111 protein-coding genes, 2 tRNA genes and 3 pseudogenes (1 of these 116 running past the window's edge) are annotated in these 110,284 nt (G+C 68.9%); 57 read left to right on the forward strand and 59 right to left on the reverse strand.

The window, feature by feature from the left end; translation table 11 throughout:
• Positions 1 to 49, reverse strand: partial view of a hypothetical protein gene (locus FN829_RS07975; RefSeq protein WP_142986454.1) — the beginning only. It extends 845 nt beyond the left edge of the window; only the first 49 of its 894 coding nucleotides appear in the window; it begins with the start codon at positions 47 to 49; its stop codon lies beyond the left edge, outside the window.
• Complete coding sequence (locus FN829_RS07980) at positions 46 to 1,722, reverse strand: sensor histidine kinase (protein ID WP_142986455.1); 1,677 nt, start codon at positions 1,720 to 1,722, stop codon at positions 46 to 48. The genes FN829_RS07975 and FN829_RS07980 overlap by 4 nt, the downstream gene beginning before the upstream one ends.
• A gap of 104 nt (positions 1,723 to 1,826) precedes the next feature.
• Here FN829_RS07980 and FN829_RS07985 point away from each other — a divergent pair, with 104 nt between their 5' ends.
• From FN829_RS07985 to hemA, 6 genes are all read left to right on the forward strand, one after another.
• On the forward strand, positions 1,827 to 2,549 hold the full coding sequence (locus FN829_RS07985; protein WP_142986456.1) for a lipoyl protein ligase domain-containing protein: 723 nt from the start codon (positions 1,827 to 1,829) through the stop codon (positions 2,547 to 2,549).
• Between the two features lie 100 nt (positions 2,550 to 2,649).
• On the forward strand, positions 2,650 to 3,033 hold the full coding sequence (locus FN829_RS07990) for a 30S ribosomal protein S6e (RefSeq protein ID WP_142986457.1): 384 nt from the start codon (positions 2,650 to 2,652) through the stop codon (positions 3,031 to 3,033).
• A 9-nt stretch (positions 3,034 to 3,042) separates the two neighbouring features.
• Positions 3,043 to 3,510: a DUF7112 family protein gene (locus tag FN829_RS07995; protein ID WP_142986458.1), complete on the forward strand. Its 468-nt coding sequence runs from the start codon at positions 3,043 to 3,045 to the stop codon at positions 3,508 to 3,510.
• A gap of 81 nt (positions 3,511 to 3,591) precedes the next feature.
• Positions 3,592 to 4,677, forward strand: coding sequence for a siroheme decarboxylase subunit beta (gene ahbB / locus FN829_RS08000; protein WP_142986459.1), 1,086 nt, complete (start codon positions 3,592 to 3,594; stop codon positions 4,675 to 4,677).
• A 26-nt stretch (positions 4,678 to 4,703) separates the two neighbouring features.
• Positions 4,704 to 5,390, forward strand: coding sequence for a precorrin-2 dehydrogenase/sirohydrochlorin ferrochelatase family protein (locus FN829_RS08005; protein ID WP_142986460.1), 687 nt, complete (start codon positions 4,704 to 4,706; stop codon positions 5,388 to 5,390).
• The gene (gene hemA / locus FN829_RS08010; protein WP_142986461.1) at positions 5,387 to 6,733 is read left to right on the forward strand and encodes a glutamyl-tRNA reductase; all 1,347 of its coding nucleotides are present in this window, start codon (positions 5,387 to 5,389) and stop codon (positions 6,731 to 6,733) included. Before FN829_RS08005 ends, hemA begins: the two co-directional genes overlap by 4 nt.
• A gap of 4 nt (positions 6,734 to 6,737) precedes the next feature.
• On the opposite strand, the pseudogene FN829_RS16150 reads toward hemA, so the two are convergent.
• The 4 genes and pseudogenes from FN829_RS16150 to FN829_RS08025 all read right to left on the reverse strand — a co-directional run.
• Positions 6,738 to 6,914, reverse strand: a pseudogene (locus tag FN829_RS16150) (RNA-guided endonuclease TnpB family protein); the annotation flags it as partial.
• 300 nt (positions 6,915 to 7,214) lie between these two features.
• Entirely contained in the window at positions 7,215 to 8,108 is an 894-nt protein-coding gene (locus FN829_RS08015; RefSeq protein WP_094532761.1) for an ABC transporter permease, read from the reverse strand.
• Between the two features lies 1 nt (position 8,109).
• Positions 8,110 to 9,033, reverse strand: coding sequence for an ABC transporter permease (locus FN829_RS08020; RefSeq protein WP_142986462.1), 924 nt, complete (start codon positions 9,031 to 9,033; stop codon positions 8,110 to 8,112).
• 1 nt (position 9,034) lies between these two features.
• Positions 9,035 to 10,090, reverse strand: a complete 1,056-nt coding sequence (locus FN829_RS08025) for an ABC transporter substrate-binding protein (RefSeq protein ID WP_246066470.1) — start codon at positions 10,088 to 10,090, stop codon at positions 9,035 to 9,037.
• Positions 10,091 to 10,278: 188 nt separating this feature from the next.
• On the opposite strand from FN829_RS08025, the gene FN829_RS08030 reads away from it, so the two are divergent.
• Positions 10,279 to 11,376, forward strand: a complete 1,098-nt coding sequence (locus tag FN829_RS08030) for an ABC transporter ATP-binding protein (protein ID WP_142986586.1) — start codon at positions 10,279 to 10,281, stop codon at positions 11,374 to 11,376.
• A gap of 151 nt (positions 11,377 to 11,527) precedes the next feature.
• On the opposite strand, the gene FN829_RS08035 is transcribed toward FN829_RS08030, so the two are convergent.
• Entirely contained in the window at positions 11,528 to 12,652 is a 1,125-nt protein-coding gene (locus tag FN829_RS08035) for an aminotransferase class V-fold PLP-dependent enzyme (RefSeq protein WP_142986464.1), read from the reverse strand.
• Positions 12,649 to 13,059 (reverse strand): hypothetical protein, encoded by a 411-nt coding sequence (locus FN829_RS08040; protein ID WP_142986465.1) that lies wholly within the window; start codon positions 13,057 to 13,059, stop codon positions 12,649 to 12,651. Before FN829_RS08040 ends, FN829_RS08035 begins: the two co-directional genes overlap by 4 nt.
• A gap of 238 nt (positions 13,060 to 13,297) precedes the next feature.
• Here FN829_RS08040 and FN829_RS08045 point away from each other — a divergent pair, with 238 nt between their 5' ends.
• From FN829_RS08045 to tgtA, 4 genes and pseudogenes are all read left to right on the forward strand, one after another.
• Positions 13,298 to 14,062, forward strand: coding sequence for a Nif3-like dinuclear metal center hexameric protein (locus FN829_RS08045; RefSeq protein ID WP_142986466.1), 765 nt, complete (start codon positions 13,298 to 13,300; stop codon positions 14,060 to 14,062).
• A 107-nt stretch (positions 14,063 to 14,169) separates the two neighbouring features.
• Positions 14,170 to 14,940: an SIMPL domain-containing protein gene (locus tag FN829_RS08050; RefSeq protein WP_142986467.1), complete on the forward strand. Its 771-nt coding sequence runs from the start codon at positions 14,170 to 14,172 to the stop codon at positions 14,938 to 14,940.
• Positions 14,941 to 15,126: 186 nt separating this feature from the next.
• Positions 15,127 to 15,942: pseudogene (locus FN829_RS08055) on the forward strand (Na+/H+ antiporter NhaC family protein); the annotation flags it as partial.
• A gap of 199 nt (positions 15,943 to 16,141) precedes the next feature.
• The gene (tgtA, locus tag FN829_RS08060; protein ID WP_142986468.1) at positions 16,142 to 17,623 is read left to right on the forward strand and encodes a tRNA guanosine(15) transglycosylase TgtA; all 1,482 of its coding nucleotides are present in this window, start codon (positions 16,142 to 16,144) and stop codon (positions 17,621 to 17,623) included.
• 6 nt (positions 17,624 to 17,629) lie between these two features.
• Here the strand turns inward: tgtA and FN829_RS08065 are convergent, their stop codons facing one another.
• The 3 genes from FN829_RS08065 to FN829_RS08075 all read right to left on the reverse strand — a co-directional run bounded on the left by FN829_RS08065 (position 17,630) and on the right by FN829_RS08075 (position 19,511).
• Positions 17,630 to 18,109 (reverse strand): pyridoxamine 5'-phosphate oxidase family protein, encoded by a 480-nt coding sequence (locus FN829_RS08065; RefSeq protein ID WP_142986469.1) that lies wholly within the window; start codon positions 18,107 to 18,109, stop codon positions 17,630 to 17,632.
• Between the two features lie 95 nt (positions 18,110 to 18,204).
• Positions 18,205 to 19,164, reverse strand: coding sequence for a zinc-dependent metalloprotease (locus FN829_RS08070; RefSeq protein ID WP_142986470.1), 960 nt, complete (start codon positions 19,162 to 19,164; stop codon positions 18,205 to 18,207).
• Between the two features lie 53 nt (positions 19,165 to 19,217).
• On the reverse strand, positions 19,218 to 19,511 hold the full coding sequence (locus FN829_RS08075; protein ID WP_142986471.1) for a hypothetical protein: 294 nt from the start codon (positions 19,509 to 19,511) through the stop codon (positions 19,218 to 19,220).
• Positions 19,512 to 19,599: 88 nt separating this feature from the next.
• On the opposite strand from FN829_RS08075, the gene FN829_RS08080 reads away from it, so the two are divergent.
• From FN829_RS08080 to FN829_RS08090, 3 genes are all read left to right on the forward strand, one after another.
• Positions 19,600 to 20,664 carry a M20/M25/M40 family metallo-hydrolase gene (locus FN829_RS08080; RefSeq protein WP_142986472.1) on the forward strand — a complete coding sequence of 355 codons (1,065 nt, stop codon included), beginning with the start codon at positions 19,600 to 19,602 and terminating at the stop codon, positions 20,662 to 20,664.
• A 165-nt stretch (positions 20,665 to 20,829) separates the two neighbouring features.
• A tRNA-Glu gene (locus FN829_RS08085) sits at positions 20,830 to 20,904 on the forward strand.
• A 272-nt stretch (positions 20,905 to 21,176) separates the two neighbouring features.
• Positions 21,177 to 22,004 carry an outer membrane protein assembly factor BamB family protein gene (locus FN829_RS08090; protein ID WP_142986473.1) on the forward strand — a complete coding sequence of 276 codons (828 nt, stop codon included), beginning with the start codon at positions 21,177 to 21,179 and terminating at the stop codon, positions 22,002 to 22,004.
• A gap of 42 nt (positions 22,005 to 22,046) precedes the next feature.
• Here FN829_RS08090 and FN829_RS08095 read toward each other — a convergent pair whose 3' ends face one another.
• Both FN829_RS08095 and FN829_RS08100 read right to left on the reverse strand, forming a co-directional pair.
• On the reverse strand, positions 22,047 to 22,514 hold the full coding sequence (locus FN829_RS08095) for a hypothetical protein (protein WP_142986474.1): 468 nt from the start codon (positions 22,512 to 22,514) through the stop codon (positions 22,047 to 22,049).
• A gap of 63 nt (positions 22,515 to 22,577) precedes the next feature.
• The gene (locus tag FN829_RS08100; RefSeq protein ID WP_142986475.1) at positions 22,578 to 25,139 is read right to left on the reverse strand and encodes a methyl-accepting chemotaxis protein; all 2,562 of its coding nucleotides are present in this window, start codon (positions 25,137 to 25,139) and stop codon (positions 22,578 to 22,580) included.
• Between the two features lie 145 nt (positions 25,140 to 25,284).
• Here FN829_RS08100 and FN829_RS08105 point away from each other — a divergent pair, with 145 nt between their 5' ends.
• The 3 genes from FN829_RS08105 to FN829_RS08115 all read left to right on the forward strand — a co-directional run bounded on the left by FN829_RS08105 (position 25,285) and on the right by FN829_RS08115 (position 27,785).
• The gene (locus FN829_RS08105) at positions 25,285 to 25,602 is read left to right on the forward strand and encodes a DUF5785 family protein (RefSeq protein WP_142986476.1); all 318 of its coding nucleotides are present in this window, start codon (positions 25,285 to 25,287) and stop codon (positions 25,600 to 25,602) included.
• A gap of 90 nt (positions 25,603 to 25,692) precedes the next feature.
• Positions 25,693 to 26,748 carry a DUF1611 domain-containing protein gene (locus FN829_RS08110; RefSeq protein ID WP_142986477.1) on the forward strand — a complete coding sequence of 352 codons (1,056 nt, stop codon included), beginning with the start codon at positions 25,693 to 25,695 and terminating at the stop codon, positions 26,746 to 26,748.
• Positions 26,745 to 27,785: a dipeptide epimerase gene (locus FN829_RS08115; protein WP_142986478.1), complete on the forward strand. Its 1,041-nt coding sequence runs from the start codon at positions 26,745 to 26,747 to the stop codon at positions 27,783 to 27,785. The genes FN829_RS08110 and FN829_RS08115 overlap by 4 nt, the downstream gene beginning before the upstream one ends.
• A gap of 58 nt (positions 27,786 to 27,843) precedes the next feature.
• On the opposite strand, the gene FN829_RS08120 is transcribed toward FN829_RS08115, so the two are convergent.
• Positions 27,844 to 28,986, reverse strand: a complete 1,143-nt coding sequence (locus FN829_RS08120; RefSeq protein ID WP_142986479.1) for a thiolase family protein — start codon at positions 28,984 to 28,986, stop codon at positions 27,844 to 27,846.
• A gap of 71 nt (positions 28,987 to 29,057) precedes the next feature.
• Positions 29,058 to 30,635: a 2,3-bisphosphoglycerate-independent phosphoglycerate mutase gene (gene gpmI / locus FN829_RS08125; protein ID WP_142986480.1), complete on the reverse strand. Its 1,578-nt coding sequence runs from the start codon at positions 30,633 to 30,635 to the stop codon at positions 29,058 to 29,060.
• A 137-nt stretch (positions 30,636 to 30,772) separates the two neighbouring features.
• Between gpmI and FN829_RS08130 the strand changes: the two genes are divergently transcribed.
• The 3 genes from FN829_RS08130 (at position 30,773) to deoC (ending at position 33,190) form a co-directional block, all read left to right on the forward strand.
• Complete coding sequence (locus FN829_RS08130) at positions 30,773 to 31,438, forward strand: ArsR/SmtB family transcription factor (protein ID WP_142986481.1); 666 nt, start codon at positions 30,773 to 30,775, stop codon at positions 31,436 to 31,438.
• A gap of 125 nt (positions 31,439 to 31,563) precedes the next feature.
• Positions 31,564 to 32,484: a DMT family transporter gene (locus tag FN829_RS08135; protein WP_142986482.1), complete on the forward strand. Its 921-nt coding sequence runs from the start codon at positions 31,564 to 31,566 to the stop codon at positions 32,482 to 32,484.
• Between the two features lie 67 nt (positions 32,485 to 32,551).
• Positions 32,552 to 33,190 (forward strand): deoxyribose-phosphate aldolase, encoded by a 639-nt coding sequence (deoC, locus tag FN829_RS08140; RefSeq protein WP_142986483.1) that lies wholly within the window; start codon positions 32,552 to 32,554, stop codon positions 33,188 to 33,190.
• 19 nt (positions 33,191 to 33,209) lie between these two features.
• On the opposite strand, the gene FN829_RS08145 is transcribed toward deoC, so the two are convergent.
• On the reverse strand, positions 33,210 to 35,621 hold the full coding sequence (locus FN829_RS08145; protein WP_142986484.1) for an amino acid permease: 2,412 nt from the start codon (positions 35,619 to 35,621) through the stop codon (positions 33,210 to 33,212).
• 161 nt (positions 35,622 to 35,782) lie between these two features.
• On the opposite strand from FN829_RS08145, the gene FN829_RS08150 reads away from it, so the two are divergent.
• Positions 35,783 to 36,100, forward strand: a complete 318-nt coding sequence (locus FN829_RS08150; protein ID WP_142986485.1) for a BolA family protein — start codon at positions 35,783 to 35,785, stop codon at positions 36,098 to 36,100.
• A gap of 76 nt (positions 36,101 to 36,176) precedes the next feature.
• Positions 36,177 to 36,383: a hypothetical protein gene (locus tag FN829_RS08155; protein WP_142986486.1), complete on the forward strand. Its 207-nt coding sequence runs from the start codon at positions 36,177 to 36,179 to the stop codon at positions 36,381 to 36,383.
• A gap of 27 nt (positions 36,384 to 36,410) precedes the next feature.
• Here the strand turns inward: FN829_RS08155 and FN829_RS08160 are convergent, their stop codons facing one another.
• The gene (locus tag FN829_RS08160) at positions 36,411 to 37,100 is read right to left on the reverse strand and encodes a MogA/MoaB family molybdenum cofactor biosynthesis protein (protein WP_142986487.1); all 690 of its coding nucleotides are present in this window, start codon (positions 37,098 to 37,100) and stop codon (positions 36,411 to 36,413) included.
• Positions 37,101 to 37,656: 556 nt separating this feature from the next.
• Here FN829_RS08160 and pyrF point away from each other — a divergent pair.
• The gene (gene pyrF, locus FN829_RS08165; RefSeq protein ID WP_142986488.1) at positions 37,657 to 38,487 is read left to right on the forward strand and encodes an orotidine-5'-phosphate decarboxylase; all 831 of its coding nucleotides are present in this window, start codon (positions 37,657 to 37,659) and stop codon (positions 38,485 to 38,487) included.
• 42 nt (positions 38,488 to 38,529) lie between these two features.
• Here pyrF and FN829_RS08170 read toward each other — a convergent pair whose 3' ends face one another.
• The gene (locus FN829_RS08170) at positions 38,530 to 38,739 is read right to left on the reverse strand and encodes a hypothetical protein (RefSeq protein ID WP_142986489.1); all 210 of its coding nucleotides are present in this window, start codon (positions 38,737 to 38,739) and stop codon (positions 38,530 to 38,532) included.
• 51 nt (positions 38,740 to 38,790) lie between these two features.
• Here FN829_RS08170 and trmY point away from each other — a divergent pair, with 51 nt between their 5' ends.
• The 3 genes from trmY (at position 38,791) to FN829_RS08185 (ending at position 41,006) form a co-directional block, all read left to right on the forward strand.
• On the forward strand, positions 38,791 to 39,387 hold the full coding sequence (trmY, locus tag FN829_RS08175; protein ID WP_142986490.1) for a tRNA (pseudouridine(54)-N(1))-methyltransferase TrmY: 597 nt from the start codon (positions 38,791 to 38,793) through the stop codon (positions 39,385 to 39,387).
• Between the two features lie 72 nt (positions 39,388 to 39,459).
• Positions 39,460 to 39,532 (forward strand) — tRNA-Pro (locus tag FN829_RS08180).
• A 379-nt stretch (positions 39,533 to 39,911) separates the two neighbouring features.
• Entirely contained in the window at positions 39,912 to 41,006 is a 1,095-nt protein-coding gene (locus FN829_RS08185; protein ID WP_142986491.1) for a putative sulfate/molybdate transporter, read from the forward strand.
• A gap of 74 nt (positions 41,007 to 41,080) precedes the next feature.
• Here the strand turns inward: FN829_RS08185 and FN829_RS08190 are convergent, their stop codons facing one another.
• Entirely contained in the window at positions 41,081 to 42,052 is a 972-nt protein-coding gene (locus tag FN829_RS08190) for a DUF7260 family protein (RefSeq protein WP_142986492.1), read from the reverse strand.
• 152 nt (positions 42,053 to 42,204) lie between these two features.
• Here FN829_RS08190 and FN829_RS08195 point away from each other — a divergent pair, with 152 nt between their 5' ends.
• Positions 42,205 to 43,167, forward strand: a complete 963-nt coding sequence (locus FN829_RS08195; RefSeq protein WP_142986493.1) for a VOC family protein — start codon at positions 42,205 to 42,207, stop codon at positions 43,165 to 43,167.
• The gene (locus FN829_RS08200; RefSeq protein WP_142986494.1) at positions 43,164 to 43,850 is read left to right on the forward strand and encodes an alpha/beta hydrolase; all 687 of its coding nucleotides are present in this window, start codon (positions 43,164 to 43,166) and stop codon (positions 43,848 to 43,850) included. The genes FN829_RS08195 and FN829_RS08200 overlap by 4 nt, the downstream gene beginning before the upstream one ends.
• On the opposite strand, the gene FN829_RS08205 is transcribed toward FN829_RS08200, so the two are convergent.
• On the reverse strand, positions 43,840 to 44,682 hold the full coding sequence (locus tag FN829_RS08205) for a translation initiation factor eIF-2B (RefSeq protein WP_142986495.1): 843 nt from the start codon (positions 44,680 to 44,682) through the stop codon (positions 43,840 to 43,842). The genes FN829_RS08200 and FN829_RS08205 overlap by 11 nt on opposite strands.
• Before the next feature lie 94 nt (positions 44,683 to 44,776).
• On the opposite strand from FN829_RS08205, the gene FN829_RS08210 reads away from it, so the two are divergent.
• Positions 44,777 to 46,015: an aminotransferase-like domain-containing protein gene (locus tag FN829_RS08210; RefSeq protein WP_142986496.1), complete on the forward strand. Its 1,239-nt coding sequence runs from the start codon at positions 44,777 to 44,779 to the stop codon at positions 46,013 to 46,015.
• 56 nt (positions 46,016 to 46,071) lie between these two features.
• The gene (locus FN829_RS08215) at positions 46,072 to 46,491 is read left to right on the forward strand and encodes a hypothetical protein (protein WP_142986497.1); all 420 of its coding nucleotides are present in this window, start codon (positions 46,072 to 46,074) and stop codon (positions 46,489 to 46,491) included.
• A 26-nt stretch (positions 46,492 to 46,517) separates the two neighbouring features.
• On the opposite strand, the gene FN829_RS08220 is transcribed toward FN829_RS08215, so the two are convergent.
• A complete protein-coding gene (locus FN829_RS08220; RefSeq protein ID WP_142986498.1) occupies positions 46,518 to 47,618 on the reverse strand; it encodes a hypothetical protein in 1,101 nt (366 codons plus the stop codon).
• Positions 47,619 to 47,818: 200 nt separating this feature from the next.
• Between FN829_RS08220 and mch the strand changes: the two genes are divergently transcribed.
• The 4 genes from mch to FN829_RS08240 are packed head-to-tail and all read left to right on the forward strand — an operon-like array spanning position 47,819 to position 50,922.
• A complete protein-coding gene (gene mch, locus FN829_RS08225) occupies positions 47,819 to 48,757 on the forward strand; it encodes a methenyltetrahydromethanopterin cyclohydrolase (RefSeq protein ID WP_142986499.1) in 939 nt (312 codons plus the stop codon).
• A complete protein-coding gene (locus FN829_RS08230; protein ID WP_142986500.1) occupies positions 48,757 to 49,311 on the forward strand; it encodes a hypothetical protein in 555 nt (184 codons plus the stop codon). The genes mch and FN829_RS08230 overlap by 1 nt, the downstream gene beginning before the upstream one ends.
• Before the next feature lie 34 nt (positions 49,312 to 49,345).
• Positions 49,346 to 50,551 (forward strand): potassium channel family protein, encoded by a 1,206-nt coding sequence (locus tag FN829_RS08235; RefSeq protein ID WP_142986501.1) that lies wholly within the window; start codon positions 49,346 to 49,348, stop codon positions 50,549 to 50,551.
• Positions 50,548 to 50,922, forward strand: coding sequence for a nuclear transport factor 2 family protein (locus FN829_RS08240; protein ID WP_142986502.1), 375 nt, complete (start codon positions 50,548 to 50,550; stop codon positions 50,920 to 50,922). The genes FN829_RS08235 and FN829_RS08240 overlap by 4 nt, the downstream gene beginning before the upstream one ends.
• Positions 50,923 to 50,955: 33 nt before the next feature.
• Here the strand turns inward: FN829_RS08240 and arcS are convergent, their stop codons facing one another.
• From arcS to FN829_RS08255, 3 genes are all read right to left on the reverse strand, one after another.
• Positions 50,956 to 52,782, reverse strand: a complete 1,827-nt coding sequence (gene arcS, locus FN829_RS08245; RefSeq protein ID WP_142986503.1) for an archaeosine synthase subunit alpha — start codon at positions 52,780 to 52,782, stop codon at positions 50,956 to 50,958.
• Positions 52,783 to 52,850: 68 nt separating this feature from the next.
• Positions 52,851 to 53,897 (reverse strand): geranylfarnesyl diphosphate synthase, encoded by a 1,047-nt coding sequence (idsA3, locus tag FN829_RS08250; protein WP_142986504.1) that lies wholly within the window; start codon positions 53,895 to 53,897, stop codon positions 52,851 to 52,853.
• Positions 53,894 to 55,246 carry a ribonuclease J gene (locus tag FN829_RS08255; RefSeq protein WP_142986505.1) on the reverse strand — a complete coding sequence of 451 codons (1,353 nt, stop codon included), beginning with the start codon at positions 55,244 to 55,246 and terminating at the stop codon, positions 53,894 to 53,896. The genes idsA3 and FN829_RS08255 overlap by 4 nt, the downstream gene beginning before the upstream one ends.
• Before the next feature lie 302 nt (positions 55,247 to 55,548).
• Between FN829_RS08255 and FN829_RS08260 the strand changes: the two genes are divergently transcribed.
• The 3 genes from FN829_RS08260 (at position 55,549) to FN829_RS08270 (ending at position 57,129) form a co-directional block, all read left to right on the forward strand.
• A complete protein-coding gene (locus tag FN829_RS08260) occupies positions 55,549 to 55,791 on the forward strand; it encodes an LSM domain-containing protein (RefSeq protein ID WP_142986506.1) in 243 nt (80 codons plus the stop codon).
• A complete protein-coding gene (locus tag FN829_RS08265; RefSeq protein ID WP_080505266.1) occupies positions 55,788 to 55,964 on the forward strand; it encodes a 50S ribosomal protein L37e in 177 nt (58 codons plus the stop codon). Before FN829_RS08260 ends, FN829_RS08265 begins: the two co-directional genes overlap by 4 nt.
• A 139-nt stretch (positions 55,965 to 56,103) precedes the next feature.
• Positions 56,104 to 57,129, forward strand: a complete 1,026-nt coding sequence (locus FN829_RS08270; protein WP_142986507.1) for an LLM class flavin-dependent oxidoreductase — start codon at positions 56,104 to 56,106, stop codon at positions 57,127 to 57,129.
• Between the two features lie 77 nt (positions 57,130 to 57,206).
• On the opposite strand, the gene FN829_RS08275 is transcribed toward FN829_RS08270, so the two are convergent.
• From FN829_RS08275 to FN829_RS08300, 6 genes are all read right to left on the reverse strand, one after another.
• Positions 57,207 to 57,422 carry a hypothetical protein gene (locus tag FN829_RS08275; RefSeq protein WP_142986508.1) on the reverse strand — a complete coding sequence of 72 codons (216 nt, stop codon included), beginning with the start codon at positions 57,420 to 57,422 and terminating at the stop codon, positions 57,207 to 57,209.
• On the reverse strand, positions 57,419 to 57,619 hold the full coding sequence (locus FN829_RS08280) for a hypothetical protein (RefSeq protein ID WP_142986509.1): 201 nt from the start codon (positions 57,617 to 57,619) through the stop codon (positions 57,419 to 57,421). The genes FN829_RS08275 and FN829_RS08280 overlap by 4 nt, the downstream gene beginning before the upstream one ends.
• 62 nt (positions 57,620 to 57,681) lie before the next feature.
• A complete protein-coding gene (locus tag FN829_RS08285; protein WP_142986510.1) occupies positions 57,682 to 58,731 on the reverse strand; it encodes a deoxyhypusine synthase in 1,050 nt (349 codons plus the stop codon).
• Between the two features lie 91 nt (positions 58,732 to 58,822).
• The gene (locus FN829_RS08290) at positions 58,823 to 59,095 is read right to left on the reverse strand and encodes a ubiquitin-like small modifier protein 1 (protein ID WP_142986511.1); all 273 of its coding nucleotides are present in this window, start codon (positions 59,093 to 59,095) and stop codon (positions 58,823 to 58,825) included.
• Between the two features lie 25 nt (positions 59,096 to 59,120).
• The gene (locus FN829_RS08295) at positions 59,121 to 60,434 is read right to left on the reverse strand and encodes a cation:proton antiporter regulatory subunit (protein ID WP_394348704.1); all 1,314 of its coding nucleotides are present in this window, start codon (positions 60,432 to 60,434) and stop codon (positions 59,121 to 59,123) included.
• Complete coding sequence (locus FN829_RS08300; protein WP_142986512.1) at positions 60,431 to 61,729, reverse strand: potassium channel family protein; 1,299 nt, start codon at positions 61,727 to 61,729, stop codon at positions 60,431 to 60,433. The genes FN829_RS08295 and FN829_RS08300 overlap by 4 nt, the downstream gene beginning before the upstream one ends.
• Before the next feature lie 129 nt (positions 61,730 to 61,858).
• Here FN829_RS08300 and FN829_RS08305 point away from each other — a divergent pair, with 129 nt between their 5' ends.
• Entirely contained in the window at positions 61,859 to 63,025 is a 1,167-nt protein-coding gene (locus FN829_RS08305) for an NAD-binding protein (RefSeq protein ID WP_142986513.1), read from the forward strand.
• 15 nt (positions 63,026 to 63,040) lie between these two features.
• On the opposite strand, the gene FN829_RS08310 is transcribed toward FN829_RS08305, so the two are convergent.
• The 6 genes from FN829_RS08310 to sdhC form a co-directional block, all read right to left on the reverse strand.
• Positions 63,041 to 63,676, reverse strand: a complete 636-nt coding sequence (locus tag FN829_RS08310; protein WP_142986514.1) for a uracil-DNA glycosylase — start codon at positions 63,674 to 63,676, stop codon at positions 63,041 to 63,043.
• Positions 63,677 to 63,755: 79 nt separating this feature from the next.
• Positions 63,756 to 63,983, reverse strand: coding sequence for a helix-turn-helix domain-containing protein (locus tag FN829_RS08315; protein WP_142986588.1), 228 nt, complete (start codon positions 63,981 to 63,983; stop codon positions 63,756 to 63,758).
• Between the two features lie 225 nt (positions 63,984 to 64,208).
• A complete protein-coding gene (locus tag FN829_RS08320) occupies positions 64,209 to 66,038 on the reverse strand; it encodes an FAD-binding protein (protein WP_142986515.1) in 1,830 nt (609 codons plus the stop codon).
• Between the two features lie 43 nt (positions 66,039 to 66,081).
• Positions 66,082 to 66,978, reverse strand: coding sequence for a succinate dehydrogenase/fumarate reductase iron-sulfur subunit (locus tag FN829_RS08325; protein WP_142986516.1), 897 nt, complete (start codon positions 66,976 to 66,978; stop codon positions 66,082 to 66,084).
• A 3-nt stretch (positions 66,979 to 66,981) separates the two neighbouring features.
• On the reverse strand, positions 66,982 to 67,353 hold the full coding sequence (locus FN829_RS08330; RefSeq protein WP_142986517.1) for a succinate dehydrogenase: 372 nt from the start codon (positions 67,351 to 67,353) through the stop codon (positions 66,982 to 66,984).
• Position 67,354: 1 nt separating this feature from the next.
• Positions 67,355 to 67,780: a succinate dehydrogenase, cytochrome b556 subunit gene (sdhC, locus tag FN829_RS08335; protein WP_142986518.1), complete on the reverse strand. Its 426-nt coding sequence runs from the start codon at positions 67,778 to 67,780 to the stop codon at positions 67,355 to 67,357.
• Positions 67,781 to 68,107: 327 nt separating this feature from the next.
• Between sdhC and FN829_RS08345 the strand changes: the two genes are divergently transcribed.
• The 6 genes from FN829_RS08345 (at position 68,108) to FN829_RS08370 (ending at position 73,522) form a co-directional block, all read left to right on the forward strand.
• Positions 68,108 to 68,302 carry a cold-shock protein gene (locus tag FN829_RS08345; protein WP_004046659.1) on the forward strand — a complete coding sequence of 65 codons (195 nt, stop codon included), beginning with the start codon at positions 68,108 to 68,110 and terminating at the stop codon, positions 68,300 to 68,302.
• 182 nt (positions 68,303 to 68,484) lie between these two features.
• On the forward strand, positions 68,485 to 69,348 hold the full coding sequence (locus FN829_RS08350) for a TetR/AcrR family transcriptional regulator (protein WP_142986520.1): 864 nt from the start codon (positions 68,485 to 68,487) through the stop codon (positions 69,346 to 69,348).
• Between the two features lie 47 nt (positions 69,349 to 69,395).
• Positions 69,396 to 70,778 (forward strand): MFS transporter, encoded by a 1,383-nt coding sequence (locus FN829_RS08355; protein WP_142986521.1) that lies wholly within the window; start codon positions 69,396 to 69,398, stop codon positions 70,776 to 70,778.
• A gap of 114 nt (positions 70,779 to 70,892) precedes the next feature.
• Entirely contained in the window at positions 70,893 to 71,369 is a 477-nt protein-coding gene (locus tag FN829_RS08360) for a 50S ribosomal protein L11 (protein ID WP_142986522.1), read from the forward strand.
• A gap of 156 nt (positions 71,370 to 71,525) precedes the next feature.
• Positions 71,526 to 72,452 (forward strand): LLM class oxidoreductase, encoded by a 927-nt coding sequence (locus tag FN829_RS08365; RefSeq protein WP_142986523.1) that lies wholly within the window; start codon positions 71,526 to 71,528, stop codon positions 72,450 to 72,452.
• Positions 72,453 to 72,535: 83 nt separating this feature from the next.
• Entirely contained in the window at positions 72,536 to 73,522 is a 987-nt protein-coding gene (locus FN829_RS08370) for a carbohydrate kinase family protein (RefSeq protein ID WP_142986524.1), read from the forward strand.
• Positions 73,523 to 73,611: 89 nt separating this feature from the next.
• Here FN829_RS08370 and FN829_RS08375 read toward each other — a convergent pair whose 3' ends face one another.
• Positions 73,612 to 73,947 (reverse strand): DUF7113 family protein, encoded by a 336-nt coding sequence (locus tag FN829_RS08375; RefSeq protein ID WP_142986525.1) that lies wholly within the window; start codon positions 73,945 to 73,947, stop codon positions 73,612 to 73,614.
• A gap of 101 nt (positions 73,948 to 74,048) precedes the next feature.
• Between FN829_RS08375 and FN829_RS08380 the strand changes: the two genes are divergently transcribed.
• Complete coding sequence (locus FN829_RS08380) at positions 74,049 to 75,941, forward strand: ATP-binding protein (protein ID WP_142986526.1); 1,893 nt, start codon at positions 74,049 to 74,051, stop codon at positions 75,939 to 75,941.
• A gap of 97 nt (positions 75,942 to 76,038) precedes the next feature.
• Positions 76,039 to 76,485, forward strand: a complete 447-nt coding sequence (locus tag FN829_RS08385) for a universal stress protein (RefSeq protein WP_142986527.1) — start codon at positions 76,039 to 76,041, stop codon at positions 76,483 to 76,485.
• 118 nt (positions 76,486 to 76,603) lie between these two features.
• Here FN829_RS08385 and FN829_RS08390 read toward each other — a convergent pair.
• Positions 76,604 to 76,882, reverse strand: a pseudogene (locus FN829_RS08390) (transcriptional regulator); the annotation flags it as partial.
• A gap of 219 nt (positions 76,883 to 77,101) precedes the next feature.
• On the opposite strand from FN829_RS08390, the gene FN829_RS08395 reads away from it, so the two are divergent.
• The 4 genes from FN829_RS08395 (at position 77,102) to FN829_RS08410 (ending at position 80,270) form a co-directional block, all read left to right on the forward strand.
• Positions 77,102 to 77,704, forward strand: a complete 603-nt coding sequence (locus FN829_RS08395) for a TetR/AcrR family transcriptional regulator (protein ID WP_142986528.1) — start codon at positions 77,102 to 77,104, stop codon at positions 77,702 to 77,704.
• A 107-nt stretch (positions 77,705 to 77,811) separates the two neighbouring features.
• Positions 77,812 to 79,260, forward strand: a complete 1,449-nt coding sequence (locus FN829_RS08400) for a sulfatase (RefSeq protein ID WP_142986529.1) — start codon at positions 77,812 to 77,814, stop codon at positions 79,258 to 79,260.
• Positions 79,261 to 79,689, forward strand: coding sequence for a GtrA family protein (locus FN829_RS08405; protein WP_142986530.1), 429 nt, complete (start codon positions 79,261 to 79,263; stop codon positions 79,687 to 79,689).
• 5 nt (positions 79,690 to 79,694) lie between these two features.
• Positions 79,695 to 80,270 carry a YqaA family protein gene (locus FN829_RS08410; protein ID WP_394348705.1) on the forward strand — a complete coding sequence of 192 codons (576 nt, stop codon included), beginning with the start codon at positions 79,695 to 79,697 and terminating at the stop codon, positions 80,268 to 80,270.
• A gap of 75 nt (positions 80,271 to 80,345) precedes the next feature.
• Here FN829_RS08410 and FN829_RS08415 read toward each other — a convergent pair whose 3' ends face one another.
• Entirely contained in the window at positions 80,346 to 81,182 is an 837-nt protein-coding gene (locus tag FN829_RS08415; RefSeq protein WP_246066472.1) for a hypothetical protein, read from the reverse strand.
• 127 nt (positions 81,183 to 81,309) lie between these two features.
• Between FN829_RS08415 and FN829_RS08420 the strand changes: the two genes are divergently transcribed.
• A complete protein-coding gene (locus FN829_RS08420) occupies positions 81,310 to 82,146 on the forward strand; it encodes a VOC family protein (protein WP_142986531.1) in 837 nt (278 codons plus the stop codon).
• A gap of 620 nt (positions 82,147 to 82,766) precedes the next feature.
• Here the strand turns inward: FN829_RS08420 and FN829_RS08425 are convergent.
• From FN829_RS08425 to FN829_RS08450, 6 genes are all read right to left on the reverse strand, one after another.
• Positions 82,767 to 83,471: an ABC transporter ATP-binding protein gene (locus tag FN829_RS08425; protein WP_142986532.1), complete on the reverse strand. Its 705-nt coding sequence runs from the start codon at positions 83,469 to 83,471 to the stop codon at positions 82,767 to 82,769.
• Complete coding sequence (locus FN829_RS08430; RefSeq protein ID WP_142986533.1) at positions 83,468 to 84,232, reverse strand: ABC transporter ATP-binding protein; 765 nt, start codon at positions 84,230 to 84,232, stop codon at positions 83,468 to 83,470. The genes FN829_RS08425 and FN829_RS08430 overlap by 4 nt, the downstream gene beginning before the upstream one ends.
• On the reverse strand, positions 84,229 to 85,272 hold the full coding sequence (locus FN829_RS08435; RefSeq protein WP_142986534.1) for a branched-chain amino acid ABC transporter permease: 1,044 nt from the start codon (positions 85,270 to 85,272) through the stop codon (positions 84,229 to 84,231). Before FN829_RS08435 ends, FN829_RS08430 begins: the two co-directional genes overlap by 4 nt.
• Positions 85,269 to 86,183: a branched-chain amino acid ABC transporter permease gene (locus FN829_RS08440; RefSeq protein ID WP_142986535.1), complete on the reverse strand. Its 915-nt coding sequence runs from the start codon at positions 86,181 to 86,183 to the stop codon at positions 85,269 to 85,271. Before FN829_RS08440 ends, FN829_RS08435 begins: the two co-directional genes overlap by 4 nt.
• A 5-nt stretch (positions 86,184 to 86,188) precedes the next feature.
• Complete coding sequence (locus FN829_RS08445; protein WP_185955719.1) at positions 86,189 to 87,541, reverse strand: ABC transporter substrate-binding protein; 1,353 nt, start codon at positions 87,539 to 87,541, stop codon at positions 86,189 to 86,191.
• 235 nt (positions 87,542 to 87,776) lie between these two features.
• A complete protein-coding gene (locus FN829_RS08450; RefSeq protein ID WP_142986536.1) occupies positions 87,777 to 88,760 on the reverse strand; it encodes an ornithine cyclodeaminase family protein in 984 nt (327 codons plus the stop codon).
• A 138-nt stretch (positions 88,761 to 88,898) separates the two neighbouring features.
• Here FN829_RS08450 and FN829_RS08455 point away from each other — a divergent pair, with 138 nt between their 5' ends.
• Positions 88,899 to 90,074, forward strand: a complete 1,176-nt coding sequence (locus tag FN829_RS08455) for an NAD(P)/FAD-dependent oxidoreductase (RefSeq protein ID WP_142986537.1) — start codon at positions 88,899 to 88,901, stop codon at positions 90,072 to 90,074.
• 42 nt (positions 90,075 to 90,116) lie between these two features.
• Here FN829_RS08455 and FN829_RS08460 read toward each other — a convergent pair whose 3' ends face one another.
• From FN829_RS08460 to FN829_RS08480, 4 genes are all read right to left on the reverse strand, one after another.
• Entirely contained in the window at positions 90,117 to 91,040 is a 924-nt protein-coding gene (locus tag FN829_RS08460; protein WP_185955720.1) for a helix-hairpin-helix domain-containing protein, read from the reverse strand.
• Between the two features lie 49 nt (positions 91,041 to 91,089).
• The gene (locus FN829_RS08465) at positions 91,090 to 91,575 is read right to left on the reverse strand and encodes a phage tail protein (protein ID WP_142986539.1); all 486 of its coding nucleotides are present in this window, start codon (positions 91,573 to 91,575) and stop codon (positions 91,090 to 91,092) included.
• An 86-nt stretch (positions 91,576 to 91,661) separates the two neighbouring features.
• Positions 91,662 to 92,102, reverse strand: a complete 441-nt coding sequence (locus tag FN829_RS08475) for a phage tail protein (protein WP_142986540.1) — start codon at positions 92,100 to 92,102, stop codon at positions 91,662 to 91,664.
• Positions 92,103 to 92,315: 213 nt separating this feature from the next.
• The gene (locus FN829_RS08480; RefSeq protein ID WP_142986541.1) at positions 92,316 to 93,341 is read right to left on the reverse strand and encodes a threonine ammonia-lyase; all 1,026 of its coding nucleotides are present in this window, start codon (positions 93,339 to 93,341) and stop codon (positions 92,316 to 92,318) included.
• Positions 93,342 to 93,593: 252 nt separating this feature from the next.
• On the opposite strand from FN829_RS08480, the gene FN829_RS08485 reads away from it, so the two are divergent.
• Positions 93,594 to 93,818, forward strand: a complete 225-nt coding sequence (locus FN829_RS08485) for a hypothetical protein (protein WP_142986542.1) — start codon at positions 93,594 to 93,596, stop codon at positions 93,816 to 93,818.
• A 50-nt stretch (positions 93,819 to 93,868) separates the two neighbouring features.
• On the opposite strand, the gene FN829_RS08490 is transcribed toward FN829_RS08485, so the two are convergent.
• Entirely contained in the window at positions 93,869 to 95,143 is a 1,275-nt protein-coding gene (locus FN829_RS08490; RefSeq protein ID WP_142986543.1) for an amidohydrolase, read from the reverse strand.
• A 60-nt stretch (positions 95,144 to 95,203) separates the two neighbouring features.
• Complete coding sequence (locus FN829_RS08495; protein ID WP_142986544.1) at positions 95,204 to 96,451, reverse strand: ArgE/DapE family deacylase; 1,248 nt, start codon at positions 96,449 to 96,451, stop codon at positions 95,204 to 95,206.
• Between the two features lie 318 nt (positions 96,452 to 96,769).
• Here FN829_RS08495 and FN829_RS08500 point away from each other — a divergent pair, with 318 nt between their 5' ends.
• Positions 96,770 to 98,221, forward strand: coding sequence for an MATE family efflux transporter (locus tag FN829_RS08500; protein WP_142986545.1), 1,452 nt, complete (start codon positions 96,770 to 96,772; stop codon positions 98,219 to 98,221).
• 49 nt (positions 98,222 to 98,270) lie between these two features.
• Here FN829_RS08500 and FN829_RS08505 read toward each other — a convergent pair whose 3' ends face one another.
• Complete coding sequence (locus FN829_RS08505; protein WP_142986546.1) at positions 98,271 to 98,873, reverse strand: LURP-one-related/scramblase family protein; 603 nt, start codon at positions 98,871 to 98,873, stop codon at positions 98,271 to 98,273.
• 113 nt (positions 98,874 to 98,986) lie between these two features.
• On the reverse strand, positions 98,987 to 99,304 hold the full coding sequence (locus tag FN829_RS08510) for an RPA12/RPB9/RPC11 RNA polymerase family protein (RefSeq protein ID WP_142986547.1): 318 nt from the start codon (positions 99,302 to 99,304) through the stop codon (positions 98,987 to 98,989).
• A gap of 125 nt (positions 99,305 to 99,429) precedes the next feature.
• On the opposite strand from FN829_RS08510, the gene FN829_RS08515 reads away from it, so the two are divergent.
• A complete protein-coding gene (locus tag FN829_RS08515; protein ID WP_142986548.1) occupies positions 99,430 to 100,302 on the forward strand; it encodes an EamA family transporter in 873 nt (290 codons plus the stop codon).
• A 36-nt stretch (positions 100,303 to 100,338) separates the two neighbouring features.
• On the opposite strand, the gene FN829_RS08520 is transcribed toward FN829_RS08515, so the two are convergent.
• The 5 genes from FN829_RS08520 to FN829_RS08540 all read right to left on the reverse strand — a co-directional run bounded on the left by FN829_RS08520 (position 100,339) and on the right by FN829_RS08540 (position 106,737).
• On the reverse strand, positions 100,339 to 101,571 hold the full coding sequence (locus FN829_RS08520) for a Zn-dependent hydrolase (protein ID WP_142986549.1): 1,233 nt from the start codon (positions 101,569 to 101,571) through the stop codon (positions 100,339 to 100,341).
• 78 nt (positions 101,572 to 101,649) lie between these two features.
• Complete coding sequence (locus FN829_RS08525; RefSeq protein WP_142986550.1) at positions 101,650 to 103,326, reverse strand: thiamine pyrophosphate-binding protein; 1,677 nt, start codon at positions 103,324 to 103,326, stop codon at positions 101,650 to 101,652.
• A gap of 122 nt (positions 103,327 to 103,448) precedes the next feature.
• A complete protein-coding gene (locus FN829_RS08530) occupies positions 103,449 to 104,549 on the reverse strand; it encodes an ABC transporter permease (RefSeq protein ID WP_142986592.1) in 1,101 nt (366 codons plus the stop codon).
• Positions 104,550 to 104,587: 38 nt separating this feature from the next.
• Positions 104,588 to 105,253, reverse strand: a complete 666-nt coding sequence (locus FN829_RS08535; protein ID WP_142986551.1) for an ABC transporter ATP-binding protein — start codon at positions 105,251 to 105,253, stop codon at positions 104,588 to 104,590.
• Positions 105,250 to 106,737 (reverse strand): hypothetical protein, encoded by a 1,488-nt coding sequence (locus FN829_RS08540; protein ID WP_142986552.1) that lies wholly within the window; start codon positions 106,735 to 106,737, stop codon positions 105,250 to 105,252. The genes FN829_RS08535 and FN829_RS08540 overlap by 4 nt, the downstream gene beginning before the upstream one ends.
• Before the next feature lie 259 nt (positions 106,738 to 106,996).
• On the opposite strand from FN829_RS08540, the gene FN829_RS08545 reads away from it, so the two are divergent.
• On the forward strand, positions 106,997 to 107,716 hold the full coding sequence (locus tag FN829_RS08545) for an SDR family NAD(P)-dependent oxidoreductase (protein ID WP_142986553.1): 720 nt from the start codon (positions 106,997 to 106,999) through the stop codon (positions 107,714 to 107,716).
• Positions 107,717 to 107,846: 130 nt separating this feature from the next.
• Positions 107,847 to 108,629, forward strand: coding sequence for a hypothetical protein (locus FN829_RS08550; RefSeq protein WP_142986554.1), 783 nt, complete (start codon positions 107,847 to 107,849; stop codon positions 108,627 to 108,629).
• Between the two features lie 9 nt (positions 108,630 to 108,638).
• Here FN829_RS08550 and FN829_RS08555 read toward each other — a convergent pair whose 3' ends face one another.
• A complete protein-coding gene (locus FN829_RS08555; RefSeq protein ID WP_142986555.1) occupies positions 108,639 to 110,015 on the reverse strand; it encodes an FAD-binding oxidoreductase in 1,377 nt (458 codons plus the stop codon).
• Positions 110,016 to 110,284: the final 269 nt, after the last annotated feature.

Raw genomic sequence — 110,284 nt, forward strand, 5'->3', positions numbered from 1 at the left:
GCCGGTAACGGGAGACGACCTCCGCGGGGATCCGAATCGGTGCGGTCACTTCGGAGCGACCTCGATCCCGTCGATCTCGAAGCACGCCCCTCCGTCGGCCTCGTCGACGACGCGGACCGACCAGCCGTGCGCGTCGGCGATGTCGCCGACGATCGCGAGTCCGAGACCCGTGCCGTCGTCGAGCGAGACGCCGCGCTCGAAGACGCGGTCCCGTTCGTCGGACGGGATTCCGGGCCCGTCGTCGGCGACCCGGAGCGCGACACCGCCGTCGCTCCGCTCCGTACGAACGCGAACGGTCACGTCCTCGCCGGCGTGCTCCACGGCGTTACGGAACAGGTTGGCCGCGAGCTGTCGGAGCCGATCGGCGTCGGCCAACACCGTCTCGTCGCCGTCCTCGACGAGAAGCGTCGCCGAACCCGTCTCGAGCCGCGACCAGACGGTTCGAACCGTCGCGTCGACCGAGACGGGTTCGACCCCGTCGACCGCCCGGCCGGCGGTGGCGAGCGAGAGGAGTCCCTCGATCAGATCGTCCATCCGTTCGTGTGCGTCCGCGGCCCGTTCCAACGCGTCGTCGTCGCCGTCGCCGTGACGCGCCAACTCGACGGCCGCGGTCGCGGCCGCGAGCGGGTTCCGGAGATCGTGACTGACCACGCCAGCGAAGTCCTCGAGCCGCTCGTTCTGCCGCTCGAGCTGTCGCTCTCGGCGCTCCAACGCCGCCTGTCGGCGCTCCCGTTCCGTCACGTCCCGAAGGAGGAAGACGTGGCCGCGGTCCGTCCCGCGCGGGTCCGTGATCGGGTCCTCCTGGATGTCGAACTGGCGGCCGTCGATGGTGATCGGGTGTTCGTCGCCGGACTCCAGATCGGGGAACGCCGTCGAAAGCGACTCACCGACCGCATCATCCGGAAGGATCCGCTCCGCGGCGGGGTTGAGGTCGCGGATCCGCCCGTCGGAGCCGGCCACGATCACGGGGTCCTGCATGACCTCGACCGCCGTGTCCCGCGCGACGACCGAGGCGTCGAGGGTACCGAGCCAGAACACCACGCCGTACAGGAACACGCCGTGGACGACGAACGCCGCGGGAGTCCAGTCGACCGTCGGATAGCTTCCGAAGTCGAAGACGGTCGCGATGCCGGCGAGAAGTGGAAACAGCGTTCCGAGCAGGGCGACGAACGTCTGGAGTCGGTAGCGGTTCCCGGTTCGACGGTAGAGGTCGACGATCACGAGGATACCAGCGACGTACAGCCCGTAGGCGTACGCGAGGAAGGCGAGTCCCGCCGGACCGAGTCCGGTCTGTACGAGCGTGAACGGCCCCTCGACGATCGGATCGAAAGACGACCGAGCCAGTCCGTGCGTCCGACTCGACCACGCCAGGAGGACCCAGATGAACGCCGGCGTCGCGAGCCCGATCAGCCGGCGCTCGGTCCGCCACTCGTCGCGGCCGGCGTACGCGAACGCGAACGCGACCCAGAGCGCGGGCATCGCGGCGAAGAACGGCGTCGCGGTCTGGAGCGCGCCGATCATCACGAGCGGGTTCGGGCTCGCGACTCTGAGCGCGTACAGCACGGCGACGACGCCGCCACAGCCCAGGTAGAGTGAGACTTCGAGCCCGCCCGGCTCGTCGCGCTCACGCCATGCGACCCGCCCGAGAAAGAGCCCGACGACTCCGGAGAGCAGACAGGCGAGGAGATACGCCTGGACCGGGAGCGCGGTCGGGTCGCTCATCGATACCGGAACCAGCCCAAGGACCGGCAAAACCTTTGCGCCATTCCGCACGGCGACCGCCTCCGGACGCAAGCCGTTTGTCGGTCCGCTCCGTCGCGGGTCACATGAGAGTGCTTCGGGGACGGGAGGCGACCATTCGGGCCGACCGCGAGCACACGGCCCGGCTTCTCGCGGACGCGGCTGACGGCCGTCCCGGCGTGCGGGTCTGGACGCCTCCCCGGCAGGTCGCGTTCGGTCGGCGCGATGCGCGGGAACCCGGGTACGACCGGGCGCGCCGAGTCGCCGAGTCGGCCGGGTTCACTCCGTACGAGCGCGACGTCGGCGGCAGGGCGGTCGCGCACACCGGAGAAACCCTCACGTTCGCGGTCTCGATCCCGCTCGATCGGGACCGCGGGCGCATCGACGAGCGGTACTCGCGGGTGACCCGTGCGGTTCGATCGGGTCTCGAGGGGATCGGAGCCGCGGTTTCGCGCGGCGAGCCATCCCGGTCGTTCTGTCCGGGGGACCACTCCCTTCGCGTCGGCGACGGCGGGAAGCCGGGAGGCGGAAAGCTGGCGGGGATCGCCCAGCGAGTCCGCGCCGACGCCGCGCTCGTCGCGGGCTGTCTGGTGGTCTCGCGGTCTGACGCGGCGGCGTTGGCGACCGTCCTCGAATCGGTGTACGACGCGCTCGACGTTCCGTTCGACCCGGGCTCGATCGGGAGCATCGCGGAGGCCGGGGGTCCCGCTGACGCCGAACGAGTCGCGCGAGGCGTCGAGAGGGCGTTGATCGACCGGTCGAACGCCGACTCCTGGCGAACCGAGCGGGTCGGCGTCGAACCGTGGTGAGCCGAAACAGGCCACGATCGCGGCGAGAGGACGGTTCGACGCGCTCTCGGCGTGTCGCGCTTTCGACGTGCTTTTTATTCGCGGGCGTCTCGGTCTGCGCATGGCCGAATTCAAAGTCGTCGTCGCCGACCCCGAGACCGGCGAGACGTTCCAGCGAGAGGTCGACGGACAGGACGCGAACCGGTTCCTCGGTCGAGACGTGGGCGACGAGATCGGCGGCGACGCCGTCGGACTCCCGGACCACACCGTCGAGGTCACCGGCGGCTCGGACGAGACGGGCCGACCGATGCGCGAGGACGTCTCCGGAACGCGCCTGAAGGAACTGCTCTTGGAAGGCGGCGTCGGATTCAAGCCGTCCCGCGAGGGCGAGCGCAAGCGGATCACCGTCCGCGGTCGCGAGATCGCCGACGACGTGGCCCAGATCAACGTCTCCGTCGTCGACGGCGAGGGCGACGTCGCCGCCGCGTTCGAAGACGACGAGTAGTCGCCCTTCATGCCCCGCGTTCCTTCCGACGACGAGAGCGTCGCGTCCGTCCGCGTGACGCTCGCCCGCAGCGGCGGCACCCGACGCCCCTGCGTCCGCCTCCCGGACGACGCCGACCTCGAGGGACGCGTCGAGTCGGGATCGTGTACGTCGCTTTCGCTCGCGGACGGGGACGTCGTCAGGGTCGTCATCGACCGCGAGGAGTACCACGCGCGGGTCATCGCGGACGCGACGGGCCGGTTGCTCCGCGGAGCGTACGACAACCGGCGGCTCGCGCGCGATCCCGGCGCGGGCGAGAACCGGATCGCCGAGTGGCTCGCCGCCAACGACCGCGAACCGGGCGAGAGCGTCGTCCTCGACGTCGTGGTTCCCGGCGAGCTGTACGGCCTCCGGATCCCCGGCGAACGCGCGGTCTACGACGCGAACCGCGGTCCCCGATCCTCGCTTTCGGACATCGCACGCGACCTCGACGGCTGAGTCGCGACCGCGACCGACCGAGCGCGGCCCCGATCGACGCGGGCCGGATCCCTTATTCTCTCGCGACCCCGACCCCCGTACATGAAGGAGGTCGACGCGGATCTGACGGCGCTCGACCGGGCGATCATCAATGCGTTCCAGGGTGGGTTCCCCGTGACCGCGCGCCCGTTCGAGCCCGCCGCGGCCGCGCTCCGTGAACGCGGGCTGGAGGTCACCGGCTCCGAGCTCTGCGAGCGCGTCCGGGAGCTCGACGAGTCGGGTGTGCTCTCGCGGTTCGGCGCGCTCGTCAATGCCGAGGAGATCGGCGGCGCGGCCTCGCTCGTCGCGATGCACGCGCCCGAGGAGCGCTACGAGGAGGTCGCGGAGACGGTCAACAACTTCACCGCGGTGGCGCACAACTACGAGCGCGAGCACCCGCACCTCAACATGTGGTTCGTCGTGAGCGTCGCCGACCACCCAGACCCCGACAAGGACGGGGGAGACCGGGTGGAGGAGGTGCTCGCGGAGATCGAGGCGGCCACCGGCCAGGAGACGTACAACCTCCCCAAACTCCGGGAGTTCCACGTCGGCGCGAGGTTCCTCGTCGACGGGCCGGTCTCGGACGGTGACGTGGACCTCTCGGATCTGGCCCCCAACGTCGAGCCGTCCGGCCGGTCGACGCTTTCGCCCGCGGAGCGCGACCTCGTCGTCGAGATCCAGGGCGGGCTGCCCGTCACGGAGACGCCGTACGCCGACGTGGCGGCGGCGATCGGCGCCGACGTCGACTGGGTGGTGGAGACGATAGAGCGGTTCCGATTGGAGGGGAAGGTTCGCCGGGTCGGCGTCATCCCCAACCACTACGCGCTCGGGTACACGGAGAACGGGATGACCGTCTGGGACGTTCCCGAGGAGGTCTTAGAGGAGGTCGGTCCCGCGGTCGCGAAACTGGACTTCGTCACCCACTGCTACCAGCGCCCACGGCACGCGGGCGTCTGGGAGTACAACTTCTTCGCGATGACGCACGGCCGGACCGAGACCGAGAGCGAGCGTCGGGTCGCGGAGGTGAGAGAGACGATGGCCGACCGCTGGGACGTCGGTCCCGACGACTGGGACACGCTGTTCTCGACCCGAATCTTGAAGAAGACCGGTATCCGGATCGAGGAGCGCGCCGACAGCAACACGGCCTGATCCGCCGTGGAGACGGCATTCACCCAATGATCCCGTTGTACCACGACCTGTCCGAGGAGACCGTCCTCGTCGTCGGCGGCGGCGCGGTCGGCCGGCGGAAGGCCCTGAACTTCGTCGAGGAGGCGCGCGTCGTCGTCGTCAGTCCGGCGTTCGACGACCGGCTGATCGAGGCCGCCACCGGGAACGACGGGAGCGGCGGCGACGACGCCCCGCCGTCGATCGAACTGGTCCGTGCCGCCCCGGACGCCGAATCGGTATCCGAGTGGATCGACCGAGTCGCGCCCGCGCTCGTGGTCGCTTCGACCGACGACCGGGCGGTGAACGCGGCCGCGGAGGCGACGGCGCTCGACTCCGGGCTCTTGGTCAACCGCACGGACGTCTCCGGCGGTCGCGATCCGGGGAGCGTCGTCGTCCCGGCGACGGTCGCGGACGACCCGGTCAGGGTGGCGGTCTCGACGGGCGGGCAGAGCCCCGCGCTCTCGAAGGCGCTCCGCGAGCGGATCAGTGCTGAGATCGAGGGTGCTGGCGCGATGGCCGAACTCACGGGAGAGCTGCGCGAGGAGCTCTCGACGGCCGGCGTCGCCCCCGAGATCCGTCGGGAGGCGATCCGTCAAGTCGTGCGATCCGAGGGGGTTTGGAAGGGTTTACAAAAGGGGAGATCCAAGGCTCGAACCGAGGCAAATAACGTGATCGAGGAGGTCGTCGACCGATGAACGAGCCGGGTGCCATCACGGGTGTGAGCGTCGCTCACGGGTCCGCGACGATCGACGAGATCGACGCCGCCGGCGGCGAGAGCGTCCGAGGAACCGTCTCGGATCTCCTCGCGCGCGACGGGGTCGAGGAGGCGTTCGCGATCCGGACGTGTAACCGTTCGGAGGCGTACGTCGTCACCGACCGGACCACGGAGGGACGGGACGCGCTGGAGTCGTTCGCGCCGTCGGTCCGCGGCGCGGCGGTTCGTCGACTCGACCACGAGGGGAGTCTGGAACACCTGATGCGAGTCGCCTCCGGGCTCGAGTCCCTCGTCCTCGGCGAGGACCAGATCATCGGCCAGATGCGGGAGGCGTACGAGGAGTCCCGGTCGGCCGGCGGGATCGGCCCGGTCTTAGAGGACGCGATCACGAAGGCGCTCCACGTCGGCGAGCGCGCCCGCACGGAGACGTCGATAAACGAGGGCGTCGTCTCGCTCGGTTCGGCGGCGGTCCGGCTCGCGGCGGGCGAGATCGACCTGAGCGACGGCACCGCGGTCGTCATCGGGGCCGGCGAGATGGGGACGCTCGCGGCGCGGACGCTCGACGCTACGGCAGTCTCGGAGATCGTCGTCGCGAACCGGACGGTCCCGAACGCGCGGTACGTCGCCGAGGAGGTCGACACCGACTCCTCGGTCGTCCACCTGAGCGACCTCCCCGCCGTGGTCCCCGACGCGGATCTGGTGATCGCGGCGACCGGCAGCCCGGAGCCGGTGCTCGACCAGACGACCTTCGCCGGCACGGATCGGGTCGTGTGTATCGACATCGCCCAGCCGCGCGACGTCGACCCCGAGGCCGGCGATCTGTCGGGCGTCTCGCTGTACGACATCGACGCGCTCGAGGACGTCACCCGCGAGACCCGTGAGCGGCGAGAGACGGAGGCCCGCGAGGTGGAGTCGATCATCGACGAGGAGCTCGACCGGATCCTCCGGTCGTACAAGCGCAAGCGCGCGGACGACGCCATCTCGGCGATGTACGCCGGCGCGGACCGGGTCAAGGCCCGCGAGCTCGACCGCGCGCTCACGAAGCTCGAGGCGCAGGGGGGGCTGACCGACGACCAGCGCGAGACCGTCGAGGCGATGGCGGACGCGCTCGTCGGCCAGCTGCTCGCGGCCCCGACCCGGTCGCTCCGGGACGCCGCCGGCGAGGACGACTGGGAGACGATCCGGACGGCGCTCGAGCTGTTCGACCCCGAGTTCGACGCGCTGCCGGAGACGCCCGGCGGCTCCGAGGACGACGTCGAGGCCCCCGCCGGCGCGCCGCTGGGCGCGGTCCCCGACTCGGCGACCGAGGAGCTCGACGACTGACGCTGGGTGCGTTTTCGACCGGAACCCACTTCTTACGGACGAGGTGGAGTCCCCGCTCTGGACGGCACGTACGCTGGACGTTCTCGGCTTCCACGTCGAGGCGGGTTTCGTACGCTGTGAGGATGAAACCGGACCGCGACTCGTTCACGTTGAACCCTTTCGAGAGGCGGAGTTGACCGTGCGTGTCTCCGAGAGGAGGAGTCGGCCGTGCTTACGATCCATTCCGCGCCCAAAGATGGGATACTCCCTCGATTTTACAGGTGGGCGGAAGACGGTTTAGCGGTCGAGACCCTCGAGATCCGGCCTGTCGTGAGTTCGCCAACTAGTGTGACATGACGAGCAGCTCTTGTCGGATTTCCGCAAGTCACTCTTCGGATTCTTTTCTCTGGCGACCGTCCAACCGGCACGAGCGCGACGCCGGTAGGTGTGGGCACGCTCGTCCGGGACGGTGCGAACCGAAAAGAAGGCCAGACGGCTGACCCTACTCGTCGGGTCCGCCGGCGACGTACTGGGTGACGTTTCCGAGGTTCATCGCCACTGCGAGAAGGATCGCGATCACGAGGACGATGAAGGCGGAGATCGCGTTCATCTTCGGCGCGGCGCCGTACTTGATCATCGAGAACATCGCTGTCGTCAGCACGTCCATCGTGCCCTTGGTGAAGAACGCACGGATGAAGTCCTCAAACGATCGGATCCACGCGAACAGGAAGCCCGCGCCGACCGCCGGGGCGATGATCGGCAGCGTCACATCCCGGAAGGTCTCCAGCGGACTCGCACCCAAGTCCCGCGCAGCCTCCTCCAACTGTTCGTCGAAGGTGTACAGCCGGGCGGAGACGATGAGAAGGACGAACGGGAACCCGTACACGGAGTGAGTCAACACGAGGGTCAGGAACCCAGGGACGAACAGGTCACCCACTACTGGGATCGCAGACAGCAGCGTCCGGAAGTAGATCAGGAGCGCGATACCCAGAACGACGCCGGGAACGATCATCGGTAGGATGCCGAAGGTCCGGAACGCGGACTTCAGCGGGAACTCCCGGCGTGCGAGGGCGAACGAGGCCAGCACGCCGAGCACCGTTGCGATACACGCCGCAACCGTCGCGACCTGGGCGCTATTAAACAGCGCCATCATCAGTCCGGGATCGGAGAACGTCGCGGCGTAGTGCTGGAGGGTGAACCCCTCGAACGGGAACAGGGTGCTCGCGTTCTGTGCAACCGAGAGGAATACCATCACTGCGAGCGGGATCCACAGGAACACGAGCAACAGCCCCGCAATTCCGTAGAGTCCCCGGCGCAGCCAGCGCTCGCGGGTCCGGTGGTCAAAGAACCGTTCGACGGTCGTCACGTCAGTCGTGTTTTCCGTGTTAGTCGCCATCTCAGACACCTCCCAGTTCGTCGACGTCGACGTAGCGGAAAGCCAGGGCGAACGCGACGACGATGGTCAAGACGATGAACATCGAGCCAGCGCTACCGTAGCCGATCGCGTACAGTGAGTTGATGCGCTCCTCGATCAGTTGGCCGATCATCAATACCTTCCCCTGTCCGAGGAAACGTGGCGTGATGAAGGCCCCGAGGGAGGGGACGAACACGAACAGGCTCCCGCTGATGATTCCCGGTAACGCGAGCGGGAGAATGACGTCTTTCAGTACTGCCGGACGCGACGCACCGAGATCACGGGCCGCCTCGACGAGTGAGAAGTCGATGCCGTCGAGGCTCGCGTATAGCGACAGTAGCATGTACGGGAAGTATGCGTGCGTCAGACCGACGATGATCGCCGGGACCCCGAAGTTGAACACGGCTAGAGGCTCGGATATCATCCCGAGTTTGAGCAGCGTCGCGTTGAGAACCCCGTTCGGACCGAACATCAACAGCCACGAGTAGGCCCGCACGAGGTACATCGTGAAGAACGGGAGGAGCACGAGGAAGATGACGATCTTGAACACCCGCCCGCCTTTCCGTGCGAGCAGATAGGCGAGGGGGAAGGCAAGCGAGAAACACATCACGGTTGTCACTATGGCGATCACATACGAGAGCAGCAGCGATTCCATGAACGCGGTGTTCCAGAACGAGCTCTCCCAGGGTAGACCGGGGCCGGTAAGTTGCCCGTAGTTGTCCAGCGACGGCTGCCAGACGATGTTGTACGCCTCGTTGATGTTCATGAAACTCACTGTCACCATGAACGTCAGCGGCGCCAACAGCAATAGGCCAAGCCAGATCGTCGAGGGTCCGGCGGTCAGAGCGAGCTTGCCTCTGGCCGTCCGGAGCAGCGATCTGTTGTTGGTGTCTGTGCTTGCGGCCATCTTACGCGGACTTGATCTCCTCCCACGCAGTGAGCCAGGCGTCTTCGTTCTCGACAGACTTGAACGGGATCATCGACTCCAGCTGTGAGGGATCGATCGCTCCGAACATCTCGTTTTGCTCGTCGCTCAGGTGCTCCTGGGTCTTGGGATTGACCGACGGGGAGTACCCGGTCTTCGCCAGGGACGCACCGTTCTGGGGCGAGATATACTCGTTGATGACCTTCCACGCGGCCTCTTTGTTGTCTGACGCCTTCGAGACGACCGCGGATTCGAACCACGCCAGCGATCCCTCCTTCGGTGCCGCCATCTTGGGCCAACTCTTGCCGTTCGACCACATCTCGACGATCTCGTTGCGACCGGACTGGCCGATGACGAAGTTCCCTTGATTGAACTGCTTAATGTAGGTCGGGTCGGCGGCGATGTACCCTTGAAGCATGTCCTTCTGGTCGATCATCGTGTTCTTCACTTCCTCGATCTGGTCTTCCGAGAGGCTGACCGACGATCCCTCGAATGCGTCGCGGTACCCGAGGTACAACGCGGCTCCCGACATGGCTTTGAAGTGGTTGTCGTACATGATGATGTTCCCCGAGTACTCGTCGTTGAACAGCATGTCGTAACTCTGCTCGTGGTCCTCGGAGATCTCCCGCGAGTCGTAGGAGTAGCCGTACCACCCGAAGCGGATCGGGACACCGTACGTGTTACCGCCGCTGGTGAACTGCGACTCCTGGAACCCCTTGAACACCTCGTAAATGTCCCCGCTATTGGTCATCACGTCCTCGTTGACCGGCGCGGCCAGGTCCGCGTCCATCATCTTCGGCACGTAGTTGTTGTTCGGGATCGCGATGTCGTACTGCTCGTTTTGACCCGAGTTCCACGAAGAGAACATCTTCGAGGAGGAGGTCGACTTCGTGATCTCCAGCGTGACTCCCACCTCGTCTTCGATCCTGGATTTGATGTCCGGGTCCGCGTATTCCTCCCACGTCAGGATATTGATCGTCTGTGAGCCACTGCCACCACCGAGACCACCGAGACAGCCTGCGGTCCCCGTGAGTCCCACCGCACCGGCACCCGCTATGTAGGTCCGCCGCGAGACCGTACTGTTACCGCTCGATGCCTGATCGCCGTCAGTCTAACTGTCAGACATATCAACTGCGTAGTTTTTACTACCCTTTTATAAAATTATGTATCATGACATTCGATCCTTCAGTCGGTAAGTTTATACTCGAATCTTGGAAACGCCGTGCCATGGCATCGCAAGGGAAGACCGCTACAAGTGATGAGACACTCGTGGAATTGGACGACGTCCGCAAGGAGTTCGGTGACCTCGTCGCGGTCGAGGGCATCGATTTCACCGTTCGACAGGGCGAGTTTTTCACGCTCGTCGGTCCCTCGGGCTGTGGCAAGACGACCACCCTCCGGATGATCAGCGGCTTCGAACATCCCACCGACGGGGAAGTCCGCATCGGCGGACAGTCAATGGCGTCAGTCCCGCCGGAGGCGCGAGACACCAACCTCGTTTTTCAGCATCTGTCGCTGTTCCCGCATTTGACTGTCGCCGAGAACACCGGCTACGGACTGAAAAAGAAAGGCCTTCCCGGAACCCACGACGACGACAGGTCGGAGGAGAAAATCCGCGAGGAGCGTATCTCGGAATACCTCGATCTCGTGGATCTCTCGGGATTCGAGGACCGCAACCCCACGGAGCTGTCCGGCGGGCAGCAACAGCGGGTCGCACTTGCGCGTGCGTTGGTCAACGAACCCGCCGTGTTGTTGCTTGACGAGCCGCTCTCCTCGCTCGACCGGAAGCTGCGGAAGCTAATGCAAGTCGAGCTCCGGAAGATACACGAGAAGACGCAGGGTGCCTTCTTCTATGTGACCCACGACCAGGAGGTCGCGATGACGCTCTCCGACCGTATCGCCGTGATGAATGAGGGTCACATCGAGCAGATAGGCAGTCCCGAAGAGATCTACCGCGAGCCCGCCACCCCCTTCGTCGCCAATTTCATCGGGGACACGAACCTCTTCGACGCTGAGATCCGCGAGCAGGATGGAGCCATGGTCGCCGAGGTCGGGGGCGAGGAAGGGTTCACCGTCCCAGCATCCGGATCGGCGAGGGAGACCACCGTCTCGATCCGCCCCGAGGACTTCGAGATCGGCGAGTCGGGAGCGATCAGCGGCACGGTCCGGGAACGATACTTCCAGGGCGATCAGACGAACTACGTCGTCGAACCTGACGCCGCCATTGACGAGATCCAAGCCGTGATTCAGGGGCGACAGACTGACATCTCCGTCGGCGATCGGACGGCTCTAGAGATCGTCGAAGGGGCGCCCGTAGTCTTCTGAACGACTGCGGGTCAGGAGCCCGGCTGAAGTCGTTGGCTTCCCCCGTACATCTCCGTGAATCGGTCGTTGTTCATGCGGATGGCGAACAGCGGTCGCTGCTGCCGGTAAAGACGAAACACGAAGGCGATCCAGCTACTGGCCTGAGCGTACCCTACGGACTCCCACCACTGTCGTCGTATACCGAAAGAAACCGCCGGATGTCGGATTCGGTATTGAACGCGTGAATCGAGAGGCGGATCGCATCTGGCTCGGAGATCGACCGTACCTGAACGTCGTGGTTTGCCAATCGTTCGACGGTTCGTTCTGGCGTGTCATCATCGACCGCGACCAATCCCGACTCGAACGTACGCGGTGACAAGAGCGCTGACGCCGGCAGTTCGTCCTTCAGAAGCGTGGTTAGCGACTCTATCCTGCTTTCGATGGTTTCCATGCCGATCGAGGAAACTCGATCAAGTGCCGTTCGAAGCCCGACGTACGGTGCGGCGGATCTCGTCCCCACCTCCAGACGGCGCGCGTCAGGATGGAGTGTAAACTCTTCCGAGTCTCTATCGACGCCACGATAGCTGCGGTGTCTGGGACGCAAGTCCGAGACGACGTCCTCGGAGGCGTACAGGAACCCGGCCCCCCACGGCCCGACCAGCCACTTGTGACTCGCTCCAGCGACGTAATCTGCCCCCCAGTCGGTCACGTCGACTGGAACCTGTCCGACGGACTGGACGGCGTCTACCAAGACTTCTGCTTCCGCATCGTGGGCAATTTCGGTGATCGTCTCGACCGGGAGTCGAGTCCCGTAGTTACGCGTGACGGAACTGAGGCACACGAGTCGCGCGTCCGCGACGGCGTCCTTCACATCGTCCAAGTCGACGTGTCCATCGGTCGTCTCTACGACCGTCGTGTTGATGCCGAAATCCCGTTCGAGAGCACTCCACGGGACGGCGAAGGAGGGATGTGCGAGGTCGGTTCGAACGACCGTGTCGCCATCGTTCCACTGGATGGCGTTCGCGACCCGACTGATGCCGTCGCCTGTACTCTGTGTCAGGGCGACCTCCTCAGGTCGGGCATTTAGGAAGGTGGCTACGTCCTTCCGTGTCTTCTCGAAGACTTCGTACACGGGCGAGTACATGCCTGGGCCGGTCGGTGATTCGTAGCCGTGATACTCGAGGAAGTCCTGCATCGACTCGACGACATCGACGCTGTTCGGGCTACTCGACCCGGTGTTTAGATACGTCACGTCGTTCACTGATGGAATCGTCGCTCTGAACTCGTTGAGATTCATCTATCTCCCTCGGTTTGGTTTGAGACGTCGATCGACGCCGAAACCACGTGCTCGCTCACGTCCCGTCCCGCGACCCGTTCGCCGATGAACTCCTCGATATATTCATCGGATCCGACCGATGCGAATTCCGTCAGGACGTGTGATGTGGTGTCGCACTCTCTGTCCGGGCGGGGCGATTCGTCCTGGCTCGAGAAGGACAACTGCCAGCTCATTTCAGGAGTTTCTAACACTATAGCTTGCTCGTATAACTGTTCCGCAGCCCGTGAGAGTCGCGTTAAGCTAGAGAATGTGCCGCTCGACTTCGGAGCGTCTATGACCGAGACCAAACGCCTCAGGGAACGTATCGCGTAGATCGACTCCGCTGTCGACACGTGGCTATTACTGAGATGCTTCTCGTCTGGGTACATGCCGAAACTACCGATCGTTCGATAAGAGACCCTCTGGGGCCCGTTTAGACGTTCATGATAACGTGGGTTGGTGTCTGTATCGGGAGAACTGGATCCGTCCACGAGTGTCTCATTGTTCGGTTTTGTTCCTCGAGTGGCACCCGTCTCGTCTGGTCTATACCACGTCTAAACTAGGCGGAGTCGCCGTACGTCGCGGGCCGACGGGAACGCTTTTTTCCCGGAGTCCGTACGGGCGCGTATGGAGCTACGGACCTTCGTCGACCGGCTGGACGACCGGCTTGACACCGGCGCGTACGCCGACGTCGACGCCAGCGCGAACGGCCTCCAGGTCGGCCCGGAGACGGGATCGGTCGATCGCGTCGCGTTCGCGGTCGACGCCGCGGCGGCGACGATCGAGGCGGCGGCCGACGCCGGGGCGGACGTCCTCGTCACCCACCACGGGATCTCGTGGGGCGGGATCGACCACGTGACCGGGAAGACGTACGAGCGGATCGCCGCGCTCGCGAAGAACGACCTCGCGTTGTACGTCTCACACCTCCCGCTGGACGGGCATCAGGAACTGGGGAACGCCGCCGGCGTCGCCGAGGCGATCGGGCTCGCGGAGCGGGAGCCGTTCGGGACGCTCGGGCCGGTCGCGATCGGGACGGTCGGCGAGACGGGCGAGCCGCTCCCGCCGGCGACGATCCGCGACCGGCTCGACGGGTTCGAGGGAGCCACGAACGGGACCCGCGTCCTCGAGTTCGGTCCGGACCGGATCGAGCGGGTCGCGGTCGTCACCGGTTCCGGGGCCGACTGGCTCGACGAGGCGGCCGCGGCCGGGGCGGACGCGCTCGTCACCGGCGAGGGGAAACAGCAGGTCTACCACGACGCGCGGGAGGCAGGGGTCACGGTCTTTCTCGCCGGGCACTACGCGACGGAGACGTTCGGGGTTCGCTCGCTCCAGTCACTCGCCGAGGAGTGGGGGCTGGAGACGACGTACGTGAGCCACCCGACGGGCCTCTAGCGAGGTCTAACGGGTTCCGGCGGGCCGCTGAGTAGTCCGACCCGATCGGACAAGCGGTTCTTTGTGTATTCGCTACGTTATAGCTCTCTCCCGCCGTCTCCGACGGTATGGCACGACAGAGACGACACCTCGCCGGACTCGGGATCGCGCTTCTCGTCCTCATGGCCGGCTGTTCGGGCGTATCGGGGACCTTGACCGACGGCGACGCGGGATCGCCGGAGGTGACGGAGACGAACGACCTCGAGCGGTCGATCGAGGTGGCTACGCAGGGCGAGGCGTCCGCGGAGCCCGACCGCGCGACCGTGCTGGTCGCGGTCGAGTCGAGCGCTGACGACGCGCGAACCGTCCGCGGAGACCTCGCGGAGAGCGACGACGCGCTCCGGAGCGCCCTCTACGACTGGGGGCTGAGCGAGGACGACGTCCGCACCGAGCGCTACGACATCCGGCAGACGCGCGAGACGCGCCCGGACGCGAACCGCAGCGAGTACGTCGGCGTCCACGTCTACGCCGTCAGCGTCGACGACGTGGACGCGGTCGGCGAGGTCATCGACGTCGCGGTCGACGCCGGCGCGGACGGCGTCCAGCAGGTCCGCTTCGGGCTCTCGGACGAGCGCGCGGACGAACTGCGCTCGGAGGCGCTCGGCGACGCGATGGACAACGCCCACGCCGAGGCCGACACGCTCGCCGCCAACGCCGACCTCGAAGTGACCGGCGTCTACACCGTCTCGACGACGAACGTCCGGACCAGCCCGTACGCGACCACGGCCCTCGCGGCCGAGGCCGGAGACGCCGGCGGCGCGCCTCGGACCGGGATCGAGGTCGGTGACGTCGACGTGACCGTCTCGGTCCGGGTCGTGTTCGGCGCGGAGCAGGCGTAGGGCGGACCGGTCGACTCCCCTCTTTTTGTAGCGATCCCTCGCCGGATCGCCGTGAGACGACGGAGCGAGCGGAGGGAGTGAGACGAGTGGCTGAGCCGTTCGCTGACGTGTCTCTCGGTACCGTGATACATACACTGTGGGCATAATTCATCGACTATTTATGCTTCAAAGGCATACCTGGAGTCGATGACACGATCGTTCACGCCCACGACGATCGAGGACCTCGATCCGGAGCGGCGCCCGTCGTTCGCGGCGGCGCTGGTTCCGGTCCTCGCGGTCGTGGCGTTTCTCGGCATCGGGTCGGCGGTGCTCGGGTTGGACCCGCACCCGCCGCTTCTGTGGAGCATCGTCTCCGTCGGCGCGTTCGGCCTCTGGCTCGGGTACGACTGGGACGAGCTGTTCGAAGGGGTCGCCAACGGACTCGTGATGGGACTCCAGGCGATCCTCATCCTCTTCGTCATCTACGGGCTGATCGCGACGTGGGTGAGCGCCGGCACGATCCCCGGACTGATGTACTACGGGTTGGCGACGCTCACGCCGGCGACGTTCCTCCCGGCGGCGGCCGTCCTCGCCGGGATCGTCGCGTTCGCCATCGGCTCGTCGTGGACCACCGTCGGAACCCTCGGCGTGGCGTTCGTCGGGATCGGTGCGGGTCTCGAAATCCCCTCCCCGATGACCGTCGGAGCGGTTCTCTCGGGGGCGTACGCCGGCGACAAGCAGTCGCCGCTCTCGGACACGACGAACCTCGCCGCCGGCGTCACCAACACCGATCTCTACGCGCACATCCGACGGATGCGCGACGGCACGGCGGCCGCCTTCGGACTCGCCGTCCTCGGGTTCGTCGTGCTCGGTCTCGGGGCGACCGGTGAGATCCCGGTCGACCGTATCGCGGAGATACAGGGCGCGCTCGGTGAGACGTACGCGATCTCCGTGCTGGCGTTCCTCCCGCTCGTCGTCACGTTCGGGCTGGCGCTCCGCGGGTACCCCGCGCTCCCGACGCTCGAGTACGCCCCGTACTACCTCTTCGCGTTCCTCTCGCCGCTCGCGCTGTTCGCCGTCGCGGCGACGGGGCGCTCGCTCGACGTCGCCGAGCGACCGACGCCGGCGGCCGCCGACTGAATCGGGTTCGAATCAGGGGTGGACGCGTTCGCCGTTCCCGCCCGAACGCAACCCTTACCGCCCGGCTGCCCGCAGTCGGGGTATGCGCGACCACTTCGAGATCCGGGACCACGACGCCGCCGGACGGATCGGCCGGCTCGAGGTCCCTCGCGCCGACGTCACGGTCGAGACGCCGGCGCTCCTGCCCGTCGTCAACCCCAACGTGCTCACGGTCGAGCCCGAACGGCTCCGGACTGAGTTCGGCGCGGAGATGCTGATCACGAACTCCTACATCATCCGGAGCACCGACCGGATCCGCGACCGCGTGCTCTCCGAGGGCCTCCACGACTTCCTCGACTTCGACGGCGCGATCATGACCGACTCGGGGTCGTTCCAGCTGGCCGAGTACGGCGACATCGACGTCACGACCGCCGAGATCCTCGAGTTCCAGCGCCGGATCGGCAGCGACGTGGCGACGCCCGTGGACGTGCCCACGCCGCCGGACGTCGACCGCGACCGCGCGGAGCGCGAACTCGAGACGACCGAGCGCGCGCTCGCCGACGCGGAGGCCGCCGAGACCGGGGAGATGCTCGTCAATGCGCCCGTCCAGGGGTCGAAGTACCCGGACCTCCGAGAGGCGGCCGGCCGGCACGCCGCCGGCACCGACCTCGACGTGTTTCCGGTCGGCGCGATGGTCCCCCTGATGAACGCCTACCGCTACGCCGACGTCGTCGAGGCGGTAATGGCCGCGAAACGCGGGCTCGACCCGGACTGCCCGGTCCACCTCTTCGGCGCGGGCCATCCGATGATGCTCGCGCTCGCGGTCGCCATGGGCTGTGACCTCTTCGACTCCGCCGCCTACGCGCTGATGGCTCGGGACGGCCGCTACCTCACCGTGTCGGGGACCGAACACCTCGAGGAGATGTCGTACTTCCCGTGTTCGTGTCCGGTGTGTGCCGATCACACTCCTGCGGACCTGCGCGAGGGCGACGACGACCGGGCCGAACGGCTGCTCGCCGAGCACAACCTCCACGTCACCTTCGAGGAGATCCGTCGGATCAAGGCCGCCATACGCGACGGGACTCTCTTGGAACTCGTCGACCGGCGCGCCCGCGGGCATCCGGCGATGCTCGATGGCTACCGCGCCCTCCTCGACCACGCCGACCAGTTGGAGGCGACCGATCCCGTCTCGAAGGACGCGTTCTTCTACACCTCCCACGAGGCCGCGCGCCGCCCCGAAGTCGGCCGCCATCACGATCGGCTCGCGTGGCTCGAGACGCCCGACGACCTGCTTCTCACGGAGTCGAAGCCGCCCTCGAGCCACGACCACGACGCCGTTTGGCGGGTCAAGCCGCCGTTCGGCCCCTTCCCGCGGGCGCTCTCGGAGACGTACCCGCTCACCGCCGAGGTCCCGGAGCGGGTCGACGCCGCGGCCCAGACCGCGGCCGCCGAGGGGGTTCGCCGGCTCGTCGAGGCCAACCCGGAGACCGCGATCACGCTCGGCCACGACGGGTGGGCGGAGACGGCGCTCGACCGAGTTCCCGACCGCGTCGCCGTCGACGACCTCCGGGACCTCGGCCGGTAGGCTCGCTCACTCGGAAGGATCGGACGGACCCGTCTCGACCGGGGGCGCCCGAGACGGCATCCGGCCCGTGAAGTCCCACGAGTGGAGCCGTTCGGGCTCGATCCGGACGTGTACCTCCTCGCGCTCCGGTCGCAGGAGCCGATCGCCGAGGTCGTTGTCGGTCCCGCCGAGGTACCGTTCCAGCAACGACCGGAGGAGCCGTTTGTCCCCGTCCGCGGTCGTCGTCGCTCGACCGCGTCCGCGGACGCCCATGTAAGGCGGGTCGTTCGTCGATATCTCGAAGGAGACGCGGTCGTCGGCCGCGAGGAAACCGACCACGTCGGCGTCCGCGCCGGTCGCGCAGTGGACCGCCCCGTCCCACCGGAACCACAGCGACACCATCCACGGATCGTCCGCGGGCGTCCGACAGCCGATACGGACCGGGATCGTCGCGTCCGCGAGGAACTCGTCGACGCGCGACCGGTCCCACGGGCCGGTGAGGTTCATGCGATCGATCCGGACGGAATCGGCCTAAAACCACCGTCCGGTTCACGGGGTCGACGCGGGGCGTTCGGCGGGAGATCGATCGAGCGCGGAAACGGTCAGGGATCGACCCGTGCGAGCCACGCGACCGGGTCGTCGATCTCCCGGTCCGTCGGGAGGTGCTCCGGACGTTCCCACACCGTGCTCGCGGCGGCGAGCCCGCGCTCGTCGGCGACGCGCTCGAAGAAGGCGGCTCCGCGCTCGTACTGCCGACGTTTGAGTCCGAGCCCGAGGAGCCGGCGCGCGAGACGCGTCACCGGCCCGCCGCCGCCCCGCCGCTCGTCGATCTTGCGGCGCAGGTCGGCGTACTCGTCGTCGAACGCGCGGTCCATCAACAGCTCCGCGTACCCCTCGACCGCGGTCATCGCGGTCTGTAGCTCGGCGAACGCGTCGGGGTCGAGCCCGCCCGCGCCGAGCCCGTCGATCCCGCGTTCGACGCGCGATTCCAGGTACTCCGACAGCCACGGGGCCGCGCCAAACTCCGCGGCGTGGGTCACCTCGTGGAAGGCGATCCACCGGCGGAACCGGGGGTACGCCACGTCGAGGGCGGCGGCGACCGCGACGACGTTCGGGTGAACGAAGTAGAGGCCGTGGTCGGCGTCGGGCTCGTCGGCGAGCAGCAGCGGGTCGTACTGGCCGAGCACGTTCCGCGCGAGAAACCCCAGCGCGAACGCCATCGAACCGGTGTTGACGACCCGCGAGAGGTCCGGCATCGCCGGGGTCGCCGCCGCCTCGATCGGCTCCATCACGTTCCGGAACGTCTCGAGATTCGCGTCGATCCAGTGGTGGCGGTTCTGGACCTCGATCGCGTCCGGGACCGCGAAGTCGACGCCGGCGACCTCCCGGAGCCGATCGCGTGCGTCCCGCACGTCCGTCGCGTAGCCCCGCCGGTCGGCGGGCGTCAGGTCCAGCGCTCCCGGCTCCGTGCTCGCCTTCGCCGCCTCCCCGGCTTTCGCCCAGTCGACGACGCCGGTCCCGGACGCCTCGGAGACCGCCCGGAGGCTTCGAAGGATGTCCATGCCGAGGGGACGCGTGCCGGCCTCAAGTCCCTTGTGTCGGGGGGCTCTCTCCGTCACTCCGTGAGTTCGTCGATCGCCGCGGCGTCCTCGAGGTCGCCGCCGAGCAGTCTCGCGGCCGCGAACGCGGCCGCTGCCACGACCCCGGCGACCGCCAGCGCGACCAGCACCGCCTTGGCCGAGGCCCACGACGGGCGTTCCGATCCGTCGTCTCCGTCTCCGGCGCCGGCGTCACCCGTTGCGTGGGCGTCGTCGGCGTCGGTTCCGCCGCCGAGGAGTCGGTTCCCGTCGATCCGGATCGCGCCGTCGGCGAGGTGGATCTCGAGGAGGGTGAAGGACTTGTTCGTCATGTCGATCCCTTCTCCCGCCGACGGCTTAACCGTGGCGTCGGTCCTCGCGGACCGCGAGCTTCTTTTTCCCCGATACGAACGGGGGCGTATGGACGAGCCTCGCCGCGCGTTCCTCGACGACCTGCTCGCGACCTCGAGCCCCTCCGGGTTCGAGACGGCGGCCCAACGCGTCTGGATCGACCACGTCTCGGCGTTCGCGGACGACGTCACGACCGACGCGTACGGCAACGCCGTCGCCGTCCACGAGGGCGACCCGGACGCGCCGACGGTCGCCGTGGCGGGTCACGCCGACGAGATCGGGTTCATCGTCCGCGACGTGCTCGAGGAGGGCTTCCTCCGGATCGCCCCGGTCGGCGGATCCGATCGAACCGTCTCGAAGGGCCAACACGTGACGGTCCACGCCGACGAGCCCGTCCAGGGCGTCGTCGGGCAGACCGCCATTCACCTCCGCGACCCCGACGCCGACGAGTACGAGTCGATCGAGGGGCAGTTCGTCGACGTGGGCGCGACCGACGCCGAGGAGGCCCGCGAACGCGTCTCGGTGGGCGACCCGGTCACGTTCTCGAGCGGGATCGAGGACCTCGTCGGCTCTCGAATCGCCGCCCGCGGGATCGACAACCGGGCCGGGATCTGGGTCGCCGCGGAGGCGCTGCGCCGGGCCGCCGCGGCCGACGTCGACGCCACCGTCCACGCGGTCTCGACCGTTCAAGAGGAGGTGGGGCTCCAAGGCGCGCGAATGGTCGGCCACGACCTCGAGGCGGTCGACGCGTTCGTCGCCGTCGACGTCACCCACGCGACCGACAACCCGGACGTCGACGCCGAGCGTCGCGGCCCCGTCGAACTCGGCGGCGGACCGGTCGTGGGACGCGGTAGCGCGAACCACCCGGTCCTCGTCGACCTCGCGCGCGACGCCGCGTCCGACGCCGGGATCGACGTCCAGTTCCAGGCGGCCGGGACGCGCACCGGCACGGACGCCGACGCGTTCTACACCGCCCGCGGCGGGGTCCCGTCGCTCACCGTCTCGATCCCGAACCGGTACATGCACACGCCGGTCGAGGTGGTCGACCTCGAGGACCTGGACCGCGTCGCGGACCTGCTCGCGGCGGTCGCCGACGCGGCCGAGGACGTCGACTCGTTCGCGGTCGATATCTGACGCGTTCGCGGTCGATCGCCGCGGACGATGGCGACCGTGACCGGCCGACCAGATCGCGACAGAACGACCGATCAGATCGCGACAAACCGAGACACGGCGCGGTCGAAACGGAACCGTTTTAGTGTGGAACGCCCTACCCGGAAACGCGACGGAACGCGGACGCACGCTCTGGTGGTGTAGTCCGGCCAATCATCTTGCCCTCTCACGGCAAGGACCAGGGTTCAAATCCCTGCCGGAGCATCCAACTCCGTCGCTTTCTCGCGATCTCACGACCTTGTCAGTGGCTACGAACCCACCAGTGGCGAACCGTTTCGCCCGATCGATCCGAACGGTCGCTGCCTGAGGGATCCGTCCGAGATGTTTAATGCGTATGCCACTTACGTTCGGATAGTTGATGTCTCGAACCTCCGTTTCTCGTCGGGACGCGCTTCGGCTGGTGTCGACCGCTACCGTGGGCGGTGCGTTGCTGTCCGCCGGAAGCGTGACTCCGGCTACCGCCCAGGAATCGAGCGATCTCGTTCGACGGCGAGCCCGAATGGGAGTACGCGATCGAGGACGACGTCCTGTCCCCACCGGCGGTCACGGACCACGGCGTCGTCGTGAAGACACAGCAACACCTTCGGCTCGTGTCGTTGACGGGCGGCGTCGAGCAGTGGGCCGTCGACCTCCGGGGAGAGGCGCATCACCCGCTGGCAGCCGGCAACGGGTTCGTCGCGGTCGTCGACGACGATCCGTTCGAACCCCTTCGCTGTAACGCGTACGACCTCGAAACCGGCGAACTCGAGTGGCGATATTCGCTGGAGGACGGCCGACGAACCGGCGGCGCGACGATCGCCGGCGGAACGGTGTACTTCGTGGCGACGACGGGGTCGCGAAGCGGGAGGGTCGTCGGCGTCGGCTTGGAGGACGGCCTCGAGCGGCTCTCCCTCGACGTCGACAACCCGGCGATCGGGTACGGACCCGTACCGGTTCCCGGCGGGCTGTTCGTTCCGGACGGCGCGTCCTCGCGGCTGGTCACCGCCGAGGCGTTCGACGGGGGATCGTCCGCGGAGTCGGACTCGACGGACTCGGACTCGACGGAGACGGGCACCGAGTCGGAGGACACGTCACCGGAAGACGCGGAGTCCACGGGGGGATCGACCGCCGGAGACGACGACGGCGGATCGACGACCGACGGAGACTCCTCGGCCGCGGACGGGTCGGAAGCGTCGCCCGACGACTCCGGGTGGGAGCTTCCGTCGCTGTCCGTGATCGAAAGCATCGTCGTGATCTCCACCTCGCTCGCGAGCGTCCTGTACGGTGCGGTCCGCGTGGCCGCGCGCTCCGCCGTGGACGAGTGACGACGACGGATCGATCGTCGGTGAACCGTCCGCATCCGAGCTTCAGTCGGTCGTGGTCGTCTCCTCGAGCACCGTCTCGTCGTCGTGTCGAACTTCGACCCGGTCGGGGACCGGAGCCGCCGTGAACGCGACCTCGACCTCGTAGGGGTGTGCCTCGCCGACGTCGTGACACGCGCCGCCCTCCCAGTCGGGATCGTCCTCGGTCGTCAGCCGGAGCAGGAGACGGGACTCGGTCAGGTCCGCCTCGACGAGGTCGACGCGGTAGCACTCGCGGGCGCCGGCGAGCAACTGTCCTCTGACCGTGAGACGCGACGGGTCGGCGTCGAGCGCGCGGACCAGGACGGCGGCGTCCCGATACTCCGGTTCGCCCGGATCGAACGCGCCGGTGTGTTCGCGCCGCAGGGTCACCGCGGCCCCGTCGACGTTCTCGGGGATCTCGCCCCACGGGGGCGTCGGACAGCCGGCGAGGGGGACGGTCGCCGCGACCGCGAGGAGGGCTCTGCGTCGCATGCGCGGACCACGACGGGAATCGGACAAGTGTCTTGTGTGGAGTCGCCGGAACCGAGACGCGTCTCAGTCGTCTCCGGAGCCGTCCACGTCGGTGCCGTCGTCCGATCGGAACTCGCCGTCGGGCTGGAAGGAGTCATCCGATCGGAACGTATCGTCAGGTCTGAACTCGTCGTCGGGCCGGAACTCGTCATCGGGCTGGAACGCGTCGTCACCGCCATCGGTTTCCACCGCGGAGGTCGAGGGGTTTCCGGAGGCCGGCGGTGCGTCCGATCTCGCCGGATCGCTTCCGGCGTCGGCCGGAGCGTCGTCGACCTCGACCGGCGAGTCCGCCCCGTCCGTCCCCGCGTCGACGTCGACCTCCCGGTCCTCGCGCGCCTCGAACTCCCCGGCCAGCATGCGGAGCTCGTCGGCACGCGAGGAGAGCGACTCCGCGCTCGTCGAGATCTGCGCGAGCGCCGCGGTCTGTTCTTCGGCCGCCGCCGAGACGTTCTGTGCCTCGCTCGCGGTCTCGACGCTCACCTCGGAGACCTCGTCGATCATCGAGACCGCCTCCTGGGTGGAGTCCGCCTGATCGTCGGTCGCGTCGTTGATCGACTGGATCCCGGCGTTGACGTCGGAGACGTCCTCCACGATCGTCTCCAGCGTGTCGACCGTCTCGTCGACCACGTCGCGGCCCTGTTCCACGTCCTCTTCCATCGCGAACATGTCGTCGGCCACGGAGTGAGTCGACTCCTCGACGCCCTCGATGAGGTCTTCGACCTCCGTCGTCGCCTCCGCGGTCTCCTCGGCGAGGTCCTTCACCTCGCGGGCGACTACCGCGAACCCCTCGCCGGCCTCGCCGGCTCGCGCGGCCTCGATCGAGGCGTTGAGCGCGAGGATGTTGGTCTGCTCGGCGATGTCGTCGATCAGCCCGACCACCTCGCCGATCCGCTCGACCTCGTCGCGAAGCGCCGTCATCTCCTCGACGGTGCTGCCCATCTCCGATTCGATCCGGTCCATGTGGTCGATCGCCTCGTTCGCCTTTTCGCGCCCCGACTCGCCGTTCTCCGCCGTCGTCGCCGACCGCTGTGCCAGCTCGTCGGTCGAGGAGGCGATCTCCTCGACGGTCGCCGAGAGGTCGTTGAGTTCGGCGGCCGCCGTCGAGAGGTGCTCCTCCTGGCGCTCGGTGCCGACGGATATCTCCTCGACGCTCTCGGCGACGTTGACGCTCGTCGATTCGACTTCCTCGGAGGAGGCGGTCACCTCCGAACTCTGCTCGCCGACCGTCTCCGCGGCGCCCTGAATGGCGACGACGAGCGCCTCCACCCGGTCGAGCATCTCGTTCAACGACTCCGCGATCTCCGTCATCGCCTCGCTCTCGCTTTCGGGATCGAGCCGTCGGGTGAGATCGCCCTCGGCGACCGCGTCGATCGTCTCGCCGTAGTCGTCCGCCTTCGTTTCGAGGTGCGTCGAGAGCGCCTCCGCCTCCTCGCGCGCGGTCGCGGCCTCCTCGGCGGCCTCCTCGGCGGTCGCGATCTGCTCGCGTAGCGTCAGCCGGATCCGGTCGATGAGTGCGGAGAGCTGACCGAACTCGTCGGTGCGCGATCGGTCGACGTCGACGTCGAGATCGCCCGACTCGATCGCCTCGGCGTACCCGCGAAGCTCGTCGACGGAACCGTTCACGTCCCGGGAGATCAGCAGTCCCACCGCCAGCAGTCCGAGGATCGCGATCCCGATCAGCAACAGGACGCTTTGGGTCACGTCGCCGACGGTCCCGTAGACCGCCTCCTCGGGCGCGGCGACGACGACCGCCCAAGGCTTGCCCTCGACGGGGACGGTGGCCGCGACGAGTCGGTCCGCGTCGACGACGGTCTGTTGTGAGTCGGACACCTCGTCGACGCGCGACTCGGTCACGTCCGAGCGCAGGTGCGAGAGTTCCTCGATGAGGAAGTACTCGTTCAGGATCGCCTCGTCGTCGCCGGCGAGTGCGACCCGACCCGTCCGCGTCGAGACGACCTCCATGCTCGAACCCTCGATCGGCGGCGTCAGCAGATCACCGCGCTGTGAGAGGTCCGCCGTGACCACGATCGCCTTGTCCGTGTCGGTGGTGACGGGACTGACGAACCCGAGTCGTTTCTCGCCTTCGACGGCGTACGGTTCGAACGAGCGAGCGGACTGGTGGCTTCCGAAGGCGCTGGCGTCGACCGCCCACGGTCGGTCGGAGATCGTGTGGATGGTCCCTTCCTTCATCGGCGAGGTGCTCACCAGGATCTCGTCGGTCGTGAGGTCGTAGTAGTGGACGTCGACGACGTACTCGGGGAGAGCCCGTTCGTTGCTACGGAGCTCCTGTCGGATGGTGTGTTCGTTCGACGTCCGGATCTGGCGCGTGTCGGAGATCCGCGCCGCGTGGCCCTCGCCCTCCTCGATGAAGCCCTCGATCCCCCGTGCCTCGCGCTCGGCCGAGGTGATCAAGGTGTTCTCCGCGTCCGCCTCGACGCTGGCCTGGACCTGGTCGAACGTCAGCGCGCCCGCACCGAGCAACACCGCCGAGACGACCAGTATCACGCCTGCGATCTTGAAGAAGTACCGGCCACGGAGCCGGTCGTAGAGGCGCCGAGCGACGCCTGCTTCGTCGTCAGTTGGCATTGTACCGCGGTTCTCACATGGGGTTATAAACGCACGCGATGAGCTATCAAATAAGATAATCAGACAGGAGAGGACGTCTCGAGGAGTCCGGAGGGGTCGCCGCCGCCTCCGTAACCACTATGCCCGCGCCCGGCGAACCGCCGATATGGACTGGCCACACGACCCCGACGGCGAACAGGGGAGCGAGGGCATGCGACAGTACGGTCACGCGGTGCTCGCCAAGAAGATCGACGAGGAGGAGGACTTCCCGCTCTCGGCGGCCGACTACGTCGAACAGTACGGCGATCACCCGATCCGGATCGACTACGAGACGGTCGTCTCCGTCGAGGAGATATTCGAGGGCGTCGAGAAGGAGGAGTTCGGGGACTTCGTCGAGTTCCACCAGGAACTCGGGCGCGCGATGCGCGAGAACGGCTACTGGTTCTACGAGGGTGCGGAGCGCTTCGTCGGCGGCTCGGCGTAGTCCCGCGCTTCGTCGGCGGTTCGGCGCTCCCGACGACGCCCACGATCCGGCTCCGTCCCATTTAAGCCACCCCGCGATGACCGACCGGACATGAGTAGCGAACGCATAGTCGTTCTCGCCCACGAGAAGTTTCCGGACGAAGCGAAGACCGCCCTCGGCGTGATGCGCTACGGCGACCAGGAGATCGAGGCCGTCCTCGACCGCGACCGCGCCGGCGACCGCGTCGCCGACCACGAACCCGATCTCCCGGACGCGCCGATCGTCGACTCCTTCGAGGAGGCGATCGCCGCGGCCGAGGGCGGCATCGACGCCCTCTACATCGGTATCGCGCCGATCGGTGGCGGGTTCGACGAGACCTGGCGCGACGACGTACGCGCCGCGATCGCGGCGGGCTGTGACGTCGTGAGCGGGCTCCACTACTTCCTCAACGAGGACGAGGAGTTCGCGGAGTTGGCGGCCGAACACGGCGTGGAGCTGCGCGACGTTCGCGACCCCCCCGAGGACTTGGGTGTCGCGACCGGCCACTCCGCCGACGTCGACGCCGACGTGGTGCTCACGGTCGGGACGGACTGCTCGGTGGGGAAGATGACGGCCTCACTGGAGATCGTTGAGGCCGCCCGCGATCGCGGGATCGACGCCGCCTTCGTCCCCACCGGTCAGACGGGGATCATGATCGCGGGCTGGGGGAACCCGATCGACCGAGTGATCTCCGATTTCACCGCGGGCGCGGTCGAGGACCTGATCCTCGAGAAGGGCGACGAGCACGACCTCCTCGTCGTTGAGGGACAGGGGACCATCATCCACCCCGCCTACTCGGCGGTCACCTGCGGGATCCTCCACGGCTCGATGGCCGACGGCCTCGTGCTCTGTCACGCCGCCGGCCGCGAGGCGATCCACGGCTATGAGTCCTTCGAGCTCCCGCCCTTTTCCGACTACGTCGACCTCTACGAGGACCTCGCGAGGCCGGTTCACGAGACCGAGATCGTCGCCGGCGCGGTCAACACGAAGGACGTGGGCGACGACGACGAGGCCGGATCGATCGTCGACGCGTTCGGCGAGGAGGTCGGGGTTCCCGCGGCCGACCCCGTCCGGCACGGGGCCGATCGGATCGTCGACGGGATCGTCGACGAGGTGCTCGAGGAATGAGCCTCGAGGCCGCCTTCGAGCGAGTCTCTATGGAGCTCGAGGAGCCGTTCACGATCTCGCGGGGGACCCAGACGGAAGCCGAGAACCTGATCGTCCGCGTGACCGACGACGAGGGGACGACCGGCGTGGGCGGCGCGGCCCCCGCGCGACACTACGGCGAGACCGCCGACACGGTCGAGGCGGTGTTGCCCGAACTCCTCTCGGTCGTCGAGGAGGTCGGCGACCCCCACGCGCTGACGACGATCGAGTCGCGGATGACGGAGGTCGTCCAGGACAACCCGGCCGCCCGCTGTGCGGTCTCGATCGCGCTCCACGACCTGGCCGCGAAGCGGCTCGACGTTCCCCTCTACCGGCTGTGGGGACTCGACGCCTCGGCGACGCCGAACACCTCCTTCACCGTCGGGATCGACACCACGGAGCGGATCCGCGAGAAGGCCGCGGACGCGGCCGACGCCGGCTACCCGATCCTGAAGGTGAAACTCGGCGGCGACCGTGACCGCGAGATCGTCGAGACGGTCCGGGAGGCCGCGCCCGACGCGACGATCCGCGTCGACGCCAACGAGGCGTGGACGCCCCGCGAGACGGTCGAAAAGAGCGAGTGGCTCGCGGAGCTCGGCGTGGAGTTCATCGAGCAGCCGGTGCCCGCCGAGGACCCGGAGGGGCTGAAGTTCGCCTACGAGCGCTCGGCGCTGCCGATCGCCGCCGACGAGTCGTGTGTCACCGCCACGGATATTCCGCGGATCGCCGACCGGTGTGACATCGCGAACCTGAAGCTGATGAAGACGGGCGGGCTCTTAGAGGCGCGGCGGGCGATCGCGACCGCGCGCTCGCACGGACTGGAGGTGATGCTCGGCTGTATGATCGAGTCGAACGCCTCCATCGCGGCCGCGACCCACCTCGCGCCGCTTCTGGACTATGCCGACCTCGACGGCTCGCTGCTGCTCGCCGAGGATCCCTTCGAGGGGCCGGCCTTCGAGGGCGGGGCGATCTCCCTCGACGACGTCGACCGTGCCGGGACCGGCGCGGTCGAGCGGTAACCGGGGACGAGCCCCTCCCGTCGTCACCGACGGCTGGACGCCCGCCGGCTCTCGCCGACTACCGTAGGAACTCGATCGCGGCTCCCTGGCCGAACCCGACACAGAGCGTCGCGAGCCCGCGCTCCGCGCCACGTTTCTCCATCTCGTGAAGCAGCGTGACGGGTAGCCGCGCGCCCGAGGCACCCAGCGGGTGGCCGATCGCGATCGCGCCGCCGTTGACGTTGTATATCTCCTCGTCGACGCCGAGCTCGCGGCGGGCGTACTCACACTGGGAGGCGAACGCCTCGTTGAGCTCGACGAGATCGTAGTCGTCGACCGTCGTCCCCGCCCGCTCGAGCAGGTTCCGGGTCGCGGGCACCGGACCGATCCCCATCACCGTGGGGTCGACGCCGGCGACCGCGTTCGTTCCCACCTCCGCGAGCACGTCCAGTCCGTGATCCTCCGCGAACGCCCTGCTCGTCACGAGCGTCAGTGCCGCGCCGTCGGAGATCTGCGAGGCGTTCCCGGCGGTGACGGTCCCGTCACCCGTGAACGCCGGGGGCAGCTCCGCGAGCTTCTCGGGAGTCGTGTCTGGGCGGATCCCCTCGTCCTCGGTGACGATCCCCTCCTCGGTCTCTACGGGGACGATCTCGTCGTCGAAGCGGTCCGAATCGGTCGCCTTGGCGGCGCGCCGGTGGCTCCGCGCGGCGTACTCGTCCTGGGCCTCGCGGCTCACGCCGTACTCCTCGGCGACCTTCTCCGCGGTCATCCCCATCTGGAGCTGGAAGACGTTGTACCGCTCGGAGAGCTCCGGGTGGAGGTGCTGGTAGGAGTCGCCGTCCATCGGGACGCGGCTCATGTTCTCGACGCCACCGGCGACGATACAGTCGCGGTTACCCGCGGCGACCGCGTCGGCCGCGGAGATGATCGCCTGCATCGAGGAGGCGCACCACCGGTTGATCGAGGTCGCGGGCACCGACTCGCCGAGATCGGAGAGCAGCGCGATCACCCGGGCGACGTTGTTGTCCTGTTCCGTCCGCTGCTGGGCGACTCCCCACATGAGGTCGTCGACGTGGTCGCTCGAGAGCCCCGTCTTCGAGAGCGCGTGGTCGATGAGCCGGACCGAGAGGTCCTCGCTGCGGACGTCCGCGAAGACGCCCCCGTCTCGCCCCTGTGGCGTTCGATACGCGGCCGCGATCACCGGCGTCGTGTCGTCGGTCATGCCCGAACCGAGAGCCGTGACGGGCTTAAAATGGCGTGGAACCCGAAGGAATCCTCCCGCCGTTTATCGTTTTATTCCTCGGACTCCCCGAGCAGGCTCTCGCCGGTCATCTCCGTCGGTCGGTCGATCCCCATCGTCTCCAGCACGGTCGGGGCGACGTCACAGAGCGACCCGCCCGCGCGGATCACGCGGCCGCCGCCGTCTCCGTCGGGCGATAGGTAGACGAACGGGACCGGGTTGTAGGTGTGTGCGGTGTGGGGGTTCTCGGGCGTCCCCATGTCGTCGGCGTTGCCGTGGTCGGCGGTGACGACCGCGTGGCCGCCGGCGTCGGCGACCGTCTCGAGCAGCCGGGAGAGCTGCGTGTCGACCGCCTCGACCGCCTCGACGGCCGCCTCGAAGTCGCCGGTGTGACCCACCATGTCCGGATTCGCGTAGTTCAACACCACGAGGTCGGGGTCGTCCGTCTCGACCACCCGGATCGCCTCGTCGGTGAGCTCGCGGGCCGACATCTCCGGCTGCAAGTCGTAGGTCGCCACGTCCGGGCTCTCGATTATCGAGCGCTGCTCGCCGGGGAACTCGACCTCCCGGCCGCCGTTGAGGAAGTAGGTGACGTGCGGGTACTTCTCCGACTCGGCGATCCGAAGCTGGGTCCCGCCGGCCTCGGAGACGACCTCGCCGACCGTGTTCGTCGGGATCTGCGGCGGGAACGCGACCGGGAACTCGAACGTCTCGTCGTACTCCGTCATGGTCACCAGCTCGACGTCCGGCCGGTCCACCTCGAACTCCCACTCCGGCTCGGTTCCGGTGAGCATCCGGACCAGCTGGCGCGCCCGGTCCGCGCGGAAGTTGAAGAAGACGACGGCGTCGCCGTCGGTGAGGGCGGGCCCGCCGGCGACGAGCGTCGGCTCGATGAACTCGTCCGTCTCGCCGCGGGCGTGCGCCTCGCGAGCGGCCTCGACCGCCGATTCGGCCTCGTGCGGCGCGTCGCGGTTCACGATCGCGTCGTAGGCGCGTCTCGTCCGATCCCAGTTCTCGTCGCGGTCCATCGCGTGGTACCGGCCGGTCACGGTCGCGACCGCACCGGTCCCGCGGCCCGCGGCCTTCTTCTCCACCGAGGCGAGGAACTCCTCCGCGATCTCCGGGGCGGTGTCGCGACCGTCGGTGAACGCGTGGGTCGTCGCCGGGACGCCCGCCTCGGCGGCCGCGTCGATGAGCGCCTCCAGGTGCGAGACGTGCGAGTGGACGCCACCGTCGGAGACGAGCCCCATGAAGTGGACGCGGCCGCCGGTCGACGCGACGCGCTCGAACGCCGACGCGAGCGCGTCGTTGTCGGCGAACGATCCCTCCGTGAGCGCGTCAGTGATGCGGGTGTACGCCTGCTTGACGACCCGGCCCGCACCGATGTTGAGGTGGCCGACCTCGGAGTTACCCATCTGTCCGTCCGGGAGTCCCACGCGCCGGCCGTGGACGACGAGCGACCCGTACGCCCCCCGTTCGGCCGCCGCGTCGAAGGTCGGCGTCTCGGCGGCCGTGACCGCGTCGCGCCCCTGCGTGTCCGGAACGTAGGGGTCGTCCGGCTCGAGACCGGTCCGGTGTGGCGAGTCGCGGCCGAGGCCCCAGCCGTCGAGTACGACGAGCGCAGTTCGCATACCTCACCCTCCCCGCCGCGAGGTAATTACCCTTCGTTCCGGAGGGTCGGCGGCGCGGCGATCCCGCAGTGACCCCGCGACGATCGATCGATCGCGGGAAGCCAACCTTTTGTCCGTCGGAGGCTAACCATACGTTAATGGACTCCGCGGTACTGCTCGATCTCCTCGGGAACGAGAACCGGCGACGCATCCTCCGGCTGCTCGCCGAGAAACCCTGTTACGTCACGGAGATCTCGGAGTATCTCGGCGTGAGCCCGAAGGCCGTCATCGACCACCTCCGAAAGCTGGAGGAGGCCGGGCTGATCGAGTCGACCACGGACGACCAGCGGCGGAAGTACTTCCGGATCACTCGGAGCCTGCGGCTCGAAGTGAGCGTCTCCCCGTACGGGTTCGGCGCGAAGAGCGCGTACCCCGCCAGCAACAGCCTCGACATGTCCGGACGGTGTCCCCACCTCTCGATCGAGGCACCCGACGGCGGCGAGAGCACGGACGAGATCGCCGACCTCGCCGCCGAGTACGGTCGGCTCCGCGAGCTCGACCGGGAGCTATCGGTCGCCAAGCGATGGGTCCACGGCCGCGTCGAGGACGCCCTCGCGGAGATCGACGAGCGGCTCGGCACCGAGGCCGACAGCCGGTTTTACGCCGCGGTGCTCGCGGCCCTAGCCGAGACCGACGGGTCCGTGGAGGCGGTCGTCGACGAGGTCGGTGCCCCCGAGGACGCCGTCGTCGACGCCCTCAGGCGGCTCGCCGACGTCGGGGTCGTCACCCATGAAAGGGAACGCGAACGGTTCCGGATCCGCTGAGACCGCTTTCGGCCGTGTCCGGCAGCGTCCGGCAGTCGGGTCGCCGGCCGCGACAACCCGAACCAGCACCCGGCGGCCTCGGCCGCTTTCGGAAGCTTTTGACTGCCGGCTGACGCATCACCGGCGTGAGCCGTTACCGAAACCTCTCGTTGTTCTTAGTCCTCGCCGCGGTGTGGGGCTCGGCGTTCATGGCGATCAACGCCGGATTGGCGTACTTCCCGCCGGTGCTGTTCGCCGCCCTCCGCTACGACGTCGCGGGCGTGGTCGTGCTCACGTACGCGGCCTACGTCGTCGACGACCCGATCCCGCGCGGCCGCGACGAGTGGAAACTCGTGGCCGTGGGTGCGGTGCTCCTCATCGCCGCCTACCACGCCTTCCTGTTCATCGGACAGACCGATCCCGAGGTGACGAGCGCGGTCGCGTCGGTCACCGTCGGCCTCTCGCCGGTGTTGACGACGGTGTTCGCGCGGGCGTTCCTCCCCTCCGAACGTCTGACGCTCCTCGGCGTCGTCGGCCTGCTCGTCGGGCTCGCCGGTGCCGGCGTGCTGGCCGCGCCCGACCCCGCGAACCTGACCGCCGGCGGGACCGTCGCGAAGTTCCTCGTGTTCCTCGCGGCCGCGGCGTTCGCGCTCGGGTCCGTGCTCACCCGCGCACTCGACGTCGGCATGGAGATAGAGACCATGGAGGCGTGGTCGATGCTGTTCGGCGCGGCGATCATGCACGCGATCGCGTTCGGTCTCGGCGAGTCGATGGCGGAGGTCGTCTGGACGACCGACGCGCTCCTCGCGCTCGGCTACCTCGCGGTGTTCGCGAGTGGCCTCGGCTACCTCATCTACTTCGACCTCCTCGACCGGCTCGGGCCGATCGAGATCAATCTCGTCTCCTACGTCGCGCCCGTGTTCGCGGCGCTCTCCGGCTGGCTCGTGCTGGACGAGGGGCTCACCCCGAACACGATCGCCGGCTTCCTCCTCATCTGTTGCGGCTTCCTGCTCGTCAAGCGGGCGGCGATCCGCGACGAGCTTCGCCGGCGAGGCGTGGTGGCGTAGGACCGACCGAACCGATCCCGCCACGTCGACCCAGCAAGCCTTTGTCGCGTCCGCGAGAGTCACCGGTATGAACCGCAAGGAGCTCGCCGCCCGGATCGACCACACCGTGCTCGGCCCGACGACGACGTGGAAGGACGTCGAAACGGTTCTCGAGGAGGCCGCGGAACACGGGATGAACGCCTGTATTCCGCCGTGTTATCTCACGGAAGCGACCGATCACGACGCGGATCCCGACGCGGTCGCGACCGTCGTCGGGTTCCCGCACGGGCAGTCGTCGATGGAGACCAAACGCGACGAGGCGGTCAACGCCTGGGACGACGGGGCCGACGAGATCGACCTCGTGATCAACGTCGGTCGGCTGACGGCCGGCGAGGACGACGCGGTCGCGGACGAGCTCGCCGAGGTCGTCGCGGCCGTTCCGGTCCCGGTGAAGGTCATCATCGAGACCGCGCTCCTGACCGACGCGGAGAAGCGCCGGGCCTGTGAGGTCGCGGTCGACGCCGACGCCGACATGGTGAAGACCTCGACCGGGTTCGCCGACGGCGGCGCGACGGTCCCCGACGTGGAGCTGATGAGCGAGTACCTCCCGGTGAAGGCCTCCGGCGGGGTCGGCTCCTACGAGGAGGCGATGGCGATGTTCGAGGCCGGCGCGGAACGGATCGGCGCGTCCTCGGGGGTCGCGATCGTCGAAGGGTCGCCGGAGTGAACGCGGAGCGGCGGGACGGCTAGCGGTCGGCGTTGCGGTTGCCATCGGCGTCGGCGTCGCGGTCGTCGTCGGTGTCGGATTCCACCACGTCGGCGTCGACTCCTTCCTCGACCGCCGGCGTCGTCGGTTCGGTCTCGACGCCGACGTCTGCGTACGAGTCGTCGCGGTCGCGGGAGCCGGAGCCGAACAGTCGGTCGACGATACCGCGGTCGTGGCGCTTCTCCGCCAGAAGCACGGAACACTCCACGTCGTAGAGCACGTCGAGCACGAGCGATCCGCGAACCAGCCGCGAGAGCAGTCCCTTCTCCGTCGCGCCGATCACGAGCAGGGTCGCGTCGCGGGCCGCCTCGGCGATCCGCGACTCCACGTCGCCCGACTCGACGCGGAGTTCCGCGTCAGCGAGGCCGTTGTCCGCGGCCCACGACTCGAGGAACGCCTCCCCCTCGGCGCGGTCGTCGGCGACGTGGAGCAGCGTGATCTCGGAGCCGAACTCGACCTTGAGGGTCCGCGCGACCGCCGCCGATAGCTCGGAGTCGGGGCCGCCCGCGGTCGGAACCAGGATCCGGGAGGCGTCGAACCCGCGGTCCCGGAACACGAGGAAGTCACACGGCAGCGAGTGGGCGAGTTCGTCGACCGCGGACTCCGCCCGCCCGGGCGCGCCGTGGGAGTTCTCGCCCCAGCCCATCACCGTCAGGTCCGCGCCGTAGGTCCGCGCGGCGTCGAACACCTCCTCGAAGACGCGGTGTGAGAGGACGACGTGGGTCTCCACGTCGACGCCGAACGTCTCGGCGTCGTCGCGAGCCTGGTCCAACAGGCCGTGTGCCGCCTCGTGAGCCCCCCGGTCCCGCGCGGCCTCGAGTGAGGTCTGGTCTGGGACGTTCGCGATGTTGACCGCGACGACGGTGCCGTCCCGCTGTTTCGCGATCGCCGACGCCAGCGTGATCAGGTGCTCCTCGGTCGCCGGGTTCGCGAGCGGCACCATCACCCGGTAGTCGCCGCCGCTCGGCTGGACCGAGGTGGCCGCCGACACCGCGGGCTTGGGAAGTTCCTCCGAGCGGTCGAGCACCCACGTCCCCAGCACGCCGCGCGCCTCCACCCGCGAGCGGGCGTACACGAGGTACCAGAGCACGGCGAAGCCGACGAGGCCGAACGAGATCAGGATGATCGTCGGCTCGATGTAGACGATCAGCGCGAACGACGACAGCGTCCCGATGATCGGGACGACCGGGTAGAAGGGAACCTCGAAGTCGGGGTCGTACCCCTCGACGCCCGATTCGCGCATCACGATGAGTGCGAGGTTGAGCAGGCCGTAGACGATGAGGTGGAGCACGGACCCCATCGTCGACAGCGACTCGACGCCGCCGGCGGCGAGGAACACGAGGATGAGCCCGCCGGTGAGCGCGATCGACTTGTACGGGGTGCCGAACCGCTCGTGGATCTCGTTGAGCTTCGGGGTGACGATCTTCTCGCGACCCATCGCGAAGTTGATCCGCGACGACGAGAGGATGGAGGCGTTCGCCGACGAGGCCGTCGCGAGCAGCCCGCCGATGAGCAGCATCCCGGCGCCGACCGCGCCCAGCGAGTAGCCGAACACGTCGTAGTTACCGAACAACAGACGGGCGGCGTCGACGACCGCGGTCTCGTTGTTCGCGACCAGTTCGTTCGGCACCGCCGCGAGCAACACGACGAGGAACAGCGCGTACACGACGGTGACGATCACGACCGATCCGAGGACCGCGAGCGGGAGGTTCCGACCGGGGTTCTTGATCTCCTCGGCGACCGAGGTGATCTGGACGAAGCCGAGATACGAGACGAAGATGATCCCGGTGACGGGAAGCACCTCCCCTACCGTTCCCGGCGGTGCGATCGGCCGCAGGGAGTCCATGTCGGCGTTCAGCAGGCCGACGACGGTGAAGACGGCGAGGATGCCGAGAAGCGACATCACGATGACGATCTGGAGGCCGCCGGTCTCCTTCGCGCCGAAGTAGTTGATCGCGATGAAAAGCAGCGCGCCGGCGAGCCCGATCACCTGTGCGGCCTCCAGCGTGAGCGGCCCGAGGCCGACCGGACCGAGCCCGACGAGCGCATTGACGTACTCGCCGAAGCCGTACATGTAGAACGCGGAGGCGAACGCGAGCCCGAGCCAGTTTGCCCAGCCGGCGATCGAGCCGAACATCGGGCCGAGCGCCCGGTTGACGTAGAAGTACGCCCCGCCGGATTTGGGCATCGCCGTGCCGAGTTCCGAGGCGGATAGCGCCGTGAACAGCGCGATCACGCCGCCGAGGACGAACGTGGCCGCGGCGAGCGGGCCGGCCCGCGCGACCGCGGTCCCGGGTAGCACGAAGATACCGGCACCGATCATGGTGCCGATCCCGATCGTGAGCGCCGCAAGGGGACCGAGGTCCTTCGCGAGCTCCTCGTCGCCGCTCACGCGCGCCCCTCCGTCGTGACGTCGTCGTCGACGATCGACACGACTCGCTTCGAGCTACGCGGGGTCATGGAGTACACTCTCTCGGCAAGGGATTTAGGCGGATCGTTCGTCCTCGGAGCGTTCCCGGTCCGTTTTTGCCCGTCCGCGCCGGAAGGGGTGTCATGACCATCGACACGGGGACGGTCGAGGAGCTGATCGAGTCGGGGATCCCGGAATCGGTTGCGCGAGTCACGACTCCTCGGATCCACAACGACGAGGACGAGGACGCCCACTTCGCCGCGGTCGTCGTCTCGCCCGTCTTCGAGGGGGAATCGCTCGTCGACCAGCACCAGCGGGTGTACGACGCCGTCGGCGACGACATGACTCGATCGGTCCACGCGCTGGAGATCAAGACGTACACGCCCGAGGCGTACGCCGAACACGGCGACGGCATCCTCGACGACGACCTCCGGACGGCCGGGCTGCTCCCAGTCGAGTAGCGGCGCTCCGGTCCAGAGCGGTCGACCGAGCGGGTCAGCCGGGAGGTTTTCGTTCCCCGCGACCGTCGCCGCGACCATGTCGCCGTCGCCCTCCACGCTCGAACGATTCACGGACGCTTCTTGGCCGGCCGTCACGCTCCTCGTGGTCGTCTTTCTCGCCGGAGTCTACCTTCGCGCGAGCCGGGTCGATCCCGCGTTCGGCGTCATCGTCGTCGCCTTCCTCGTGATGAACGGCGGACTGATCGCGCTCGGCGGGTGGGCTGCGGGCCGGAACGAGGAGTGACAGCGCGGAGCGGGCCCCTCGGACGGCTCACTCCTCGGCGTCGTCGTCAGCGACGGCAACATCGACGTCGTCAGCGACGTCGTCAGCGGCGTTGGCGGAATCGGCGTCGGCGGACGACTCCTCGCCTCGATCGGCCAGCCCCGCGAGGTGGCCGATCTCGGGGAGGATGACGTCCTCGACGCCAAGCCGGACCGCGTTCTCCGAGCCGGGGAGACAGCAGACGACGGTTCCGTCGACCACCCCCGCGGTCGCGCGTGAACCGACCGTCCGCGTGCCGACCTCCTCGGCGGAGAGTCGGCGGAACAGTTCGCCGAAGCCGGGGAGGTCCTTCTCGAAGAGCGGATCGACCGCCTCGGGCGTGACGTCGTCGGGAGTCACCCCCGTGCCGCCGGTCGTCACGATGGCGTCCGTGTCCTCGCGTCTCGCGAGGCGGTCGACGGTGCCTTGGACCCCGTCGAAGTCGTCGTCGACGAGTTCGCGGACGGCGACCTCGTGGCCCGCGTCCTCGAACGCCTCGACGAGCAGATCGCCGGAGACGTCCTCATCGATGGATCGGGAAGAGGAGACCGTGACGACCGCGACCGCGACCGTCTCCGCGTCGTGAGCGTGATGGTGATCGTCGTGGTCGTCGTGGTTGTGAGCGTGACCGTGTCCGTGGTCATGATCGTGGTCGTGATGCTCGGTGTCGTGGTCGTGATTATCGGCGTCGTCGCTCATGTCCAGTCGTTCGGTCGGGGTCGTGAAAACACCATTCGTCGCGGTCGGAGGGCATCATACAACTCTCCTCACGGCTGTTCACTTCACAGGCAAACGTCAGAATACGTTATTGGAACCGACCTGCTTGTAGAATGGGTGTTTCGTGGGAGAATTGGATGGATAGAACGAGAGCGTTGCTGGGGCGGTGATCACGATCTCGGAGAACACTTCCAAAGCCCCAGCCGGCTCCGGTCGAGGGCCTCGCTGTGGTCCTCGTCGCTCACTGCGTTCGCTCCTGCGGTCCTTGATGTCGGCCGTCTTCCCGGAGCCGGCTTCCCCTTTGAGTCCCACCCGCACCGCACCTCACGCCTCCCCAGCCTCGTCGCTGGCGCGGAACCGCGCCAGCGACTCCCTCGCGGGCTCCTCGCGCCCCTGCGGGGCACTCGGAGGCGCGCCACCGCCCAGAGGATCGCTCAAGTCTCGCACACGGGCTCGATCGGCGGTTCCGACGAGAATCTCGATTCACGTCTCCGGCACGGAACACAACGTTTAGTCGGGACGCCCGCACACACCGCGTATGCGCTTCTTCGAGCAGCTCGCGGACCGGATCGAACGGACCGACAGCGTCGTCTCGGTCGGCCTCGATCCGGACCCGGACCGGATCCCGTCGTTCCTCTCGGACGCCGACCTCCCGCGGTGGGCGTTCAACCGGCGTATCATCGACGCGACCCACGAGCACGCGGCCTGTTACAAGCCGAACGCGGCATTCTACGAGGACGCCGACGGCTGGCGCGCGCTCAGGGAGACCGTCGCGTACGCGGCCGGCAAGGACGTCCCAGTCCTCCTCGACGCCAAACGCGCCGACATCGGCAACACGACACGCCAGTACGCCGAGGTGCTGGAGTGGGTCGACGCGATCACCGTCAACCCGTACATGGGCCGCGACTCGCTCCAACCGTTCCTCGACCGTGAGGAGAGGGGCGTTTTCGTGCTCTGTCGGACGTCGAATCCCGGCGGGAGCGACCTCCAGGACCTCGAACTCGGTTCGGGTGAGCCGCTGTACGAGCGCGTCGCCGCGCTCGCGGACGTCTGGAACGCGAACGGGAACGTCGGTCTCGTCGTCGGCGCGACGACTCCCGACGAACTCGCGGAGGTCAGGGCGATCGTTCCGGAGATACCGTTCCTCGTCCCCGGCGTCGGCGCACAGGGCGGCGACGCCGAGGCCGCGGTCGACCACGGGCTCGCGACGTATCCGGAGGTCGACGTCGACGTCGGACTAGTCAACTCCTCGCGGGGGATCGTCTTCGCCGGCGAGGAGGCGGCTCGGCCCGACGACGAGACGGCCTACTTCGGAGCCGCCGGCGACGCGGCGAAACGACTGAAGAGGCGGTTGAACCGGTATCGGTAGTCGATCGATCTCCCCGAGTGGTCGGTCTCCGACCGCCTCGAATCATTCGACCCGATATCCGTCCGAGTCGCCCCCCGGCTGGGAACCGTCTGACCGGCCGCCGCCGTCACCGACGCCCGACGACTCCGCACAGGGAGTACACGCGCCGACCGCCTCGTTCCAGTGGTCGCGGCAGACCTGTCGTCCGCAGTACCGGCAGCCGTGTCGTGCCGGGGCGTTCTCACATATCTGACAGAGTCCGGTGACGCTCATGGTCGATCGTCGCCCGGGTCGCTTATGACGATTCGGGCGGGATCGATGCGTATGCGCCAGTTCGTCGTCGTCGGCCACGACGTCCCCACCGACCCGGACGCGATCTCCCTTTCGGACATACCCGGCGCGGGCCGGCTCGACCTGCTGTGTCGATGCGTATCGACCGGCGTCTTCCTCTCACACGGGATCCGTGAGGACGCCAGGGTCCACCTCGTCTGTGCCGACGAACTCACCGTCACGTTCGACGCCGGGACTCTCCGACACCTTCACCCCGACGAGCGGAACGTCGCCGCTCGGGTCCGCGACGCGCTGGCCGCCCGCGAGGACGCGATCGGCCACATGCCGGCGGACGTCTCTCCCGGCGTGGAGCTGCGTCGCATGGGACTCTCGGCGACGCTCGATCGACTCGCAGCCGAGGGAACGCTGGTTCAGCTTCATGAGGAGGGGGCACCGCTCGTCGACGCCTCGCCGCCGGAGAATCCGACGTTCGTCCTCTCCGACCACCACGACTTCACGGAGACGGAGTCGTCGCTCCTCGCGGAGGCGTGTGATCGGCGGCTCCGCGTCGGCCCCGAGCGGCTCCACGCCGATCACACCGTCTCGGTCGTTCACAACTGGCTGGACACGGATGGGTACACGTCGTATTGACCCTCGAGCGTGATTCGCGTCATACCCCGTTTTCGGAAGGATTAAAAGAACGAACGGCCTCCGTTGGGATGCGGGCCGGTGGGGTAGCTTGGTATCCTTCGGCCTTCGGGTGGCCGTAACCACGATTCAAATTCGTGCCGGCCCATTTTCACCCCACTTCGTAACGGCAAGCGCTAGCGAGGAGTCCGTAGCGGGCGTGAAACCGTCGCCGAGTGAACTCCAATCAGAGAGCAACTCCTCGATCTGCGACCGTGATTCGGTATTCTTTCCGGCCCGGTCAAAAGCGATCGTACGGCCGCAGACGACGGCGACCAACGCACGGATCGAGGCAGCGAGAACGTCGAGCGGTCGGGCGGCGAGAACGACGCGAGGATAGTCGATCGCCTTCGAGGTGTATCGCTTGAGCGGTTCCGCCGAGTGAATTGATACTGCCGACGAAAGCACATCTAGTTATATTGTCACAGAGCGTGACGGGAGTCGATTACCGACAAACCTCAAGTCAGTCTGTCGATTTCGTCGGATTGATGGGGTATTTCGGGGATGAAACGACTCGGACGCGGCTCGACTTCACTCGTGGAGAGTTCACTGGCGCGATAGGGGATTCGGTTACGGTCATTCCCTTGATAGTCGCGCTGGCACTGTTGACGGAGGTGTCGCTTCCGCACGTGCTTGTCGGCTTCGGCGTCTTCCAGATCGTCTGGGGGGTCGCCTACGGGCTTCCGATCTCGGTGGAGCCGATGAAGGCGCTCGCGGCGCTGGCCATCGCCGGGGTGCTCACCTACGCCGAGTTGGCTCTCGCCGGGCTCTCGTTGGCCGTCGTCCTGCTCACGATCGGCCTCTCGGGAACGCTCGCGGCTGTGGAGCGCTGGATCGGTGACCCGGTCATTCGCGGGATCCAGTTCGCCGTCGGGCTGATCCTGCTCGAAACGGGGGTCCGGCTCGGACTCGAGGACCCGATGTTCGGGGCCGCGGGGATCGCGATCGCGGGCATCGCCGTCGCCGTCGGACGGCGAGAGGCCGGCGGACTCGTCGTCGTGGTCGCCTGCGTCGCGATCGCGGCGTGGACCGCCGGGGTGCCGACGCCGACGCTTCCGGGCGCACCGCCGGTTCCGGACCTCGCGTCCGCGATCGGCTGGAACGCGGCGGAAGGGGCGTTCGCCCAGCTCGCGATGACGGTCGGCAACGCCGCGCTCGCGACCTCTCTGATCTTCGCCGACCGATTCGACGCGGAGGTTTCCGCGGACGACCTCTCGACGAGCATGGGCGTGACGAACTTGCTCGCCGTCCCCATGGGCGCGATCCCGATGTGTCACGGCTGTGACGGCGTCGCCGGAAAACACGCCTTCGGCGCGCGGACCGGCGGGGCGAACGTCCTGATCGGCCTCGGCTACCTCGGAGCCGCGCTCGTCGTGACTCCAGCGCTGCTCGCGGCCTTTCCGCTCTCGATGGTCGGGTCGGTGCTCGCGGTGGTCGCGGTGTCGCTCGGCCGGGCCGTCGAGGAGTCCTCGAACCTCGCGCTGTCGGTCGGGATCGGCGTCCTCGCGCTGGCTACGAACCTCGGAATCGCGTTCCTCGTCGGGATCGCAGCCGATCTCGCGGTAGAACGGACGAGGCGATGAATCGACCTCGGCTCCGTGTCGGCCGCTCGGGAACGTCGATCGCGCGGGCAGCGTCGGTGCGCGTGCCGACCGCCTCAGACGCCGTCCGCGATCCGGCGTGCGACGCGGTCGCGGTCCTCCCGGAGCCGGTCGACGACGGTCGCGATGGACGCCAACACCGGGTGGTCCGGCCCGTCCATCGGAGCATAGAGGTACTCGTAGAATCCGGTCTCGACGTCGCCGGCGACCCGTTCCGGAGACATCGGCGGGTCCCGGAGCGTCGACTGTCGATCGATCGCGACGGCGTTACACTCCGATTCGAGGTCACCGAGCCGCTCCCAGACGTCGATCGAGGCGTCGACCCGTCGGCCGTGGGGGATGCCGTCGAGGTGCTGGTTCAACCGGCTTCGGCGGCGATCGACTCCCGAGAGCGTCGCGCCGGCGTCGTCGAGCGCGTCGAGTTCGACGTCGATGGCGTCGGCGAGCGATCGCCTCGCGGCCGCCGCCCGACGGCTCCGGTCGACGAACGCCGACTGTAACGCCGGCGAGAGCGTCCCGTTCGACGCCAGCGACACGGTCGTGTCCGGGCCCAGCTCCGCCGCGAGGCTCTCGGCGACGCTCTCGTCGTACTCCTCCGTGTAATGGGGTAACGACATCACGGTGTCTCGGTACGTATCGAGGACGCGCCTGAGGCGAAGGTCGCCGACCGCGCGCCCGCTTCCCGCCCGGTGCGTACCGATCAGTTGGCTGGTGGCGGCCGCGGACGGCTTCGTCGGCTCCGTCGTCTCCGTCGGAGACGGATCGAGCGCCGCGATGCGGTCGGCGAACTCCTCGAACGCGTCGTGTTCGTCGGTGACGCGGCGGCGCTCGCGACGACAGGCCGTCTCCGCGTCGCGGACGTACGCGAACGTGACGAGCGCGAGCAGCCCCGCGACCGCGACGGTGGTGACGACGCCGGGTTCGGCCGCCGCGGCCGACAGCTCACACGAGAGGCTCGTACATTCGGGTTCCAGGGCGGGCTCGCTCGGGATCCTGAAGGCGACGTCGCCGCCCCGGTTCACGCTCATAATTTCGTTAACACATCGCACATTCAAAACCGTTTTGGGAGGTGTCACGCGGTGAACATCGGGTCCCGGTTCCGGAACCGAAGCGACTCTTCGTCCGGGACGCGCGGACTGGCGGCGACACCGATTTGATCCCCCGCACCGAACAGTCGGGCGTGACAACCCAGACTCCGGGCGTCCACCACGTGACGGGGATCGTCGGCGACGCGCAGGCGAGCGTCGACTTCTACGCGGGGGCGCTCGGACTCCGGCTGCTCCGGACGACGGTGAACTACGAGGACCGCCTCCAACATCACCTCTACTTCGGGACGGACGACGGCCGTCCCGGCTCGGTCCTCACCGTCTTTCCCGACCCGACGGGCGCGCCGGGGCGACCCGGCAAGCCGGGCTACGAGTCGGTCTCGCTCGCCGTCCCGCGCGACTCGCTCGAGTACTGGCACGATCGGCTGACCGACCGCGGGGTCGACGTCGAGCGGATCCGCCCCGACGAGCGGTTCGGCGACCGCGGATTCAGCCTATCCGATCCCGCCGGGACCGCGATCGAACTCGTCGCGACCGACGACCCCTCCGAGCCGTGGTCCGAGGGATCGGTCCCCGAATCGGCGGCGATCCGGGGACTGTACGGCGCGACCGCGACGCCGACGGATCCGTACGGTGCCGCGAGTGTCCTCGAAACGCTCGGTTTCGAGTACGAGGCCGAGACCGGGGACCGCATCCGGTACCGCGCGCCGGGCGAACGGGCGACCGCGATCGACCTCCTCGACCGGGACGCGCCCTACCTCCGCGAGGGTCCCGGGACGCTCCACCACGTCGCCGTGCGGCTCCCCGACCGCGAGGCGCTCCTCGGCTGGCACGACCTGTTCCGCGAGCGGGGGTACGAGGTCTCTCGCGTGAAGGACCGGCACTTCTTCCACTCGCTGTACGTCCGCGGCCCCGGCGGGCTCCTCGTGGAGCTCGCGACCGAGGCACCGACTCCGGACGGTCCACGGGGACCGGGACTCGACGACCCCGACACGTCCGGCCACGCGACCGATCTGTATCTCCCGGACCGGTTCGCCGAGGACCGGAGCCTGATCGAGGGGCAGCTGCCGCGGATCGAGCCGCCGAGTCGCCGATGACGCGTCGACTTCGCGACGTCGAAGGCCCGCACGCCGACGCCCGGCTCGTCGTCGGGGGCGCGCCCGCCGCGGCCGCCGAGGTCGCGGTCGTCCTCCTCCACGGCCGCGGGGGGACCGCCGAGGGGATCGTGCGACTCGCGGACGAGTTCTACCGGCCGGGCGTGACCCTGCTCGCGCCCGCGGCCCGCCGGTCGACCTGGTTCCCGGCGGGCCACGACGCGCCGATAGCCGACAACGAGCCCGCGCTGTCCTCGGCGGTCGACTGCGTCGCCGGCGCGGTCGCGGCCGCTGGCGACGTGGGGCTCCCCCCGACTCGGACGCTCCTCGTCGGGGTCTCACAGGGCGGGTGCGTCCTCGCGGAGTTCCTGTGTCGTCGCCCGCGACGGTTCGGCGGGGCGGTCGTCGCCTCGGCGGTGCTACCGGGCGAGGACCTCGAAACGCGGAAAGTCGCGGGCGTCGACGGCGATCGCGACTCCCTCACCCCGCTCGACGAAACGCCGGTGTTACTCGACTCAAGCGGGGCGGACCCGCACGTCCCGGCGGATCGGGTGCGCGAGACGGGTCGGGTCCTCGAAGGGGGCGGCGCGACCGTCGACGTCCGGATCGATCCCGGCTCGGGTCACGGGCTCTCGGACGCGACGATCGGGCGGATCCGCGACCGGATCGACGCGCTCACTCCCTGACGCCGTCGTCGGTGATCACGGTGTCGATCATTCCGACGGGGGTCGCGTCGTAGCTCGGGTTCTCGATCGTCACGTCCTCGACCGGCTCGCGCATCACCTCCACGGCGTCGCGGAACTCGTTCTCGAACCGGAACTCCTCGATGGTCTTCGCCCCGGATCCGACCGCGGTGACGGGGACGCCGAGTTCGCGGGCGGTGACGACGAGCGGGAAGGTCCCGACTCGGTTGTAGTAGGTGCCGCCGGTGATACACGTGATCCCGAGCAGGACGCGGTCGCAGTCGCGGAGCGCGTACCCCATCGCCCCGTCGACGACCATCCGCGTGTCGACGCGGTCCATGCCGGCGAGCGCGCGCGCCGTCTTCCGGCCGAGCGTCCGCGGGCGCGCCTCGGTAACGTACACGGTCAGGTGCGCGCCGTCGCTCGCGGCAGTCTCGATGGACTCGAGGACGGTCGTGGAGTAGTCGTGGACCAGCAGGGTGTCGCCGTCGACGATCCGCTCGGCGGCGTTGGCCGCGGCGGCCGCCTTCGAGGTCTCGACGTCCGCGACGACGCGGTCGATCACGTCCTCTAAGAGCTGTTTGGCCCCCTCGACCGTCGTCGGCTCGCCGACGATCGACCGCTCGACCTCGCGCATCGCGTTGTGGAGCGCGGCGTGTGAGGGGTTCGACCGGCGCAACACGCCCGCGTTGTGCTCGAGGTCGCGTTCGAACTCGTCGACGGTGACGTACTCGCGGTCGAGCAGCTCCGCGAGCGACTCCGTCGCCTTCACGGCCACCGCGGAGGTGCTGTGGGTCCGCATCGCCCGGATCTCGGCGACCGTCTCGTCGATCATGTCCGGAGAGTCGACGCCGCGGTTAAAAGGGGTTGCGGGGTTTCGTTCCCCCGCCAGTAGGCTTATATCGGTGAGCGAACGTGTGGTATACGAGATGAGCGAGAGCGACGGATCCGACGGGTACGAGCGTCTCTTCGCCGATCCCGTCCGAGAAACGATGGATGGTGCCACCTACGGAACGTGGCGAGCGATCACGGCCCCGGACGCGGTGTCGCTCGCGTTCGGGTTCCCGTATCCCGACGCGTTACCGAACGGGAAGATCAACGAGGCGGTCGACACGCTGCTGGAGGCCGACCACGAGGACGCGCTCCAGTACGCCGGCGGCGACTACGCCGACGCGATCACGGAGACCGTGGTCGAACGGACGAGGGCCCGCGGGATCGAGTGTACCGAGGCGGAGGTCCACGTGACGAACGGCGCGACGCACGCGCTCGACACGGTCGCACAGAGCTTCCTCGATCCCGACGACACCATCGCCGTCGAGGCGCCGAGCTACATGGGCGCGCTGCGGCTGTTCCGTAACTACGGCGTCGACATCGAGGGGTACGCCATGGACGAGAACGGCCTCGACGTCGAGGCGTTCGCCGCGGATCTGGCGGCCCGCGAGGAGGCCGGCGACGCGCTGCCGAAGTTCCTGTACACGGTCCCCGACTTCCAGAACCCGACCGGCGTGACGCTGTCGGTCGACCGCCGGAAGCGGCTCCTCGAGCTGGCGGAGACGTACGACTTCCTGATCGTCGAGGACGACCCGTACGGGCAGCTCCGATACGACGGCACCACGCCGGAGCCGATCAAGTCGCTCGATACGGACGGCCGCGTCGTTCGCGTCGACACGTTCTCGAAGACGATCGCGCCCGGGATCCGGACGGGGTGGGTCGTCGCCGACGAGGCGATCGTCCGGGAGCTCGACCGGATCAACGCGGGCGGCGAGAACGTGTTCACGCTCGGGCTCATCGCCCGCTACTGCGAGGCGACCGACTTCGAGGGCGACCTCGACGGTCTGCGCGCCGGCTACCGGGAGCGCCGGGATCGGATGCTCGAGTCGCTCGAGGAACGGATGCCGGCGGAAGCGGACTGGAGTGAACCCGAGGGCGGCTTCTTCGTCTGGGTCGAGTTCCCCGAGGGGATCGACGCCGAGGACCTGCTCGAGACGGCGGCCGAGGAGGGCGTCACGTACCTCCCCGGGTCGTACTTCTTCCACGACGAGCGGGGGAGCCGGCACGCGCGGCTCTCCTTCAGCTACGTCACCCCCGAGGAGATCGACGAGGGGATCGCGGCGCTCGCGCGGGCGACGCGCGCGGAACTGCCGGCGGTCGAGGCGTCCGACGACTGAGTTTTCCGCTTTTTGGCCGCCGACGGGTGTTTATCGGCTCCGCTCGTACCCGACGTATGGGCTATCCCGTCACCTACCACTGCCCGCGCTGTGAGACGATCGTCGAGATCGACCGCGAGGGGTACCTCGCGGACAAGGCGGTGCGGCCGTACCCCTTCGAGGGCTGGACGTACGCCGACCCCGACGAGCCGTTCGAGGGCGACGCCGCCGACGGGGTTCGGTTCGTCTGCGGCGAGAGCGACGGGGTCGTCTGGGACCCGCACGGGGACGGGGTCGGTGACACGAGCGGAGACGGAAGCGGCGACGACCCGTCGCCGGCGGCCGACGGCTGCGGCGAGCCCTTCTACCTCTCGTTCGTCCGCTACGAGGAGGGGAGGGAGATCGACCCCCGCGCCGAAAGCGAGTTCGTGACGATCGACCCGAGCTGGAGACTCTCCGGGCCGGCGGGGCCGGGCGGTCCCGACGGGTTCCGTTGACGGAACTCGGGGCTCCTCCCGGTACGTCAGACTTCCTCGAAGTCCTCGAGGACGATGGCGATCGCGTCCTTGGACGGGAGGTCCCGAACGCTGTAGCCGCGTGGATGTCGGAGGTCGTGTGGGTACTCTCTCGGCTGCGGGACGTCGTACTTCTCGGTTCCGTCGAAGCCCTCGAGGAACTCGAGAGTGACCATCGGTTCGACGAACGCCAGCCGCGACCCCTCCTCGTCGCCGACGAACCCCTGGATGAGCGTGTTGCTGAATCCGTCGGGATCGCCCACGTCGTCGGGGCCGTCCGGGAGTTCGGGGGCATCAGACGGCGCAGTGTGTTCGCCCATGTCACGGATGTACCGCTGGTCGACGACGGGATCCGGGGCGCGTTCGTACCCCTCCGGGAGTTGATCGAAATCGAAGTTCGTCTCGGTGACTTTGCCCTCGTCGTCCGGTCCCGGTCCCGACGTGTACTCGTCGTTGCCGGTGTCGTACGGCGGGAGCCCCGGTCCCTCGATGGCGTCGACCGTCGCCGGGTCGAGCATGTGGAAGTGGACGTCGAAGTGGGGTTTCAACCACGCGCCCTTGCCGCCGAAGTGGCCGCCCGGGTTCCAGTTGAGTCCGAGGAAGGTGAACGGCGTCTCCGCCGCGTCCGGAAACGGCACGAAGAACTGGAGCGACTCCTTGAAGTGGACGGTCGCCGCCTGACCGTCCTCTCGGTACTTGTCCGTCTCCGCCCGGTTGTCGGCGTCCGCGAGGTCGTCCGCTTCCGGGAGACCGTCGAACGCGTCGCGGTCGAACTCGACGCCGTGGTACTTCGGTTCGCCGGACGACGTCTCGCTGGTGAACGTTCGCACTCGGCCGTCCCCGAGATTCACGGCCCGTCCGTACTCGGTGATCCCGTCGGGCGGGAACCCGCCCGAACCGTCGTTCCCGTCCTCGTTACTCCTCCCCTTACCCCTTCCCTTGCCGTTGCCCTGTCCCGCCGCCCCGGTGACGCCGATGCCGCCGAGAAGCGCGCTTCCCGTGACGGCGGACCCGAGAAGCGTCCGCCGGTCGGGTGTGAAGCGACGCCCGTCAATCGAGTCGTTCTCTCCGTTTGCCCCGTCGAGCGCAGGATCGGATCGGTCCGACATACGGGACACGTCATTAATTTCGAAAATGAAATAATAACTGGATTATTATTTTCTATAAACCATAAAATAATGTCATTATGTGTACGGGATATACGAACGATTCCCGTCGTGGACCCGTCGGTGCGGATCCCGGGGTGACCCGCCCCGATCCCGCGGCCGCGACCGGCAAACCCCTTAGGTGGGGACACGAAAGGGGCCGTATGGAGAGCATCAACCGGACCGCGATCGAGCTCGTCGACGAGGCGCTCGACTTCGCGGGCGAGCTTGACGTGGCGGGGTACGAGTTGGAGAACGGGGCGACGGTTGTCGACTTCGGCGTCGACGCCAACGGCGGTGTCGAGGCCGGCCTGCTTTTAGCCGAGATCCAGACCGCCGGGCTGGCGAGCGTGAACACCCGGATGGGCGAGGTCGCCGGCGCGCCCCGCGGGTACGTCGAGCTGTCGACGGATCACCCCGCGGTCGCGCTGTTGTGCTCGCAGAAAGCGGGCTGGGAGCTGGCGTTCGAGAGCGGGTTCGAGGGGCTCGGATCCGGGCCCGCACGCGCGCTCGTCGGCCAGGAGACGGAGTTCGAGCGCGTGGGCTACTACGACTCCTCGGAGTTCGCCACCCTCGCGATCGAGTCCACGTCGCTTCCCGACGAGGAGGTCGCCGAGCACGTCGCCGACCTCGCCGAGGTCGATCCCGAGGGCGTCTTCCTCCCGACGTACGCCACCGGCTCCACCGCGGGATCCGTCTCGACCGCCGCGCGCGCGGCGGAACTCGCGGTCTTCCGCCTGCTCGAGATCGGCTACGAGCCGACCGACGTGCTCTACGCGTCCGGGAGCGCGCCGATCGCGCCCGTCACCCGCGACGAGGACCGCGCGATGGGCCGGACGAACGACGCGTTGGCGTACGGCGGGAAAGTCCACCTCCAAGTCGCGCGCGACGACGACCGGTTCGACGAGATCGTCTCCACCGTGCGCGACGACTACGGAACCCCCTTCCTGGAGGTGTTCGAGGACGCCGACTGGGACTTCTACGAGGTTCCCGAAAGCGTGTTCGCGCCGGCGGAGGTCACCGTCGACGTGGTCGACGGTCCCGTCTACACCGTGGGCGAGACCGACGAGGCGCTGCTCGCGGAGTCGTTCGGCTACCGCTGATGCGTATCAAGCCGGTCCCCGAACCGCCCGCGGACCTCGCGACGCTCGCCGAGTTCCAGCGGGCGGTCCCGCTCGTGCCGGGCAGCACCGACGACTGCTGTGCGCGGCTGCGCGACCGCCGCGACCTCCCGAGCCGCCAGCGCGCGAACGATTGGCTCGCGTTCCTCCGGACGCTCGAGCTCGCACGCGAGACGCCGCGGGGGTTCGTCCGAACCGACACGGAGCCGACGCCGGAGTCGGTGCGGAACGGGCTTCGCGATGGGGTCCTGTTCGTCCCCGAGGCGCTCTCGCTGTTGCGGGCGGCGTCGCCGGCGGAGCCGGTGACCGCGGAGACGCTCTTTTCGGCGACTCGGGAGTCGGTCCCGCGACACGACCGCGCGCGCGACGCCGACTGGGAGCGGTCCTGGCGTAACCGCGCAGACCGCCTCCTCCGATGGCTCGCGCTCGTCGATCTGGCCGCGCTGATCGAGCGCGACGAGGGCCTCGACGGCGAGTGCGCTCCAGACGACCCCGGGCGAGGATACGTCGCCGGCGACGCCCTCTCGGGCGCGTAACAAGCCTTTTGCCCGGAGCCGGAGACGGAGTCGTATGGGACGATTCCACGGGCGGCGATCGCGGGAGACGGTGTCCTACGAGCCCGCGAGCGTCAAAGAGCTCCTCGTGGAGATGAAGGACACCGCGGAGCTCCTCATCGACTTGTCGTACTCGGCGGTGCTTCACGCCAGCCCCTCGGTCGCACGCGAGGTCGTCGAACTCGAACACCGGATGGACGTCCTCCAGATGCGCGCCCGGATGAGCCTCATGCTCGCGGCGCGAAACCCCAACGAGGCGGAGACGCTCGCACCCGTGCTCGGCGTCGTCGCCGCCGCGGACAAGGTGTCCGGAGCCGCCGGCGACATCGCGAAGATCGTGATCGAGGAGATCGGGCTTCCGGAGGCGATGCGCGGCGCGCTCACCGAGGGCGTCGAGACGCTCGTCCGCGGCACCGTCGCCGACGAGTCGACCTACAGCGGTCGAACGCTTCGGGACGTCGATCTCGAATCCGAGACGGGCGTCCGGGTGATCGCCATCCATCGCGGAGACGACTGGATCCTCAACCCCGGCCCGACGACCCGACTGAAACGCGGCGACGTGACGCTGCTTCGGGGGCCGGAGGGCGGCGTCGCGGAGGTACATCCGACGCTGACGGGCGAGCCGTTCGAACTCGACGACGCGCCGGAGCCCGCGATCGACGACCTCGAGCGCGCGGTCGATTCGATCGTGTTGATGAAGAACCTCTCCGAACTCGCCGTCGATCTGGCCTACGGCTCCGTGCTCTTCGACAACGAGGAGCTCGCCGAGGAGGTGAGTAACCTCGAGATCGAAGTCGACGCGCTCCAGTCGCGGTTCGAGGCGTGGACCCTGCGAGCGGCCAAGGAGGCGGAGGACCCGGTTTCGCTTCGGGGGCTCATCCACCTCGGGGTCGCGACCGAGGAGATCTCGGACGCCGCCCTCCAGATCACCGAGGGCGTGATACGCGACATCGGCGTCCACCCCGTCGTCGAGATGGCCGTCAAGGAGTCCGACGAGATCATCACCCGAACCCGGGTCGGTCGCGGCAGCGAACTCGCCGGAACTCGGATCGAAGCCGGCGTCCCGGCGACCGAGATCGCCACGAGCGTGCTCGCCATCCGCCGCCCCGACGAGGGGTGGCTCGTCGGCCCCGACCTCGACACCACGATCCGCGCCGGCGACGCGATCATCTCGAAGGGGACGCGGACCTCCGCCGCGGAGTTCGCGGCCCTGGCGACGTGACCCCGACGACCCGCCCCGTCCGACGCTACTACGAGGCGATAGACGCCGGCGAGTACGACCGGCTCGCGGCCCTCCTCGACCCGAGCTTCGTCCACCGCCGACCCGACCGCACGCTCGAGGGACGCGACCGGTTCGTCGCGTTCATGCGGGACGAGCGACCGATGACCGACACCGAACACGTCGTCGACGCGGTGTACGAGTCGGATCCCGACGGCGACGACCCGCCGAATCCCGCCGGCCCTACGGGCGTGGCGGTCCAGGGACGGCTCCTCGACGCGGACGGCGACGAGCTGTTCGCGTTCGTCGACGTCTTCGACGTCGAGGACGGTCGGCTGACCGCGCTGCGGACGTACGTCCGGACGGACGGGTAGTCCCCGAACTCTCGTCGACCGCGGCGCGGTTGCCTACTTCTCGTCGACGTGGCGCACCTCGCTGGCGACGCCGCGGGTCGACTCGACCATCTCCGGGCCGGACATCTCCGCGCGGCCGACCGCGAACGCCCTCGGCCCCTCGATCACGACCTCGTCGCCGACGCGGATCCCGTCGTCGGCGTCGACGACGCCCGGCGCGAGCACGGAGCCGTGCGGGACGAAGGAGTCGATCTCGACGCGCTTCGTCGGCGCGTCGCTCTCGACCCACCGGCGCGCGCCTTCGAGCGTGAACGAAAGGGTGCCGTACTGCGGAACCATGGTCGCGAGCTGTGCGCCCGGCTCGCCCTCGCGGCCGGCGTCGGGGTCGTCGCCCCACACCTGGAGCTTGGGGTAGCGGCCCGTAGTGCGGATCGCGTCGCCGGCGTCGTCGCTCCCGTCACCGTCGCCGGGGCCGCCGAACAGGTCGTCGCCCGCGCCGTCGCCGAGGAGGTAGTCGGCGATCGCCTTCACCGTGTTGTGCTCGCGCTCGCGCTTGCTGTATGCGGGCTCGCCGTCGAGCGCGGCGTTCAACTCCCCCAGCGACTCGTCGGTCGTCGGGTGGTCGACGCAGGTGTACTCGAAGGGAACGTCGATCTCGGGATCGGCTTCGACGCGCTCGCACACCTCGCGGTAGCCGTGTTCCGGGACGTGCGCGATCACGCGGGAGTACTCGTTCCGAGTCAGATACCGGCGGAGCACCTCGGCGACGAACCCGATCTCGTCCTCGCTCCAGTCGCCGGTCACGACGGAGTCGTAGTGTTGGGCGGGGTAGGTCGTCTCCAGTTCCTGGGGCACCACGCCGATAGGCGAGGTCATCGAGACCGTGTGGCCGCGCCACTTCACCGCGTCGTGGAACTGGCGGTGGCTCTGGGAGTCGCTGTACGGCTTCGTCGCCGAACAGGGGACCAACACCAGCGGCTGGTCGGAAAACCGGTTCCGGTAGCGGCTCGTGACGCGGTCGGCGAACCGGCGAATCTCGACGCGGTCGAGGGTCTCGCTCGTCGCGGCCGTCACCTCGGCGTCGCGCATCAGCGGCGTCCGCTCCTCGAGGTACCCCCACTGGTCGTCGAACTCGCGGAACGCGGCGGTGAGCCACTGCTCGTGGCGCGCCTGTCCCTCGATGTAGTCCCGCAGCCTCCCGGCCCGGATCCGCTCGCGGACGCGACGGAGCTCGGCCTCCAATGCGTTCACGTTGTGTGCGGCGCAGTCGGTGCAGGTGAACTCTTCGCGGGGCGTCGCGCAGGCCGGACACGCGCACGGTAACTCCTCGAGGTCCTCGAGGAAGTGCTCGGCGTCGGCGGTGAGGTACATCCCTTGCGTCCCCTTCGTCCGCGCGAGCGAGGCGTCGACGAGGTCGACGCCGGCGTACGCGAGGAGGGCGACGTTCAGCGGCGTGGCGACGCCCGAGAGCAGGAGCGCGGTGTCGGCCGGCAGCGCCGCCTTCGCCGAGAGGATCGCGTCGCGGAACGCCTCGCCGTGGCCGACGAATCCGGAGGCGTCCGCGAGAACGTAGGCGTCGGCACCGACGTCGCGGGGGGCCTCGCTGTCGACGACCGCGGCGGTCGGCGCGTCGATCGCGGGGTGATCCACCCGGAACGACTCGCGCACCTCCTCGCGGGTCCCCGCCGGGAACGACCGATGCGGTAGGACGGTGAGGGCCGCCTCGTCGCCCTCGGGTACTTCGTGGTCGGCGGTCCAGAGGCTCCCCGCGTCGGCGAGGAACGGGTCCGCGAGCGCCGGCGTGGTCACCGGGTCGGCGAGCCGAAGCTCCCCGATCCGGGCCGCGCCGTCGCGCTCGTGGACCTCGAAGTGGTCGGTCATACGTCCCCTCGCCGGGGGACGCTCAACTCTCTTGTGTTCCGAGTTCCGTCGCGTTCCGCGCTCGGCGATCAGTACCCGCGCGTGATGAGGTAGTCCGCGAGATCCTCGAGCAGCGCCCGAGAGTCGCTCTCGGGAAGCACCTGGAGGTGCTCCTTCGAGCGAGCGGTGAGGTCCGCAGCGGTCTCGCGGGCGTACGCGATCGAGCCGGCCTCCTCGAGGACGGCCACCGCCTCGTCGACCTCCTCCTCCGTCACCTCGGCGGGCGTCTCGGCGTCGACGAGGCCGTCGACGTCGACGCCCTCCTGACGGGCGTGAAGCGTGATCAGCGTCTCCTTCCCCTCGACGAGGTCGGACCCGCGCTGTTTGCCGAGCTCCTCGGAGGGGACGGTGAGATCGAGCACGTCGTCCTGGATCTGGAAGGCCCGACCGGAGTCGATCCCGTACTGATACAGGGCGTCCGACGTCTCGTCGTCGGCACCGAGCAGGACCGCCGCGGTCGAGGCCGCGGCCCCGTACAGCACGGCGGTCTTCAACTCGACCATCTCGAGGTACTCCTCGGGAAGGATGTCGTCGCGGGACTCGAAGGCGACGTCGAGCGCCTGGCCCTCACAGATCTGCGTACACGTCGACGCGAGAAGCCGCATCGCCTCCAGGCCGTCGGCCGGGTCCGCCCCGGTCTCGCTCATGATCTCGAACGCCTTCGAGTACAGCGTGTCGCCGGCGAGGATCGCCGTCGACACGTCGTACTTCTCGTGGACGGCGGGCACGCCGCGCCGGAGGTCGTCCTCGTCCATGATGTCGTCGTGGATCAGCGTGAACGACTGGATCACCTCGATCGCGACGGCCGCTCGCATGACGTCGACGGGCTCGCCGTCGAGCGCGTCGAACTCTCGGAAGTCGGCGCTCATCGGCGCGATTCCGGCGACGGCTTCGGCCGCCAGCGTCGTGACCGTCGGTCGGAGCCGCTTGCCGCCCGCCTCGAGGATGTACCGGGACGCCTCGTAGAGCCGTTCCGGGCGCTGTACGGGTAACTCCTCGTCGATAGCGGCGTTGACCAGGTCGCGCCGCTCGCGGATGGCGTCGAGCACCCGCGCCTCCGTCGTCTCGGTCGTCATTCGACTATCTGGACGGTGTTGCCGTTCTGCGTGACGTGGAGGTCACGACCGAGCTTGTACCCCTGCGACTTCGCGAGCCCGACGTACGGCGAGAACCCCTTCAGGTCCTGGTGGCCCGGGATGACGTGTTGGGGCTGAAGCGTGTCCAGCATCTCGAAGTGCCCCTCCTCGCGGAGGTGGCCGGAGACGTGGATGTCGTCGAAGATGCGGGCGCCCTGCATCCGGAGCAACTGCTCGGACTGGTACCGCTGGCCCTCGTTGGTCGGCTCGGGGATGATCCCCGCGCTGAAGACGACCTTGTCGCCGTTCTCCAGCTCGTAGGGCGTCTCGCCGCGACCCATCCGGGTCAACATCGCGCGCGGCTCGCCCTGGTGGCCCGTCACGATGGGGAGGAAGTTGCCCTTCCCCTCCTTCATGATCCGCTTGAACGCGCGGTCGACGGACTTCCGGTGACCGTACATCCCGACGTCGCCCTGGAAGTCGACGAAGTCGAGTCGCTCCGCAGTGCCGGAGTACTTCTCCATCGAGCGGCCGAGCAGCACGGGCTGGCGGCCGATCTCGCGGGCGAACTCCACGAGCGACTTCACGCGGGCGATGTGCGAGGAGAACGTCGTGGCGACGATCCCGCCGGAGTAGTCCTCGATCGAGTTGAGGGTGTCGTGGAGGTGCTTGCGAGCGACCGACTCGGAGGGCGTCCGGCCCTTCCGACCCGCGTTCGTACAGTCCTCGATGTAACAGAGGACGCCCTCGTCCTGCCGGCCGATCTCCGCGAACCGGTCCATGTCGATCGGGTCGCCGATGACCGGCGTGTGGTCCATCCGCTTGTCGAGCCCGTAGACGATCGCGCCCTCGGGCGTGTGGAGGACGGGGTTGATCGCGTCGATGATCGAGTGGGTGACGTTGACGAACTCCATCTCGACCTGCTCGGAGTCGCCGATGGCCATCGTGCCGCCGGCCTCCATCTTCACGAGGTCGTTGTCGACCTGGAACTTGCCCTCGTCGGAGATCTGCTGTTTGACTAACTCGATCGTGTACGGGGAGGCGACGACCGGCGCGTCGTACCGGTGGGCGAGCTTCGGGATCGCCGCGATGTGGTCGAGATGACCGTGCGTCGGCACGATCGCCTGGACGTCGCCCTCCAGGTCGCTCATGATCCGGTCGTCCGGGATCGCTCCCATGTCGATCAGATCGAGGCTGTGCATCTTCTCGGTCTCCACGTTGTCGTGGATGAGGACCTTACTGAGGTTCAGGCCCATGTCGAAGATGACGATGTCCTCGCCCGCACGGACCGCCGTCATCTGTCGACCGACCTCTTCGTATCCGCCGATTGTCGCGATTTCGATTTCCATGGTGTGTGTCTTCGAGCGCCGTCTTCCGACGCTCTGTCACTGATTCCCCGCAAAGGAGCCGTCAGCCCCGGCGTCTAACCGCGTGTCGGTGAAGGCCCCGCTACGGCCGAGCCGGCGTCGGCTCACCGTGTCCCGCGGGAGTGTGGTGTTCGCCGATACACCGTGACGTGTTAAAAACGTCCGGGTTCGACGGCGCGGCGAGGCAACGGCGACGCCGGGAGCGTGGGAGAGAACTCCTCGCATTCGGTCGAAGCGCCCGTCTCCCGGTATTTTTAATAGCGCGACGGGAGGCGGTAGGGACAATGAGTGGACGACCCCTCGACGTGCTCGAAGCGTCGCTCGAGGACCCCGTGACGGTACACCTCAAGGACGGCACGACCTACTACGGCGTCCTGGCCGGCTACGACCAGCACATGAACGTCGTCATCGAACCCGAGTCGGGCGTGAACGACCGCGTCGACGACGATCTCGACGGCGAGTTCGCCGTCGCGATCGAAGACACAACGATTATACGCGGCGATAACGTCGTTTCCATCAAAGCATGACCGGCTCCGGTACGCCCTCTCAAGGGAAGAAGAACAAGACGGTTCACGTGAAGTGCCGCCGCTGTGGCGAGAAGTCCTACCACCTCACGAAGGAGCGGTGCTCCTCGTGCGGCTTCGGGAAGTCCGCGAAGCGCCGCGACTACGCCTGGCAGTCGAAGGCCGGCGACAACTGAGGTCTCGCGGTTTCTCCGTATCGTTCCGGATCCCGCCAGCCGCGGCTCTCCCTCGAAACGCTTCCGTATGTCGTCACGGATCACCCACCGATCCCGCCGCGAGCCCAACGGTTAACGACGGGAACCTCCGATCCGGGACATGGACCTCTCGATCGTCGATCTCTCGCCGATTCCCGAGGTCGGAACCGCGGCCGACGCCTACGCCAACACCGTCGAGGCCGCGAAGCGGGCTGAACGGCTCGGATACTCGCGGTTTTGGGTTGCCGAGCACCACGGAATGGGCGGGCGACTCGCGGGAACGACCCCGGAGGTGCTCCTCGGACGGCTCGCGGCCGCCACGGACTCGATCCGGATCGGGTCGGGCGCCGTCCTCCTCAATCACTACAGCCCGTTCAAGGTCGCCGAGGTCTTCGGCGCGCTCGACGGGCTCGCGCCGGGGCGGATCGACGCCGGCCTGGGCCGCGCCAACGGGTCGCCCGCGGCCGATCGCGCGCTCGGCACGGACCGACGGGTGGCGGATCCCGACGGGGACCACACGGAGAAGATCCGCGCGGTGATCAACCACCTGTACGACGCCTTCCCCGAAGATCACGCGTACGCCGACCTCGAGATCCCCCGGTCCGGGGCGGCTCCGCCGGTCCCCTGGGTGCTCGGGTCGAGCCCGTCGAGCGCGGAGATCGCGGGGAAACTCGGCGCGCGGTACTGCTTCGCGGCGTTCATCCGGCCCGGCCACGCCGAGGCCGCCTTCGAGACGTACCGCGAGCACTTCGAACCCTCCGAAGTGACCGACGGCCCCGACGAACCGCACGGAACCCTCGCGGTCAACGCGGTCGCCGCCGAGAACGACGCGGCCGCGGCCCGGCGGCGCGCGCCCGCGGAGGCGACCTACAGGCGGATGCGACGCGGCGTGATCGGATCGACACCCTCGGTCGAGGAGGCGATCGGCGAACTGGGCGGCGTCCTCGACCCGACCCCCGCGACGCTCGACCCCGACGAGTGGCCGCGGGCGATCTCCGGCGGTCCCGAGACGATCGACGGCCTCCTCTCCCAGCTTGCCGACCGCGTCGGCGTCGACGAGGTGATGATCCAACACGTCGTCCCCGACCACGAGGACGCGCTGCGGTCACACGAACTGCTGGCGGAGGCGGTGGGGATCGACGGGTAGGACACCGGGCGGCGTTCGCTCGACTCGTCGACGGCGATGGTCGGTCGCTCGTACTCGCCGACCGCGACGACCCTCGCTCACCCGCCTTCGGGCGGATTCACGAAGAGTCCCTCCAGCATCAGCGGGGCACAGGCGGCCGCGGCGATCGCGGTGGCGGCGGGCCGGCCGTCGAACGCCAGCGCGCCGGCGCCGTAGCCGGCGAGGAACAGAAGCGGCATACAGGCGAGGATCAGGTCGGCCCGCGAGAACCCGTCGGGAAGCCCAGCGAAGCGGTCCTCGACCCTCCGGGTCACTCCATGTACCCCAGCTCCCGGAGCTTCCGGGCGATCTGTTTCGCCTCTGCCTCGCCGATCTCGTCGTCCGATTCCATCTCCCGGACGACGACGTGTTTCACGAACTCCTTGACCGAGCCGAACGGTTCCTCCTCGATGTACTCCTCGACGTCCGCGACGAACTCCTTTCGCAACGAGATCGTCGTGTACTCGCTCATGTGGGAGGGACCGCCGTCTCGCCACTAAAATCTAATTACATCTAATTACGGCCCTCTCCAAGTCACTCGATCCGCTCGCGGGCGGCGGCGACGAGGAGCGGCAGGATCACGGTCGCGTCGCCGTAGACGGAGGCGTTCCGGGCGTCCGTTTCCAGTTTTCCCCACGAGCGCGCCTCCTCCAAGGTCGCTCCCGACAGCCCGCCGGTCGCCGCCGGGTCCATCGTGACCTGGACCGCGTAGTCGTACGCTCGCGGGGTGACGAGCATCGTCTGAAGCGTGAAGTTCTTCGGGACGCCGCCGCCGACGAGCAGACAGCCCGCGTCGTCGGCGTCGAACGCGAGGTCGGTCAGGTCGGTCATGTCCGCCAACGCGTCGAGCGTGAAGTCGGCCGTCTGTCCGTACATCCACGCCTGAAGTCCCAACACGGAGTCTTGGACCGCCGGGCAGTAGACGGGCACGTCCGACTCGTAGGCCGCGGCGGCGACACCCGCGTCCTCGGCGACGTCCTCGCGAGCGTTCACCTCGGCGTTCGCCCGGCCGAGTTCGGTACAGAGGTCCGCGATCGACACCGACCCCTCGCCGTCGAGCGCAGGGAACACCTCCTCGCGGAGGTGGCCCTCGAACTCGGCGAAGTGTTCCTGGGGTAAGTAGACGTTGTAGATGCGGTCGACGCCCTCCTCGCGCAAGGTCTCGTCGTGTTCACGCTCCGTCTTCTCGGGGTCGTGCGTGCGGCCGTGGTGGTGTTTCCCGCCGATCGCCTCGATCGCGTCGTGGGTGAGGTTCGCGCCCGTCGTCACCAGCGCGTCGACGTAGCCGTCGCGGATCAGCTCCGAGACGATCCCGCGCATCCCCGCGGGGACCATCGCGCCCGCGAGCGAGAGGAAGACCGTACAGTCGTCGTTCCCGAACATCTCCGCGAGCACGTCGCCCGCCTCGTGGACGTCCGCCGCGCCGATCCCCGCCTCGCCGTACGTCTCGAGGAGCTCCCCGACGGTCATCCCCGCGCCGACGCGCGCGTGCCCGACCGGGTCGTCGTCGAACTCCTCGCGGTGAGGGTGGCCGCCGGCGTCCTCCTCGTGACCGTCCGCGTCCGCCTCGTGTTCGTCGCTCATGTCCGCCACTGCGACGCGCGACCGTTTGAAACGACCGATCGGTCCGCCGACGAGCGCGTCCTCGATGCTCCGTTATCCGTCTGAGATCGCCCTACCCGCCGCTTACCGGCGGGAACAGCGCGAGCTCGTCGCCGGCCTCGAGGACCGTCTCCATCCCCTCCTCGTGGTGGACGTTGCTCCCGTTGCGGAGCACGTTGATGTGATCCGCCACCTCGCCGTCCTCGAGCACGCGGTCGCGAAGGTCCGGATGCGCCTCGAGCAGGGCCTCGAACGCGTCTCCGACCGTGTCGCCCGGTTCGGCGTTCACCGCAACGACGCGGTCGCCGGCGATCTCCGCGAGGTCCGCGAACAGCTTCCACTCCATACGCGATCCCCGGGGGGCGGCGTCATTAGCGTTGTGTCACGTCACCGCCCGGCGATCCGCTCTCGGCGTCCGTCGCGTCGTCGACGTTCGCCGAGTCGTCGGCGCCGATCGCGGAGTCCGACCCCGCGTCGTGGGGTTCCTCCCCGCTTCCGCCCTCCTCGACGCGTCTCGCGTCCGCCTCGAACCGCCGGATCGCGTCCGGGCGCCCGACGAGAAACGCCGTGTCGCCGGGCGCGAACGCGTACGCTCGACGCGGGATCGGCTGGACCGATCCGTCGGCGGGTCGGACCGCGGCGACGACCGCGCTCACCTCGCCGACGGTCGTACCGACGAGTTCGCTCTCCGCCTCGACGGTCACCGTCGCCATCGTCTCGTCGGCGTTGCGGAGCAGCGAGGCGAACTCGCGGTCGGCCTGCGGCTCCGCCGGGAGCGTCACCAGCCGGTAGCCGCCCTCGGACGAGAGCGCCTCCGCGTCCGACTCGTCGAGCGCGACCGTGGCGGCGTCGCCGGCGACGCCCCGGAGCTCCCCGGTCGCGACGCGCTCCGGCTCGGGCTCCGCCCGCCAGATCTGGACCATGTCGCCGGCGGTCGCGTTGTTCGGCGGGTCCGCGGAGAGCGCGACCGCGACCCGGCCGGGCGCGAGCGTCGGGCCGAGCCCGGTCACCCGCGAGCCGACCGCGAAGTACTCGAGCGTGCCGTCCTCAGCGACGTCGACGTCGACGTAGCCGACCCCGTAGTCCGTCTTCACCCGCTCGACGAGCCGCTCGCGGAGCTGTTCGACCGTGAGGCCGCGGGCGAATATCAGCGTCCGCTCGGCCATCTCGGCCTTCTTCTCGGGAGTGACCGGCTCGTAGGTGTCCATGTCCTCGATCTCGTCGGTGGCCGGCAGCGTCACGGGCGTCATCCGGCCCACGGTCCTGACGAACCGGCTCATCTCGCCCTCGATGCCCTTCATCCCCGACAGCGCGAAGACGTCGACCGCGAGCCGGTCGCCCCCGTACCTGCCCGCCGGGGAGACGACCGCCGCGAGCGCGAGCGCGGCCACGTTGAAGACGACGGTCTCGACGGTGAGCAGCTCCGCGGTCTCCGTGCTGACGAGCGCGCCGAGCGACGTGGTGTTGAGGTACAGCGCGACGATAGAGACGCCGAGTAAGACCGCGACGCCCTCCGGGATCGCCGCCCGGAAGTACCATCGGTAGACGAGCGCACCCGACGCCGAGGCGACTACGGCGAGGACCGCGAACGTGACGAGCGTGATCGCCGCCGCGCGCGGGTCGCCGAAGTTCACGGCGTTCGCGGCCGCCCTCGCTCCGGCTCCGGAGAGAACGACTGCCGTCACGCCGCCACCTCCCCGAACCGATCGAGGGCGTCGCGGGTGCCGACGACGAACAGCTCGTCGCCCGCCGAGAGCGACTGGCTCCCGCTCGGCGCAACGGTCCACTCAGCGTCGTGTCGCGCCGCGAGCACCGCGACGTCGTACGCCTCCCGGACGCTGATCTCGCCGATGGTGTGACCGTCGAGCGCCCCGCCGGCGACGACGCTCACCTTCCGGAACCGCTTGCCCGCCCGACGAAGCAGCGTCGTCAGCTCGAACTCCCGACGCGTCCCGCGCGAACACACGAGGACCCGCCCGCGACCGGCCCGCAGCAGCGGGCCCGCCTCCGAGCGGTCAACCGCGACGGTCACGCGACCCTCGCCGCCCGTCGTGGTCCTCGCCGTCGGAGTCGGTGCGGGGGCCGGCGTCGCCGCCGGATCGCCGCCGTCGGTTCGGGGGTCACCCGCCCGTCCGTGCTCCGGCTGTGAACCCGCCTCCGGACCGTCGCCGTCAGCCCCGACCGCGCTCGAGACGCCGGGGTCGGCGGCGGAGTTCCCGCCCGACCTCGCCGCCAGGAGCGTTCCCTCGACCGCGAGGTCGGGCGTGAGGACCCTGACGACGTCCCCGCGAGCGAGTCCGGTCGGCACGAGCGCGGGGACCGATACGGCCCGTTTCCCCTTCGGGACGCGCTTGGAGAGCCCGCCCGTCGGCGGGGCCGCCGCCACCGTCGCCCGGGCCTCCTCGTCGATTCGGACGCTCACGTCGACGAGCTCGAGCTCCGTCTTCAGCCGCTCCGCGAACCGTGTCTCCAGCTCCTCGAGCGGCACGTCCGCGGGGAACGTCCACTCGCCCTCGGCGATCGCTCGTCGAGTCTCGGCGGGTAGCGGCGGGTATCCCTCCATGTCGCCGACCTCGCCGGCGACGGTGACGCGCACCTGACCGCGCCCGCCGACGAGCTCGACGACGTCGGTCGAGAGGGTGCGCTCGCGGAGCTTCCGGAAGGAGACGCGTTTGGGAACGTTCGAACCGAGTTTGTCGCCCTGTGCGTGCGCGTACAGCGAGAGCATCAACACGACGAGGATCGCCGTGAGGATCGCCGGCGCGCGGTCGGAGCTGCGGATCGTCTCGTCGTTCAACGCGAGCAGTCCGCCGTTCACGCCCGCGATCGCCAGCGCGAGCGCCACGACCCCGAGTCCGGGGATCGTCACTCCGGTGAAGTACTTGAAGATGAACCCCAACACGCCGGCGATCAGCGCGGGGATGATCCCCGTGAGGACTCCCAAGTAGATGCCGAACAGAATCTCGACGGGCAGAGCCATACCCGGACAATTTCCGGAGCGGTTAAACCAGTACCGCCGCCGGCGCGGCCGTCACCGACCGCGCCGACGCGCGTCGACTCCCGCGCCGTCCGCGAGGGGTTTAAGTCCGGTGTCGGTCACCGGGTGTCTATGGAGCGGACTCGCGAGTGGGTCTCGGTGCGCGCCTCGGTGATTCTGACGTTCGCCGTGGCGCTCCTCTCCATCGTCGTCGGGCTGTTACACATCAGCGGCTTCAGCGTTCAGGGCCCGCTCTCGCCGTACATTCCCGAACTCATCCGGCGGACCGTCGGCTTCACCGGGACGATCACCGGCTTCGCGATGCTCGGGAGCGGGTTCGCGCTCAGGCGAGGGTATCGCGTCGGCTGGCGCTCCGCGGCGGTCCTGCTCCCGTTGACCGCGATCCAAGGGCTCCTCCAGGTGTCCGTTTTCTCGCTGCCGTTGGTCGTGCTCTCTCTCGTCTCCGTCCCCGCGCTCGTGATCAACCGGGGACGGTTCGACCGCCCGTTCACCCCATCTCCGACGCAACTCGCCGCGGCGGCGGCGCTCGCGGCCGCCATCTCGTACGGCACCCTGGGGTCGTACGCGCTCCGCGACGAGTTCGGAAGCGTCGACACGCTCGTCGACGCGTTCTACTTCACCGTCGTCACGGCCTCGACGGTCGGTTACGGCGACGTGACGCCGGACACACAGATAGCCAAGCTGTTCGTCCTCTCCGCGCTCGTGATGAACGTCGCCGCCTTCGCGGTCGCGCTCGGGGTCCTCCTCACGCCCGCCATCGAGGCGCAGCTCTCCAAGGCGCTCGGAAAGATGACAGAGAAACAGTTCGACCTCCTCGACGGCCACGTCCTCGTGTTGGGAACCGGGGACCTGACGGAACCGATACTCGAAGAACTCGCGAAGCGGGACGGCGTCGAACACGCCGTCGTGACGACCGACGAGACCGCCGCGCGGCGGCTCGACGAGCGGTCGATACCCGTGCTGACCGCGGACCCGAGCGACGTGGAGCCGCTCCATCGCGCGCACATCGAGGACGCCCGCGCCGTCGTGGTCGCGACCGACGACGACGCCCGCGACGCGCTCGCGATCCTCACCGCTCGCCAGCTCAACCCCGATGTTCGGATCGTCGCGGCCGCGACCCAGCGGGAGAACATCGACAAGCTCCGCCGGGCCGGTGCGGATCAGGTCATCTCGCCGGCGACGCTCGGCGGCCACATCCTCATCGACTGCGCGTTCGGCGAGAACGGCGAGTCGATGGCGGGGCTCGTCGACGACGCCTTCGACTCCGGGGCGGAGTAGCGGCTCGGCCCGGCCCTACCGACTCCGCCGACCCTTCGTCTGGCGGTAGTCCCGGCTCAACACGTTCTCGCGCATGTGTTCCACGAACGCGTCCGCCTCCTCGTCGGACATCGACTCCGGCTCGCGCATCGGGACGATCTCGAAGCCGCGGCCGCGGATCGTCGTCGCGTGCTCGGCGGCGACGTCGAAGGAGTCCGGCCGTCGGGTCGTGTACGCCACCGCCAGCTCGCGGAGCGCCCGCTCGCCGACGGCCACGATGATCTGCGGGTTGATCATCCGAATCTCCGCGTTGAGGAAGGGCTCGCAGGTCGTCACCTCTTCGTCGGTCGGCTCGCGATTCGGGTGTCGACAGCGCGTGAGGTTCGTGAAGAAGACGTTCTGGACGTCCGGCTCGGCCGCGTCCGGCGACGACCTGACGAAGCCGAGGTCGGCGAGGATCGACTGGACGCGCTCGCCACCGCCCTCGCCCGTGAAGGGGATGCCGTTCCGCTCGGCGGCCGCCGTGGGGCGCTCGCCGACGACGAGGAACTCCGCGCCCACGTCGCCGAAGCCGTGAACCACCCGGTCGCGGCGGCCACACAGCTCGGGGCAGTTCTCGCAGTCGAGGTCCATCCCGAACGGGTTCGCGAACTCCTCCTGGGTTGCGTCCACGGCCGTACTGCGGCACACGAGGACCTAAAGTCTGCGGGCCGTCGCGAGCGTGGCGCGGAGGGAAGCGAACCCCACCGCCTCAAGTCGGCGCGTAGGCGTCGCCGTTGCGGTCGATCAGGTCCCGTTCGCGCAGCGTCTTCAGGACGCTGTACAGCGACAGTTTCTTCATCCCGAGCGAGTCGCCCATCTCCCCGACCGTCGCGTGACCGTTGGTCGTCAGATAGAGGTACACCAGCTTCGCGCGCGGCGACTGTAGCTCCGGCGGTAGCGCGGGGGTCGCCGCGTACGCCGTCTCCGTCTCTAACATCGTACGCTGGTCCATGAATTCGACGATAATAAATCCCTATTTCAACGATCGTCGAATTCCTGGAGATGGCGGAGACAGCGCTCGTCGAAGCGTTTCTCGTCGGGTCGGGTCGTCCCCGCAGCGGTAGGTTCGGGGCGGACGCGGCCGGATCCGGTCCGTACTTTCGACCGTCGACTTATGAGAAACCGTGAGCGATCCGCGACGCCGAGCGAACTCCGCGTCGCCTCAGTACGACCGGACCTTCGGCTCGTACGTCTTGGCCTCGCCCTCGAGGATGGCGGGCTTGTACCAGAGTTCGGGCTCGCCGTCGTTCCAGGAGATGAGCGTGTGTTTCAGCCAGTTCTCGTCGTCGCGCTCCTGACGCTCCTTGCGCCAGTGCGCGCCGCGGAACTCCCGGCGCGCGAGCGCGCCCATCGCCAGCGCCTCCGCGATGTCGAGGATGTTCCGCGTCTCCATCGTGTGGATGAGGTCCGTGTTGAACGTCCGCGAGGGGTCCGACACCGCGACCTCCGTGTACGCCTCGCGCGCCTCACGCAGGTCCTCGAGCGACTGCTTGAGCCCCTCCTCCTCGCGGAAGACGTTGACGTTGGCCGTCATCGTCTCCTGGACCGCGGAACGGATCTCCGCGTGGTTGCGCCCCTTTCGCGCGAGCAGATCCTCGACGCGCTCGCGGGCGCGCTCTATCTCCGCCTCGAGCAGCCCCTCGGCGTCGGCCGCAACCGCGCCGCCGTCGGCCGCCGCCGGGCCGCGGTCGCCGACCGTTCCAACGTCGACCTCGAACTCGTACTCCGCGGACTCCCAGTCGCCAGTCTTGCCGGTCGGGATCTCGGGTTCGCCCATCTCCTTGCCGGCCGCGTGGTTGCCCGCGCGCTTGCCGAAGACGATGAGTTCGGGGAGCGCGTTCCCGCCGAGGCGGTTGCCGCCGTGAACGGAGACGCAGGCGCACTCGCCGGCGGCGTAGAGCCCGTCGATGGCGGTCTCGCCGTGCTCGTTCGTCTCGATGCCGCCCATCGCGTAGTGTTGGCCGGGCTTGACGGGCATCGGCTCCGTCAATCCGTCGGCGCCCTCGAAGTCCTCCGCGAGGTGGAGGATGTTCTCCAGCCGGTCGAGGATGCGCTCCTCGCCGAGGTGGCGCATATCGAGGTGGACGTACTCGTCCTCGATGCCGCGGCCCTCGTTGACCTCGGTCAGCTCGGCGCGCGAGACCACGTCGCGGGAGGCGAGCTCGCCGTCGTTGTTGGCGTAGCCGTGCTCGAACATGAACCGCTCGCCCTTCTCGTTGTAGAGGATCCCACCCTCGCCGCGGACCCCCTCGGAGATCAACACGCCCGTCGAAGGCAGCGTCGTCGGGTGGAACTGGATGAACTCCATGTCCTCCATCGGCACGCCCGCGCGGTAGGCCATCGCGACCCCGTCGCCGGTGTTCGCGACCGCGTTCGTGGTGTGATCGAACACCTGCCCCATCCCGCCGGTGGCCAAGATCACGCCGCCGCTCGCGCGGAACCCGTCGACCTCGCCGCGCTGGATGTCGTAGGCGACGACGCCGTGACAGCTCCGGTCGGTTGGGTCGTCCTCGTCGGTGACGACGAGGTCCATCACGTGCCACTCGTCGTACACCGTGATCCCGCGTTTGACCACCTGCTCGTACATCGTGTGGAGCATCTGGTGGCCAGTCTCCGCGCCCGCGTACGTCGTGCGCGGGAACGAGAGCCCGCCGAAGGGACGCTGGGAGACGCGACCGTCCTCCTCGCGAGAGAACGGCATCCCCCAGTGTTCGAGCTGGATCACTTCCTCGGGGCTCTCCTTACAGAGCGCCTCGACCGCGGGCGCGTCCCCGAGGTAGTCCGATCCCTTCATCGTGTCGTACGCGTGGTCCTCCCAGGAGTCCGCGTCCCGGAGCGCCGCGTTGATTCCGCCCTCCGCCGCACCGGTGTGTGACCGCACCGGGTGTAGCTTCGAGACGATCGCCACGTCGGCTCCCTCCTCCTGTGCCGCTATCGCCGCGCGGAGGCCCGCCCCGCCCGCGCCGACGACGACGACGTCGTGTTCGTACATGGTGTTGTGATAGTGGTGTGGTGGTGAGTTCGTATCCGATCCGTTACCAGAACTTCAGGTTGTTCTTGACCGCCTCACGTTTCAGCTCCTGGATGTGCTCGGTGAGGGGGATGTCCTTCGGACACACCTCCGTACAGGAGAACTGGGTCTGACACCGCCAGACGCCGTGCTCCTGCTCGATTATCTCCAGGCGCTTCTGTTTCACGTCCTCGCCCTCCCGCTCGTCCATCGCGAACCGGTACGCCTTGTTGATCGCGGCCGGGCCGAGGTACTCGTTGTCGCCGGCGGCGATGTTACACGAGGACATACACGCGCTACACCAGATACACCGCGTCGACATCTTGACCTTCTCGCGGTTCTCCCTGCTCTGGCGCTGCTCCTCCAGTTCGCCGTCGGGGTACTCGTTCGTCTGGAAGTACGGCTCGACCGCCTCCATCTGGTCGTAGAAGTGCTCCATGTCGACGACGAGGTCCTTCGTGACCTCGGCGTGCGGCAGCGGCTCCACGCGGATCGGCTCCTCGAGCTCGTCGATCTGGGTCTTACACGCGAGCTTCTGTCCGCCGTTGACGAACATCGCGTCCGAGCCGCACACCGCCTGCCGGCAGGAGTGGCGGAAGGTGAGAGAGGAGTCGTACGTGTCGCGCGCGTACATCAGCGCGTCGAGGACCGTCATCCCCTTCGTGAAGGGGACGTGGAAGGTGTCGAAGCGCGGTTCCTGTTTCCCCTCGATGTCGGGGTCGTACCGGAACACGCGCAACTCGACGGTGTTCTCGTCGGCCGCCGCCTTCTCGGCCTCCTCGACCTCGCGCTGGCGGCGCCGCTCGTCGGCCCGCCGGCGCTTCTCCGCCCGGCGCTCGTCCCCCTTTGAGGGGGCCTCCGTCTCGGTTTCGGCCGCCGTCTCCTCCGTTTTCTCGGTCTGTTTGGGTATCTGCGTGCTCATGGTTCAGTAAAGCGGGATCCCCGCCCACGCGTTCGCGGTCCGGATCCCCTGGACGATCAGGACGACGCTCGCCGCGACGAGCGTCCACTTGATGACGGTGCGTTTCGTTCCCGTGAGTCCCTGATTGACGAGCGCGTTATAGACGCCGTTGACGCCATGGAACGTCGCCGTCAGGAGGAACAACACCATGAGCGAGTAGTAGCTCACGGTCTCCATCCGGCCGGCGCTCATCAGGAAGGACACCTCGTCCGCGTGGTGGACGAAGTGTAAAAGGAAGAAGTGGAACGCCAACACGACGAGCAGGAACGCGGCCGTGACCCGCTGGAGCAGCCACATCCGCCCGCCTTTGTCGAACGAGGAGTAGCGCTGTGCCATCTCAGAAGGCCCCCGCGATGAACGTCGGAACCGACGCGACCGTGATGGCCCCGGTCAGGATCAGCGACGCGTAGAAGCTCTTGTCCTGTGACTCCAATCCGACGCCGAGATCGACCAACAGCAGGCGCGTGCCGTTGAGCATGTGAAACACGGCCACGGAGAGCAGTCCGACCTCGAGGACCCGAACCAGCAACAGCCCCTCGAGCGAGACGATCGTCTGGGTGTACACGTCGTTGCCCGCCTGGAGCACGGCCGTCTCCGCCCCCGACGCGGGGATCGCCGTGCTCAAGACGGCGATGTGGGTGAAGAGGTACCCGATGAGCACCCACCCCGTAAACTTATGAAATATCCACGCCCACATGCCGGCCTCGAACTCCCGCCACCGACTGAAGTCCTCGATGAGGCCTCGATTGTACGACTGACTCATACGTAGGGCCTCGGTACCGGGGTCGTATAGTAGTTACTACCACGGCCGATCGGTCCAGCTTCCCGGCGGTCGATCCGTCCAGCTTCCCGGCGATCGATCCGTCCAACTTCCCGGCGGTCGATCCGTCAAACTCCCCCGCGATCGATCGGTCCGGTTCCGCCGCGGTCGATCGTCGCGTTCGTGAAGGTCGATCGTCGCGTTCGTGAAGGTCGCTCTCGCGTTCGAGTCCCGTGTTCGTCTCACCGTTCACACGCGTGTGTCAGCCGTTGTCGCTCGCGGGTCGGTCGCGGAAGCCTTTTATGTACTCCTCCCGCCAGTACGGACGCAATGGCGAAAGGCGAAGTTGACTTCTTCAACGACACTGGCGGCTACGGATTCATCGAGACTGACGACGCGGACGAGGACGTGTTCTTCCACATGGAGGACGTCGGCGGCCCGGACCTGGAGGAAGGTCAGGAAGTCGAGTTCGACATCGAGGAGGCGGACAAGGGTCCGCGCGCGACGAACGTCACCCGTCTGTAAGGCGTCAGAACGTTCTGTTGTATCGGCTTTTCGACTGTTCTACACCCGATAGCGACGGCGTCGTGTCACGATCTGACGGGGCGAATGAGTCACCCGGCGATCGCGTCCGCTGCCGGCCGATCCCGGCGAGGCGTGCCGCTCACCGATAGGGCTTTGGTTCTTGCTGACTGACCGGTCAGTCAATGAGCGAGCAGCCGGGCGCCGCCGACGAGATCATGAACGGCGTCTACCGGGCGCTGTGTAAACACGGCTACGCGGGGCTCACGATGCAGGACATCGCCGACGAGTGCTCGAAGAGCAAGTCTCTCCTCCACTACCACTACGACACGAAGGAGGACCTGCTCGTCGCGTTCCTCTCGCGGGTGATATCCGACTTCGAGCGGCGCGTGACCCGCGGCGCGGACGCGCCGCCGGTCGAACGACTCGTCGCCTTCGTCGGCTGGTTCGTCTTCGAGCCCGCCGAGACCGAGCGCGAGTCGTTCCACATCGGACTCCTCGAGATGCGCTCGCAGGGGCCGTTCAACGACCGGATCCGCGAGCAGCTGCTCCGGAGCGACCGGCTCCTGCGTGAGACGGCCGCGGACGTTCTCTCCGCCGGAATCGACGCCGGCGTCTTCCGCGAGGTCGACGTCGACGAGACGGCCGCGCTCCTCGTGGCGACGCTGGACGGCGCGCGGACGAGGCAGATCACCCTCGGGACCGGCCTCGGCGGCGAGACCGCGCCCGGGGCCGCCGGGGAGAGAGACGTCGGAGCCGCCGAGGGCGGCGACGGGGTCTCTTACGGCGCACCCGGTGACCGGAGGACCTCGGACGGCGCACCCGGCGGCGACGGGGTCGACGCCACGGAAGCCGACCTCGCGTACACTCGGACGGTCGCGGAGGCGACGCTCCGACGGATCGTCGAGCCGCTGCTCGCCGAGGGAGTGACGCTCCCGTCTCTCGACGAAACGCTCGAGGAACTCACGGCCCGAACCGGTGAGAACCCCGCCGGCGGGAGTCAGGGTACGGAGCGGGAGTCCGAACCGGGGAACGAAGCGGGAACATGACGCGGTCACGCTCGGCGTGGTCGCCGCCTCACGCGGGTCCATAACCGATGTCCCGACTCCCCTCGATCGGTCTCTCGGAGTTCCCGACGGTGCTGCTCGCGGTGATCGCCAGCACCTTCTTCGTCGGGTTCGGCGGCGGCGTCGTCTTTCCCATCCTCCCGAACCTCGGCGCGGTCCTCGGCATCTCCGCGTTCATGGTCGGGGTGATCCTCTCGGCGAACCGCTGGGTCCGGCTCGTCGCCAACGCGCCCGCGGGGGCGCTCGTCGATCGGTACGGGACGCGCACGCCCTTCGTCGCGGGACTGTTCATCGAGGGGATCGCCACCCTCGGGTACGTCGTCGCGATCGCGTTGCCGCCGGCGGAGTCGTTCCGTCCGGTCGCGGCCGGACTGCCGGCGATCTCGATCGGCCCGCTCGCGGTCGGCTCGAGCGAGTGGTTCGCCGCCGTCGCGTTCGCGGTCGCGCCCGAGACGTGGTTCCTGCTCGCGCGCGTCCTCTGGGGCGTCGGGTCCGCCGCGGTGTTCGCGACCGCCTACACCATCGCCGCGGACGTCTCCGACAGCGGGTCGCGGGGGACGAACATGGGAGTCGTCCGCGGCGGCATCACGATGGGCTTTCCCGCGGGCCTCGTGCTCGGCGGGATCGTTTCCTCCGTCGCGGGCAATGTCGCCGCGTTCGTCGTCGCCGCCGCGTTCGCGCTCCTCGCCAGCGTCGTCGCGTACCGACTCGTCCCCGAGACGCACGTGACGACGGACGGCGAGAAGCAGTCGGTCAAACCGTGGGACATCGACACCTCGACGCCGGCGGTGACCGTCGGACTCGTGAACTTCGGGCTGATGTTCGCGTACATCGGGGCGCTGTTCGCGACCCTCGTGTTGTTCCTCGGTGAGGCGGAGATCTCGCTTTTCGGGCTCGCTCCGCAGGGGACCTCGGGACTGTTCATGGCCGGGACCGTGATCGCCGCGGCGGTGTTCATGTTCGCCGGCGGTCGAGTCTCGGACTCCCGCGAGTCGCGGACGCCGATCCTCTTGGCGTTCCTCGTCGTCTCGTTCGTCGGGTTCCTGCTTCTGGCGCGGGCCGGCTCGTCGCTCGAACTCGGCGTCGCCTGCGTCGCCATCGGCGCGGGACAGGGCGGGACGAGCGGTCCCATGATGGCGCTTTTAGCCGACCTGACGCCCGACGAGCGGATGGGGCGGGCCTCCGGCACCAACAACGTCTTCGGCGACATCGGGGGCGGGCTGGGTCCGATGGTGTCGCTCCCGCTCGTCGAGATCGTCGGATTCACGCCGGTGTACGCGGCGTGTGCGGTGGTCCCGCTCGTCGCCGGGATCGCGCTGCTCGTCGGGGTCCGGCGGGAGACGGGGACGTTCGTTCCCGGCCGCGACGCCGGCGAGTCGGCGGGCGGGGAGCCCGCGCCGAGCGAGGCGTGAGTCGCGCGTCCGGCCGAGGCGTGACCGGACGTCGTTGGACCGCCGTATGCGAACCGCTCGCGCCCGCTGGACGAAAGAACAACCGTTAAAAGTCATCGGCGGGTTCGTACGGACATGGCTGGAACCATCGAAGCGCTCGTCCCCGGCGGGCAGGCCAACCCCGGTCCGCCGCTCGGCCCGGAACTCGGCCCGACGCCGGTGGACGTGCAGGACGTCGTGAACCGGATCAACGAGGAGACCGCCGCGTTCGACGGCATGGAGGTCCCCGTCACCGTCGAGTACGAGGACGACGGTTCCTTCACGATCGAGGTCGGCGTCCCGCCGACCGCGGAGCTGATCAAGGACGAGGCCGGCTTCGAGACGGGCTCCGGCGAGCCCCAGAAGGACTTCGTCTCCGACATGTCCGTCGAGCAGGTGAAGAAGGTCGCCGAGCAGAAGTCGAGCGACCTGCTGGCGTACGACACGAAGAACGCCGCCAAGGAGGTCGGCGGCACCTGCGCCTCCCTCGGCGTCACCATCGAGGGCGAGGACGCCCGGACGTTCGACGACCGCGTCGACGCCGGCGACTACGACGACGTCCTCGAGGCGTAACGGCCCGGTTCCTTCGGTCACGCTTCCTGCGGCTTTCGCTCCGTCTTCGACTCCGTACGGTCGTCGCCGTCGACTCCGCCAGCCGACGGCTTCCGCCTTCGGAGGGCAGATACGTCCTCGCGGCGAACTCCCGCCGATGACCGCGAGAATCAGCCGATGACCGGGACGGACCACGAGAACCGGGGATACCGGCGGCTCTTCGACCCCGACGGGCTGACCTTCGGGATCGGTTTCCCGCTCACCGGGACGAGGGAGTCGACGCCGGCGGCGGCGGCAGAGGAAGTACGGCTCGCGAGCCGCGCGGAGTCCGTCGGCTTCGACGGACTCTGGGCGCGAGACGTGCCGACCTACTGGCCGCGGTTCGGCGATGCCGGCGGCGCGTTCGACCCCTGGCCGCTGCTCTCGCACGTCGCCGCGCACACGGAGTCGATCGCGCTCGGCACCTCGAGCGTCGTGTTGCCGCTCCGGCACCCGATCCACGTCGCGAAGTCCGCGGCGACCGTCGACCGGCTCTCCGATGGGCGAGTGGTCCTCGGGGTCGCCTCCGGCGACCGCGACCCGGAGTACCCGGCGTTCGGCGTCGACGCCGACGAGCGCGGGGCCGCGTTCCGCGAGCGCGTCGAGGCGATCCGGACGATCTGGAGCGAGGAGTTCCCCGCCATCGCCGGCGAGTGGGGGGAACTCGAGGGCGACCTCGACGTGTTGCCGAAGCCGACGACCGACACGCTCCCGCTCCTCCCGACGGGGAACGCCCGGCAGTCCGACGAGTGGATCGCCGAGCACGGCGACGGCTGGCTCTTCTATCACCTCCCCGAGAAGACGCTTCGGTCCTACCTCGACCGCTGGCGCGAACTCGCCGGAGAGAAGCCGTTCGTCATCGCCGTCAGGGTCGCGCTCGCCGACGACCCCGACGCCGACCCCGAGCACCTCCATCTCGGCTTTCGCGCGGGCGTCCGCTGGTTCCGCGAGTACTTCCGCGACCTCGAGGCGTACGGCCTCGATCACGTCATCGTCGGCCTCCAGGCCGATGACCCGGCCGCCGCGATGACGACGTTCGCCGAGGAGGTCGTCGACGAGCTGTAGCCGGGGACCGCACCCGACGAGCCGTCGCCGCGAGGCCCCTCGAAACCCGAACCGACTTCCTCCCCCCGGCCGGACGGGAGGACATGACTCGACTCCTCGTCGCCGGCGAGACGCTCATCGACTTCGTTCCGGAGGGCCACGGTGCGCTCGACGCCGTCGAGACGTTCCACCGCCGGGCCGGGGGCGCGCCCGCCAACGTCGCGGTCGGGCTCTCGCGCCTGGAGGAGCCCCCGCTGTTCTGGACCCGCCTCGGCGACGACGCGTTCGGCGACTACCTCGCCCGGACGCTCGCCGAGGAGGGCGTGCGCGAGGACCTGATCGAGCGCGACCCGGACGCCGACACGACCCTCGTCTTCGTGAGCCTCGATCCCGACGCGGACCGGGCGTTCAGCTTCCACCGGAACGGGACCGCGGACACGCGGATGCGCCCGGGAACCGTCGGTGACGACGAACTCGCGGACACCGGGTGGGTCCACGCGGGGGGCGTCGTTCTCGCGGACGAGCCGAGCCGAACGGCGACGTTCGACCTGCTCTCGCGCGCGAACGACGCCGACGCGGTCGTCTCCTTCGACCCGAACGCCCGCCCGGAGCTGTTCGAGGGCACGGAGTTCGTCGACACCTGCCGACGCGCTCTCGAGCTTTCGGACGTGGCGAAGGCCACCGCCGAGGACCTCGTCGCGGCGGGGATCGCGGAGCCGGACGCCGACGACGAGGACGCGGACGAACTCGCCCGCGCCGTCTGTGATCTGGGGCCTCACACCGCGCTCCTCACCCGCGGCCCGGACGGTTCGCTCGCGCGGGCGACCCCGGACGCGCCGTGGAACCCGACCGGCGAGCCGCTGGTGGTCGAACACGAGGGGTACCCGATCGACCCCGTCGACACGACCGGCGCGGGAGACGCGTTCACTGCGGGCGCGATCGCGGCGCTGTCGGCCGGCGAGTCCCTCTCGGAGGCGCTGGCGTTCGCGAACGCCGTGGCGGCGCGATCGACCACCGCGAAGGGGGCGATGACGGCGCTCCCGACGCGTTCGGAGGTCGAGGAGTTTCGGGAGGCGAACGGCTCGACGTAGGAGCGTCGGGGGAAGTCGTCGAGGAAGGCCGTCGAGGGAGGATGATCATCAGAACTCGTCGGAGGGGAACCGTCCGGAGGTTCCGACGTTCAGGCCGGATCCGCCTTCGTCACCTCGATCTCGACGTCGTCGGGGTCGACGCCGATCCGCGCGAACTGGGTCCGGACGTGCTCGCGAGCCGCGGCCACCGCCCGATCGCGGGTGTCGAAGCCGCGCGGCATCGGCTCCTCGAACGCGACGCGGATCTCCTCGCCCTCGACGAGGAGCGGGGATCCGCCGCTCTCGACCTGATAAAAGGAGTCGCACACCCAGACGTACGCGGCGTCCTCGTCGGGTGCGCCCTTGTACGTCGGCGGCTCCTCGCCGCGCTCGAACACCGTCCCGGTGAGGTCGGTCCCGCCGCCGCTGCCGCGAACGAGTATCATGTCTCCGGTAGGACCCCTACCGGTAAAAACGGACCGCGACCGCGACCGATCCCCCGGCGCGTGGGGGAAACGCTTTCGGCCTGCGCGACGGTGGCTCGGACATGACTCTCGAGGACTTCAGCGAGTACACCGACGAGGGTGGCGGCGCCGACGACGCCGACGCGACGGAGACCGGAGTGGACACCGCCGCGGCGACCGACGGGATCGACGCAGCCGCGGGCTCCGGAGACGGGTCTCCCGACGACGCGGACGACGTCACTGGTCCCGACGGCGGTGCGGACGAGGAGTTCGCCGCCTACGACGTCGACCCCGCCGGCAGCGACGCCGGGCTCGGGGTCGTCTCGGTGTCACAGGGACTCCGGATCTCGGAGGAGGAGGACGACACGGCGCTCAAGGCGTTCGTCACGACCGGTAACCGCGACGCGATCCGACTGGGGAAGTACCTCGTGGTCCCGTACCCCAACGGCGAGCGGCTCTTCTCGCGTATCACGGCCCTGGAGTACGCCCAGGAGTTCCAGTCGGACGACGCGACCGAGATACACGCTCGCCGACAGATGCGCCGCGACGACTTCGCCGAACGCGACTACAAGTTCATGGCCGAACTCGAACCCATGTCGATCGTGTACGATGACGACGGCGGCTTGAGCCGGCGGATGACGGACCGGGTTCCCAAGCCGGGCGCGGTCGTCGAGGAGGCCGCGGATGACGCGGAGATCAAGACCGGGCTGAAGATCCCCGAGGAGGGCGTCTTCCTCGGTCACCTCTCCGTCGGTGGCGAGAAGGTTCGGACCGCCGCCGAGCCCCCGACGGTCGACTACCGTATCACGGACGACTACGCCGACGGCGACCCGCTCGCGTTCAGACACACGCTCGTCGCCGGCGGGACGGGGTCGGGGAAGACCCACGCCTCGAAGAACGTGCTCCGGCAGTACCTCGACCCCGACCGGACGTACCCGATGGACGACGGCCGGGAGGCGCGGATGGCGGTGGTCCAGTTCGATCCGCAGGACGAGTACGCGCAGATGCACGACGACAACCCCGCGATGGACGCCTCGACCGCCCGGCGGTTCGAGCGCGAGGGGATCGCCCACGGCGGCCACGACGACACGGTCGCGCTCGTGCCGAAGGTCCCGAACGCGACGTATCCCGGCGAGGGACACCGCGCCGAGCGGGTGGAGTTCACGATCCCGTTCTCCATGGTGAACGAGTACGACATGCCGTGGCTCGTCGCCGGCTCCGGGCTCAACGAGAACCAGTATCCGGCGCTTTTGACGCTTCTCAATCGATTCTTCTCCGATTACGGCGACTCGGGAACCTACCGGCAGTTCCTCTCGTTTCTCGACGACCCGGCGCTCAAAGAGGAACTCGACGAGTCCGGGCGGGTCCACGAGAAGACGTTCGAGGCGGTCATGCGCCGAGTTCGCGGCGTTCCCGGCGGCGTCTTCGACGGCGACGCCAAGCCGATCACCGACCTCGACCACACGCTCGTCCGTTCGGGCGGACTCAGCGTCGTTCCGACGTACCACCTCCCGACCTCGAGACAGAAGGAGATCGTCGTGCTCGCGGTCTCGACGATGCTCGTCGGGGACAAGCTCTCGAACGACCCGCGAAGCGACCGGATCAAGGAGACTCCCCTCCTCATCGGGATGGACGAGGCGCACAACTTCCTCGCGGACGCCGACAACGTCCAGGCGCGAAAGGTCCTCGACACGTTCACCGAGGCGGCGAAACAGGGGCGAAAGGAGCGACTCGGGCTCTTCTTAATCACGCAGGACCCGCAGGACGTGGCCGAGTCCGTGTTCAAACAGGTGAACACGAAGATCGTGTTGAACCTCGGTGACGAGGACGCCATCGCGAGCGTGAACATTCCCTCGAACCTCGCGGGGAAGGTGCCGTACATGGAGAAGGGTCAGATGGCCGTCTACTCGCCGGACAACTCGGAGCCCGTCGAGCTGATCGGGCTGTCGACGTGCGTCACCCGACACGGGAAGTGACCGGCCCGTCACCGCGGGTGACCACCTCGTCGCGGCGCGTTTTCAGGGTCGAGAAACCGCCGACGCGTTTTTGAGACGACCGCGAGAATCCTCGGGCATGACCAAACGGATCCTCGTGGCGGTCGACGGCTCGGAGGAGGCGGCCGAAGCGCTCCGGTTCGCGGCCGAGGAGTGGCCGGACGCCGACCTGACGGCGCTTCACGTGATAAATCCCGCCGACTCGACGACCGGCGCGGACGGCGGATTCCCCGGCGCGGTCGACCAGTGGTACGACAGCGCGAAGAACCGGGGCGAGCGGATCCTCGCGGACGCGACCGACCGTATCGACCGCGACGTCGCGACGCGACTGGAGGTCGGCCGACCGACCACGACGATCCTCGACGTCGCCGCCGGAGAGGAGAGTCCCGAGGGTGAAGACGGCGAACCGTTCGACCACGTCGTGCTCGCGAGCCGCGGACGCACGGGGCTCTCGCGCGTCGTCCTCGGGAGCGTCGCCGAGGGCGTCGTTCGGCGCGCCGAGGTCCCGGTGACAGTCGTTCGGTGAGCTACGGAGACCCGTCGGATCCCGCATCCGACCCGTTCACGTCGTCGCCACCCGGCTCGGCCTCGGTGCCTTCCGCGTCGCCGGCGCGGTCCGAATCGCCGGCCCCTTCCGCGTCGCCGGCGCGGTCCGCGGCGACGATCGTTCCGAGCATCGACCATCCGTCCTCGTCGGGACCGGATCGCCCGAGAAGCACCCGCTCGTGGTCCTCCGAGGTGACGAGCCGGAAGGCGGCGTCGGCGTCCGCGTCGGTCCGGGCGCCCTCGCCGCGGAACTCGCGCTGGAAGAACTCCGTCGAGGAGAACTCGAAGACGCCGGACTCGCCGGAGTCGAGTTCGAGGCGGATCGGATCGGGCTGGACGTTGTGGATCCGTTTGGCGATCGGGTGGAGATCTGGCATACCGGAACTCGGTCGGTCGAGAATAAAAACCCGGTGAGCGCGCCGGGCGTTAGAAGACACGGGAGCTTCTTACTAACCGATCAATCAATTCCGCTCGAGCACAGCCATCTCGTCTCGGGGAATCAACGGAGCAGTACGCAGATACGAGCTGAGGCGTGATATGCGGGATCTGATCGGAGAGTCAAAACCGTTATTTGACCGGAGAAACAGCCCCCGGTAATGGTCGACGCGCCGGAACGGTCCGTCTCGGACGCGGACGAGGAGATCATGCGTGCGACGTACCGGGCCCTGCGCGAACACGGCTACGCAGATCTCACGATCAAACGGATCGCCGCGGAGTACGGCAAATCGACCGCTGCGATCCACTACCACTACGAGACGAAGGACGACCTGCTCGCGGCGTTTCTCGAATACATCCTCGATCGGTTCGTCGCGGCGATCCACGACGTGGAGACGACCGATCCGGAACGGCGGCTGGATCTGCTCTTGGACAAACTGCTCGTCGACGCCGAGGACCACTACGACCTGCTCGTCGCGATGTTGGAGATGCGGAGTCAGGCGCCCTACAAGGAGGCGTTCGGCGAGCGCTTCCGACGGAACGACGAGTACGTCCGGTACCTGCTCCGGACGGTGATCGACGACGGGATCGCCGAGGGCGTCTTCGCGGACGCCGACGCCGAACGGGTCGCGAGCGCGCTCATGACGATCGTCGACGGGGCGCGCACCAGGGCCGCGGTGTTGGAGGACCCGACCGAGCTCGCCGCGGCGCGGCGCGTCACAGACGAGTACGTGACTGCCACGCTCCTCGCGGACGAGTCATGAATCGGGGTTCGTGGGCGGTACCGAAAGGGTAAAAGCCGAAACTGACCATGGTACAGCCATCGTGACCGCGTTCTCGATCGGAACCTCGACAGGGGTGTCATCGACCCGTGGGTGACGCCGACGTCTCGAACGTCGTCCTCGTCACGGTCGACTCGCTCCGAGCGGACGCGGTCGGGGCGTACGACGAGACGCGACACACGCCGGTCATCGACTCGCTCGCCGATCGAGGGACCGCCTTCGATCACGCCTTCGCGACGGGTAACTGGACTCCCTTCTCGTTCCCGTCGATCCTGGCTTCGAGAGACGTGTTTACCGACACCGGCGAGATCGGCGTGGACGGGGCCGAGACGCTCGCGGAGACGCTCTCCGCGGACGGCGTGTCGACGGGGGGGTTCAACGCCGCGAACGGATTTCTCACCTCACACTGGGGGTACGACGACGGATTCGACGACTTCGAGCCGTTCGTCGCCAGCGTCGGATCGAGCATCTACAGTCGATACCTCGCGACCCACCCGACGGTCGAGGCGTGGATCCAGCTCGCGGCGTCGCCGCTCAGGCGGGCGGGGTCGTGGATCCGCGGCGAGACCGACGACCGACCGTTCCTCGACACCTCGCGGATGTTCGACGTCGAACACGCCGCGACGGAGTTCATCGACGAGGCCGACGCGCCGTTCTTCCTCTGGGTCCACTACATGGACGCCCACACTCCGTACGTCCCGGCACCGCGGTACATCCGTGAGGTCTCCTCGAACTGGCTGGGGACTCATCGAATGCTCCACGCACACACCCGAACCGGACTCGGGTTGGACGTCGATGACCGGACTCTCGAGGAGCTTCGCACCCTGTACCAGGCGGCGGTGCGCCAGATCGACGCCAGCGTCGGTCGGATCCTCGAGACGCTCTCGGCGGCCGGAATCGACGACGACACCGCGGTCGTCCTCGCGGGCGACCACGGCGAGGAGTTCCAGGAACACGGCCACCTCGCACACTACCCGAAGCTGTACGACGAGCTGATACGGGTTCCCTTCATCGTCGACGTTCCCGGAGCGTCGGCACGGCGGGTCGATCGCCAGGTCGGCCTCGACGCGATCCCGCCGACCGTGACCGACCTGCTGGGCGTCGACGCGCCGGCGACGTGGGAGGGGACGAGTCTCGCCCCGACCGTACTCGAGGGGGAGACGCCGGCGGACGAGCCGGTGACGTCGGTCACCGTTCGCGGCGAGGACGTGACCGCACAGCCGATCCCGCGATCGCTTTCGGACGGCGAACTGTACGTGAGCGTTCGCGACCGCGAGTGGACCTACATCGAGAACGTCGACGCCGGAACGACCGAGCTGTATCACCGGCCGTCGGACCCGCTTCAGGCGACTGATCGCTCCGCCGACCCGTCGGCGGAGGATCGGCGGGTCATCGATCGGTTCGCTCCCCTCGCGGCGGCACACGCCGAATCGATCCGCGCCGGCGGGACGGACGGCGACGAACGCGACGACCGGGACGCGGGCGAGTCCGTCGACGAGGACCTCAACGCTCGTCTGGAGGCGCTGGGCTACCGATAGATGGTCCGGTCGTTCCTTCGCGGCCTCGTTTACGGGCCGCTCGCGGTCCAGCTCCGGCGTTTCGTCACGGTCGGGCTCGTCGCGTCCGCCGTCCAGATGGCCCTCCTGTGGCTCTTCGTCGACGTCGGCGAGATGAACTACCTGCTCGGCGCGACGATCTCCATCGAGTTCACGATCGTCCTCTCGTACGTCCTCAACAACGCCTGGACGTTCCGCACCTCTCGGAACTCCGGTCGGATCGAGTATCTCTCGGGACTGCTCAAGACGAACCTGGTTCGCGGGACCGCGATCCCGATCCAGCTCGCCATCCTCTTCGCGCTCGTCGAGTGGGGAGACCTCATGTACCTCATCGCGAACGCGGTCGCGATCTTCCTCAGCGGGCTCTACCGATACGTCCTTGACGCTCGCTGGACGTGGGGTGACACGTGAGCTCCGTGACGCCGTTCGTCTCGTCCGTCTCCCCCGCCCCGCTCGTCGTCGATGGAACGCTCTCCGCCTTCGGCGGCGGATTCGAGGCGCTCGTCGAGTCGGCGACGGGCTGGCCCGGCATGGGAATCATCTTCGTGTACTCGTTTCTGATCGCCTTCGCGCTCCCCGGCCCGAGCGAGGTCGTGCTCGTCGCGCCGATCGACCTCGGGCTCCCCCCGTGGGCGCACCTCGGGAGCATCATGCTCGTCAGCGCGACCGGCAAGGCGGTCGGCAGCCTGTTCGCGTTCCACATCGGCCAGGAGGTCAAACAGTCCGGTCCGGTCGTCCGGTGGCTTCGGCGATCCCGGTGGAACGTCATGGAGTGGTCCGAGAAGCGCTCGGTCGAGCTCGCTCAACGGTACGGCTACGGCGGCCTCGCGATGGCGCTCTCGGTCCCCTTCTTCCCCGACACCATCTCGATCTACGCGTTCGCGGTCCTCGAGCGCGACTACACCCGGTTCGCCGTGGCCACGTTCCTCGGGAGCCTCGGCCGGCTCGTCGTCACGGTCGCGTTCGTCGGCGGCCTCTTCACGGTGCTTTGAGCCCCCGGACGGAGATTCGGGAAATCGGCCCTCGAGCGACTCGGGTGACGTCCGCCGATCGCGGACGGGCCGCCCTCAGACCACGACTTCGGGATCGACGAGGAGATCCCGTTTGGCCCGCTCGACTTCCGGTCCTTCCGGAACGAGACCCGGAGTCGACGCCGCATCGCCGAACCGATCGGGGTCCGGTGCGAGCGAGTCGAGTATCTCTCCGAACACCGGTCCGTTCCGCCCGGTGACGTGAACGAACCCGCCGTATCGACGCCGTTCGAACGACGTCGTCTCCGGGTCCGGAAACGCCTCCCGGATGTGACCGACGTTCTCCCGGACGTACCTCGCGGCGGCGTGTTGTGAGTACTGACAGTCGGCGTAGTACTGGTCGTGGTGTTCCTCGTCGATCTCGTCGGTCCCGTGTTTCGACGACTCGTATCGAACCCCGTCGGTACCGAACTCGGCGTCGAGAAAACTGAGGTTCACGGTGAAACAGTCCGGATATCTGAGGATCGCCAGGAAGAACACGTGTTCGTCGACGGTGTACCGCTCCTGTAAGCGGTAGTAACACTCGAGGTAGTACACCGCGAGCGCGCCGATCCAGTCGTCGCGGTCGCCCTCGATGTAGGCGGTCGCGACGTCGTAGTAGTCCTCGCCGGCGACCTGTTGGAGGCGGTGTTTGAAGCTCCGCCCCATCTCCCGGAGTTCGTCCTCGTACACCTCCACCACCGGAACGTCCGGGTCGTCGAGGAGTTCGCTCTTTCGCTCGCCGGCGGCCGCGATCCGCGTCATGTTCTCGTGGAGGGATCGCTCCGCCTCCACGTCCGGGAGCGGAATTCGAACCGCTCGATGTCGCAGGATCTCCGATCCGGACCCCATCTTCTCACGCCAGTCGTCCGTCCTCCCGTCCGGGTCGCTCATACGGCGACCACTGGCCACACACGGATATGGCTGTCTCGACTTCGAGCCGTGAACTCGCGGTCCCTCGTCGACCTCGGTGCGGCCGATCCGTCGGAACGTATTTGCCGGTCGCTTTCGGTCTCCCGGTATGGACCTCCGCATCGATCACGTGACGGTCGCGGGACGGGATCTGGACCGACTCGTCGACGCGTTCGACGAGGCCGGGTTCCCGGTCGAGTACGGCGGCCGCCACTCGAACGGCGTCACGCACATGGCGATCGTCGGGTTTCGCGACGGGAGCTACGTCGAACTCATCTCGACGCTGGAGCCCGACGCCGACTCGCCGTGGTGGGACGCCCCCATCCGCGGCGACGGCGGTCCGTGTGCGTGGGCGGTCGACGTCGACGACATTGAGGCCGCGAGCGCCGACCTCCGGGACCGCGGCGTGCGCGTCGACGGCCCCTCGGGATACGAGCGGACCCGCGAGGACGGGACGCTGGTCGAGTGGGACCTCACCTACCTGGAGGAGGGCGATCCGGGATCGACGCTTCCGTTCCTCATCAGCGACCGGACTCCACGAGAGCGCCGGGTCCGGCCGACCGGTGACCTGGACTCGTCGCCGATCGTCGGGATCGACGCGGTCGTGCTCGGCGTCGCCGATCTCGACGCCGCGGTCGGGAGGTTCGAGACGGCGTTCGACGCGGACGCGCCGACGTTCGGGGAGAGTCCCGACCTGGACGCCGAGACCGCGTCGTTTCCGGATCTGCCGGTCACCCTCGCGGCCCCACGCGGCGAGGGGTGGCTCGCCGATCGCCTCGAGGAGTTCGGGCCGCGCCCCGTCGCGTACCTCCTCGGGTACGATGGCGACGATCCCGAATTCGACGACCTCGTGTCGGGGACGATCGGGGACCGGCCGGTCGAGTGGGCGCCGGTGACACACCCCATCGGCCGTCACTATCTCGGGTTCGTCGAGACGGACTCGTAAACGACGGGGACGGACCCCGTAGAACACGGTATCGACGGTTAATCCCGATCATTTCCGATCGGATCAACCGATCGATCGTGGGTGTTGTAGGACGGTTGTTTCATTGATGATCGAGGTGAGGAGAAGGGAGTCGTTGCTGGCGCGGTGACCATTTCCAAAGCCCCAGTCGCGAGGACTCGGGAGCCTCGTTGTGCTCCTCACTCAGTCGCTGTCGCTCCTTCACTGCGGTGCTTGGTTCGCCGGGCTTCGTCCTCGTGGCAGCGAGGCGCTCCGCGCCTCTGGCAGCCGGCGGCGGAGCCGCCGGCGACTGCCCCTTTGTGTCCCACCCCGCCCCGCACAGCCCCGCACCTCACCCCTCCCCAGCCTCGCCGCTCACGCTTTTCAAGCGTTCGCGGCGTCCCTCGCGGGCTCCTCGCGCCCTTCGGGCGCTCGGAGGCGCGCCACCGCAATCGATCGCTCCCTCCTTAGACTGTAGTGAGCATCCGCGAACGGAGTGAGCGGTTCACCGACGGCGAGGCGAACGCCGAGCCGTCGGCTTTTTTCCCTCCAGGTTTTTCGAGGAGTGGTTCCCGAAGCGAACGCAGTGAGCGAGGGAACCCGACGATGAAAAAGGTGGAACTTTACCCGCCGAGGAACTCACGACGGACCTCCTCGTCGTCGAGGAGTGCGTCGCCGTCGTCCTCGTAGCGGTTCTGTCCGTTCGCGAGCACGTAGCCGCGGTCACAGCGTCGAAGCGCCTCCTTGGCGTTCTGTTCGACCATCAGGATCGTGGTGCCGGCATCGTTGATCTCGTCGACCCGGTCGAACATGTCGTCGACGAGGTCGGGCGCGAGCCCCGCGCTGGGCTCGTCCAACAACAGCACGTCGGGATCGAGCATCAGCGCACACCCCATCGCGAGCATCTGCTGTTGGCCCCCCGAGAGAGAGCCGGCGTCCTCGCCCGGCCGGTCGGCGAGCGCCGGGAACCGGTCGTACACCTCGCGCTTCCGGTCCTGCGGAACCTCATCGAGCACGTACGCGCCGAGCCGGAGGTTCTCCTCGACGGTCAGCGTCGGGAAGACGTTGTCCGACTGGGGGACGTAGCCGATCCGTTCGTGGGCGACCTCCTCGGGGGCCATCCCGGCGATGTCGGTTCCGCGGTATTCGATCGACCCGCCGAGACACGTCGCGATACCGACGATCGTCTTCATCACCGTCGACTTGCCCGCACCGTTCGGACCGACGATCGTCACGTATTCGCCGTCGTCGACGTGGATGTCGACCCCGGAGAGGACCTGGAGGTCGCCGTAGCCCGCGTCGAGATCGACGACCTCGAGCAGGCTCATTCGGCGTCACCCCCGAGGTACGCCTCGATGACGCGCTCGTCTTCGAGCACCGCCTCCGGGTCGCCCTCGACGAGCAGCCGTCCCTGCTGGAGGACGACCAGCCGGTCGACGAGTTCGGTCAGCGTCTCGAGTTCGTGTTCGATTATCACGACCGTCATTCCCTCCGCGTTGAGGTCCAGGATGTGATCGGCTATCTCGCGCGTCAGCGTCGGGTTTACCCCGGCGAACGGCTCGTCGAGCATCAGCACGTCGGGGTCGAGCATCAGCGTGCGTGCGAGCTCGAGCAGCTTCCGCTGGCCGCCCGAGAGGTTGCTGCTGTACTCGTCCGCTAGGTGGTCCAGCTCGAACGTCTCGATCAGCTCCTCGGCCCGGTCCCGGACGGCCTCCTCCTCGCGTTTCATCGATCCGCTCCGGAGCAGCGCGGGAAGCGTCCGCTCGCCGGGCTGGTCGGGCGCGGCGAGCCGGACGTTGTCGCGGACGGTCATGGTCTCCAGCTCGCGGGTGTTCTGGAAGGTCCGCACCAGTCCGCGGTGTGCCAGCGACTCCGGTGGGTCGCCCGTCACGTCGGTCCCGTCGAGGGTGACGGTCCCTTCGTCGGGCGGGATGACCCCACTGACGCAGTTGAAGAACGTCGATTTGCCCGCGCCGTTCGGTCCCATCACGCCGACGAGCTCTTCCTCGTCGATCGAGACGGAGAGACCGTCTATCGCGCGGAGGCCGCCGAAGTCCTTGACGAGCCCCTCCGCGGAGAGGAGGCTCATTGGTCCACCCCTAGCTCCTGCGGGTCGCCCCAGATCCCCGCGGGGCGGAACCGGATCACCGCGATCAGTATCAGGCCGACGACGACGAGCCGGAAGGCGGCGAAGACGTCGCCCGAGACCGGCGTCACGCTCAAGCCGAACCGGGAGACGAGTCGCAGCCCCATGATGATCGCGAGGCCGGCGAGCACCGCCCGGTGGTTCGCCGCGCCGCCGAGCAGCATCCCGATCCAGATGGTGACCGTCACCTGGATGGTGAAGAAGCCGGGCGCGACCGCGCCGTTGTACAGCGCGAACAGCCCGCCGGCGAGCCCGGCTAGCGCCGCGCCGTAGACGAACGCCTGCGTCTTGTAGACGATCGTGGACTTGCCGACCGAGCGCGTCACGAGCTCGTCGGCCCGGATCGCTCGGAGGACGCGCCCGTACGGCGCGTCGGTGAGTCGGGTGACGGCCGCGAGCGTGATCAGGGTGACCCCGCCGATCACGAGGATCGTCGCGATCATCCGCGTGTCGGCGTCGCCGACGAGCCCCGCGATCGGTCGCGGCACGCCGAGGATCCCGACGTTTCCGCCGAAGATCCCCTCGAAGTTGACGAAGATCGAGTGGAAGATCTCGGCGGTCGCGAGCGTGACGATCGCGAGGAAATCGTCGCGAAGCCGGATCGACGTGGCGCTCACGACGAGACCGAGGAGCGCGGCCGCGATCACGCCGACCAGAAGCGCGAGCGGCCACGGGTATCCCAGCGCAATCCCCGCGAAGCTGTCCTGTGCGGCGAGCATCGCGGTCGCGTACGCGCCGACCGCGAAGAAGACCACGTGCCCGAAGTTGACTAAGCCGGTGTGGCCGTACTGGAGATCGAGCCCGAGCACGAGCATGCCGTAGATCACGAACGTGATCCCGACCTCGACGAAGACGTACAGCGCGCTCGGCAGGCTCGCCTGAAGCGGGGTCAGAGCGAACAGTCCGCCGACGAGCAGGCAGGCCACCCCGGCGATCAGCGCCCGATCGCCGCGTCCGGACGGGAGGCGGTCGAGAGCGCTCACGCCTCACGCACCTCCGTTCCCGCGATCCCGCTCGGCTTGACGAGCAGCACGGCGATCAGGATCGCGAACGCGACCGCCGAGGAGAGGCCGGTCATCGACGACGGCAGGAACGCCGTCGAGATCGCGAGCGCGAGCCCGATGACGTACGCACCGATGATCGCCCCGTACGGGCTGCCGGCCCCGCCGAGGATGGCCGCCGAGAGTATCTGGAGGATGTGGCTGAATCCCGTGGTGGAGCTGACGTTCGTCTGGATCGCCATGAGCACGCCCGCGAGCCCGGCGAGGACGCCCGCCAGCACCCAGACGCTGTCGCGGATCAGCTGGGTGTCGATGCCGCGGACGCGCGCCAGGCTCTCGTCGTCGCCCATCGCCCGCATCGCGATCCCCACGTCGGTTCGCGTCAGGAGCGCGTGGATGGCGAGGAAGACCGCGACGGCGGAGCCGACCACGACCAGGTGTTCGGAGGTGACGAAGAAGCCGCCCAGCAGGTCGAGGGAGCCGATGGCCACGTCCGGAACTCCGTCGAACCGGAACGTCGTCGTCTCGGTCTCGATGTAGCGGGCGCTTCGCCCGCCGAAGAGGCGGATCGCGTTGCGGATGGCGATCCCGAGCCCGATCGACGTCAGCAGCATCGGCACCGGGCCGGTGTGGTTGATCGGGGTGAAAAAGCCCCGAGCGAGCACGATGCTGATGACCCCGCCGCCGATCATCGCGAGGACGACCGCGACCGGCAGCGGGACGGGGATCGCGCTCGCGGCGAGGAAGCCGACGAACGCGCCGAGCGTGAGGTACTCCCCGTACGCGAAGTTGATCATGTTCACGATCCCGTAGATCAGCGTGAACCCGATCGCGGCGATCGCGATGTACGACCCAGTGACGACCCCGAAAATGGCTTCCTGAAGCAAGCCCATCGGGATCAGTATTCGCCTTCGGCGACGTACTCCCGGATGTCCTCGGCCGGGACCTCGCTCGTCGCCTCGAAGCCGTTCTCGCCGGCGGTGCTGATCGTGACGCTCCCGAAGACGTTGCCGTGCTGGGTGAAGTTCGTGGGCGTCGCCGCGCCCTGGTAGGAGATCTCCTCGCCGTTTTCGAGCGCCTCCTTCCCCTCGGCGAAGTTGTTGACCGCCGTCCCGCCGTCACGGCTGACCGGGCCGAGGTTGCGCTCTATCGCCTCCGGGGTCGCCTCGCCGGCCCGCTGGATCGCCAGCGCGATCACTTGCATGGCGTCCCACGCCGGCGGCGTCCAGGCGTTGATCTCCGCGTCGCCCTGGCCCGAGTAGACCTCCTCGAAGGTGTCGTAACTCGGTCCCGACTGGCCGGGAGAGCCGGCCCACGCGCCGTGGATGTCGCTTCCGACCTGGTCGACGAGGTCCTGCTGTGCCAGCGGGTCCGAGAGGATCGGCTGGCGACCGTAGCCGGCGTCGGCCCAGTCCGAGAGCGCCGTGATCGCGGACTCCAGCGGGAGGCTCACGAGGAAGGCGTCGAACTCGGCGTCGAAGAGCCGGCTGAGCGCCGACTGATAGCTCGATCCGCCGATCTCGACCTCCACTCGCTCTGCGACCGTCCCGCCGTTGTCCTCGTAGACCGAGAGGAATCCCTCGACGTAGCTGCGCTCGCCCTCGGTGGTGCCGTTGAGCACGCCCAGCGTGTCGAGGTCGTTCTCGAGCGCGTACACCGCGCTCCCGCTCGTGTGGACGGTGTCGCCGACGACGGTCCGCCAGATCCACTCGTCGTCCGAGAGGTCCTCGGGCGTCCCCTTGTCCCCGCCGCGAGTGTCGAGGAACGTCGACCCCGGCCAGGGGGTGACCATCGGGACCTCGAAGTCCTGGAGGAAGTCCCAGAGCGGGTTGATCTCGCTCGAGAAGAGGCCCACGATCGCCGGCACTCCATCGTTTTCGATCAGTTGGGTCGTGACGGTCCGCGCCTCCTGGGGGTCGACGGCGGTGTCCCGCCGGATCACTTCCAGCTCCGCGTCGAGGGGACCGCCGGCCTCGTTGATGTGGGCGACCGCGGCGTCCGTCGCCTGCGAAACCCCCGGCTGGAGGAAGTCCCACTGCCCGCTCAGCGACGCGGGCTGACCGAGCGAGATGGTCTCGGGGGCGTCGCTTCCGTCGTCGCTCCCGTCGTCGCCGCCGCTTCCGTCCCCGCTCCCGTCGTCCCCGCCGCTCCCGTCTTCGCTCCCGTCGTCCCCGCCGCTTCCGTCCCCGCTCCCGTCGTCGTCGCTCCCCTCGCCGCCGCCGAAGCTCACACAGCCGGCGAGTCCGACCATCCCACCGCTCCCGGCGAGAGTCAAAAACCTCCGACGATTCGCGCGTCTATTGCTATCGGGTGACATTCCGATACTGGATCCCGTACACCGGGTATTAAAAACGGACCCTACCATGGTCGACGCAGTGAGAGAAATCGCCAATTAGGTCGGAGATCCTATACTATTGCGGGTCGCGTGTCGTTCGGCGCTTCGTCACCGACGGATCGAACTCGGTATTCGACTTCCCCGATCGCCGCTACAGGGAGATCTCGGTCCCGTCGCCCGCGTCTCTCGCTTCCAGGTAGACCGTCTCGCCCGCCGCGGCGTCCAGCGTCGCGGAACCGACGCTAGCGACCACCAACACCCCGTCGGGGGACTCCCGGTCGTACCCGTTCGCGAGGGGCACGCCGAGTTCGACCAGGTCGTCGGCGTCGAGGTCGCTCGCGAGGAGGTCTCCGGTCCCGGCGACCTCCTCGGGCACGTCGGCGAACACGCGCTCGGCGCGCTCGAGGACGCGTGGATCGAGTTCCTGCATCTCCTCGGTGAACGCGCCGACGGCGACGACGAGGGTCCCCGCGCCGAGCGCCTCCGGCGGGAAGACGGGCTCGGTCGCGGTCGTCGCCGTCACAACCACGTCCGCCCCCTCGACCGCCTCGCTCGGCGTGTCGACCGCGCGCGCCGGGATCCCCTCCTCGCTCAGATCCGCGGCACACGCCGCCCGCGAGTCCGACGGGGAGTGGACCCGCACGTCCGAAAGCGTCGCGACCGTCGCGATCGCGCGGGTCTGCCAGCGCGCCTGCGCGCCCGCGCCGAGGACGCCGAGGGAGAGTCCCTCCCCGTCCCGTTCCGGGGCCAGCTCCCGAACGGAGACCGCGCCGATACAGCCCGTCCGGGCGTTCGTGATCGTCGTCCCCGCCATGAACGCCTTCGGGAGACCCGTCCGGGCGTCCGTGAGCGCGATCTGGGCGTTGATCGTCGGGAGCCCCCGCTCCGCGTTCCCCTCGTGGACGCCGACCAGTTTCGTCGCGTAGTGGTCCGCCCCGTGGACGTACGCCGGCATCGCGATCCCGGTTCCCGCGGGCTCGTCGCCGTCGAGTCCCGCGCCGACGGGGAAGTGCGGACGATGGGGCCGCTCGACCTCGCCTGCGGCCTGTTTGATCAGCGCGTCGTCCACCACGTCGACGAGTTCCGCCAGATCGAGGCTCCGTTCGACTTCCTCGGCGGAGAGTACGAGCACCATGTCCGGGGCGTCGCCCCCCGGCGACTTAGCCTGATCGTCGGCGCGACGGTTGGCACAACGGCCGGCGCAACGGTCGACACGATCGACGCGTCGGCTCCCGCGTCGTACGTTTATATCCCGGGGGGGCGATCGGGGGATATGGACGCACTCGTCGTCGGCGGTGGAGTCGTCGGACTCTCCGCCGCGTACTCGCTTGCCGACCGCGACGTGAACGTGACGCTCGTCGAGAAGGGCTCGCTCGGGAACGCGAGCACCGCTCGCTCCGCCGGCGGGATCCGCTCGCAGTTCTCCACGCGCGTGAACGTCGAGCTGTCGCTCGCGAGCAAGGAGGTCTGGAACGCCTTCGAGGAACGGTTCGGGGTGGACATCGGCCTCCGGAAGAACGGCTACCTGTTCCTCGCCCGCTCGGAGGAGACCGCGGAGCGGTTCCGCGAGAACGTCGAGATGCAGCGCGAGCTCGGCGCGGGGAGCGAGCTTCTCACGCCCGAGGAGGCGACCGATCACTGTCCGGGGCTCGATCCCGACCCGTTCGTCGCGGCGACGTACAACCCCGACGACGGCATCGCCGACCCGAACCTCGCCGTCCAGGGATACGCCGAGGCCGCCCGCGAGCGCGGCGTCGAGATCCGGACGAAGACGGCCGTGACCGACCTCCACCGCGAGGGCGACCGCGTCGTCGGCGCGGACGTTCGGGCGGTCGGCGCGGGAGAGGAGGGATCCGAGCGCCTCGAGGTCGACTGCGTCGTCAACGCCGCGGGGGCGTGGGCCGCGACGATCGGCGAGATGGCCGGCGTCGACCTCCCGATCGCGCCCCGGCGGCGGCAGATCGCGGTCGTCGACCCGACGCCGCCGGTGCCGGAGTCGGTCCCGCTGACGATCGACCTCGAGACGGGGTCGTACTTCCGGCCCGAGCGCGACGGGGTGGCGCTCGTCGGCGGCCACTTCGAGGCGGACGACGACCCCGACCAGGACCCCGACGCCTACGACGAGGGGATGGACGTGGAGTGGGCCGCGCGCGCGGTCGAGAACGCCGCCGAGTACGCCGAGTACTTCGGGCTCGACACCCGGATCCAGCGCGGCTGGGCCGGGCTATACGCGGTCACGCCCGACCACCATCCGATCGTCGAGGAGACGATCCCTGGCCTCGTGACCGTCGCGGGCTTCTCGGGACACGGCTTCCAGCACGCACCCGCCTCCGGGCGGATCGCCGCCGACCTCGCCGTCGACGGCGAGACTGACCTCCTCGACGTCTCGCCGCTCGCGGGCGACCGGTTCGAGCGCGGCGACACGCTCACGGAGCGGAGCGTCGCCTGAAGCTGAAGGCTCCGAGATCTGGCGAACGGGGCGCTCGCCGCTTCACCGCTCCCGGACGGCGTCGGGCGGGAGCAACACCCCGCCCGAGCGAAGTAGCGCGAGCGCGGGGTCGTCGCCGGCGTCGGCGTCGAAGCTCCCGAGCGCGCGCCGACCCGGAACCGCCACGACGCCGGGCGCGAGGAACGACGCCCGTGGAGGGGCGTCCTCCCCCGGAAGCGTCGCTCCGGCGTCGAACGCCGCGCCCTCCGGGAGGACGCGGTCGCCGCGGAGGTACGCCCCGGCCGAGGCGAGCAGTTTCGCCTCGCCGGGATCGCCGAGGTCGAACGAGTCGCCGCGACGCAGGACCGTCCCGTTCCGAAGGATGGCGTCGAGTTCGGACTCGAGGTCCGGGCGTCGATCGTACAGGTCTCTGACGGCGTCGCCGGGGATCAGGGTTCCCGGACGAAGAACCGCGGTCAGGAAGGAGCCGCCGGCGGATCGGGAGTCTTCCTCGGGGTCGGCGAGCGCCTCGTAGAGGCCAGGTGCCGCCGCGGCGGTCCGATCCGGCGGACACAACACGACCGTCTCACCCCTCGGCTCCGCCTCGAGGAAGCCGTCGCCGGGGACCGACGCCAGCGCGTGCCCCAAGGCTCGGTGGTGGTCGGTTCCGCCGGCGCGCGTCAGGAACGCGCGCCCCGGAACGACGACGACCGCGTCGGCGGCGGGGATCCGCCTCGTCGTCACGTAGCCGGCGCGTGCCGACGACGCCGATGACGCCGAGGACGGCCGGTCGGCTCCCTTCTCGGCGGCGAGCCGCCTCGCGGAGGCGCGGACCTGGCGCGCCCGCTGGCGACCCACCCCGTCGAGCAGGTCCGCGAGCCCGTCGATCGGGGCGTTCGCGACCTCCTCGACCGACTCCAGCCCGTGCTCGCGGAGCCGCGCCGCGCGGACGTCGCCGATCCCGTAGATCTCCTCGAGCGAACTCACGCTCGACACCTCCGGCGCGACGGCGTGGCGAGGACGGCGGCCCGTTGGATCACTCCGCAGACACCTCCGTGACCCCGTCGTGTGCCAGTTCGAACGTCTCCGTCGCGACGCCCGAGCCGACGGCCGAGAGCGTGGGGCCGTCCCATCGCACCGGGCGCGCGCGCTCGCACCGCCAGACGCGGGCGGGGTCGCCGCGCTCGTCCAACAGGACCACCCTGACGGGTCGCGGCGTGCCGCGCCCGTCGGTCCACTCGCGGAACCACTCCCACAGCGCCGTCCGGTCGGTCACGCCGCGCCGGAGCTCGAGCCGCGACGACGCGAGCGCTGATCCGCGGTCGCCGAGGTCGTCGGTGCGATTCCCCCACGACGCGTCGCGTGCGAGGAGTCGCCGCCAGAGCGGCCCGTCCGCCTCCGCCCCGTCGTCGACACGTGCCGACAACCCGCACACCTCGCTGAACCCCGCCGCGCCGACGCCGTCGATCTCGACCAGGAATCGGTGGTTCGGGTACGGGTCGGTCCGATCACCCGCCGGCATCGTGGCACCCTCCTCCTCCTCCTCCTCCTCCTCCCCCTCGGTTCCGTTCCCGCGCCGACCGCGAGCGTGCTCGGCGGTCGACCATGCTACGCGGTCCGTTCCATCCCTTCGTGGACGATCTCGAGCCGCTCGATCGCGACCTCCGACCGGTCGGCGGCGAGGTCGGGCGCGTCGTAGCGGCTCGGCCACGCGTTCTTGAACTCCCACCGCGGCCCGGAGCCGCCCTCCTCGTCGAGGAGGACGACCGCGATCGGCCGGCGTGCCTCGCCGAGTTTCCCCTGTTCGACCAGCTTGCGCCACTCGTAGAGCGCGATGGAGTCGTCGGTCGCGCCGCTCTCCAACACGAGCGGGTCGTACCGGCCGAGCCCGCCGAGCTTGCGCGGAGTGGGCGGCTCGTTCCCCTCGCGGTACTCGATCACGTCACTCCGGGCGGTCGGGAGCGAACAGCGGCTGAACCCCGCCTTCGCGACGCCGTCGATCTCGAGCAGGTATCGGATCTTCCGGTACGGCCCGTGTCTATCCGGCATCGGCACGCCCCCGTGGGTCCCGTCCGCTCTCGTTCGTCGGTGCGGCGACCGTCGCGGCCGCGGATGTGTCCCGTGTCATGGTACTCGTTGTCTGTTGACAACTAACCTAACCAAACGACGGGCCTCCCAATTAATCCTGTCGGGCGAGCGGGCGGTGACGCGGGGTACACCCGCCACGCGCCGTCTCACGGGGGCGCACCTGCGCGCGCCGTCTCACGGGGGCGCGACCGCCCGCCGGAGCTTCTCGGTCGAGAGGTTGCGGCCGGTGACCGGGAGGACGACGGTCTCGCCCGCGACGTCGTCCATCGACCGCACCGCGGCGACGGCGGATGCGGAGGCACCCTCGATGAGGATCCGTTCCTCCGCCAACACGTCCCGCACGCCGTCCCAGATCGCCTCTTCGGGGACGGTGATCAGGTCGTCCAGCCGGTCGCGGAGGATCTCGACCGTGAGCGCGAACGGGGCCCGCGAGGAGATCCCCTCCGCCTCCGTCGTCGCCGACTCCTGTTCGTCCAAGTGGCCCTCGTGGTACGCCCTGTAGGTCGCGTCCGCGGCCGCGGACTGGACTCCCACGACCTCCGCGCCACCGATCGCGCCGGTCGTGAGACAGTAACCCGCCGCGCCGCTCCCGCCGCCGATCGGGCAGACGACGCGGTCGACGTCCGGCAGCGTCTCCAGTACCTCCAGCCCGGCCGTGGCGACGCCGGCGACGAGGTCCGGTTCGTTCGCCGAGTGGACGTACCGGAGCCCGTCCTCGGCCGCCCGGCGCTCGGCCCACTCGCGCGCCTCGTCGTAGTCGGCGCCGGTCGCGACGACCTCCGCGCCGAACCGCTCCATCGCGGCCACCTTCTCCGGGTTCGGGTCGCCGGGGACGGCGATCGTCACCGGGACCCCGAACTCGCGGCCGGCGTAGGCGACCGACTGGCCGTGGTTCCCGGTCGACGCCGCGATGAGCCCCGCCTCGCGGAACTCCTCGGACAGTCGGTGGCCGAGCGTGACGCCGCCGCGGACCTTGAACGCGCCCGTCGGGAGCGTGTCCTCGCGTTTGAAGTACACGTCCGCGCCGGTCTCCGCGGAGAGCGCCTCGCTGCGGACCAGCGGCGTCCGCGGGAGGTACCGTCGGACGACCTCGCGGGCCTCGTACACGTCGCCCGGCTCCGGCGGCGTGAGATCGTGGTACGGGAATATCGTCGTCGCGTCCGGCGAGTCGACGGGCTCGTACCGGCTCACGCCCGCCATCCCCCGTGTCTCCGACCGACCGCGTCCCGATTCGGTGCCGCTTCGACGTGTCTCGTGTCGTCACGTCCCATGGACATCACCTTGCTTCGCCGTCTCCACCGACGTCGATAAGCGTTCGCATGCGGGGTCGACTCGCCGGCTCCACCAGCGCCGCGTTCGACCTTCCCTATCGGATTCGATCCCCTCGATCGCGTTCTCCCCGCCCGCTCGCGTCCGATCCGCTCAAGTTTCTCCGAGCGCGAACCGCCCCCCATGGACGAGCTACTGGACGCGGTCGACCTCGTCGCCGACGCCGGGCTGGAGGGCGTCGTCAGTTGGCTGCTTCGCGCCGTCGGTCTGATCGCCGTCCTCGCGGGGGTCGCGCTCTGGGCACTCACCGAGACGGGGCTGCTCTGGATCCCCGCGGGACTGATGCTCGTCGGCCTCGTGTTGCTCGCCGCGCCGAGCGTCCTCTTGGCGCTGGCAGAGTTCGCGTGACGGCTCCCGCCGCGGGGGCCGGGTGACGGTCCCCGTCGCGAGCGGGTCGGTCACTCCGCGGCCGACAGCGACCGGACCGCATCGGTCAGGGTGTCGACCGCCAGAGGGATGACCGCCTCGTCGACGTCGAACGTCGCGGTGTGGTGGCCCGTGGGGTTGCTCGCGCCGAAGCCGACGTAGGTCGCCTCGCCGCCGTTCCGCTGGACCGCCCGCATCAGCCGCGTCGCGTCCTCGCTGCCGCCGAGCGCGTCGCCCTCGTCGGGCGTGACCGTCGCGTCGCGTCCCGCCGCGGCCGCGGAGACGGCGTCGACGATCGAGTCGTCGCACTCGGCGCTCGGCGCGCCGTTGCGGAACGAAACGTCCACCTCGCAGTCGTGGAGTTCGGCCGCACTCCGGAGCACGCGAGTCGCGTGCTCCTCGAGGTAGTCTCTGAGATCGGTCGTCGTCCCGCGGACCTCTCCCTCGAGCGAGGCCGACTCCGGCACGACGTTCGTCGCTGTCCCGCCTTCGACGACGCCGACGTTGATCCGCGTCGCACCGTCGCCGTGTCTGGGGATCGCGTGGAGGTTCCCGACCGCGGTCGACAGCGCCTGGATGGCGTGTGCGCCCTCGTGCGGGCTGTTGCCGGCGTGAGCCGGCGCCCCCTCGAAGGTCGCTTCGAAGCCGTTTATCGCGAGGAACGACTCGATGCCGGGGATCACGACCCCGGTCTCGACGTCGAGGCCGACGTGGACGGCGATGAGGGAGTCGACGTCCTCGAGGTGGCCGCTGCCGACCACGGAGGCCGCGCCCGCGCCCAGTTCCTCCGCGGGCTGAAAGAGCACCTTGAGGGTCCCTTCGAAGTCGCTCTCTTTCACTGCCTCGAACACCCCGACGCCGATGGCGGCGTGCGCGTCGTGGCCACAGGCGTGCATGCGCTCGTCGTATTCCGACCGGAACCCCTCCGCGGCGGGGTGGTGGTCGGGGTCGTCGGACTCGGGCTGGGGGAGCCCGTCGATGTCGACGCGCACCAGGACGGTCGGCCCGTTGCCCTTCTCGAGGACCGCGAGCGCGCCGGTGTAACCGTCCTCGACCTGCGAAAGCACGTCGTCGTCGACGCCGGTCTCGAGCGCCCGCTCGCGGGCGCGGGCCAACTGGTCGTCGGTGGGGGGGCGGATCCGTTCCTCGCGGTGGATCTCGTGGCCGACGTACAGCTCGTCGGGACCGATCTCCTCCAACTCCTCGACGATCCGGTCCGTGGTGTAGAACTCGCGCCAGCCGATCTCCGGCCGCCGGTGGAGATCGCGACGCAACTCGATCAGTCGGGACTGCGATTTCGCGTTCACGGGGACGGGTTGGCGGAAGGATCGCTTAAGCGTTGACCTGAACGGTGGTTTCGGCCGGGATCAGTACGACTCGAGCGTCGCCGCGGTCGCGTCGGCGATGATCTCGCTCGCGAGCCGGACGTCGTCCCACTCGATGTGCTCGTCGGGCGTGTGCGCGAGGTCGACCGAGCCGGGACCGAACACGACCGTCGGGATCCCGGCGTCGAGGTAGTGGCGGGCGTCGGTGCCGCCGGTGAACCCCTCGTAATTCGGCTCGATGCCGTGATCGCTCGCAGCCTCCGCCACGCGCTCGACGACCGGCTCGTCTCTGTCCACCTCCGACCCCTCGAACTGGACCGAGAACCGCTCGAAGGTCGGCGGATGCTCGGTGAGCCACTCGCTCTCGGCGACGACCTCGTCGAGCCGCTCTCGGAACTCGGCTTCGACCCCCGCGACCGTCTCCTGGGGAGCGACGCCGATCCGGATCTCGGAAGTGAGGTGGGACGGAACCGACGACGCCCAGTCGCCGGCCTCGACGGTGCCGAAGTTGATCGGCCACGGGTTGTCGAACGCCTCGAACAGCGGGTGGGTGACGCGCTCGGCGCGCTCGCGCTCGAGGTTCTCGAACGCGTGGCGGACCCGTTCGAAGTGCGGGAGCACCGACTCGCCCTCCCAGGTTCGGGCGGCGTGAGCCGACTCGCCGAATATCTCGAGCCGCTTCATCAGGCTCCCCTCGGCGGCGACGACGAGCGAGAGGTCCGTGGGCTCGGCGATGATCGCCGCGTCGCGCTCGAAGGGATACGGGTTCCTCCCGGCGGCGACGGCCGCGCCGATACCGCCTTCCTCCTCGCCGACGACGCCCTCGACGACGATCCGGCCGTCGAGGCCGAGTTCGTCCGCACGTTCTTCGACCGCGAGCGCCGCGAAGACGCAGGCGGCGAGTCCCGACTTCATGTCGAGCGATCCGCGCCCGTAGAGGCGGCCGTCCTCCCAGTGAGGATCGAACGAGGGCTTCGTCCAGGAGCCCTCGTCGACCGGAACCACGTCGACGTGGCCGTTCAACACGACGGTCGGGCCGGCGTCGGGGTCGCCGAGTTCGAGGACGCCGCCGAGGCTCGGTCGGTCCTTCAGATCGAGCGTTTCGACCGGGGGGAACGAGGGATGTTCATCCAGGAGTTCGGGATCGGGCTCCCACTCGTACACCTCGAAGCCGAGGTCGGAGAGATGCTCGCGGAACCAGGACTGAACCGCCGCCTCCTCGCCCGGATAGCTCTCGAAGGAAACCAGTTCTCGGATCGTCTCCCGCAACGCGTCTTCGCGGACGTCCATGTCGTCGAGGAGTACCACGACCACCCATAACAGATTTCGGATCCGTAGGGGTGGTACCGTTCCTCACGCGATCGAGACGGACTCGATCCGCTCCGCTCCGTTCCAACCCGGTCCGGTTCGGGGCGATCCGGTCGCGTTCGATCCCCTTTCGACGTCAAAGATACCGTTCTATCAGTCGGAGACGGTAGATACGTGACCCAGAAACCGATCTCCAAGTGGATCGTCTGGTTCCGAAGATTTTTGACTAACTAGTTAGTAAGTTCGACCACTCATCGACATGGAAGACACCGAGACCGCGGGTTCGGAGGCGACCCGCTGATGGGGATCCGGAACCGGATCGACTCTCTGTTCAAAGGGCCCGAGGAGTTCGATCTCACCTCGGGCGGCATCGGTAAGCCGCTGTTTTTCCTCTCGATGCCGATCGTCGTCACGAACCTCTTTCAGACCGCCTACAACCTCGCGGACACCTTCTGGCTCGGGCAGTACAGTACGGACGCGCTGGCGGCGATCAGCTTCGCGTTTCCGATGGTCTTTCTGCTCATCTCGTTGGGGATGGGGATCTCCGTCGCCGGGAGCGTCCTCGTCGCACAGTACACCGGCGCGGAAAAGTCGCGCGAGGCGGAGTACGCGGCCTCTCAGACGGTGACGTTCGCGGTGATCGCCTCGGTGCTGCTCGGGGGCGTCGGCTACTTCCTCGTCGAGGAGTTCCTCGGGATAATGGGCGCATCGGAGAGCGTCCTTCCGCTGGCGGCGCGATACATGGAGACCATCTCGGCGGGGCTCGTCTTCATGTTCGGCTTCGCGGTGTTCATCGCGCTCATGCGCGGGTACGGCGACACGATCACGCCGATGCTCGTGATGTTCGGGTCCGTGGTGCTCAACATCGCGCTCGACCCGTTCCTGATCTTCGGCTGGGGGCCGTTCCCCGCGCTCGGGATCGAGGGAGCCGCCATCGCGACGGTGTTCTCCCGGGCGCTGGCGCTCGTCGTCGGCCTCGCGATCATGTTCCGTGGGACTCGCGGGGTCCGGATCCGCCTCGGCGACATGGCGCCCGACGCGGACTACCTGCGCCGGCTTCTGCGGATCGGCCTCCCCGCGACGGTCGAGGGGACGGGCCGGGCGCTGTCGATGAACCTGCTCTTATTCATCGTCGCGCTCTTTCCCGACCCGATCGTCGCCGCCTACGGCATCGGGACGCGGGTGTTCTCGGTGGTGTTCCTGCCGGCGATCGCGGTCGCCCGCGGCGTCGAGACGATGACCGGCCAGAACGTGGGAGCGAACCGGCCGGACCGCGCGGAACGGGCCGCCGATCTGGCCGCGAAGACGCTCTTCGGGATCCTCTCCGCCGTCGGGATCCTCGTGTTCCTCGTCCCCGAGCCGATCGTCTCGGTGTTCGTCGGGGCGGACCAGGTCGCTGCCGACCGGGTCGTGGCGGTCGGTTCACAGTTCCTGCGGGTGGTCGCGTTGACCTTCGGGTTCATCGGGATCATGCGGGCGTACACCGGGAGCTTCCGGGGCGCCGGAAGGACGCTCACGGCCGCCGCCATCTCCGTGTTGATGCTCGGCGTCGTCCGGTTCCCGATCGCGTGGGTCGCCGCCGGCCGGATCGGCGAGACGGGCATCTGGCTGTCGTTCGCGGTCTCGAACGTCGTCGGCGCGGCGGTCGCCTACGCCTGGTACCGTCGTGGTACTTGGCGTGAGGGAGACCTCACGGAGCGGGGCGTCGACGTCGAGGAACCGATCGCGAGCCCCGAGTCGACCGACGACTGAGGCGTCGACGGCGGCGGGAGCGTCCCGGCCGACGGCGATCCCGGCTCCTTCACTGGTTCTCCAACGCGTCGAGGACGCACGCGGCGGCGATCACCGCCTCCTTCGGGACGCCGGTCGCGTCGTCGATACTGACCGTGTAGGCGTCTCGCAGCGAGAACTTCCCCTCGATGTCGCCGACGTGGTCGCCGTCGGCGTCGAATATCTCGTACTTGTTCGGGACGAGGTTCGCGACCGAGACGAGGTGTCGAAGCGCCGAGAGGAGTTTGTTCTTCGACCGGATGGTGGCGAGTGCCTCGCCGGAATCGGGGTCGCGGATCGTCCAGTTCTCCACGAAGATCGAGAAGTCCTCGTCGAGGACGACGACCTCCTCGCCGGTCCCCGCGTCGATGATCGCGTAGTTCCCCGCGACGTCCATGATGCCGCCCGCCTTCACCGTGAACGCGTCCCGATCGTCGCCGGTGACGAACGGGAACTCCTCTTTCATCTTGAACATCTTCTGTTTCCCGCGGAGGACGACGTTTCCCGCGCCGTCACGGACGGCGTACTTGTTCCGGATCGCGGACTGTTTCACCTCGTAGCGATCGTCGACGAGGTCGACCGTCGAGATGTCGTAGCGGTTCGATGACGACTCGGAGGCGGAGGGCTCGACCATGCGCAAAGGGGGCGTCACGGGCCGCAAAAAGGTTCCGCTCGGCCGCGGGAGACGGATTCGAACGGTGAGAACCGGGTCGCCGTTTCACGCGGCGAGGTTCGCGAGACGCGCCGTCAGGAGTCGCGCCACTTGCGACCGCACTCGACGCAGGTGAACAAGCGCACCTCGTAGGAGCCGCCCGGCTTCGGCATCATCTCGTAGTCGGCTCGTTCGCCGTCGCAGTCGTCGGCCGGACACGGCTCCCGTGTCGTCTCGGTGGAACCCTGGGTCGCGTCGGCCACGGCGGGTGCCCCGTCGTCCCGCTGTCCGTCCTGCGTCGTCATCGCCGTTTCCGCCCGGGAGTCCCGCGGCTCCCGGTTCTCACAGGAGCGACACACCCACGCGTCACCCTCCGTGTGCATCATCGACCCGCACTCGTCGCAGAATCGCATACGAACGAGGGCCGCGCGGCCCTCGGATATACGTGTCGACTTCCGATCCGCCACGTCGCCGCCGCGATGTCCACTCCGTCGCCCGATCGAACGCCTCTTGAATCGCCCGGTCGTCCGGGCGAGCGATGGATCTCGGCCTCGGGTTCGCGGTCGTCGCCGCCGTCGTCTGGGGCGTTTACGTCTTCGTACTGAAGCGGTGGTTCGACGGGTACTCTCCGGCCGCGCTCACCGTCTGTATCAACTCGTTCGCGTTGGCCTGGTACGCCCCGGTCACCCTCGCCGACCGCGAGGGATCCCTCGCCGCGCTCGGCGCGTTCGGACTCCCCGAGGTCGGGATCGTCGCGCTCACCGTCGCGTCGACCGCGCTCGCGTTCGTCCTCTTCCTGCGGGCAATAGCCGAGGGCCAGGTCTCGTACGTGACGCCGATCAACAAGGTCGTGCCGATGTTCGTCCTCCCGCTCGAGGTGCTGCTGCTCGGGGAGGTGTTGCGTCCCGTCCAAGTGCTCGGGGTCGTCGTCGCGACGTTCGCGGTGTACGTCGCCAACTACGAGCCGGGCGGACTCCTCGAGCCGTTCCGCAAGGCGGCCCGATCGCGCCCGGCTCAACTCGCTCTGGTGAGCGCGATGTGTTACGCGGTGAGCGACCTCGGGAAACGCGTCGCGCTCCAGGAGCTCGCGCTCCCCGAGACGCTGTGGGTTCCGCTTCTTCTGGTCGGCGTCGCGCTCGTCCTGCTTCCGAGCGCGGTCCGAAACCCGCCCACCGGGGTCCGCGCCGACCTCCCGAAGCTGGCCGCCGCGGGCGGGATCGTCGCGGTCGGCGAGCACGTCACGACGCTCGCGTTCGCGTCGTTGCCCGCCAGCATCGCCTCGCCGGTGATCAACACGCAGGCGATCGTCGCGGTCGTCCTCGGCGGCGTGCTGCTCGGCGAGCGCTACTTCCGGCTCCGGCTGATCGCGGCGCTGCTTGCGGTGGTCGGCGTGACGCTGATCGCGCTTTGAGGCCGATGGCAGTCCGGAAGCGACCCCGAGCTCACCTCACTCCACGTCCGCCAGCCGCTTCACCGTCTCGACGTACACGCGCGCGCCCTCCTCGGCGTCCGCCCACTCCGTGAACTCGGCCTCGTTGTGGGTCTTGCCGTCGACGCTCGGCACGAACAGCATGGCGGTGTCCGTGATCTCGTTCACGTAGCTCGCGTCGTGGCCGGCCCCGCTCACCATCGCCCGGTGGGATGCCCCCACGTCGTCGGCGGCGGAAAGCGCGGTCTCGGCGACCCTCGGCGAGAACTCCGTGTGGGGGATCCGCCAGATCTCCTCGAGGTCGTACTCGACGCCCTCGCGCTCGCAGGCGGTCTCGACCTCGCGTTCGACCGCCTCGACGAGGTCGCCGACGACCCCGTCGTCGTAGCTGCGAACGTCGACCGTGAACCGGACCTCCGAGGGGATGACGTTGATCGAGCCGGGCTCCACCTCGAGTTCCCCGACGGTCGTGACCACGTCGTCGGCGAAGCGGTTCGACAGCCGCCGGACCGCGCCGACGACGTCCGAGGCGGCGACGAGCGCGTCCTTCCGGGAGTACATCGGGGACGGTCCGGCGTGGTCGGCGTCGCCGTGGACCACCACCTCGAGCCACGCCATCCCGAACACGCCCTCGACGACGCCGACCGAGAGCCCCTCGTCCTCGAGTTTCGGCCCCTGCTCGACGTGAAGTTCGAGCGAGGAGTGGTACTCCTCGCGGGGGCCGACCGGCTGGTCGCCGCGATACCCGATCCGATCGAGCGCCTCCGCGACGGTCACGCCGTCGGCGTCCGCGTGCTCGAGCACCTCCGCGAGGTCGAGCTCGCCGGTGAACGCCCCGCTGCCCATCAGCGCCGGCTTGAACCGCGACCCCTCCTCGTTCGTCCAGTTCACGATCTCGATCGGCCGGCGGTGCTCGACGTCCTCGTCGTCGAACGCCCGGAGCGTCTCGAGCGCGGAGAGGACGCCGAGCTGGCCGTCGAACCGGCCGCCGTAGGGCTGTGAGTCGAGGTGTGATCCGATCAGCACCGGCTCGGCGTCGGGGTCGGTCCCCTCCGCGCGCCCGAAGACGTTTCCGATCCGGTCGATCCGGACCTCGAGGCCGAGGTCCTCGAGATCCGAGACGAACAGGTCCCGAACCTCCCGGTCCTCCTCGGAGAGCGCCAGCCGGTGGAGGCCGTCGGCGTCGGTTCGGCCGATCTCGGAGTACCGTTCGAACGTCTCCCTGAACCGTTCGGGGTCGATGGTGACCATGTCTCCCACTGCGTCGGAGGGGTAACTAAATCCGGCGGCCGCGATGTCGTCCGCGTCCGGTGGCCGGGTCGCCCCCGTTCAGTCGTGGATGGCGACGTCGAGGACGGTCGGGCCGTCCCGCTCGCGGCTCTCCGTGATCGCGTCCGCGATCGCGTCGGGGTCGTCGACGAGTTCCCCCGTCGCGCCGTAGCTCTCCGCGTTCGCGGGGATGTCCATCGGCGGCTCGAAGTCCATCGCGGTGAAGTCGTGGTCGCCCTCCTCGCCGCCGAGCACCCGGAGCGTGTTGTCCTTCAAGATCCGGTAGTTCCGGTTGTCGGCGACGACCGTGGTGATATCGACGCCGTGTCGCACGGCCGAGTAGATCGCCTGCGGGTAGTAGAAGTACGACCCGTCGCCGATGAACGCGACCACGTCGCGCGGGTCGGGGCGCTCGCGCTCGGCGATCGCCGCCCCGATCGCCGCCGGGAGCCCGTAACCGAGCCCGCCGCTCTTGTTCGCGATCCACTGTTCGGGGCCGAGTGGGACGCTCCACCGGACCGCGTGGCCCGCGGTGACGCCCTCGTTGACGACGAGCGCGTCCGACGCGGCCTCGGCCATCGCTTCGCCCAGTTGGCCCTTGGACGCGCGCGGGTCGTCCGGGTCGGGAGCGGCGGGGCGCTGGTCCTCGCGGATCGCCGCGACGCGCTCGCGGGCTCGGTCGAGGCGCTCGTCGCGCTCGCTCGCGGGGAGCTCCTCCGAGAGGAGTTCCGTGAGCTCGCGGAACACGTGTTCGGGGTCGCCGAGAACCGACGCGTCCGCGGGCCAGTTCTTCCCGAGCTCCCAGCCGTCCGGGCCGATCTGGACGATCGTCGCGTCGGCGAGCAGCTCCTCGTCGTGCGCGAGCGAGGTCGTCGCCGAGCCACAGCCGACGAAGACGACCGTGTCGCCGTCGACGGTCTCGACGAACCCGGGCTCGGTCCCCGGCACCGTCCCGCCCCAGAGCTCGTGGTCGGTCGGGAAGTTCGACTCCGCGGTGATGAACTCGCCGTGGACCCGGACGCCGGCCGACTCCGCGAAGTCGACGGCCGCCTCGATCGCGGCGGGGCCCGACCGGGCGACCTCGTCGCCGATCACCATCACGGGCTCGTCGGCCTCGGCCACGAGACGTGCGGCGGCCGCGACCGCGTCGGGGTCGCCGCGTCCCGCGTCGGGGATCGGGCCGAGCCGCTGGACCCCGGCGTCGGTCTCGTCGGTCATCACGTCGACTGGCAACTCGAGGAAGACTGGGCCCGTCGGCGGGGTGAGCGCCTGTCGTACCGCCCGCCGCAGCATCGCCGGGAGGGCCTCGACGGAGGGGACGGAGGCGCTCCACTTCGTGTACTGGTCGACGAGTGCCTCGAGGTCGCCGTGGAGGATGGGCTCCTCGTGTTGGAAGTCGGTGCTGTAGTTGCCCGCGGTGACGAGGAGCGGCGAGCCGGAGAAGGCGGCCCCGATGACGTTGCCGACGCCGTGTGCGAGCCCCGGCGCGACGTGGAGGTTCGTGACGCCGAGCGGGTTCACGGAATCGTCGTGATGCGAGTGGTACCGCCGCGCCGTGGCGTACCCCGCGGCCATCCCGGTGGCCACGTCCTCGTGGAGGGCGAGGACATACTCGATCGAGCTGTCCGAGACCGCCTGAACGGTCGGAAGCTCCGTCGTTCCGGGGTTTCCGAAGACGTGTTCTACGCCGTACTCCTCCAACGCGTCGACCAGATATTCCGCCCCGGTGACTGCCATGCTCGGAGAGTCTCGCCCGACCGTAAAAAACGATTTGGGCCTCGGAACGCCCGGCCGACGAACGGGCGGTCGATGAACGAGCGTCCGACGGTGGCGACGCCGACGCCGTCGGCAGTGTGCGCTCAGCCGCGGAGCGCCTCCACGGGAGACTCGTTCGCGGCCTTCCAGGCGGGATACACGCCGCTCAGGACGCTGGCCGCCACCGCGAACCCGAAGCCGTACGCCAGGTACCGCGAGCTCGCCCACCCGAGCGCGCCGGTCGCGTCGCCCGTGATCACGTGAAACAGCACCATCCCCGTCGCGAGCGACACGAGCGCGCCGACCAGGCCGCCGAGCGCGCCGAGCAGCGTCGCCTCGGTCAGGATCATCCGCAACACCTCGCCCCGGCGGATCCCGACCGCTCGAAGCACGCCGATCTCGCCGCGACGCTCGACCGTGCTCATCAACATCACGTTGAGGATGGCGACGCTCGCGACGACGAGCGAGATCCCCCCGATCCCGAGCAACGCGAGCGACAGCGTGTCGAGGAACCCGCCGACCTGCGCCCGGTTCCCGAACGTGGTGACGCGCAGTTCCTCGTCCTCCTCGGTGTTGAACCGGGTGTCGAGCCGGTCGCCGATCCGACCGGCCGCGTCGCCGTCGGCCGCGATGATCGTCACCGTGTCGTAGTGTCGCTGGTCGGCGAGCCCCGAGACCGGGATCACGAGGTCCCCGCCGCCGAAGCCGAACGAGTGCTCCGACTCGATGAACCCGCGGATCCGGTAGATCCGCCCGTCGTACTCGACTGGATCGCCGGACTCGAGACCGAGCCTGTCCGCCGTGGCGTTGCTGATCAACGCGCCGGACTGTAACCGCTCGGGGGCTTCCCCCTCGGTGAGGTCGTACAGCGCGCTCGCGTCGGTCACCCCCGTCACGCTCATCCTCGCCTCCATGCCGTTTCTCGCCTCGAGCGTCGTCGCGTTCGTCTTCTGGGGGATCACCCGTGCGTCGGTCACGATCGCCCGCATCTCCTCGACCTGCTCTCCCGTCACCCCGTCCGTGTCGCTGTCCGCCCCCGAGGAGACGGTCACCTCGTTCGTGAGGTCGCCGAGCTGTGCGGTCGCCTGCTGTTCGAGCGCGACGGTGGCCATCCCCAGCGAACAGATGGCGACGACGCCGATGACGATCCCGAGTGCCGCGAGCGCCGTTCGCAGCCTGTTCCGCCCGAGGTTGCGCCACGCCATCAACACGCTCGGGAACCGCCAGAGGAGGGAGGCGATCCTCACGTTCGCGTCACCCCGTCGACGAGCCGAACGACGCGATCGGCGTACTCGACCAGCTGTTCGTCGTGCGTGATCGCGATGACGGCGAGGTCCTCCTCGTTTTTCAGTCGCGTGATCTCGTCGAGGATGGTCCCTCCCGTGTCCTGGTCGAGGTTCCCCGTCGGCTCGTCCGCGAGGAGCACCTCCGGCTCGTTGACGAGCGACCGGGCGATCGCGACGCGCTGTTTCTGCCCGCCCGACAGCTCGTCGGGCGTGTGCGTGAGCCGGTCGCCGAGACCGACGCGACGGAGGAGGTCGACGGCGCGGTCGTGCCGGTCGACGGAGGTGTCCCACATCGAGGGGAGTTCGACGTTCTCGACGGCGGTGAGCATGGGGAGGAGGTGGAAGTCCTGGAAGACGAACCCGAGCGCGGAGCGGCGCTCCTCCGTGCGCTCGTCCTCGCCGAAGTCCGTCACGTTCCGCCCTCGGAGCGACACGGTCCCCTCGGTGGGCTCGTCGAGCAGGCCGATCAGGTTGAGCATCGTGCTCTTGCCGCTCCCCGAGGGACCGGTGATGGTGACCATCTCGCCGCGTTCGGCCGAGAAGTCGACGCCCTTCAGGGCGTCGATGATCTCGGCACCGCTCTCGTAGCGTTTGCCCACGCCGCGGAGTTCGACGACGCTCATTCGCGGTTCCAGAGGTAATAGAGCCCGCCGGCGGCACCGATCACGGCGATGACTCCGACGAGTATCGGGACCGTCGGCAGCCCGGACCCGCCCGGCGGTCCCCGCGGAGCTCCGCCGCCTCCGGACGGCCCGCCGCCGTCGGGAGCGCCCGTCGCGGCTCCCGTCGGCGGGAGCCCGGTCGAGGAGACGGTCACGGTTCGCGTCGTCGTGACCCGCTCGCCGTCGACGAGATAGGAGACCTCGACGGGAATCGTCGACGTCCCGTTCGCGATGGACGCGGAGAGTTCGAACGTGGCGAACTCGCTCGCGTCTATCGCGCCGACGAAGTACTCACCGCTCCCGTCGTCGGGCGTGACGCCGTCGGCGTCCCGCACGTTCAGGAGGACGGACTCGACGTCGGTCCCGCCGACGTTCGCCGCCTCCCCGTCGATCGACACGCTCCCGCCGCGCTGCGTGGCCTCCGTGGCGGTCAGGCGTACCTCTCCGGAGACTTCCGGTTCGAGCGCGACCTCGCGAGTCACCTCGTGCGTCTCGCCGTTCGCGAGGTACCTCGCGGCGAACGTGACGTTCTCGGCGTCGTACCCCTCGGTATCGAACGCGATCGATCGGTTCCCGTCGGCTCGGACGTCTCGGACGAACCGCCGGTCGCGTACCTCGCCGTCGATCAGCACGCGGACCTCGACGTCGGAGAACGCCACGTTCCCGTAGTTGTCGAGGGTGACCGTCGCCCGGTCCGGGTCGTTCTCGTCGACCGAGAGGCCGCCTCGCACGTCGGGCGTCTCGCCGAACGCGCGCCTGAGCCGGTAGGTCTCGCCGTTCGCGGCGTAGTTCGCGACGAACGCGAGATCGGCCCTGTCGTACCCCTCCGTGTCGAACGTGACCGTCCGATCGCCGCCGGGCTCGACGTCGAGCGCGCGTCGTCGGTCCCGGCGGTCGTCCCCGGTCACGGCGGCGACCTCGACGTCGGTGAAGTCCACGTTCCCGTAGTTCGTGAGCGTCACGGCGGTCTCTCCGGAGGCGTTTCGATCCACCGAGAGGCCCCCGTCCGCGTCGGGCTCCTCGACGTCGACCACGAGGGGGTACGAGTACGAGTGGGAGTCGCCCGCCTCGTCCCTGACGACGACGTTGACGGTGATCCGCTTTTCGCCCGGCTCGTCGAAGACGGTCGTCACCGGTACGGTCACGCTTCCGCCGGGGGCGACGGAGCCCACGTTCTCGGCGCGTTCGAACTCGGTCGGCCAGTCCCTGAAGTACACGTCCGTGATCTCGACGGTCCCGTTGGTCCCCTCGAGGTTGGCGATCGTCGTCTCCATCGCGACGGTCTCGCCGACGACCGGGGAGTCCGGCGACGCGGTCACGGAGGAGACCTGTACGGCGGGGGTGTCGGCCGAGGCGAGCGCCGCGGTCCCGCCGAACGACCCCGCGAGGAGGGCGCAGGCCAGGAGGACGCCGGCGACGGCCGAGCCGGATCGGAGGCGGTTCATTCGCCCACCACACCGATCGGCCGGCGGATCGGCAGGCGCGAGGGACTGGGTGTCTGTACGTCCGGATCACGGAACGCGCGTCGTGGGAGGGCTTCGCGCTGCACGCGTCTCCGGAGAACGCCCTCCGTTAAATCGTCTTCCCCGAGGAGCGTCGCTCGATCCCGCGGCCCCCGTTCGTACGGATTCGCTCCCCGGTCCCCGACCCGTTTCCCGGCCGTCCGGGTCCGCGTTTTTCACCCCGCGGCGCGTACGGGGAGACATGACGCGCACTGTCGTCGTCGCCGGCGTCGGTCCGGGGCTCGGAGCGTCGATCGCACGGGAGTTCGCCGCCGAGGGGTGCCGGGTCGCGCTGTTCGCCCGGTCGGCGGGGTACATCGAGGAGCTCGCGGCCGACCTCCCGGAACCGGGAGAGGGGCTCGCGGTCCCCGTCGACCTGACCGACGTGGACCGGGTCCGCGAGGGATTCGAGGCGGTCCGGGAGGCGTTCGGTCCCGTGGACGTCCTCGTCAACCACGCGAGCGCGGCCTCCTGGACGGGGCTCATGGACACGAGCGTCGAGGAGTTCGAGGAGGCGTGGGCGGTCGGCGGGCGCGGCGCGTTCGTCTGCTCGCGGGAGGCCGTCTCGGACATGCTCGAGACGGGAGGCGGGACGGTGATCTTCACGGGCGCGACCTCCGCGGTGCGGAGCCGCGGCGGGGCGATCGGCTTCACGGCCGCGAAGTTCGCCGCCCGCGGGATGGCGATGGACATCGCCCAGGAGTTCGGGCCGGAGGGCGTCCACGTCGCCCACGTCGTCCTCGACGGGCAGATCGACTCGCCGGAGGCCCGCGAGCGCCGGCCCGAGCGCGAGGCGGAGACGTTCCTCGACCCCGACGAACTGGCCGAGACGTACTGGCATCTCGTCGAGCGGGACGACGTCGGCACGCAGCCGTTCGAGGTCCACGTCACGAACGGGCCGCGACCCTCGGAGTTCGTCTGATCCGTCTCGGACCTTTGGGGACGAGAACGTCGAGAGAGCGACCGTCACGCGATCGAAACTCCACCGCCGCGGACCTCCCACCGAAGCCGATCCGGTCGTTTTATTACGCTCGTGGTTTCGATTCGATGACATGGCCCTCCAACTCGGCCAGGCGGTTAGCGACGGCATCGGACGGATACTCACCAGGACCGGCGGGATCCTCCTCGCGGGGCTGCTCGCCATTCAACTGGTCACACAGGCGGCGGTCAACACCGCCGTGATCGGCTACCTTCCCCCGGAGGTGGCCGCGCAGTTCGGCGAGACCGCGGGACTGGCGCTGCCCGTCTCCGGGGAGGCCGGGGTCGCGCTCCTCGCCGCGGCATTCCTCGCGAGCTCCGTCTACTTCGTGGTGCTCTCGCGGGCGCTGGCCCGCCCCGCTCGCGACCTCGCGTCGTTCCCTTCGGAGCTGCTCACGCGGCGGACCGGCCGGGCGACCCTCTCGATGGTCGTCGGCGGCGTCGTCGTGTCGATCGCGGTCACGCTCGGGTTCGCGGCGCTCTTCTTCCCCGGGATCTTCCTCGCCGCCTCGTTCCTCTTCTTCGCGTTCGCGGTCGGCGTCGAGGACCGGGGAACGGTCGGCGCGCTCAAGCGGAGCTGGGCGCTCGCGCGCGGCGACCGGCTCAAGCTCGCCCTGCTCGTGGTCCTCTCCGGCGGGATCGGCGGCACGGTCGGCGCGGTCGGGTCGATCCTGGACCTCGCGGGGCTCGCGCTCGCCTCCGAGGTCGCCGTGAGCGTCGTCACCAGCGTCCTCTTCACCGCGCTGTACGGGGTGATCGCCGCCGCGTACCTCCAGCTTCGCGACGAGTCGTCCGGCGGCTCCGGCGGCTCCGTGACGGCGGATCCGATCGACGCCTCCTCGACGCCGGAGCTGTAGGGACTCTCCCTACTCCGGGAAGACCTTCCCAGGGTTGAGCGTCCCGTGGGGATCGAGCGCCTCCTTGATCGACCGCATCGCCGCGACGCCGGTCTCGCCGTGTTCGACCGGCAGGAACTCGCGTTTCCCCTGCCCGATCCCGTGCTCGCCGGTGGCGGTCCCGCCGAGGTCGATCGCCTCCGTGACGATCGACTCGTAGATCTCGTGGGCCTCCGCGACGGCCCCCTCCTCGTCGGGGTCGACGAGCACGTCGAAGTGGACGTTGCCGTCGCCGGAATGCCCGAACGTCGGGATCGGCACGTCGTGGGCGTCGGCCACCGCGTGGACGTGCGCGACGATGTCCGAGAAGGAGCCGATCGGCACCGCGACGTCGCCGGCGTGAAGCGACTCCAGCTCGGGGTAGTACGCCCGGACCGCGTCCGCCAGCTCGTGCCGCGGCTTCCACACCGCCTCGGGGTCGGTCTCGCCGTCGAGGAGGACCTCGACCGGGTCGTGCGCGTCGAGTATCGCCCGACAGAACTCCACCTCCCGCTCGAGGCCGTGGTCGGCCTGGAACTCCAAGAAGAGCGTCGGCCCCTCGGGGAACTCCGAGCCGACGTAGTCGTTCACCATCCGGGCGCTCAGACCGTCGACCAGCTCCACGGCGCTGACGTCGACGCCCGAGGAGACGAGGTCGGCGGCGGCCGCGGTGGCGTCCGCCAAGGTCCCGAACGTCGCCCGCCCGACCCGCGTCCGCTCGGGTCTGCCGGCGAGCGAGAGCGTCGCTCGCGTCACCACGCCGAGGGTGCCCTCGCTGCCGACGATCAGGTCCCGGAGGTCGTACCCCGAGGAGGTCTTCTCGGCGCGCGTCCCCGCCGTGAGCACGGAGCCGTCGGCGAGGACCACCTCGATCTCACGGACCCAGTCGCCCACCTTCCCGTACTTGACGGTCCGTTTCCCGCTGGCGTTCGTCGCGATCATCCCGCCGATCGTCGCCATGTCGCCGGAGGTCGGAAGCGGCGGGAAGAAGAGCCCGTGGGCGGCGACCGCCTCGTCGACGTCGGCCCCGATCACGCCCGGTTCGACGTCGATCTGGAGATCGTCCGGCCGGACCTCGAGCACGGCGTCCATCCGGGTCAGATCGAGGCTGATCCCGCCGTGAGCGGGGACCGCGTTGCCCTCGATCCCCGTGCCGGCGGCGAAGGGCGTGACCGGGATCCCGCGCTCGGTCGCGGCCGCGAGCACCGCCGAGACCTCCTCCGTCGACTCCGGCCAGACGACGACGTCGGGCGGGGAGGCCGACTCGGGCGCGGTTCCCCAGTCGGTGCCGTGGTGGTCGCGGTCGGCGTCGGTCGTCGACACCTGGTCCGGCGAGAGGATCGATCGGAGAAAGGACGTATCGGTCATGCGAGAGCCTGGCGAGTGACGGGCAAAAAGGTAGCGGCGGGATGGCAGCGGGTCGGTGGCGCGCCGGTGAGCGGTCGCCGCAGGCGACCGCGAACCCGACCGCGAGGGACGCGGCGAGCGGTGAAACCGCGAGCCGCGAGGCTGGGGAGGCGTGAGGTGCGGGGCTGTCCGGTTGCGGGGCGGGGTGGGACTCAAAGGGGCAGTCGCCGGCGGCAACGCCGCCGGCTGCCAGAGGCGCGGAGTGCCTCGCGCCTGGGGCTTTGGAGATG

Origin of the sequence: Halorubrum cibi, from assembly GCF_900182635.1 — an archaeon.
Taxonomy (GTDB): Archaea; Halobacteriota; Halobacteria; order Halobacteriales; family Haloferacaceae; genus Halorubrum; species Halorubrum cibi.

What these genes read in the sequence shown, in the direction of transcription:
- FN829_RS07980 (WP_142986455.1), bottom strand. Translation starts at nt 1,722, where the DNA reads ATGAGCGACCCGACCGCGCTCCCGGTCCAGGCGTATCTCCTCGCCTGT.
- FN829_RS07985 (WP_142986456.1), top strand. Translation starts at nt 1,827, where the DNA reads ATGAGAGTGCTTCGGGGACGGGAGGCGACCATTCGGGCCGACCGCGAG.
- FN829_RS07990 (WP_142986457.1), top strand. Translation starts at nt 2,650, where the DNA reads ATGGCCGAATTCAAAGTCGTCGTCGCCGACCCCGAGACCGGCGAGACG.
- FN829_RS07995 (WP_142986458.1), top strand. Translation starts at nt 3,043, where the DNA reads ATGCCCCGCGTTCCTTCCGACGACGAGAGCGTCGCGTCCGTCCGCGTG.
- ahbB (WP_142986459.1), top strand. Translation starts at nt 3,592, where the DNA reads ATGAAGGAGGTCGACGCGGATCTGACGGCGCTCGACCGGGCGATCATC.
- FN829_RS08005 (WP_142986460.1), top strand. Translation starts at nt 4,704, where the DNA reads ATGATCCCGTTGTACCACGACCTGTCCGAGGAGACCGTCCTCGTCGTC.
- hemA (WP_142986461.1), top strand. Translation starts at nt 5,387, where the DNA reads ATGAACGAGCCGGGTGCCATCACGGGTGTGAGCGTCGCTCACGGGTCC.
- FN829_RS08015 (WP_094532761.1), bottom strand. Translation starts at nt 8,108, where the DNA reads ATGGCGACTAACACGGAAAACACGACTGACGTGACGACCGTCGAACGG.
- FN829_RS08020 (WP_142986462.1), bottom strand. Translation starts at nt 9,033, where the DNA reads ATGGCCGCAAGCACAGACACCAACAACAGATCGCTGCTCCGGACGGCC.
- FN829_RS08030 (WP_142986586.1), top strand. Translation starts at nt 10,279, where the DNA reads ATGGCATCGCAAGGGAAGACCGCTACAAGTGATGAGACACTCGTGGAA.
- FN829_RS08035 (WP_142986464.1), bottom strand. Translation starts at nt 12,652, where the DNA reads ATGAATCTCAACGAGTTCAGAGCGACGATTCCATCAGTGAACGACGTG.
- FN829_RS08040 (WP_142986465.1), bottom strand. Translation starts at nt 13,059, where the DNA reads ATGTACCCAGACGAGAAGCATCTCAGTAATAGCCACGTGTCGACAGCG.
- FN829_RS08045 (WP_142986466.1), top strand. Translation starts at nt 13,298, where the DNA reads ATGGAGCTACGGACCTTCGTCGACCGGCTGGACGACCGGCTTGACACC.
- FN829_RS08050 (WP_142986467.1), top strand. Translation starts at nt 14,170, where the DNA reads ATGGCACGACAGAGACGACACCTCGCCGGACTCGGGATCGCGCTTCTC.
- tgtA (WP_142986468.1), top strand. Translation starts at nt 16,142, where the DNA reads ATGCGCGACCACTTCGAGATCCGGGACCACGACGCCGCCGGACGGATC.
- FN829_RS08065 (WP_142986469.1), bottom strand. Translation starts at nt 18,109, where the DNA reads ATGAACCTCACCGGCCCGTGGGACCGGTCGCGCGTCGACGAGTTCCTC.
- FN829_RS08070 (WP_142986470.1), bottom strand. Translation starts at nt 19,164, where the DNA reads ATGGACATCCTTCGAAGCCTCCGGGCGGTCTCCGAGGCGTCCGGGACC.
- FN829_RS08075 (WP_142986471.1), bottom strand. Translation starts at nt 19,511, where the DNA reads ATGACGAACAAGTCCTTCACCCTCCTCGAGATCCACCTCGCCGACGGC.
- FN829_RS08080 (WP_142986472.1), top strand. Translation starts at nt 19,600, where the DNA reads ATGGACGAGCCTCGCCGCGCGTTCCTCGACGACCTGCTCGCGACCTCG.
- FN829_RS08095 (WP_142986474.1), bottom strand. Translation starts at nt 22,514, where the DNA reads ATGCGACGCAGAGCCCTCCTCGCGGTCGCGGCGACCGTCCCCCTCGCC.
- FN829_RS08100 (WP_142986475.1), bottom strand. Translation starts at nt 25,139, where the DNA reads ATGCCAACTGACGACGAAGCAGGCGTCGCTCGGCGCCTCTACGACCGG.
- FN829_RS08105 (WP_142986476.1), top strand. Translation starts at nt 25,285, where the DNA reads ATGGACTGGCCACACGACCCCGACGGCGAACAGGGGAGCGAGGGCATG.
- FN829_RS08110 (WP_142986477.1), top strand. Translation starts at nt 25,693, where the DNA reads ATGAGTAGCGAACGCATAGTCGTTCTCGCCCACGAGAAGTTTCCGGAC.
- FN829_RS08115 (WP_142986478.1), top strand. Translation starts at nt 26,745, where the DNA reads ATGAGCCTCGAGGCCGCCTTCGAGCGAGTCTCTATGGAGCTCGAGGAG.
- FN829_RS08120 (WP_142986479.1), bottom strand. Translation starts at nt 28,986, where the DNA reads ATGACCGACGACACGACGCCGGTGATCGCGGCCGCGTATCGAACGCCA.
- gpmI (WP_142986480.1), bottom strand. Translation starts at nt 30,635, where the DNA reads ATGCGAACTGCGCTCGTCGTACTCGACGGCTGGGGCCTCGGCCGCGAC.
- FN829_RS08130 (WP_142986481.1), top strand. Translation starts at nt 30,773, where the DNA reads ATGGACTCCGCGGTACTGCTCGATCTCCTCGGGAACGAGAACCGGCGA.
- deoC (WP_142986483.1), top strand. Translation starts at nt 32,552, where the DNA reads ATGAACCGCAAGGAGCTCGCCGCCCGGATCGACCACACCGTGCTCGGC.
- FN829_RS08150 (WP_142986485.1), top strand. Translation starts at nt 35,783, where the DNA reads ATGACCATCGACACGGGGACGGTCGAGGAGCTGATCGAGTCGGGGATC.
- FN829_RS08155 (WP_142986486.1), top strand. Translation starts at nt 36,177, where the DNA reads ATGTCGCCGTCGCCCTCCACGCTCGAACGATTCACGGACGCTTCTTGG.
- FN829_RS08160 (WP_142986487.1), bottom strand. Translation starts at nt 37,100, where the DNA reads ATGAGCGACGACGCCGATAATCACGACCACGACACCGAGCATCACGAC.
- pyrF (WP_142986488.1), top strand. Translation starts at nt 37,657, where the DNA reads ATGCGCTTCTTCGAGCAGCTCGCGGACCGGATCGAACGGACCGACAGC.
- FN829_RS08170 (WP_142986489.1), bottom strand. Translation starts at nt 38,739, where the DNA reads ATGAGCGTCACCGGACTCTGTCAGATATGTGAGAACGCCCCGGCACGA.
- trmY (WP_142986490.1), top strand. Translation starts at nt 38,791, where the DNA reads ATGCGCCAGTTCGTCGTCGTCGGCCACGACGTCCCCACCGACCCGGAC.
- FN829_RS08185 (WP_142986491.1), top strand. Translation starts at nt 39,912, where the DNA reads ATGGGGTATTTCGGGGATGAAACGACTCGGACGCGGCTCGACTTCACT.
- FN829_RS08190 (WP_142986492.1), bottom strand. Translation starts at nt 42,052, where the DNA reads ATGAGCGTGAACCGGGGCGGCGACGTCGCCTTCAGGATCCCGAGCGAG.
- FN829_RS08200 (WP_142986494.1), top strand. Translation starts at nt 43,164, where the DNA reads ATGACGCGTCGACTTCGCGACGTCGAAGGCCCGCACGCCGACGCCCGG.
- FN829_RS08205 (WP_142986495.1), bottom strand. Translation starts at nt 44,682, where the DNA reads ATGATCGACGAGACGGTCGCCGAGATCCGGGCGATGCGGACCCACAGC.
- FN829_RS08210 (WP_142986496.1), top strand. Translation starts at nt 44,777, where the DNA reads ATGAGCGAGAGCGACGGATCCGACGGGTACGAGCGTCTCTTCGCCGAT.
- FN829_RS08215 (WP_142986497.1), top strand. Translation starts at nt 46,072, where the DNA reads ATGGGCTATCCCGTCACCTACCACTGCCCGCGCTGTGAGACGATCGTC.
- FN829_RS08220 (WP_142986498.1), bottom strand. Translation starts at nt 47,618, where the DNA reads ATGTCGGACCGATCCGATCCTGCGCTCGACGGGGCAAACGGAGAGAAC.
- mch (WP_142986499.1), top strand. Translation starts at nt 47,819, where the DNA reads ATGGAGAGCATCAACCGGACCGCGATCGAGCTCGTCGACGAGGCGCTC.
- FN829_RS08230 (WP_142986500.1), top strand. Translation starts at nt 48,757, where the DNA reads ATGCGTATCAAGCCGGTCCCCGAACCGCCCGCGGACCTCGCGACGCTC.
- FN829_RS08235 (WP_142986501.1), top strand. Translation starts at nt 49,346, where the DNA reads ATGGGACGATTCCACGGGCGGCGATCGCGGGAGACGGTGTCCTACGAG.
- arcS (WP_142986503.1), bottom strand. Translation starts at nt 52,782, where the DNA reads ATGACCGACCACTTCGAGGTCCACGAGCGCGACGGCGCGGCCCGGATC.
- idsA3 (WP_142986504.1), bottom strand. Translation starts at nt 53,897, where the DNA reads ATGACGACCGAGACGACGGAGGCGCGGGTGCTCGACGCCATCCGCGAG.
- FN829_RS08255 (WP_142986505.1), bottom strand. Translation starts at nt 55,246, where the DNA reads ATGGAAATCGAAATCGCGACAATCGGCGGATACGAAGAGGTCGGTCGA.
- FN829_RS08260 (WP_142986506.1), top strand. Translation starts at nt 55,549, where the DNA reads ATGAGTGGACGACCCCTCGACGTGCTCGAAGCGTCGCTCGAGGACCCC.
- FN829_RS08265 (WP_080505266.1), top strand. Translation starts at nt 55,788, where the DNA reads ATGACCGGCTCCGGTACGCCCTCTCAAGGGAAGAAGAACAAGACGGTT.
- FN829_RS08270 (WP_142986507.1), top strand. Translation starts at nt 56,104, where the DNA reads ATGGACCTCTCGATCGTCGATCTCTCGCCGATTCCCGAGGTCGGAACC.
- FN829_RS08280 (WP_142986509.1), bottom strand. Translation starts at nt 57,619, where the DNA reads ATGAGCGAGTACACGACGATCTCGTTGCGAAAGGAGTTCGTCGCGGAC.
- FN829_RS08285 (WP_142986510.1), bottom strand. Translation starts at nt 58,731, where the DNA reads ATGAGCGACGAACACGAGGCGGACGCGGACGGTCACGAGGAGGACGCC.
- FN829_RS08290 (WP_142986511.1), bottom strand. Translation starts at nt 59,095, where the DNA reads ATGGAGTGGAAGCTGTTCGCGGACCTCGCGGAGATCGCCGGCGACCGC.
- FN829_RS08300 (WP_142986512.1), bottom strand. Translation starts at nt 61,729, where the DNA reads ATGGCTCTGCCCGTCGAGATTCTGTTCGGCATCTACTTGGGAGTCCTC.
- FN829_RS08305 (WP_142986513.1), top strand. Translation starts at nt 61,859, where the DNA reads ATGGAGCGGACTCGCGAGTGGGTCTCGGTGCGCGCCTCGGTGATTCTG.
- FN829_RS08315 (WP_142986588.1), bottom strand. Translation starts at nt 63,983, where the DNA reads ATGTTAGAGACGGAGACGGCGTACGCGGCGACCCCCGCGCTACCGCCG.
- FN829_RS08320 (WP_142986515.1), bottom strand. Translation starts at nt 66,038, where the DNA reads ATGTACGAACACGACGTCGTCGTCGTCGGCGCGGGCGGGGCGGGCCTC.
- FN829_RS08325 (WP_142986516.1), bottom strand. Translation starts at nt 66,978, where the DNA reads ATGAGCACGCAGATACCCAAACAGACCGAGAAAACGGAGGAGACGGCG.
- FN829_RS08330 (WP_142986517.1), bottom strand. Translation starts at nt 67,353, where the DNA reads ATGGCACAGCGCTACTCCTCGTTCGACAAAGGCGGGCGGATGTGGCTG.
- sdhC (WP_142986518.1), bottom strand. Translation starts at nt 67,780, where the DNA reads ATGAGTCAGTCGTACAATCGAGGCCTCATCGAGGACTTCAGTCGGTGG.
- FN829_RS08345 (WP_004046659.1), top strand. Translation starts at nt 68,108, where the DNA reads ATGGCGAAAGGCGAAGTTGACTTCTTCAACGACACTGGCGGCTACGGA.
- FN829_RS08350 (WP_142986520.1), top strand. Translation starts at nt 68,485, where the DNA reads ATGAGCGAGCAGCCGGGCGCCGCCGACGAGATCATGAACGGCGTCTAC.
- FN829_RS08355 (WP_142986521.1), top strand. Translation starts at nt 69,396, where the DNA reads ATGTCCCGACTCCCCTCGATCGGTCTCTCGGAGTTCCCGACGGTGCTG.
- FN829_RS08360 (WP_142986522.1), top strand. Translation starts at nt 70,893, where the DNA reads ATGGCTGGAACCATCGAAGCGCTCGTCCCCGGCGGGCAGGCCAACCCC.
- FN829_RS08365 (WP_142986523.1), top strand. Translation starts at nt 71,526, where the DNA reads ATGACCGGGACGGACCACGAGAACCGGGGATACCGGCGGCTCTTCGAC.
- FN829_RS08370 (WP_142986524.1), top strand. Translation starts at nt 72,536, where the DNA reads ATGACTCGACTCCTCGTCGCCGGCGAGACGCTCATCGACTTCGTTCCG.
- FN829_RS08375 (WP_142986525.1), bottom strand. Translation starts at nt 73,947, where the DNA reads ATGATACTCGTTCGCGGCAGCGGCGGCGGGACCGACCTCACCGGGACG.
- FN829_RS08380 (WP_142986526.1), top strand. Translation starts at nt 74,049, where the DNA reads ATGACTCTCGAGGACTTCAGCGAGTACACCGACGAGGGTGGCGGCGCC.
- FN829_RS08385 (WP_142986527.1), top strand. Translation starts at nt 76,039, where the DNA reads ATGACCAAACGGATCCTCGTGGCGGTCGACGGCTCGGAGGAGGCGGCC.
- FN829_RS08395 (WP_142986528.1), top strand. Translation starts at nt 77,102, where the DNA reads ATGGTCGACGCGCCGGAACGGTCCGTCTCGGACGCGGACGAGGAGATC.
- FN829_RS08405 (WP_142986530.1), top strand. Translation starts at nt 79,261, where the DNA reads ATGGTCCGGTCGTTCCTTCGCGGCCTCGTTTACGGGCCGCTCGCGGTC.
- FN829_RS08415 (WP_246066472.1), bottom strand. Translation starts at nt 81,182, where the DNA reads ATGAGCGACCCGGACGGGAGGACGGACGACTGGCGTGAGAAGATGGGG.
- FN829_RS08420 (WP_142986531.1), top strand. Translation starts at nt 81,310, where the DNA reads ATGGACCTCCGCATCGATCACGTGACGGTCGCGGGACGGGATCTGGAC.
- FN829_RS08425 (WP_142986532.1), bottom strand. Translation starts at nt 83,471, where the DNA reads ATGAGCCTGCTCGAGGTCGTCGATCTCGACGCGGGCTACGGCGACCTC.
- FN829_RS08430 (WP_142986533.1), bottom strand. Translation starts at nt 84,232, where the DNA reads ATGAGCCTCCTCTCCGCGGAGGGGCTCGTCAAGGACTTCGGCGGCCTC.
- FN829_RS08440 (WP_142986535.1), bottom strand. Translation starts at nt 86,183, where the DNA reads ATGGGCTTGCTTCAGGAAGCCATTTTCGGGGTCGTCACTGGGTCGTAC.
- FN829_RS08445 (WP_185955719.1), bottom strand. Translation starts at nt 87,541, where the DNA reads ATGGTCGGACTCGCCGGCTGTGTGAGCTTCGGCGGCGGCGAGGGGAGC.
- FN829_RS08450 (WP_142986536.1), bottom strand. Translation starts at nt 88,760, where the DNA reads ATGGTGCTCGTACTCTCCGCCGAGGAAGTCGAACGGAGCCTCGATCTG.
- FN829_RS08455 (WP_142986537.1), top strand. Translation starts at nt 88,899, where the DNA reads ATGGACGCACTCGTCGTCGGCGGTGGAGTCGTCGGACTCTCCGCCGCG.
- FN829_RS08465 (WP_142986539.1), bottom strand. Translation starts at nt 91,575, where the DNA reads ATGCCGGCGGGTGATCGGACCGACCCGTACCCGAACCACCGATTCCTG.
- FN829_RS08475 (WP_142986540.1), bottom strand. Translation starts at nt 92,102, where the DNA reads ATGCCGGATAGACACGGGCCGTACCGGAAGATCCGATACCTGCTCGAG.
- FN829_RS08480 (WP_142986541.1), bottom strand. Translation starts at nt 93,341, where the DNA reads ATGGCGGGCGTGAGCCGGTACGAGCCCGTCGACTCGCCGGACGCGACG.
- FN829_RS08485 (WP_142986542.1), top strand. Translation starts at nt 93,594, where the DNA reads ATGGACGAGCTACTGGACGCGGTCGACCTCGTCGCCGACGCCGGGCTG.
- FN829_RS08495 (WP_142986544.1), bottom strand. Translation starts at nt 96,451, where the DNA reads ATGGACGTCCGCGAAGACGCGTTGCGGGAGACGATCCGAGAACTGGTT.
- FN829_RS08500 (WP_142986545.1), top strand. Translation starts at nt 96,770, where the DNA reads ATGGGGATCCGGAACCGGATCGACTCTCTGTTCAAAGGGCCCGAGGAG.
- FN829_RS08505 (WP_142986546.1), bottom strand. Translation starts at nt 98,873, where the DNA reads ATGGTCGAGCCCTCCGCCTCCGAGTCGTCATCGAACCGCTACGACATC.
- FN829_RS08510 (WP_142986547.1), bottom strand. Translation starts at nt 99,304, where the DNA reads ATGCGATTCTGCGACGAGTGCGGGTCGATGATGCACACGGAGGGTGAC.
- FN829_RS08515 (WP_142986548.1), top strand. Translation starts at nt 99,430, where the DNA reads ATGGATCTCGGCCTCGGGTTCGCGGTCGTCGCCGCCGTCGTCTGGGGC.
- FN829_RS08520 (WP_142986549.1), bottom strand. Translation starts at nt 101,571, where the DNA reads ATGGTCACCATCGACCCCGAACGGTTCAGGGAGACGTTCGAACGGTAC.
- FN829_RS08525 (WP_142986550.1), bottom strand. Translation starts at nt 103,326, where the DNA reads ATGGCAGTCACCGGGGCGGAATATCTGGTCGACGCGTTGGAGGAGTAC.
- FN829_RS08530 (WP_142986592.1), bottom strand. Translation starts at nt 104,549, where the DNA reads ATGGCGTGGCGCAACCTCGGGCGGAACAGGCTGCGAACGGCGCTCGCG.
- FN829_RS08535 (WP_142986551.1), bottom strand. Translation starts at nt 105,253, where the DNA reads ATGAGCGTCGTCGAACTCCGCGGCGTGGGCAAACGCTACGAGAGCGGT.
- FN829_RS08540 (WP_142986552.1), bottom strand. Translation starts at nt 106,737, where the DNA reads ATGAACCGCCTCCGATCCGGCTCGGCCGTCGCCGGCGTCCTCCTGGCC.
- FN829_RS08545 (WP_142986553.1), top strand. Translation starts at nt 106,997, where the DNA reads ATGACGCGCACTGTCGTCGTCGCCGGCGTCGGTCCGGGGCTCGGAGCG.
- FN829_RS08550 (WP_142986554.1), top strand. Translation starts at nt 107,847, where the DNA reads ATGGCCCTCCAACTCGGCCAGGCGGTTAGCGACGGCATCGGACGGATA.
- FN829_RS08555 (WP_142986555.1), bottom strand. Translation starts at nt 110,015, where the DNA reads ATGACCGATACGTCCTTTCTCCGATCGATCCTCTCGCCGGACCAGGTG.